The sequence below is a fragment of the Bradyrhizobium sp. HKCCYLRH3061 genome (assembly GCF_051168015.1).
In the GTDB taxonomy this organism is placed as follows: Bacteria; Pseudomonadota; Alphaproteobacteria; order Rhizobiales; family Xanthobacteraceae; genus Bradyrhizobium.
The window spans coordinates 282,094-391,970 of sequence record NZ_JBNPUE010000003.1; the positions used below are offsets into that span (position 1 = coordinate 282,094).

114 protein-coding genes and 3 pseudogenes (2 of these 117 only partly in view) are annotated in these 109,877 nt (G+C 66.0%); 49 read left to right on the top strand and 68 right to left on the bottom strand.

The features are described from left to right. From ACQR2C_RS08060 to ACQR2C_RS08070, 3 genes are all read right to left on the bottom strand, one after another. Positions 1-329: the start of a polysaccharide deacetylase family protein gene (locus tag ACQR2C_RS08060; protein ID WP_434880874.1), read on the bottom strand. It extends 628 nt beyond the left edge of the window; 329 of the gene's 957 nt are visible here — the first part of the coding sequence; the start codon lies at positions 327-329; its stop codon lies off the left edge, out of view. A gap of 160 nt (positions 330-489) precedes the next feature. Then, complete coding sequence (locus tag ACQR2C_RS08065) at positions 490-1,065, bottom strand: glutathione peroxidase (protein WP_315800248.1); 576 nt, start codon at positions 1,063-1,065, stop codon at positions 490-492. Between the two features lie 154 nt (positions 1,066-1,219). After that, positions 1,220-2,971, bottom strand: coding sequence for a L,D-transpeptidase family protein (locus ACQR2C_RS08070; RefSeq protein ID WP_434880875.1), 1,752 nt, complete (start codon positions 2,969-2,971; stop codon positions 1,220-1,222). Positions 2,972-3,197: 226 nt separating this feature from the next. Here ACQR2C_RS08070 and ACQR2C_RS08075 point away from each other — a divergent pair, with 226 nt between their 5' ends. Both ACQR2C_RS08075 and ACQR2C_RS08080 read left to right on the top strand, forming a co-directional pair. Further along, entirely contained in the window at positions 3,198-3,749 is a 552-nt protein-coding gene (locus ACQR2C_RS08075; protein ID WP_315800246.1) for a CreA family protein, read from the top strand. Positions 3,750-4,324: 575 nt separating this feature from the next. Further along, a complete protein-coding gene (locus ACQR2C_RS08080; protein ID WP_434880959.1) occupies positions 4,325-4,687 on the top strand; it encodes a hypothetical protein in 363 nt (120 codons plus the stop codon). A 56-nt stretch (positions 4,688-4,743) separates the two neighbouring features. On the opposite strand, the gene ACQR2C_RS08085 is transcribed toward ACQR2C_RS08080, so the two are convergent. Both ACQR2C_RS08085 and ACQR2C_RS08090 read right to left on the bottom strand, forming a co-directional pair. After that, a complete protein-coding gene (locus ACQR2C_RS08085; RefSeq protein ID WP_434880876.1) occupies positions 4,744-5,517 on the bottom strand; it encodes a hypothetical protein in 774 nt (257 codons plus the stop codon). Positions 5,518-5,556: 39 nt separating this feature from the next. Further along, positions 5,557-7,278, bottom strand: coding sequence for a type I secretion system permease/ATPase (locus ACQR2C_RS08090; RefSeq protein WP_434880877.1), 1,722 nt, complete (start codon positions 7,276-7,278; stop codon positions 5,557-5,559). Between the two features lie 175 nt (positions 7,279-7,453). On the opposite strand from ACQR2C_RS08090, the gene ACQR2C_RS08095 reads away from it, so the two are divergent. Beyond that, a complete protein-coding gene (locus ACQR2C_RS08095; RefSeq protein WP_434880878.1) occupies positions 7,454-9,139 on the top strand; it encodes an adenylate/guanylate cyclase domain-containing protein in 1,686 nt (561 codons plus the stop codon). 11 nt (positions 9,140-9,150) lie between these two features. Here the strand turns inward: ACQR2C_RS08095 and ACQR2C_RS08100 are convergent, their stop codons facing one another. From ACQR2C_RS08100 to ACQR2C_RS08110, 3 genes are all read right to left on the bottom strand, one after another. After that, positions 9,151-10,497, bottom strand: coding sequence for an HlyD family type I secretion periplasmic adaptor subunit (locus ACQR2C_RS08100; protein ID WP_316236618.1), 1,347 nt, complete (start codon positions 10,495-10,497; stop codon positions 9,151-9,153). A gap of 119 nt (positions 10,498-10,616) precedes the next feature. Further along, positions 10,617-10,886, bottom strand: a complete 270-nt coding sequence (locus ACQR2C_RS08105) for a DUF6719 family protein (protein ID WP_434845888.1) — start codon at positions 10,884-10,886, stop codon at positions 10,617-10,619. Further along, positions 10,886-11,038, bottom strand: coding sequence for a hypothetical protein (locus tag ACQR2C_RS08110; RefSeq protein WP_315800239.1), 153 nt, complete (start codon positions 11,036-11,038; stop codon positions 10,886-10,888). The genes ACQR2C_RS08105 and ACQR2C_RS08110 overlap by 1 nt, the downstream gene beginning before the upstream one ends. A gap of 144 nt (positions 11,039-11,182) precedes the next feature. Here ACQR2C_RS08110 and ACQR2C_RS08115 point away from each other — a divergent pair, with 144 nt between their 5' ends. From ACQR2C_RS08115 to ACQR2C_RS08125, 3 genes are all read left to right on the top strand, one after another. Further along, positions 11,183-12,463, top strand: a complete 1,281-nt coding sequence (locus ACQR2C_RS08115; protein ID WP_315800238.1) for an ArgE/DapE family deacylase — start codon at positions 11,183-11,185, stop codon at positions 12,461-12,463. Between the two features lie 120 nt (positions 12,464-12,583). Then, on the top strand, positions 12,584-12,982 hold the full coding sequence (locus tag ACQR2C_RS08120) for a PaaI family thioesterase (RefSeq protein WP_315800237.1): 399 nt from the start codon (positions 12,584-12,586) through the stop codon (positions 12,980-12,982). A gap of 128 nt (positions 12,983-13,110) precedes the next feature. Next, positions 13,111-13,767, top strand: a complete 657-nt coding sequence (locus tag ACQR2C_RS08125) for a GNAT family N-acetyltransferase (protein ID WP_410053124.1) — start codon at positions 13,111-13,113, stop codon at positions 13,765-13,767. Between the two features lie 95 nt (positions 13,768-13,862). Here the strand turns inward: ACQR2C_RS08125 and ACQR2C_RS08130 are convergent, their stop codons facing one another. From ACQR2C_RS08130 to ACQR2C_RS08140, 3 genes are all read right to left on the bottom strand, one after another. Then, on the bottom strand, positions 13,863-14,168 hold the full coding sequence (locus ACQR2C_RS08130) for a hypothetical protein (protein WP_172109527.1): 306 nt from the start codon (positions 14,166-14,168) through the stop codon (positions 13,863-13,865). Positions 14,169-14,245: 77 nt separating this feature from the next. Further along, positions 14,246-14,944: a DUF2161 domain-containing phosphodiesterase gene (locus ACQR2C_RS08135; protein WP_434880879.1), complete on the bottom strand. Its 699-nt coding sequence runs from the start codon at positions 14,942-14,944 to the stop codon at positions 14,246-14,248. A gap of 95 nt (positions 14,945-15,039) precedes the next feature. Further along, complete coding sequence (locus tag ACQR2C_RS08140; protein ID WP_315800234.1) at positions 15,040-15,720, bottom strand: SDR family oxidoreductase; 681 nt, start codon at positions 15,718-15,720, stop codon at positions 15,040-15,042. Positions 15,721-15,851: 131 nt separating this feature from the next. Between ACQR2C_RS08140 and ACQR2C_RS08145 the strand changes: the two genes are divergently transcribed. Then, positions 15,852-16,550: an SGNH/GDSL hydrolase family protein gene (locus ACQR2C_RS08145; RefSeq protein ID WP_434845890.1), complete on the top strand. Its 699-nt coding sequence runs from the start codon at positions 15,852-15,854 to the stop codon at positions 16,548-16,550. A 91-nt stretch (positions 16,551-16,641) separates the two neighbouring features. After that, positions 16,642-16,860: a hypothetical protein gene (locus ACQR2C_RS08150; protein ID WP_012044361.1), complete on the top strand. Its 219-nt coding sequence runs from the start codon at positions 16,642-16,644 to the stop codon at positions 16,858-16,860. Positions 16,861-16,891: 31 nt separating this feature from the next. On the opposite strand, the gene ACQR2C_RS08155 is transcribed toward ACQR2C_RS08150, so the two are convergent. Next, on the bottom strand, positions 16,892-17,635 hold the full coding sequence (locus tag ACQR2C_RS08155; protein ID WP_434880880.1) for a tyrosine-protein phosphatase: 744 nt from the start codon (positions 17,633-17,635) through the stop codon (positions 16,892-16,894). Between the two features lie 234 nt (positions 17,636-17,869). Next, positions 17,870-18,064: a DUF2735 domain-containing protein gene (locus ACQR2C_RS08160; RefSeq protein WP_315800231.1), complete on the bottom strand. Its 195-nt coding sequence runs from the start codon at positions 18,062-18,064 to the stop codon at positions 17,870-17,872. A 544-nt stretch (positions 18,065-18,608) separates the two neighbouring features. Here ACQR2C_RS08160 and ACQR2C_RS08165 point away from each other — a divergent pair. The 3 genes from ACQR2C_RS08165 (at position 18,609) to ACQR2C_RS08175 (ending at position 22,014) form a co-directional block, all read left to right on the top strand. Further along, positions 18,609-19,643 (top strand): glutamine synthetase beta-grasp domain-containing protein, encoded by a 1,035-nt coding sequence (locus ACQR2C_RS08165; protein ID WP_315712320.1) that lies wholly within the window; start codon positions 18,609-18,611, stop codon positions 19,641-19,643. Positions 19,644-19,827: 184 nt separating this feature from the next. Beyond that, positions 19,828-20,286 (top strand): hypothetical protein, encoded by a 459-nt coding sequence (locus ACQR2C_RS08170; RefSeq protein WP_315800230.1) that lies wholly within the window; start codon positions 19,828-19,830, stop codon positions 20,284-20,286. Positions 20,287-20,391: 105 nt separating this feature from the next. Next, positions 20,392-22,014 (top strand): ABC-F family ATP-binding cassette domain-containing protein, encoded by a 1,623-nt coding sequence (locus ACQR2C_RS08175; protein ID WP_315800229.1) that lies wholly within the window; start codon positions 20,392-20,394, stop codon positions 22,012-22,014. A 29-nt stretch (positions 22,015-22,043) separates the two neighbouring features. On the opposite strand, the gene ACQR2C_RS08180 is transcribed toward ACQR2C_RS08175, so the two are convergent. From ACQR2C_RS08180 to ACQR2C_RS08190, 3 genes are all read right to left on the bottom strand, one after another. Continuing rightward, positions 22,044-24,140 carry a PAS domain-containing protein gene (locus ACQR2C_RS08180; protein ID WP_434880881.1) on the bottom strand — a complete coding sequence of 699 codons (2,097 nt, stop codon included), beginning with the start codon at positions 24,138-24,140 and terminating at the stop codon, positions 22,044-22,046. A 198-nt stretch (positions 24,141-24,338) separates the two neighbouring features. Then, positions 24,339-24,584, bottom strand: coding sequence for a hypothetical protein (locus ACQR2C_RS08185; protein ID WP_008961253.1), 246 nt, complete (start codon positions 24,582-24,584; stop codon positions 24,339-24,341). A 163-nt stretch (positions 24,585-24,747) separates the two neighbouring features. Continuing rightward, entirely contained in the window at positions 24,748-25,182 is a 435-nt protein-coding gene (locus tag ACQR2C_RS08190; RefSeq protein WP_315800227.1) for a DUF1810 domain-containing protein, read from the bottom strand. A 226-nt stretch (positions 25,183-25,408) separates the two neighbouring features. Here ACQR2C_RS08190 and ACQR2C_RS08195 point away from each other — a divergent pair, with 226 nt between their 5' ends. Both ACQR2C_RS08195 and ACQR2C_RS08200 read left to right on the top strand, forming a co-directional pair. Then, the gene (locus tag ACQR2C_RS08195; protein WP_315800442.1) at positions 25,409-26,449 is read left to right on the top strand and encodes a DUF2778 domain-containing protein; all 1,041 of its coding nucleotides are present in this window, start codon (positions 25,409-25,411) and stop codon (positions 26,447-26,449) included. A gap of 66 nt (positions 26,450-26,515) precedes the next feature. Next, a complete protein-coding gene (locus ACQR2C_RS08200) occupies positions 26,516-26,773 on the top strand; it encodes a hypothetical protein (RefSeq protein WP_315800226.1) in 258 nt (85 codons plus the stop codon). A 677-nt stretch (positions 26,774-27,450) separates the two neighbouring features. Here ACQR2C_RS08200 and ACQR2C_RS08205 read toward each other — a convergent pair. Beyond that, positions 27,451-28,107, bottom strand: a complete 657-nt coding sequence (locus tag ACQR2C_RS08205) for a hypothetical protein (protein ID WP_434848356.1) — start codon at positions 28,105-28,107, stop codon at positions 27,451-27,453. A 101-nt stretch (positions 28,108-28,208) separates the two neighbouring features. Continuing rightward, entirely contained in the window at positions 28,209-28,682 is a 474-nt protein-coding gene (locus ACQR2C_RS08210) for a hypothetical protein (protein WP_434848357.1), read from the bottom strand. 363 nt (positions 28,683-29,045) lie between these two features. Between ACQR2C_RS08210 and ACQR2C_RS08215 the strand changes: the two genes are divergently transcribed. Both ACQR2C_RS08215 and ACQR2C_RS08220 read left to right on the top strand, forming a co-directional pair. Continuing rightward, the gene (locus ACQR2C_RS08215; RefSeq protein WP_315712310.1) at positions 29,046-29,282 is read left to right on the top strand and encodes a hypothetical protein; all 237 of its coding nucleotides are present in this window, start codon (positions 29,046-29,048) and stop codon (positions 29,280-29,282) included. Positions 29,283-29,411: 129 nt separating this feature from the next. Next, positions 29,412-30,002, top strand: a complete 591-nt coding sequence (locus ACQR2C_RS08220) for an NADPH-dependent FMN reductase (RefSeq protein WP_434848358.1) — start codon at positions 29,412-29,414, stop codon at positions 30,000-30,002. Between the two features lie 67 nt (positions 30,003-30,069). Here ACQR2C_RS08220 and ACQR2C_RS08225 read toward each other — a convergent pair whose 3' ends face one another. Beyond that, the gene (locus tag ACQR2C_RS08225) at positions 30,070-30,318 is read right to left on the bottom strand and encodes a hypothetical protein (RefSeq protein ID WP_315800223.1); all 249 of its coding nucleotides are present in this window, start codon (positions 30,316-30,318) and stop codon (positions 30,070-30,072) included. Between the two features lie 376 nt (positions 30,319-30,694). Here ACQR2C_RS08225 and ACQR2C_RS08230 point away from each other — a divergent pair, with 376 nt between their 5' ends. The 4 genes from ACQR2C_RS08230 to ACQR2C_RS08245 all read left to right on the top strand — a co-directional run bounded on the left by ACQR2C_RS08230 (position 30,695) and on the right by ACQR2C_RS08245 (position 35,263). Further along, positions 30,695-31,582, top strand: a complete 888-nt coding sequence (locus ACQR2C_RS08230; RefSeq protein WP_434848359.1) for a LysR substrate-binding domain-containing protein — start codon at positions 30,695-30,697, stop codon at positions 31,580-31,582. Positions 31,583-31,699: 117 nt separating this feature from the next. Then, complete coding sequence (gabT, locus tag ACQR2C_RS08235) at positions 31,700-33,001, top strand: 4-aminobutyrate--2-oxoglutarate transaminase (RefSeq protein WP_434848360.1); 1,302 nt, start codon at positions 31,700-31,702, stop codon at positions 32,999-33,001. A gap of 40 nt (positions 33,002-33,041) precedes the next feature. Continuing rightward, complete coding sequence (locus ACQR2C_RS08240; RefSeq protein ID WP_434880882.1) at positions 33,042-34,340, top strand: ArgE/DapE family deacylase; 1,299 nt, start codon at positions 33,042-33,044, stop codon at positions 34,338-34,340. Beyond that, positions 34,337-35,263, top strand: coding sequence for a 2-hydroxyacid dehydrogenase (locus ACQR2C_RS08245; protein WP_434880960.1), 927 nt, complete (start codon positions 34,337-34,339; stop codon positions 35,261-35,263). Before ACQR2C_RS08240 ends, ACQR2C_RS08245 begins: the two co-directional genes overlap by 4 nt. An 8-nt stretch (positions 35,264-35,271) precedes the next feature. Here the strand turns inward: ACQR2C_RS08245 and ACQR2C_RS08250 are convergent, their stop codons facing one another. Together ACQR2C_RS08250 and ACQR2C_RS08255 are read right to left on the bottom strand one after the other, a co-directional pair. Further along, on the bottom strand, positions 35,272-35,655 hold the full coding sequence (locus tag ACQR2C_RS08250; RefSeq protein ID WP_316215674.1) for a hypothetical protein: 384 nt from the start codon (positions 35,653-35,655) through the stop codon (positions 35,272-35,274). Positions 35,656-35,795: 140 nt separating this feature from the next. Further along, positions 35,796-36,029 (bottom strand): DUF6894 family protein, encoded by a 234-nt coding sequence (locus tag ACQR2C_RS08255; RefSeq protein WP_434880883.1) that lies wholly within the window; start codon positions 36,027-36,029, stop codon positions 35,796-35,798. A gap of 207 nt (positions 36,030-36,236) precedes the next feature. Here ACQR2C_RS08255 and ACQR2C_RS08260 point away from each other — a divergent pair, with 207 nt between their 5' ends. From ACQR2C_RS08260 to ACQR2C_RS08275, 4 genes are all read left to right on the top strand, one after another. Further along, the gene (locus ACQR2C_RS08260; RefSeq protein ID WP_315741166.1) at positions 36,237-36,419 is read left to right on the top strand and encodes a hypothetical protein; all 183 of its coding nucleotides are present in this window, start codon (positions 36,237-36,239) and stop codon (positions 36,417-36,419) included. A 220-nt stretch (positions 36,420-36,639) separates the two neighbouring features. Then, positions 36,640-37,524 (top strand): hypothetical protein, encoded by an 885-nt coding sequence (locus ACQR2C_RS08265; protein WP_316215675.1) that lies wholly within the window; start codon positions 36,640-36,642, stop codon positions 37,522-37,524. Continuing rightward, the gene (locus ACQR2C_RS08270) at positions 37,514-37,906 is read left to right on the top strand and encodes a cytochrome C (RefSeq protein WP_434880884.1); all 393 of its coding nucleotides are present in this window, start codon (positions 37,514-37,516) and stop codon (positions 37,904-37,906) included. The genes ACQR2C_RS08265 and ACQR2C_RS08270 overlap by 11 nt, the downstream gene beginning before the upstream one ends. Positions 37,907-38,244: 338 nt before the next feature. Next, positions 38,245-39,081: an HD domain-containing protein gene (locus tag ACQR2C_RS08275; protein ID WP_315800215.1), complete on the top strand. Its 837-nt coding sequence runs from the start codon at positions 38,245-38,247 to the stop codon at positions 39,079-39,081. Positions 39,082-39,091: 10 nt separating this feature from the next. Here the strand turns inward: ACQR2C_RS08275 and ACQR2C_RS08280 are convergent, their stop codons facing one another. The 6 genes from ACQR2C_RS08280 to ACQR2C_RS08305 all read right to left on the bottom strand — a co-directional run bounded on the left by ACQR2C_RS08280 (position 39,092) and on the right by ACQR2C_RS08305 (position 45,017). Then, the gene (locus ACQR2C_RS08280) at positions 39,092-39,766 is read right to left on the bottom strand and encodes an HAD family hydrolase (RefSeq protein WP_316215676.1); all 675 of its coding nucleotides are present in this window, start codon (positions 39,764-39,766) and stop codon (positions 39,092-39,094) included. Between the two features lie 114 nt (positions 39,767-39,880). Further along, positions 39,881-40,288, bottom strand: a complete 408-nt coding sequence (locus ACQR2C_RS08285; protein WP_315800213.1) for a hypothetical protein — start codon at positions 40,286-40,288, stop codon at positions 39,881-39,883. Between the two features lie 106 nt (positions 40,289-40,394). Then, complete coding sequence (locus ACQR2C_RS08290) at positions 40,395-40,601, bottom strand: hypothetical protein (RefSeq protein ID WP_315712292.1); 207 nt, start codon at positions 40,599-40,601, stop codon at positions 40,395-40,397. Between the two features lie 132 nt (positions 40,602-40,733). After that, positions 40,734-41,630, bottom strand: coding sequence for a hypothetical protein (locus ACQR2C_RS08295; protein WP_434880885.1), 897 nt, complete (start codon positions 41,628-41,630; stop codon positions 40,734-40,736). A 518-nt stretch (positions 41,631-42,148) separates the two neighbouring features. Then, the gene (locus tag ACQR2C_RS08300; protein ID WP_316180827.1) at positions 42,149-44,215 is read right to left on the bottom strand and encodes a PAS domain S-box protein; all 2,067 of its coding nucleotides are present in this window, start codon (positions 44,213-44,215) and stop codon (positions 42,149-42,151) included. A 64-nt stretch (positions 44,216-44,279) separates the two neighbouring features. After that, positions 44,280-45,017, bottom strand: coding sequence for a Crp/Fnr family transcriptional regulator (locus ACQR2C_RS08305; protein ID WP_315712288.1), 738 nt, complete (start codon positions 45,015-45,017; stop codon positions 44,280-44,282). A gap of 399 nt (positions 45,018-45,416) precedes the next feature. Between ACQR2C_RS08305 and ACQR2C_RS08310 the strand changes: the two genes are divergently transcribed. Further along, a complete protein-coding gene (locus ACQR2C_RS08310) occupies positions 45,417-47,492 on the top strand; it encodes a methyl-accepting chemotaxis protein (protein ID WP_434880886.1) in 2,076 nt (691 codons plus the stop codon). Between the two features lie 70 nt (positions 47,493-47,562). On the opposite strand, the pseudogene ACQR2C_RS08315 reads toward ACQR2C_RS08310, so the two are convergent. The 4 genes and pseudogenes from ACQR2C_RS08315 to ACQR2C_RS08330 form a co-directional block, all read right to left on the bottom strand. Beyond that, positions 47,563-47,694, bottom strand: a pseudogene (locus ACQR2C_RS08315) (DUF4142 domain-containing protein); the annotation flags it as partial. Positions 47,695-47,700: 6 nt separating this feature from the next. Continuing rightward, positions 47,701-48,495 (bottom strand): DUF72 domain-containing protein, encoded by a 795-nt coding sequence (locus ACQR2C_RS08320; protein WP_316215902.1) that lies wholly within the window; start codon positions 48,493-48,495, stop codon positions 47,701-47,703. A 95-nt stretch (positions 48,496-48,590) separates the two neighbouring features. After that, entirely contained in the window at positions 48,591-48,797 is a 207-nt protein-coding gene (locus tag ACQR2C_RS08325) for a hypothetical protein (RefSeq protein ID WP_315800208.1), read from the bottom strand. A 128-nt stretch (positions 48,798-48,925) separates the two neighbouring features. Continuing rightward, on the bottom strand, positions 48,926-49,123 hold the full coding sequence (locus ACQR2C_RS08330) for a hypothetical protein (RefSeq protein ID WP_315755672.1): 198 nt from the start codon (positions 49,121-49,123) through the stop codon (positions 48,926-48,928). A gap of 290 nt (positions 49,124-49,413) precedes the next feature. On the opposite strand from ACQR2C_RS08330, the gene ACQR2C_RS08335 reads away from it, so the two are divergent. The 6 genes from ACQR2C_RS08335 (at position 49,414) to ACQR2C_RS08360 (ending at position 54,554) form a co-directional block, all read left to right on the top strand. Continuing rightward, the gene (locus ACQR2C_RS08335) at positions 49,414-50,265 is read left to right on the top strand and encodes a 3-hydroxybutyryl-CoA dehydrogenase (RefSeq protein WP_434880887.1); all 852 of its coding nucleotides are present in this window, start codon (positions 49,414-49,416) and stop codon (positions 50,263-50,265) included. A 786-nt stretch (positions 50,266-51,051) separates the two neighbouring features. After that, positions 51,052-51,348, top strand: a complete 297-nt coding sequence (locus tag ACQR2C_RS08340) for a copper-binding protein (protein WP_315800206.1) — start codon at positions 51,052-51,054, stop codon at positions 51,346-51,348. 80 nt (positions 51,349-51,428) lie between these two features. After that, a complete protein-coding gene (locus tag ACQR2C_RS08345; RefSeq protein WP_434880888.1) occupies positions 51,429-52,208 on the top strand; it encodes a DUF2066 domain-containing protein in 780 nt (259 codons plus the stop codon). 112 nt (positions 52,209-52,320) lie between these two features. Next, on the top strand, positions 52,321-53,148 hold the full coding sequence (locus ACQR2C_RS08350) for an SH3 domain-containing protein (protein ID WP_434880889.1): 828 nt from the start codon (positions 52,321-52,323) through the stop codon (positions 53,146-53,148). A gap of 134 nt (positions 53,149-53,282) precedes the next feature. Continuing rightward, on the top strand, positions 53,283-54,005 hold the full coding sequence (locus ACQR2C_RS08355; RefSeq protein WP_316180819.1) for a DUF3750 domain-containing protein: 723 nt from the start codon (positions 53,283-53,285) through the stop codon (positions 54,003-54,005). A 117-nt stretch (positions 54,006-54,122) separates the two neighbouring features. Continuing rightward, positions 54,123-54,554 (top strand): Rieske (2Fe-2S) protein, encoded by a 432-nt coding sequence (locus ACQR2C_RS08360; protein ID WP_434880890.1) that lies wholly within the window; start codon positions 54,123-54,125, stop codon positions 54,552-54,554. Between the two features lie 26 nt (positions 54,555-54,580). Here ACQR2C_RS08360 and ACQR2C_RS08365 read toward each other — a convergent pair whose 3' ends face one another. From ACQR2C_RS08365 to ACQR2C_RS08390, 6 genes are all read right to left on the bottom strand, one after another. Continuing rightward, entirely contained in the window at positions 54,581-54,811 is a 231-nt protein-coding gene (locus ACQR2C_RS08365; protein ID WP_315800203.1) for an FmdB family zinc ribbon protein, read from the bottom strand. A 225-nt stretch (positions 54,812-55,036) separates the two neighbouring features. Next, positions 55,037-55,252, bottom strand: coding sequence for a hypothetical protein (locus tag ACQR2C_RS08370; protein ID WP_316215681.1), 216 nt, complete (start codon positions 55,250-55,252; stop codon positions 55,037-55,039). A 478-nt stretch (positions 55,253-55,730) separates the two neighbouring features. Beyond that, a complete protein-coding gene (locus ACQR2C_RS08375; RefSeq protein WP_315712266.1) occupies positions 55,731-55,922 on the bottom strand; it encodes a hypothetical protein in 192 nt (63 codons plus the stop codon). A 63-nt stretch (positions 55,923-55,985) separates the two neighbouring features. Continuing rightward, positions 55,986-56,336, bottom strand: coding sequence for a zinc ribbon domain-containing protein YjdM (locus tag ACQR2C_RS08380; RefSeq protein WP_316215682.1), 351 nt, complete (start codon positions 56,334-56,336; stop codon positions 55,986-55,988). A gap of 129 nt (positions 56,337-56,465) precedes the next feature. Then, positions 56,466-56,750: a DUF2312 domain-containing protein gene (locus tag ACQR2C_RS08385; protein ID WP_315712263.1), complete on the bottom strand. Its 285-nt coding sequence runs from the start codon at positions 56,748-56,750 to the stop codon at positions 56,466-56,468. 147 nt (positions 56,751-56,897) lie between these two features. Continuing rightward, positions 56,898-57,713 carry a transglycosylase SLT domain-containing protein gene (locus ACQR2C_RS08390; RefSeq protein WP_434845905.1) on the bottom strand — a complete coding sequence of 272 codons (816 nt, stop codon included), beginning with the start codon at positions 57,711-57,713 and terminating at the stop codon, positions 56,898-56,900. A gap of 128 nt (positions 57,714-57,841) precedes the next feature. On the opposite strand from ACQR2C_RS08390, the gene ACQR2C_RS08395 reads away from it, so the two are divergent. The 3 genes from ACQR2C_RS08395 to ACQR2C_RS08405 all read left to right on the top strand — a co-directional run bounded on the left by ACQR2C_RS08395 (position 57,842) and on the right by ACQR2C_RS08405 (position 61,393). Further along, the gene (locus ACQR2C_RS08395) at positions 57,842-59,911 is read left to right on the top strand and encodes a methyl-accepting chemotaxis protein (RefSeq protein ID WP_316236602.1); all 2,070 of its coding nucleotides are present in this window, start codon (positions 57,842-57,844) and stop codon (positions 59,909-59,911) included. Between the two features lie 623 nt (positions 59,912-60,534). After that, positions 60,535-60,768 carry a DUF2171 domain-containing protein gene (locus tag ACQR2C_RS08400; protein ID WP_434872712.1) on the top strand — a complete coding sequence of 78 codons (234 nt, stop codon included), beginning with the start codon at positions 60,535-60,537 and terminating at the stop codon, positions 60,766-60,768. A gap of 319 nt (positions 60,769-61,087) precedes the next feature. Next, positions 61,088-61,393 carry a hypothetical protein gene (locus ACQR2C_RS08405; protein WP_434872713.1) on the top strand — a complete coding sequence of 102 codons (306 nt, stop codon included), beginning with the start codon at positions 61,088-61,090 and terminating at the stop codon, positions 61,391-61,393. Between the two features lie 31 nt (positions 61,394-61,424). Here ACQR2C_RS08405 and ACQR2C_RS08410 read toward each other — a convergent pair whose 3' ends face one another. After that, complete coding sequence (locus tag ACQR2C_RS08410; RefSeq protein ID WP_316180812.1) at positions 61,425-61,736, bottom strand: ArsR/SmtB family transcription factor; 312 nt, start codon at positions 61,734-61,736, stop codon at positions 61,425-61,427. Positions 61,737-61,834: 98 nt separating this feature from the next. Between ACQR2C_RS08410 and ACQR2C_RS08415 the strand changes: the two genes are divergently transcribed. From ACQR2C_RS08415 to ACQR2C_RS08430, 4 genes and pseudogenes are all read left to right on the top strand, one after another. Then, entirely contained in the window at positions 61,835-62,587 is a 753-nt protein-coding gene (locus ACQR2C_RS08415) for an SDR family NAD(P)-dependent oxidoreductase (RefSeq protein ID WP_434872714.1), read from the top strand. A 171-nt stretch (positions 62,588-62,758) separates the two neighbouring features. Next, a complete protein-coding gene (locus ACQR2C_RS08420; protein ID WP_315800195.1) occupies positions 62,759-63,013 on the top strand; it encodes a DUF433 domain-containing protein in 255 nt (84 codons plus the stop codon). A 60-nt stretch (positions 63,014-63,073) separates the two neighbouring features. Continuing rightward, positions 63,074-63,424: pseudogene (locus tag ACQR2C_RS08425) on the top strand (DUF5615 family PIN-like protein); the annotation flags it as partial. Between the two features lie 273 nt (positions 63,425-63,697). Then, positions 63,698-65,239 carry a hypothetical protein gene (locus ACQR2C_RS08430; protein ID WP_434872715.1) on the top strand — a complete coding sequence of 514 codons (1,542 nt, stop codon included), beginning with the start codon at positions 63,698-63,700 and terminating at the stop codon, positions 65,237-65,239. Positions 65,240-65,352: 113 nt separating this feature from the next. Here ACQR2C_RS08430 and ACQR2C_RS08435 read toward each other — a convergent pair whose 3' ends face one another. The 4 genes from ACQR2C_RS08435 to ACQR2C_RS08450 form a co-directional block, all read right to left on the bottom strand. Further along, a complete protein-coding gene (locus tag ACQR2C_RS08435; protein WP_434880891.1) occupies positions 65,353-65,706 on the bottom strand; it encodes a hypothetical protein in 354 nt (117 codons plus the stop codon). Positions 65,707-65,922: 216 nt separating this feature from the next. Further along, a complete protein-coding gene (locus tag ACQR2C_RS08440; RefSeq protein WP_434880892.1) occupies positions 65,923-66,714 on the bottom strand; it encodes a metallophosphoesterase in 792 nt (263 codons plus the stop codon). Between the two features lie 315 nt (positions 66,715-67,029). Next, entirely contained in the window at positions 67,030-67,803 is a 774-nt protein-coding gene (locus ACQR2C_RS08445; RefSeq protein ID WP_434880893.1) for an ImmA/IrrE family metallo-endopeptidase, read from the bottom strand. Between the two features lie 220 nt (positions 67,804-68,023). Beyond that, positions 68,024-68,197, bottom strand: a complete 174-nt coding sequence (locus ACQR2C_RS08450) for a hypothetical protein (RefSeq protein ID WP_434880894.1) — start codon at positions 68,195-68,197, stop codon at positions 68,024-68,026. Here ACQR2C_RS08450 and ACQR2C_RS08455 point away from each other — a divergent pair. Then, positions 68,196-68,438 carry a hypothetical protein gene (locus ACQR2C_RS08455; RefSeq protein WP_434880895.1) on the top strand — a complete coding sequence of 81 codons (243 nt, stop codon included), beginning with the start codon at positions 68,196-68,198 and terminating at the stop codon, positions 68,436-68,438. The genes ACQR2C_RS08450 and ACQR2C_RS08455 overlap by 2 nt on opposite strands. A 24-nt stretch (positions 68,439-68,462) precedes the next feature. On the opposite strand, the gene ACQR2C_RS08460 is transcribed toward ACQR2C_RS08455, so the two are convergent. After that, on the bottom strand, positions 68,463-72,242 hold the full coding sequence (locus ACQR2C_RS08460) for a vitamin B12-dependent ribonucleotide reductase (protein WP_434880896.1): 3,780 nt from the start codon (positions 72,240-72,242) through the stop codon (positions 68,463-68,465). Positions 72,243-73,060: 818 nt separating this feature from the next. Between ACQR2C_RS08460 and ACQR2C_RS08465 the strand changes: the two genes are divergently transcribed. Next, complete coding sequence (locus ACQR2C_RS08465) at positions 73,061-73,954, top strand: DMT family transporter (RefSeq protein WP_434880897.1); 894 nt, start codon at positions 73,061-73,063, stop codon at positions 73,952-73,954. Here the strand turns inward: ACQR2C_RS08465 and ACQR2C_RS08470 are convergent. The 3 genes from ACQR2C_RS08470 to ACQR2C_RS08480 all read right to left on the bottom strand — a co-directional run bounded on the left by ACQR2C_RS08470 (position 73,917) and on the right by ACQR2C_RS08480 (position 79,741). Continuing rightward, positions 73,917-76,202: a CHASE3 domain-containing protein gene (locus ACQR2C_RS08470; RefSeq protein WP_434880898.1), complete on the bottom strand. Its 2,286-nt coding sequence runs from the start codon at positions 76,200-76,202 to the stop codon at positions 73,917-73,919. The genes ACQR2C_RS08465 and ACQR2C_RS08470 overlap by 38 nt on opposite strands. A gap of 122 nt (positions 76,203-76,324) precedes the next feature. After that, entirely contained in the window at positions 76,325-78,643 is a 2,319-nt protein-coding gene (locus ACQR2C_RS08475) for a CHASE3 domain-containing protein (protein ID WP_434880899.1), read from the bottom strand. A gap of 456 nt (positions 78,644-79,099) precedes the next feature. Then, the gene (locus ACQR2C_RS08480; RefSeq protein WP_315800184.1) at positions 79,100-79,741 is read right to left on the bottom strand and encodes a BA14K family protein; all 642 of its coding nucleotides are present in this window, start codon (positions 79,739-79,741) and stop codon (positions 79,100-79,102) included. Between the two features lie 163 nt (positions 79,742-79,904). Here ACQR2C_RS08480 and ACQR2C_RS08485 point away from each other — a divergent pair, with 163 nt between their 5' ends. Next, positions 79,905-80,315 carry an NADH:ubiquinone oxidoreductase subunit NDUFA12 gene (locus ACQR2C_RS08485; RefSeq protein ID WP_315800436.1) on the top strand — a complete coding sequence of 137 codons (411 nt, stop codon included), beginning with the start codon at positions 79,905-79,907 and terminating at the stop codon, positions 80,313-80,315. An 88-nt stretch (positions 80,316-80,403) separates the two neighbouring features. Here ACQR2C_RS08485 and ACQR2C_RS08490 read toward each other — a convergent pair whose 3' ends face one another. Beyond that, positions 80,404-81,102: a DJ-1/PfpI family protein gene (locus ACQR2C_RS08490; RefSeq protein ID WP_434839463.1), complete on the bottom strand. Its 699-nt coding sequence runs from the start codon at positions 81,100-81,102 to the stop codon at positions 80,404-80,406. A gap of 172 nt (positions 81,103-81,274) precedes the next feature. Here ACQR2C_RS08490 and ACQR2C_RS08495 point away from each other — a divergent pair, with 172 nt between their 5' ends. The 5 genes from ACQR2C_RS08495 to ACQR2C_RS08515 all read left to right on the top strand — a co-directional run bounded on the left by ACQR2C_RS08495 (position 81,275) and on the right by ACQR2C_RS08515 (position 85,494). Beyond that, on the top strand, positions 81,275-82,216 hold the full coding sequence (locus ACQR2C_RS08495; protein ID WP_434845919.1) for a GlxA family transcriptional regulator: 942 nt from the start codon (positions 81,275-81,277) through the stop codon (positions 82,214-82,216). 111 nt (positions 82,217-82,327) lie between these two features. After that, the gene (locus ACQR2C_RS08500) at positions 82,328-82,618 is read left to right on the top strand and encodes a hypothetical protein (RefSeq protein WP_434872723.1); all 291 of its coding nucleotides are present in this window, start codon (positions 82,328-82,330) and stop codon (positions 82,616-82,618) included. A 144-nt stretch (positions 82,619-82,762) separates the two neighbouring features. Next, entirely contained in the window at positions 82,763-83,521 is a 759-nt protein-coding gene (locus ACQR2C_RS08505) for an SDR family NAD(P)-dependent oxidoreductase (RefSeq protein ID WP_316236588.1), read from the top strand. Between the two features lie 22 nt (positions 83,522-83,543). Then, positions 83,544-84,794, top strand: coding sequence for an NAD(P)/FAD-dependent oxidoreductase (locus ACQR2C_RS08510; protein WP_434872890.1), 1,251 nt, complete (start codon positions 83,544-83,546; stop codon positions 84,792-84,794). Between the two features lie 31 nt (positions 84,795-84,825). Next, positions 84,826-85,494: an amino acid ABC transporter permease gene (locus tag ACQR2C_RS08515; protein WP_315780581.1), complete on the top strand. Its 669-nt coding sequence runs from the start codon at positions 84,826-84,828 to the stop codon at positions 85,492-85,494. A gap of 162 nt (positions 85,495-85,656) precedes the next feature. Here the strand turns inward: ACQR2C_RS08515 and ACQR2C_RS08520 are convergent, their stop codons facing one another. From ACQR2C_RS08520 to ACQR2C_RS08560, 9 genes are all read right to left on the bottom strand, one after another. Beyond that, a complete protein-coding gene (locus ACQR2C_RS08520; protein ID WP_009030182.1) occupies positions 85,657-86,538 on the bottom strand; it encodes a transporter substrate-binding domain-containing protein in 882 nt (293 codons plus the stop codon). Positions 86,539-86,661: 123 nt separating this feature from the next. Then, positions 86,662-87,675 carry a Na+-dependent transporter gene (locus ACQR2C_RS08525; RefSeq protein WP_434880900.1) on the bottom strand — a complete coding sequence of 338 codons (1,014 nt, stop codon included), beginning with the start codon at positions 87,673-87,675 and terminating at the stop codon, positions 86,662-86,664. A 102-nt stretch (positions 87,676-87,777) separates the two neighbouring features. Further along, entirely contained in the window at positions 87,778-88,842 is a 1,065-nt protein-coding gene (locus ACQR2C_RS08530; RefSeq protein ID WP_315800176.1) for a ketopantoate reductase family protein, read from the bottom strand. 261 nt (positions 88,843-89,103) lie between these two features. After that, entirely contained in the window at positions 89,104-89,718 is a 615-nt protein-coding gene (locus ACQR2C_RS08535) for a YitT family protein (protein WP_434880901.1), read from the bottom strand. Positions 89,719-89,743: 25 nt separating this feature from the next. After that, complete coding sequence (locus tag ACQR2C_RS08540) at positions 89,744-90,910, bottom strand: amino acid aminotransferase (protein ID WP_434880902.1); 1,167 nt, start codon at positions 90,908-90,910, stop codon at positions 89,744-89,746. Between the two features lie 191 nt (positions 90,911-91,101). Then, positions 91,102-91,437 (bottom strand): hypothetical protein, encoded by a 336-nt coding sequence (locus ACQR2C_RS08545; RefSeq protein ID WP_315800173.1) that lies wholly within the window; start codon positions 91,435-91,437, stop codon positions 91,102-91,104. 72 nt (positions 91,438-91,509) lie between these two features. After that, complete coding sequence (locus ACQR2C_RS08550; RefSeq protein WP_315800172.1) at positions 91,510-91,866, bottom strand: cupin domain-containing protein; 357 nt, start codon at positions 91,864-91,866, stop codon at positions 91,510-91,512. Positions 91,867-92,047: 181 nt separating this feature from the next. Further along, on the bottom strand, positions 92,048-93,010 hold the full coding sequence (locus tag ACQR2C_RS08555) for an alpha/beta hydrolase (RefSeq protein ID WP_315800171.1): 963 nt from the start codon (positions 93,008-93,010) through the stop codon (positions 92,048-92,050). Positions 93,011-93,055: 45 nt separating this feature from the next. Further along, positions 93,056-93,829, bottom strand: a complete 774-nt coding sequence (locus ACQR2C_RS08560; RefSeq protein ID WP_316180775.1) for an SDR family NAD(P)-dependent oxidoreductase — start codon at positions 93,827-93,829, stop codon at positions 93,056-93,058. Positions 93,830-94,041: 212 nt separating this feature from the next. On the opposite strand from ACQR2C_RS08560, the gene ACQR2C_RS08565 reads away from it, so the two are divergent. Next, positions 94,042-95,028, top strand: coding sequence for a DUF2155 domain-containing protein (locus ACQR2C_RS08565; protein WP_434880903.1), 987 nt, complete (start codon positions 94,042-94,044; stop codon positions 95,026-95,028). A 7-nt stretch (positions 95,029-95,035) separates the two neighbouring features. Here the strand turns inward: ACQR2C_RS08565 and aat are convergent, their stop codons facing one another. From aat to tcuA, 10 genes are all read right to left on the bottom strand, one after another. Beyond that, positions 95,036-95,716, bottom strand: coding sequence for a leucyl/phenylalanyl-tRNA--protein transferase (gene aat / locus ACQR2C_RS08570; protein WP_315800168.1), 681 nt, complete (start codon positions 95,714-95,716; stop codon positions 95,036-95,038). Positions 95,717-95,775: 59 nt separating this feature from the next. Then, on the bottom strand, positions 95,776-96,864 hold the full coding sequence (locus ACQR2C_RS08575) for a sensor histidine kinase (RefSeq protein ID WP_434880904.1): 1,089 nt from the start codon (positions 96,862-96,864) through the stop codon (positions 95,776-95,778). Beyond that, the gene (locus ACQR2C_RS08580) at positions 96,861-97,298 is read right to left on the bottom strand and encodes a response regulator (RefSeq protein WP_172109443.1); all 438 of its coding nucleotides are present in this window, start codon (positions 97,296-97,298) and stop codon (positions 96,861-96,863) included. Before ACQR2C_RS08580 ends, ACQR2C_RS08575 begins: the two co-directional genes overlap by 4 nt. Then, entirely contained in the window at positions 97,295-98,815 is a 1,521-nt protein-coding gene (locus tag ACQR2C_RS08585; protein WP_434845926.1) for a sensor histidine kinase, read from the bottom strand. The genes ACQR2C_RS08580 and ACQR2C_RS08585 overlap by 4 nt, the downstream gene beginning before the upstream one ends. Positions 98,816-98,932: 117 nt before the next feature. Further along, the gene (gene accC / locus ACQR2C_RS08590) at positions 98,933-100,282 is read right to left on the bottom strand and encodes an acetyl-CoA carboxylase biotin carboxylase subunit (protein ID WP_315800165.1); all 1,350 of its coding nucleotides are present in this window, start codon (positions 100,280-100,282) and stop codon (positions 98,933-98,935) included. Between the two features lie 83 nt (positions 100,283-100,365). Further along, complete coding sequence (gene accB / locus ACQR2C_RS08595; protein ID WP_315712201.1) at positions 100,366-100,851, bottom strand: acetyl-CoA carboxylase biotin carboxyl carrier protein; 486 nt, start codon at positions 100,849-100,851, stop codon at positions 100,366-100,368. A 51-nt stretch (positions 100,852-100,902) separates the two neighbouring features. After that, entirely contained in the window at positions 100,903-101,382 is a 480-nt protein-coding gene (aroQ, locus tag ACQR2C_RS08600) for a type II 3-dehydroquinate dehydratase (RefSeq protein WP_315800163.1), read from the bottom strand. Between the two features lie 264 nt (positions 101,383-101,646). Next, entirely contained in the window at positions 101,647-102,405 is a 759-nt protein-coding gene (locus ACQR2C_RS08605; protein ID WP_315800162.1) for a DUF1236 domain-containing protein, read from the bottom strand. Between the two features lie 173 nt (positions 102,406-102,578). Then, positions 102,579-103,676, bottom strand: a complete 1,098-nt coding sequence (gene tcuB / locus ACQR2C_RS08610; RefSeq protein ID WP_434880905.1) for a tricarballylate utilization 4Fe-4S protein TcuB — start codon at positions 103,674-103,676, stop codon at positions 102,579-102,581. Further along, positions 103,663-105,078 (bottom strand): FAD-dependent tricarballylate dehydrogenase TcuA, encoded by a 1,416-nt coding sequence (gene tcuA, locus ACQR2C_RS08615; protein ID WP_434880906.1) that lies wholly within the window; start codon positions 105,076-105,078, stop codon positions 103,663-103,665. Before tcuA ends, tcuB begins: the two co-directional genes overlap by 14 nt. A gap of 190 nt (positions 105,079-105,268) precedes the next feature. On the opposite strand from tcuA, the gene ACQR2C_RS08620 reads away from it, so the two are divergent. Next, positions 105,269-105,937, top strand: coding sequence for a GntR family transcriptional regulator (locus ACQR2C_RS08620; RefSeq protein WP_315800434.1), 669 nt, complete (start codon positions 105,269-105,271; stop codon positions 105,935-105,937). A gap of 121 nt (positions 105,938-106,058) precedes the next feature. Here the strand turns inward: ACQR2C_RS08620 and ACQR2C_RS08625 are convergent, their stop codons facing one another. Then, complete coding sequence (locus ACQR2C_RS08625) at positions 106,059-106,823, bottom strand: DsbA family protein (RefSeq protein ID WP_316180758.1); 765 nt, start codon at positions 106,821-106,823, stop codon at positions 106,059-106,061. Positions 106,824-106,950: 127 nt separating this feature from the next. Beyond that, positions 106,951-108,345 (bottom strand): M48 family metalloprotease, encoded by a 1,395-nt coding sequence (locus ACQR2C_RS08630; RefSeq protein WP_315800158.1) that lies wholly within the window; start codon positions 108,343-108,345, stop codon positions 106,951-106,953. Between the two features lie 152 nt (positions 108,346-108,497). On the opposite strand from ACQR2C_RS08630, the gene ACQR2C_RS08635 reads away from it, so the two are divergent. Beyond that, positions 108,498-109,697, top strand: a complete 1,200-nt coding sequence (locus ACQR2C_RS08635; RefSeq protein ID WP_434880907.1) for a pyridoxal phosphate-dependent aminotransferase — start codon at positions 108,498-108,500, stop codon at positions 109,695-109,697. Positions 109,698-109,734: 37 nt separating this feature from the next. After that, a pseudogene (locus ACQR2C_RS08640) lies at positions 109,735-109,877 on the top strand (dicarboxylate/amino acid:cation symporter) (its annotated part continues 121 nt past the right edge of the window); the annotation flags it as partial.

Here is a 109,877-nt window from a genome sequence, read left to right on the forward strand (position 1 = left end):
GGCGTGTTCTCCGGCCACGGGCCGTCGTCGAAGGTCAGCACGACCTCGTGATCCTTCAGGAAGTCAAGGTCCTTGAAGTGCTCGAAGCCGAAGCCTGGACCGCCGGTCGTGTCGATTTCGACGGTGCGGCCGACGCCGAGCGCCTCGGGGTTCATGCAGGGCGCGCGCGGCGGCTGGGTCTGCACCGCAGCGGCCGGAGCGGGTACGGGTGCGGCAGCAGCCGGGGGCGGTGCCGCCGCCGTGCGCTGCGCCTGCGACCACGCCACGCCAGACGTCAACAGCGAAGCCGCCAAAGAGCTCGCGAACACCAATCCTGCTGCAATCCGCATCGTGTTTCCTCGGGGTTGTTGCAACGGGAGCGCCAGTGCCGAGAGTCGCTCCGTCATCCGGCCGGGATATTAGCCCAGCAGCCGGAGTGGCGCCAAAAGGAAACGAGGCAAAAACACGGGGGAAGTTGCCGGCTTCCGCCGCATTCCTGCCGAGTGTTGCTCAGCCGTTCGCCAGCAGCCGGGCGACCGCGGTCTTGACCCGCGTCTCCGTCGGCTCGACCGAGGAGGCGAACACGTCGGCGATGTAGCCGTCACGGCCGATCAGATATTTGTGAAAGTTCCAGCGCGGCGTCTCTTTGGGCCGCGCCTCGGCGGCCCAGCGGTAGAACGGGTGGGCGTTGGAACCGGTGACCACCGCCTTGGCGGTCATCGGGAAGGTCACGCCATAGTCCTTGTTGGCCAGCTCGGCGATGTCGCCGGCGATTCCGGGCTCCTGGTTGAAGTCGTTGGACGGCACGGCAATGATCGTCAGCCCGCGCTCATGGAACTCGCTCCACAGCTTCTGGAGGCCGGTGTATTGCGGGGTGTAGCCGCACTGCGAGGCCGTGTTGACGACCAGCACCGGCTTGCCGGCGAAATCGGCGAGCCGAATCGGCTCACCGGCCAGCGCCGGGAAGGAGAAGCGGTAGGCGGTCATCTTGCTCACCGCATTGTCGGCATGAGCCGCCTGCGACGTGAGCGCCGCGCCCGACAACGAGGCGCCGATGCCGAGAACAACCATCCTGCGATTGATCATGTGAATCTCCCTGAGCAGAGCCAGCCCCGTCAGCATGAATGTGCCCGCGCTCGACCTGCCGATGCGTGAACGGCTTCGGCGTTGCGCTGGATCAGACTGCGTTGCGGCACGGGATACCCTTGCCGTAGGGCGGAAAGAGGGAAGGCGTCGGTCTTCAGCGCAGCGAAAGGATGAAGTCCGTGCCCTCGCCGGTTTCGCCCTGGTTGATGCCTTGATCGGAGACGATCAGCGAACTTCCGGTCGACAGGGCTTCGCCGAGCCACGCCATCACGTCGGCGGGAATGGTGATGCGATCGAGCGCCTCGGCTGCGCTGCTTAGCTGAACGACCTGTTTCAGCTCGGCATCGGCGCCCGCGGACTTCTTGCCGCGCCGGACCGCCTTGGCGGCGCCATCGTTCGCCGCGGTGCTCCGCGCCGAGGAGGGCAGCGAGACGACCGACCAGCGCATCGTCGCCGGATCGGCCTTGTCAGCCGTCGCGGTGAACACGTGGGTGCCGAGCGGCTTGTCGCCCGGTGCGATGGTGACCGGGATGTTGAACACCGGAGCGAAGTTCTGCCGCACGTACAGCTTCGAATCCTTGCGGCTGATGAAGATCGCGATCTGGCTGTTGCGCTTCAATTCGGGCTTGGGCGCAATAGGCTTGTCCGGCGCGGCAACACGCGACTGATCCTTGGCGAGATCGTTGGGATCGACCGCCTTCGCTGGTGCCTCTGCCGCCGGTGTGGACGGCGACGCAGGCTGGTCCGCGATCGGGGCGTCGGCAGGCTTGGACTCTACCGACTTGGACTCAGCCAGCTTGGACTCGGCAGGCTTGAGTTCGGTCGAACCGGTGGCTTCGGCATTCGATGCCTCAGCCGGCTTCTCGACAGCCGGAGCGGCCACCTGCGCAGCATTCGTTGGCTCGCTCGCCGGAGCGACGTCGCCGGGGGCAGACTTGGCCTCTGCGTCGGCGGTCGCAGGCTCAATCTTGGTCTCGGCGACACTGGGCTTCAGATCGGCAGTATTGCTTTGAACCTCCACCGGTGGCGAGCGCGATGGTTCGACGCTTGGGGAAGCATCCGAGACCATCGGTGGGAGTCCGTTGGCGTTGGCGGCGTCGGCGGTCTGCACCTGGCGCGACGCGGCAGGCGATCCTTCGCCGGAGCGCGGGCTCTCGGCATGACCGATCGTGGCGCGCAGATCCGTCGTCGCGACTGTGATCGCGGTGGTGACGGCCGCGCCCTTGTCCGACTTGATCGCCGCCGGCGCAGTCGCATCGGGTTGCACCGATGCGCTCGGCTGCGGCGCCTTCAGTGCAGCGAGCATCGGATGCGAGAAACTCGCAGGAGCCACCTCGTTCGGCGTGACCAGGACCCGGGATCCCATCCGCGTCCAGCCATAGAATCGGGTTGCAAAGCTTGGCGGCATGCGGATGCAGCCATGCGAGGCCGGGTAGCCGGGCAGTACGCCCGCATGGAGCGCGACGCCCGACCAGGTGATGCGCTGCATGAACGGCATCGGGGCGCCGCTATAGATGTTGGAGCGATGGAATTTCTGCTTCTGAATGACGCTGAACACGCCCATCGGGGTGGAATGTCCCTTCATGCCGGTCGAGACCGGCGCTTCCGCGAACAGACCGTTTGCGTCGTAGACCTTGAGCTGCTGCTTGTTGATCGACACCGCGATCGTGACCGGCCCTTGCGGCTTGGCAGCCTCCTTCTCGGTCTTCAGCTTGTCGAGGTGGCGCGCCTTGGCCTTGCGCGGCGCGGCCGGGCGTAAGGTCGGAGCAATGGTGACGGGCTGAGAGTCGTTCCAGTAGTAATAAGACGCTGCGTCAGCCTGTGAAGTCGCTGCGAGGGCAAGCGGAACTGAAACGATTGCTGCACAATAGAACCGCCCCCTGGCGGCCGCACGAACGCAGAGCATTCCGGCAAATCCTCAAGAACCATCTGGTCTTTAGTGTCGCAGACGGAGTCTGCGTTCACCAGCTTGGGGCTTCTGCCCTGCGTGATTTCGTTCCAATCGTAGCAGAAAAGCCTCACATCCCGTTAAACGGGTAGTGGAAGGTCACGGGCTGGAGCGCCTTCCTTGCAGGCATTTGTGTCCCTACATGGGCGGTATGCCGAGCATCGGCGGTATAACGGAGACCGACATGTCGTTCAGAGCCACCAAACGGTTTGATCTGTGGCTGAAAACCCTCGCTTGCCTACTGCTTATCGGATTGTCCTCGCCTGTCATCTCAGCATACGCCGCAGACGAGCCGGATCTGATCTTCCGTCGGTCGACCGTGTTCAAATTGCTCAGCCCGAATGACAAGCTCGCGACCTATGGCGTTGATGATCCAGAGGTCGAGGGCGTCGCCTGCCACTTCACGGTGCCGCAGAAGGGCGGATATGCCGGCTGGCTGGGCCTGGCCGAGGAGGTCTCCGACATCTCGCTCGCATGCCGGCAGATCGGCCCGATCAGGTTCAAGCGCAAGCTCGAACAGGCCGACGACATGTTCCGGCAGCGGCGGTCGCTGTTCTTCAAGAAGATGCAGATCGTTCGCGGCTGCGACGCCAAGCGCAACGTGCTGGTCTACATGGTCTACTCGGACAGGCTGATCGAGGGCTCGCCGAAGAACTCGACCTCCTCCGTCCCGATCATGCCTTGGGGCAAAGCCGATGACGGCGCAGTCCAGAAGTGCGGCGATTTCATTCAATAAGGGATGTGCCAAGAGACGATCGGCTGCCGAAAGCCTCGCTGGGCAATTTGTGCTTGGCGGGATCGTGGCAGCCGATCAGCCGCACCAAGCTCTGTGGGGCCGAGGCGGCGTAGCTCTCGGTCCGCTGCTGCGCCATCGGCGTAGCCAGGGAGCTGCGGCGAGATACCTTCGGCTTGGGTGTGTGCAAGCGCTTGTCCATGGTGACCCTGAGGGAGCAACGTCGTCTCCCAACGCGCCGCGCTGCTGGGTTGCCGTGGTGAGCTGGGAGGTTCGCCCTGCCGGCCACGATTAACGCAAGGTCGTTAAGAAGCTCTCCGTCGGCAGATTGACGGTTGCCTTGGATGGCGCTGGCGCGGTCAAAGCGGGTGGCGCTTTAGGTCACTCTCGTTTTGATTGTATTCTGTGTCGTCGGGTGGTCGCGATGAAACGAAGCGGAGGGGCCATGAAACCATTTTGTGCCCGTGCCGCAGACCGCTTGAAACGTGAAGCGGGTATGAAAGCATCAGCGACATGCGAATCGTGTCGTCCCGGCCCGCGTGGATGACATGACAAAAAACAAGAACCAGCGGTCCACCATGTGTTTTCGACTGGATGCTGCGGCGCTTGCCGCGCTGTCGTGCATCTTCTGGTCCTCCGTCGAGGCGCGGACGACGACCCGATTGCCAGATCTGCGCGGCGAGTTCGTACGGCAGTGTGCGCCTCATATGCTCGACCGGTGGACGCATCCCGAAGCTGTCTGCTCCTGCCTGCATGATCATGCGGCCGCGATGGTGGAGGATGCCGACTTGCGTGAGGCGCTGCTGCGCGGGATCAGTGAGACCGGCGTGCCGACCATAGAGACCGATTGGGTGCCCGCACCGAAGCGAGCGGAGATCGGTCCCACGTTCACCAAGATCGCGAAACCCGCGCTGCAGTGCATGTTCGATCCGGCCAACTGATCAGCCGCTGGGCCTGATCTCGATCAGCGTCCATCGTCGTCTGGCGGTGCTCGTTGTCAGTCCAGGCCATATTGCGACATCAAGGACTGCACGTCCGGCCGGCGCATGATGCGCGAGATCCGGGTACTGATGGCAACCTCGTCGCTGTGTCTCGACGATCTCGCAGCAGGCTTGGGCGCAGGGCGGGCCGCTGCCGCGCTGGCGCGGGTTGGCTGATGCCGCGCAGGAGCAGGCTTTTCGGCGGACGACGGGGCGGCCGGTTGCGTCCCCGTGGTCTGGGTGGCCGCCGCCGCCGGCAGGCCGGACTGGGGCGGCGCGGCGACAGGAGCGGCCGCGCGGACGAGGGCCGGTGAAGCCGCGGCCGTGACCGGCGGCGTCGCGGCTGGTGCCATCGGGCGTGTTTCGGTGGTGGCGGCCGCGGGCGGTGTCGCGAGCGCTGCATTCGACGTCTTGGTAGCTTCAGCAACGGGCGCGGCGGCCGTGAGCGAGTTGGTACGCGTCTGCGACGAAGCTGCCTCAGGCGCCGGGACGGGCGCAGCCAGTGCGGTGAGCGCCGGGGCTGGCGGCGAGATCGCCGCCGGCGGCTCGATGACCGGAAGCGGGGCGGCGATGGCGGCATTGCCTGCGGAGGCGGCCTCGCTGGTGATCTTTTCGCTGCGGTCCAACTCGGGCTTCCTGATATCGCTGGGGACATTGAGGGCCTGGGTTTGCGCGTGAGCCAGCATCTGCCGCGCGGTCATTGGTGTCTCCGCCGAAGCCGAGATCGGCAGCAGGACGGCGGTCGCGAAGGCCAGCTGCAGGGTCCTCGTTGACGATGTGAACTTGATCATGACCGGCTCCTTGCGATGTGCGATCTGCACTGGGTTCGTTCAGGCCGCTGCGCTGGCGGTCGCCCGGTCGTGGGCGATGACGACACGCTGGCCGCGCATCTTGGCGATCACCTCGTCGCGCGGGCCGAATGCCAGCGTCTTGCCGAAGGCCATCACCATGATGCGGTCAACATGCGCCAACAGCTGCGGACGGTGAGTGACGACGATCACGGTGCGACCGGCGGTCTTCGCCTGGGCCAGGGCGTGCGCCAGCGCCCGCTCGCCGTCCTCGTCGAGGTTCGAGTTCGGCTCGTCGAGGATCAAGAGCCGCGGATTGCCGTAGAGCGCGCGGGCGAGGCCGACGCGCTGCCGCATGCCGCCGGACAATGCCACGCCGCCTTCGCCGATCGGCGTGTCGTAGCCGTTGGGCAGGCGCAGGATCACATCATGCGCGCCGGCGGCCTTGGCAGCAGCGACAACGGCTGCTTCGTCGACCTTCGCAAGCCGGGCGATGTTGTCGGCGACGGTGCCTGAGAACAGCTCGATGTCCTGCGGCAGGTAGCCGATGTGCTTGCCAAGCCGGTTTGGGTCCCATTGGCTGTAGGCGGCGCCGTCGATGCGGATCACGCCTTCGCGCAGCGGCCAGACCCCAGCCATGGCGCGCGCCATGCTCGACTTGCCGCTGGCGGAGGCGCCGACGATCGCGAGGCTCTCGCCGGCCTTGAGCGAAAAGCTGACGCCCTTGACCGAGGGGCGGCCGGCCGCCGGCGGCCACACCACGGCGTTCTCGACGTCGATGTCGCCGCGCGGCGTCGGCAGCGCCGTCGGCGCAGCCGTGACTGGCAGGGCCTGGAACAGCTCCTCCAGCCGGCGATAGGCCGAGCGGAAGGCGATAATGCGCTTCCACTGGCCGACGACCTGCTCGACCGGGGCCAGCGCGCGGCCCATGATGATCGACGTCGCCATCATCGCGCCGGGCGAAATCTGCTGCTCGATCGCGAGCCAGGCGCCGATGCACAGCAGCGAGGTCTGCACCGCCATGCGCGCGAACTTGGTCACGGAATGCATCGCGGCGCCGCGTTCGACCAGGGTGCTGTGGGCATCGACCATCGCCGACTGCCGGCAGCTCCAGCGGTCCATGACGATGTCGCCCATGCCGAGGCCGCGCACGACCTCGCCATTGCGCAGCGCCGCCGCGACGAAGCGCGAGGCCTCGTTGGCCAGCGCGTTGGTGCGCTCGACGCTGGCGCGGGTGTAGAATTCGGTGAGCAGCGCCAGCGAGAACAGCACCGTCGCGCCGAGCAAAGAGAGGATTCCGAGATAGGCGTGCTGCAGAAAGCACAGCGCGACGAACACCGGCGTCCACGGCAGATCGCAGGCGATGGCGGCGGTGCCGCTGGAGATGCAGTCGCGGATGGTCTCGGCGTCACGGATGATCTGCTGGCCGAAGCGATGCCGCGGCGACAGCTCCGCCTTCATCATCGTCTCGAACAGCGGGTGGCGCAGCGTGCCTTCGAACTGCACGCCGGCACGGGCCAGAACGCCGGAACGGGCGAATTCGAGGACGCCATACAGCACGAGGAAAACACCGACGATGAGCGTCAGCATGACCAGCGTGCCGAGATTGCGGCTGGTGAGCACGCGGTCATAGACCTGCATGGAGTAGAGTGGCGAGGCGAGCATGCTCGCATTGATGAAGAGGCTGAGCACGAAGGTCGCGGTGAGCGCGGGAAAGCACGCGCGGAGCGCGGTTCCCAGCGGGCTTCGGGTGGTGCTCGTCATGTCGGATCCCCTTGCGATGGTGCTGGGGAGCTTGGCCTGGGCAGCCGTCGTCGACCGTGACTGACCTCACATAGCTCGAGGCGGATCTGCCGGCGCTTGAGTTGGCCGGTTGCAGCCGCTACCGGATGGATCAGCCGTGCCCAGATTTCGCACTTGCCTGAATCACAGTGACCTCATGCCTGCCGTAACCTCCCAGAACATCCGGCTCGTGTCGGGCCTCGTCCTGTTTGCCTTCGCTGCGACGCATTTTCTCAACCATGCGGTTGGTCTGTTCAGCCTCGAGGCGATGGACGAGGTGCAGGAATGGCGACTGGTCGTCACCCGATCGTGGCCGGGAATGATCGTGCTGGCGGCGGCGCTGCTCGCCCATGCCGTGCTTGCGTTCACCAAGACGGTTCAGCGCGGCACGTGGCGGCTGTCCTCGTGGGAGCTTGTTCAGATCGCCACCGGATTTGCGATCCCACTGCTGTTGCTGCCGCATGTCATCGAGACCCATATCGCGCATGCGCTGTTCGGCGTTCAGGACGGCTACCTTTATGCGCTGGCGTTGTTGTGGCCCAAGGCGGCGTGGATTCAGACCGCGCTGCTGCTGCTGGTCTGGATCCACGGCTGCGTCGGCCTGCATCATTGGCTGAAATTCCGTGGCTGGTATCGCGTGATGCAGCCGCTGCTGTTCGTCCTCGCCGTCGCGCTGCCGTTGGCGGCGCTGATGGGCTTCGTGGTGTCCGGACGCGCCGTCGCCGCGCTGCTCGGCAATCCCGGCATGGCCGAGCAGATGCGCGAGGTCACCCATTGGCCGAGCGAACTCGACGCCAAGTGGATTGCCCTGCTGCAGGTTTCGGCGCAGATCGCGGCCGTCGCGCTGCTCGTTGCAGGCGTGACGATCATCGTGTTCCGCCACGTCGCATCGCTCGCAGCGCCGAAGATTGCCGTTGCCGTCACGGGCGGCGCGACGGTGCAGGCCGCGGTCGGTCCGACGCTGCTGGAGATCGTCGGCAGTCATGGGCTGTCGCTCCAGGCCGAATGCGGCGGCCGTGCCCGCTGCGGGCTTTGCCGTGTCCGGGTCGATGAAGGAGCGGAGACGTTGGCGCCGCCCGGCCACGCGGAGCGTGCCATGCTCGCCGAATTGGCGGCACCGGCGAATGTGCGCCTGGCCTGTCAGGTCCGACCGGTGGCGCCGCTGACGATCACGCGTCTCCTCGGCGGCGATCAAGCGGAGAGGGCGCCCCTCGTCGACCATCTCACCGCCGAGCGCCGTGCGGTATGCCTGGTCCACGTCCGCGTCCGTCCGATTGCGACCATCGCGCGCGACCGGTTGCCCTCCGATCTCGGGTTCATGATGAACGAGATCTTCGGCGCCATTGGCGGAGCCATCGAAGTCCAGTCCGGGCGCATCGATCGTTTCCTCGGCGACGGCGTGCTCGCCATCTTCGGCGAGGAGCAGGGAGCAGACCAAGGCTGCCGCGATGCGCTGCAGGCGATCGGCGCCATGGACGTGGTCATGGACCGCGTCAACGAAAAGATCGCCGCGGAGATCGGTCGGCCCGTGGAGCTGGCGATTGGTGCTCACCTTGGCGACATCGTTGTCGGGCAACTGACCCTTGGACGCACCTCGCAGGTGGCTGTGCTCGGACTTGGGACGGAGTGGCCGGCGCTTCTGGCTGAATTGGCGGAGACCAGAGGCTGGCAGCTCGCAATGTCCGGGGGCGTGGCGACAGCTGCCGGCCTTGTTGATCTGGATGGAGCGATGCGTGAGAGGCTTGCCGATCCGGAACAGGGTCGGGAGCTGGACGCCATCGGCGTGCGGCGTGCCCGCGACCTTGCAGTCGTCGCGGGCACGCCACCAGCGCCGTCGGCATAGGTGCTCTCGGCTCATTTCTCGCGGAACGTCTTGGCGAGCGTGTTGAGCAGCGGGCCGACCAGATATTCGAGCACGGTGCGCTCTCCCGTGGAGATGATGACGTCGGCCTGCATGCCCGGCAGGATCTTCTCGGCGATCTCGGGCGGGATGGTCGAATAGTCGATCACCACGCGCGCCGAATAGTAGCTCTGTTTGCTCGCCTCGTCGGACATCGCGTCCGCCGAGACGCTCGAGACCTTGCCGAAGATCGTCGGCGTGGTGCGCGAGGAGAAATTGGAGAAGCGCACCTCGGCCCTCTGGCCGATCGCGACGCTCTCGATGTCGCGCGGCGAGACGTGCGCCATCACGTCGACGCCTTCGCCGACCGGAACGATCTCGGCGAGCGTATCGCCGGGCTTCACGACGGCGCCGACGGTGTGGACTTTCATGTTCATGACGATGCCGTCGCGCTCGGCGCGGATGTCGACCCGGCGCAGCACGTCCTCGGCGATGACCAGCTTCTCGCGCAGGTCCGACAGCTTGGCCCGGGTGCCGTCGAGCTGCTGGCCGACCTCGGTCAGATATTTCTGCAGCGTCTGATCGATCTGCAGGCGCGTCTGTGCCGCCGTCTGCGTCAGCCGCGCGACGTCGGCCTGCGCCTGGCCGAGGTCGCCTTCGACGCGGGCGCGCTCGCGTTCCAGCTCGAGGAACTTGTTGCGCGGATAGTAGCCTGCGGCGACCGCCGGGCGCACGTTGTTCATCTGCGTCTCGAAGCTCGCGATCTGCGCGGAGAGTGCGGCGCGCTGGCGGTCACGGCCGGCGAGCTCCTGCTGCTGCTGGGCGATCTGCGAGTTGAGGATGTTGATCTGGCTGATCAGGCCATTGCGACGCTCGACGAACAACCGCTGCTGGTCGGCGATGGCAAGCGCCGCCTCCGGCACGTTCTGGCGGTTGAGCAGCGCGTCGGGAAACGTGATCATCCGCGCATTGCCGCGCTCGGCGAGGAGGCGCGCCTCCTCGGCCAGCGCCGCGTCCATCTGCTTGCGCAGGAGGTCGGTGTTGGCCTGGGCCTCGGTCGGCTGCAGCCGAAACAGCAGGTCGCCGCGATGCACGGCGTGAGTTTCCTTGGCCAGAATCTCCCTGATGATTCCGCCCTCACGGTGCTGAACCACCTTGTGATCGCCGGAGACGGACACGGTGCCCGGTGCGATCGCCGCACGATCGAGCGGCGCATAGGCCGCCCACACGCCGAAGCCGCCGAACACCAGCGCAATCGACAGATAGCCGAGCAGGGCGTAGCGGCTGAAATCGGCCTTGACCGGCTGCGGCCGGTCGGCCGCTTCGAAGAAGCCGTGATCCTGCACCGCTGACATCGACATGCTGCGTCCCCGAGATTGTCCGTGGGGCAGGAGCATCGTCGATGCACAGATTCAGGACTGTGCGGAAGGTCACGTGCCGGAGGCCGGCTACGTATGACGGCCCGATCGAACGAGATCAGCTACTTCCTTTTCGGCCCGAACCGCGGCACGCATTTCGTGGTGCGGACAATGCCGGTTTCGGCCATCTTGGAGCCCAAGACCTCCTTCACCTGGCCGGCGGGGCAGGTGCCGTCATCGACCAGCACCCGCTGGCCGAGCCGGAGATCCGTGATGTCCTGCTCGCGCCCGACATATTGCGCCTGTGCAGGTGCGGCAACCAAGAGCAAGATACCGAGGACGCCGAGAGGGCGGGCTGCGACGTCCGCGAACGCGAAGATTTGAGAACGCATCACTTCCCTTCGATCTTCAGGCCTTTGGGCCCGAGATTGATCTGGACACCCTCGGGCTGCTTCTTGGCCTGATATAAATTGTAGCCGAGCACGATGATCGCCGCGCTGAGAATGCCGAGGAGGAAATAGAGGATATTGCGGTGGTCCGACATGCCAAAATCCAAAGTATGTTACCGTCGTTCGTATGCGCGAATGTACGAGCGGCCTTGCGATTCTGAAAGCAGCGGCGAATCCGGTGCAACTATGCATCAGATTGTGATTTGGTGCGGTCATCGGCAATTGGAACCGCGACAGGCATGATCACCCAGGACACTACGCAGCGCATCGTCGACGCCGTCGATGCCCACTTCGACCGGCAGCTTGCGACCACGAGCGACTTCGTCGCCATCCCCTCGACCCGCGGCGCCGAAGGGCCGTGCCAGGACATGTTCGGCGATCTCCTGCGTGTGCGCGGCTACGAGGTCGACGACTGGCACATCGATCTCGACGATCTAAAGGACATGCGCGGCTACGGCCCGATCGAGCACGACTTCTCGAAGGCGCGCAGCGTGGTTGGAACCTACCGGCCGGCCACGTCGGCCGGGCGATCGCTGATCTTGCAGGGGCATTGCGACGTGGTACCCGCCGGCCCGCTCGAGATGTGGGAGACGCCGCCGTTCTCGCCGGTGATCCGCGACGGACGAATGTATGGCCGCGGCGCCTGCGACATGAAGTCCGGGACGATCGGCGCACTCTATGCGCTCGATGCCATCAAGGCGGCCGGCTTCAAGCCGACGGCGCGCATTCATGTCCAGTCCGTGATCGAGGAGGAGAGCACCGGCGTCGGCGCACTGTCGACCTTGCAGCGCGGCTACCGCGCGGATGCCTGCTTCATCCCCGAGCCGACCAGCGGCAAGATGGTGCGCTCTCAGGTTGGCGTGATCTGGTTCCGCCTCAAGGTGCGCGGCTTTCCCGCGCATGTGTTCGAAGCCGGCGTGGGCGCCAATGCGATCCAGGCGAGCTATCATCTGATCCATGCGCTGGAGAAGCTCGAAGCGGACTGGAACGAGCGCGCCAAGGGCGACCATCATTTCAAGACGCTCACGCATCCGATCAACTTCAATCCAGGCATCATCAAAGGCGGCGACTGGGCCTCGAGCGTGCCGGCCTGGTGCGACGTCGATTGCCGCATCGCCATCCTGCCGGGCTGGTCGGTCAAGGACTGCCAGAACGAGATTCTCGCCTGCGTCGCCGCGGCTTCGCGCGATCACCGCTTCCTCTCCAACAATCCGCCGGTGGTCGAGTGGTCCGGCTTCCTGTCCGAAGGATACGAGTTGACCAATTCGGCCGAGCCGGAGGCGGCGTTCGGCAAGGCCTTCACCGCCGTCTACGGCGGGGAGGTGCAGGACCTCGTCTTCACGGCGCTCACGGATACCCGCTTCTACGGGCTCAACTACAACATCCCCAGCCTCTGCTTCGGCGCGACCGGCGCGGCGATGCACGGCTTCAACGAATATGTCGATCTCGACTCGCTACGCCAGGCGACCAAGACCATGGCCTTGTTCATCGCCGAGTGGTGTGGAGTCGAGAAGGCGTGAGCGCAAGGCCGTCGCGGCAATGACCTCGGAGGTCATTGCCGCGCGGTCTGGGCTTGGCGCATCCAGGGTGCGGTGAAGGCACGGGGAGACGTGTCGTCCGTGCGCAAGGAGAGGAACGGTATGACGCCGCTGGACAAGATCAATGCGATGAAGATGCCGTTCGCGGACTTGAAGGGCGTCACCTTCACCGAGGCCAGCGCCGATCGCGTCGTGGCGCAGATGCTGGTGCGGCCGGATCTGTGCACCCTGCATCACACCATCCACGGCGGCGCCGTGATGGCGCTCGCTGATTCCGTCGGCGCGGCTGCGACCGTGATCAACCTGCCGCAGGATGCCAAGGGCACCACGACCATCGAGAGCAAGACCAACTTCATCGGCGGCGCCAAGGAGGGGACCGTGGTGACCGCAACCGCCACGCCCGTGCATCGCGGCCGCCGCACTCAGGTATGGCAGACTCGGGTGGAGACCGAGGACGGGCGCCTGGTCGCGATCGTGACCCAGACTCAGCTCGTGCTGTGATGATTCGTACACAAACGAATTGTTAACGCACGCGATCCTTGCATGGCCGCATGTTCTCTCCGTAGAGCGCGGGGCTTGCAATGAATGTTGCGATGCACAATATAGCTTCTGTCTAGGGAAAGACGTCTGTGTGCGAGGGCTCTCGAGAGGAGTCTCAGGCAGTGTCACAGGTAGATACTTTTCGTCCCCGGCCGGGCTTCGGCTATGTGCGGACGCTCAGCCAGCACGAAGAACTGCCGTTGCTGCGCGATCATCTGTTGCGGCTCGATGCGGAAAGCCGGCACGATCGATTCAACGGCTTCCTCGATGACAGTTTCATCGAACGCTATGCGGCCCGCTGTGCGGCCGATGGCACGATCGTCGTCGCCTACATGGAAAATGGCATGGTGCGCGGCGCCGCCGAGTTGCATCCGCCGGAGCAGTCCGAGGACGGGCTTCCGGAGATTGCGTTTAGCGTGGAGGCTTGCGTGCGTCGCCGCGGGGTCGGCAGCCTGCTGTTCCAGCGCGTGATCTCGGAGGCGCGGTGGAAGGGCTATCGCAAGCTCCGCGTCACGACCGGATCGCAGAACCATGCGATGCGGGCGCTCGCGGCCAAATTCGGCGCGCATCTGGCGTTCCGTCACGGCGAATCGACCGGCACGATCGATCTGAGCGAGCAGCCTCAGGATGAACTGGCGAAGCTCGTGATCGATGCGCCGATCGCGGCCGCGCGTGCGTTCTTCACCCTCAACCGGGCCTGCTGGAAGCTCGTGACCCGGATGTACGGCGACAAGCGCGCGGCCTGAGCGGAGCCGTTGCTGCGATGACGAAGGCGCGACAGCGATCACCGCTGCCGCGCCTTTTCGTTTGATTGCATTGGCCGATGCGCCCCGGAAGGCGTTCAGGTGCCGGTGCGCTTGTCGAAATTGAAGCGGCGCACGGTGCGGCGCTCGACCACGACGGCACGCTGCTGCGTGCCCTGGTCGGCCGTGATGACGCGCGTGTTGGTGCGCGCGGCAACGCGAACTGCCTTCTTCACCTCGGGCAGCACCTGCTCGAGCGGCAGACCCATCAGCGCCGACGCGATCTCGGCCTGGGCCTGCACGTCGTCGGTGATGCCTGACGCGGCGAAGATCGCTTCCTCCAGAGTCGGGGGATCACGCCTGACGCGACGCGGACCGTACTTGGTGTTCCAATCTTCGCTCATGGGGGCCTCGTGAATCGTCCGGGATACCTAGAAGCAGGATTGTTGCATTGCAATATATATTCCGCGGGGCAGCCCAGCTATGCGTTCACCATGTCGCGATTGGGCAACGGTACCTGCGTCATGTGGATATCCTGGGGCCAGCGGCGCAAGGCCGCGAGGCCGGCTTTTGTGAGGACATAGACACCGCGCTCGGCGCGGTCGAACCAGCCGTAGACGTTACGCTGCAGAATCTTCGGCGCATCCGGAATCTCCGCGCGGAGGTCGCGGACGCGCTTCGGCCCGCCCGAGAGCGCCGAGGCGCAGGCCAGCGCCTGCTGCCGATAGGCCGTCATGATGGGAGCCCGGGTCGAGCCGCCAGCGACGGGGTCGCCCTTGCGCCGCTGATGCTCGATCACGAGACGCGAACGCTTCTTGGGGTTCTTGCGCGGCGCGGTGGTAGGCGGCCGCACCAGCACTTCGATGTCTCCGGCTGAGGTCACGGCCAGCATGCCGAAGCCGAGCCGTCGGCACAGATTGCGGTAGCGGGAGTCGCTTTCACGACCCTTGCCACGTGCTGACAGATTTGCGGCGACCCAGACCTCATCGCAGGCCCCAGCCCGATCGACCGCCTGCAGCAGCAGTTCCAGGTTGAAGACCTCCTTCAGCTCGCAGACGACGACCACCGGCGGGTCGTCGCCCTTGAGCGCCACCACGTCGCAACCGCCGATTTCCCCCTTGACCGAGAAGCCAAGGTTTTCGAGGAAGCGTTTGACGGGAAGGTAGAGCGCGGTTTCCAAGGGGCCGTCCGATGTGTGCGACTCAGAGCGCGCGCGAGTCTAGCCCGCCGAGTCCGGTGATGTCAGCGCAAAGTCGGGGTGACCGGCTGGCTTCGCTACACCCGGCCGACAACCGGTATCAGTGCGCCGGTCACGCCGCTCGCGGCGTCGCTGGCGAGAAACAGAATGACCTCCGCGAGTTCCTGCGGCGTCACCCATTTGTCGAAATCGGCCTTGGGCATGCTGGCGCGGTTGGCCGGCGTATCGATCGTCGACGGCAAAACGGCGTTGACGGTGATCTTGCCCTTCCATTCTGCCGCGAGCGCTTCCGTCAGGCGATGCACGCCCGATTTGGACGCAGCATAGGGGCCCATGCCGGCACCGGCCTGGAGCGCGCCCATGGCGCCGATGTTGACGATGCGGCCCGTGCTGGAGCGGACGAGATGCGGGATCGCCGCGCGCGAGGCGTGCAGCGCGGTCATCAGGTTTCGCGCATGCATCGTCTCCCAGACGGAATCGTTGCCGTCGGCCGTGGTCTCGAACGCGAACGCGCCGGCGATGTTGATCAGCGCATCCAGAGTGCCGAAGTGGGCGGCGACGGAGTCGATCGCGACCTTTGCCTGCCCGGGGTCGGAGAGGTCGACGCCTCCGAGCTCAATGCGGTCGTCACTCGCCGGGATCTCGGCCTGGGCATGATCGATCCCGGCCACATGCGCGCCCCGTGCGAGCGCGAGATCGGCCACGCTGCGTCCGAGCGCCCCTTGCGCACCCGTAATGACAATCACTGCTCCGTTCATTCCGTCCCTGGTCTCCGTTGACGCGCCCCACAGCGCCGCTTGTTATACTATGGCCCTGCCGATGAGTTGCAATGGCCGGACGGCCGGGGCATGCAATTGCAATCAGAAAGCGTGGTTCGTCAGAGGTGACCATGACGGCGACAGACTCTCTCGAATTTCCCGACGTCGCCACCGGTTTTGTCCGTCCGATCAGACAGTTCAGGCAGAGTCTGGATGCGCAGCGCAAGACCCGGATCGTGGCGCTTGGCTCATCTTCCACCGCCGGCACCAACGGAATTGTCGCTTTCCCGGCCCGGATCGAGCAGGCGCTGCGCAAGACCAATTTCGGCTGCCTGATCGACGTCCTCAATCGGGGTGTGGGCGGACAGGAATCCCCGGAGGAGCTCTCGCGCTTCGAATGCGACGTGATTGCGGAGCAGCCCTCGCTGGTCATCTGGCAGGTCGGCACCAACGCCGCCTACAGGCCCGAGGTCTATAGTCCCGATGAGGTCGAGGCGGCGCTGCGCGTCGGCCTTCGATGGCTGGCGGGGCTGGCCATCGACGCCATCGTGATGGACCTGCAATATACCGCGGCGATCGTGACGGTGCCGAACAGGCTGGCGCGTGCCGAGGACATTCAGCGACGGATCGAGAAGGTCACGTCTGCGGCCAACGTCAATCTCTTCAGGCGCTGGAATTTGATGAAGAGCTGGCATGAGGCTGGTCAGATTCCGTTGTCGGCGCTCGACGACGGGCACGGTGACCGCTTGCATGTGAGCGAGGCCGCCACCGCGAAGATCAGCGACGTTTTGGCCAGCGCCATCATGACGGTGCCGGTCGTGCCGGCCTGATCGATAAAATTAGTCGGACTTTCGTAAGTGGATTGCCAGCGCCGCCCGCTAGCCTGTCGCTATGCCGCTTGAGGGGCGTTGGAGCTTTGACATGATGAGACATCTGCCGGACCATGGTTTGCCGCTGGTGCAACTGAAGGAGCAGCGGCGGGATCTGGTGGTCGCCTTGCAGAACCGTGCAGGTCCGGTGACGGGCTGGGAATTGATGCAGATCGCGGCGGTTCAACAGGCGATTTCCGCATTCGAGGAGGTGATTGCCGATCTCGACGCGATGGAAGCCGCCGAGACAGCCGATATCGAAGCGGCCTGATCGGGCTCAAGCGTATTCGCGCCGCCCTGGCTCACAGCGTGAGATAGCGCGCCTGTAACGTCTTTCGTGCTGCGCCGTCGATGCCGAGACCGTCGCGCAGGTAGGCGTCGACGTCGCCGAAATCATCACGCATGGCGTCGAACGCAGCGGCGAGGAACGAGGCCTGGACCGTCCCGATCGCCTGGACCACATCAGCGGGAAGATCCGCGTGAGCTGCAGTCTCGCGACGATAGAGCTGGTTCGTGAGCAGGTAGTCTTCCAGGATCACGTCATCCGGAACGTCGAGCGCGTGCAGGACCAGTGCACAGGCGACACCGGTGCGATCCTTGCCGGCCGTACAATGGATCACCAACGGCGCATTCCCGTTGAGAACATGTTCGAACAGCGCGCGGAAGCGCGGCGTGTAGCTGCGGATGTAGTTGCGGTAGGACTCGCGCATCAGCTCCAAGGCATGGTCGGTTGTGAGCTGTCCTCGTGCCGCCAGGGCCCGCAGCGCCGGCACGACGCTCGGCTCGATCGGCACGGAATGCACGGTGATCTCGGCGATCGTGCAGAGGCCGGCCGCGCGCTCGTCGCGACCGCGGAAATCGAACGCTGCGCGAATGCCGAGCTCCCGCACGGCCGCGACATCGGGCTCCGTCAACTGACCAAGATGGTTCGACCGAAACAGCTGCCGCCATCGCACGTGCCGACCATCCCTGCTGGGATATCCGCCGAGATCTCTGAAGTTGCTGGCACCGTGAAGTCCGAGATGGCGGAGCGGATGGGCGGGCATGAACGCATTCTAGGGAATGCGGGCTCGATGTGAAGCATCGTTTCGCCTGCGCGACGGCAAGGCAGGGGAGAGCATGAAGCGGCTCAGGACGGCGGAACGTATGCACCCGCCACGTCGAGCCCGTCGGTGACGGTCAGCAATAGACATGGTTGATGGCGGGCAAAAAAAAGGGCCGGAACCTTGTCGGTCCGACCCTTCAGCAAAGGCGCGTGAGCGGCACGGTACAGTCGGACATCAGCGGTCCCACGCCGGCTTGGCTTCCTGGATCGCCTCGTCGTGATACCAGCTGCCGCTGTAGATCGTCGGCTGGATCGAGGGCGCGATCGGCCGCGCCGGCGATGCCGCGGATTGGCGAGGCGCAAGACCTGCCCGCCCTCCGCGCGGAAATTGATAGATCCTTGCGGACCCCTCGTGCACGTTAGTGTCCATTCCTCAGTCTCCTTCCATCGGGCCACACGTCATGCTGCGCCCGACTCGTTCTCTTGTGGTTAGCGGTCTCGATATCGGCTCTGCCCGGAGGGAATGCAACGTGACCAAAATCAAATCACATGTTGCGCGTTTTGCGGGCATTTCTGTCTTTGCTTCCTCCGCAGCAACGTGCAGCTGACCAACACTTGGGCTGGACCAAAGGTTGCGGAAAGAGGCTCAGGTCTTTTCAAAAATGTCCCGGACTTGCTGAGAGCTTGTTCGGACGTTTTTGCGCATCGCCGCAAATGCCACGGAATCAAGCGGGTTTTGACCAGCTTCTGATTTCCGCCATGCGTTCCGTGCAATCCCGGTCGCGCTGCTTTGCCGCACCCCTGACGTGCAAAAACCAGCGCCAGCTCCGCCCTGATTGGCCTTCGTCCATGCGACGGGACGTCGCGGGACTTGGCACGTTCCATGCTTAAGAGTGCGCTGGCCGATCGTGGCCGGGTAAGCGGGGAGCCTTCGATTGCTGGGCTCCCACCTTTCGATAAGACAGAGAGGCTCAATGACGAAGTACAAGCTCGAGTACATCTGGCTCGACGGCTACAAGCCGGTGCCGAATTTGCGCGGCAAGACACAGATCAAGGAATTTTCCTCGTTTCCGACCCTGGAACAGCTGCCCCTTTGGGGCTTCGACGGCTCGTCGACGATGCAGGCCGAAGGCCATAGCTCCGACTGCGTGTTGAAGCCGGTCGCCGTGTATCCCGATGCCGCCCGCACCAATGGTGTGCTGGTGATGTGCGAAGTGATGATGCCGGACGGCAAGACCCCGCATCCGTCGAACGCCCGCGCCACCATCCTGGACGATCCGGACGCGTGGTTCGGTTTCGAGCAGGAGTACTTCTTCTACAAGGACGGCCGTCCGCTCGGCTTCCCGGAATACGGCTATCCGGCTCCGCAGGGTCCGTATTACACCGGCGTCGGCTTCAAGAACGTCGGCGACGTCGCCCGCAAGATCGTCGAAGAGCATCTCGACCTCTGCCTCGCGGCCGGCATCAACCACGAAGGCATCAACGCCGAGGTGGCGAAGGGCCAGTGGGAATTCCAGGTGTTCGGCAAGGGCTCGCGCACGGCGGCTGACCAGATGTGGATGGCCCGCTACCTCATGCTGCGTCTGACCGAGAAGTACGGCATCGACATCGAGTTCCACTGCAAGCCGCTCGGCGACACCGATTGGAACGGTTCGGGCATGCACTGCAACTTCTCGACCAAGTATATGCGCGAGGTCGGCGGCAAGGAGTACTTCGAGAAGCTGATGGACGCCTTCAAGGAGGCGCGCGCCGACCACATCGCCGTGTATGGTCCGGACAACCACATGCGCCTGACCGGCAAGCACGAGACCGCTTCGATCGACACCTTCAGCTGGGGTGTGGCCGACCGTGGCGCCTCGATCCGCGTGCCGCACTCGTTCGTGAACAACGCCTATAAGGGCTATCTGGAAGACCGCCGTCCGAACTCGCAGGGCGACCCCTACCAGATCGCGTCTCAGGTCCTGAAGACGATCGCGATGGTTCCGACCGGCGCGAAAGCCGCAGCCTAAGACGCTGAACACATTACCCCGGGGCCGGGGCTGACATGATGATCCGCCGGAGCAGCCGCTTCGGCGGATCATTCGTTTGGCGGGCTGGCGTGATCGGGGAGGCGCCGCCTTGATCAATCGCAAGTCCGTCTTCGATCGCAGCGGTATGTCTTTCTGGAAGCGGTTTATGGAAGCGGGGCGTCGAATGAATTATCGCAAGTGGGTTTCAGGCGTTCTGATCGCCTGTTCGGCCATCTCCCTGGCGGCGGCACAGTCGCAGTCCAATGCAGAACAATATCTGCCGCGGCTCGGCGACATCATGAATCTGATCCAAGTCAGGCATGCGAAACTGTGGTTCGCGGGACAGGCCAAGAACTGGGATCTCGCGTCCTATGAGCTCGCGCAACTGAGGCAGAGCCTGACCGACGCCGCGGTGTTCTATTCGGGACTGCCGGTGGACAACGTCACCACGCTGGGCCAGCCGATTCAGTCGATCTCGGACGCCATAGCCGCCAAGGATGGCAAGCGCTTCGCTTCCGCCGTGACCGAGCTGACGTCGGGATGCAACGCCTGCCACGCGACCATGGATCGCGGCTACGTCGCGATCCGCATTCCGACCGACAAGCCGTTCGGCAACCAGGATTTTCGGCCTCAGGGCCGCTGACCGGGATGGGGCGGACAGAGCGGCGGAGGGCGCCTAAATTGCGCCTTCCACCGGCGGCGCGCATCGACTAAGAGCGGCGGCACCCTGTCCATGTCCTGAGACCTCATGATCCGCCTCGATAACGTCAGCAAGCAAGTCGGCCACCAGATTCTCTTCATCGAAGCCTCCGCCGCCCTCCAGCGTGGCGAGAAGATCGGCCTGGTCGGTCCGAACGGGGCCGGCAAGACGACGCTGTTCCGGATGATCTCGGGCCGCGAGCAGCCCGACGAGGGGCAGGTCTCGATCGATCGCGGCGTCTCGATCGGCTATTTCAACCAGGATGTCGGTGAGATGTCCGGCCGCAGTGCCGTGGCTGAGGTCATGGATGGGGCTGGGCCGGTGTCGTCGGTCGCCGCCGAGCTCAAGGAGCTCGAGGCCGCGATGGCCGATCCGGACCGCGCCGACGAGATGGACGACATCATCGCGCGCTATGGCGAGGTGCTGGCGCGGTTCGAGGAGCTGGACGGCTATGCGCTCGACAGCCGGGCCCGCGAGGCACTGGCCGGCCTCGGCTTCTCCGAGGAGATGATGGACAAGGATGTCGGCCTGTTGTCCGGCGGCTGGAAGATGCGCGTCGCTCTGGCGCGCATCCTCCTGATGCGTCCCGACGTGATGCTGCTCGACGAGCCGTCCAACCACCTCGATCTCGAGAGCCTGATCTGGCTGGAGCATTTCCTGAAAGGTTACGAGGGCGCGCTGCTGATGACCTCGCACGACCGCGAATTCATCAACCGCATCATCAACAAGGTGATCGAGATCGACGCCGGCCAGCTCACGACCTATTCCGGCGACTACGATTTCTACGAGCAGCAGCGGGCGCTGAACGAGAAGCAGCAGCAGGCGCAATATGAGCGCCAGCAGGCGATGCTCGCCAAGGAGATCAAGTTCATCGAGCGTTTCAAGGCGCGGGCCTCGCATGCGGCGCAGGTGCAGAGCCGGGTCAAGAAGCTCGACAAGATCGAGCGGGTCGAGCCGCCGAAGCGGCGCCAGACCGTCGCGTTCGACTTCCTGCCGGCGCCGCGCTCGGGCGAGGACGTGGTGGCGCTGAAGAAGGTGTCGAAGAGCTATGGCAGCCGCCGCATCTACGACGGGCTGGACTTCATGATCCGGCGCCGCGAGCGCTGGTGCGTGATGGGCGTCAATGGCGCTGGCAAGTCGACCCTGTTGAAGCTCGTCGCGGGTAGCGCGGAGCCCGATGACGGCTCGGTGACGATCGGCGGCAGCGTCAAGATGGGCTACTTCGCGCAGCATGCGATGGACCTGCTCGACGGCGACGAGACGGTGTTCGAGTCGCTCGAGCATTCGTTTCCACAGGCCGGTCAGGGCTCGTTGCGGGCACTGGCGGGCTGCTTCGGATTCTCCGGCGACGACGTCGAGAAAAGATGCCGGGTGCTGTCGGGCGGCGAGAAGGCACGGCTCGTGATGGCCAAGATGCTCTACGATCCGCCGAACTTCCTGGTGCTGGACGAGCCGACCAACCATCTGGACATGGCGACCAAGGAAATGCTGATCGCGGCCCTGTCGAACTTCGAGGGGACCATGCTGTTCGTCTCGCACGATCGTCATTTCCTCGCCGCGCTCTCCAACCGCGTGCTGGAGCTGACACCCGACGGCCTGCACCAGTATGGCGGCGGCTACACCGAGTATGTCGCGCGCAGCGGCCACGAAGCGCCGGGCCTGCGCGGCTGATCGAGGGCAAGACGGCGGCGATCACGCGTTCAGCTCTCCACCATCTCGCCGACGCGGGCGGCGAGCGCCTCGACGTCGAACGGCTTGGTCAGCACCTGCATCCCCGGCGCGAGCTGGCCGCTGCTCAGGATCGCGTTCTCGGCGTAGCCGGTGATGAACAGCACCTTGAGATCCGGCCGCGTCGCGCGCGCCGCATCGGCCAGCTGGCGGCCATTCATGCCGCCGGGCAGACCGACATCGGTGATCAGGAGATCGATGCGCGCGTCTGATTGCAGCGCCGCAAGGCCGGTCGGTCCGTCCTTGGCTTCGACCACCGCGTAGCCGCACTCGTCGAGCACCTCCATCACCACCATGCGCACCGTCGGCTCGTCGTCGACAACGAGGATGGTCTGGCCGGTGCGGGAAGACGGCGCCGCGCTGGCGCGCGCGGGATCGCTGGTCTCAACGGCACCGGCATAATGCCGCGGGAAATAGAGACACATCGTGGTGCCCTGACCGAGCTCGGAATAGATCCGCACCTGTCCGCCGGACTGCCGGACAAAGCCGTAGACCATCGATAGGCCGAGGCCGGTGCCCTGGCCGATCGGCTTGGTGGTGAAGAACGGATCGAAGGCGTGCTCGATCACGTCGGGCGTCATGCCGGTGCCGGTATCGGTCACGCACAGCGAGATGTATTGGCCGGGCGGCAGGTCGCGCTCGCGCGCGGCGCGGTCGTCGAGCCATTTGTTGGCGGTCTCGATCGTGATTCGGCCGCCCTCGGGCATCGCGTCGCGGGCATTGATGCAGAGGTTGAGCAGGGCGCTTTCGAGCTGCGAGGAATCGATCAGCGCCGGCCACAGACCTCCGGCGGTCACGACCTCGAGCGCGATCTGCGGGCCGACGGTGCGGCGGACCAGCTCCTCCATGCCCATGACGAGCCGGTTTACGTCGGTCGGCTTGGGGTCGAGCGTCTGCCGGCGCGAAAAGGCGAGCAGGCGATGGGTCAGCGCCGCGGCGCGCTTCGAGGCGCCCTGGGCGGCCGCGACGTAACGGTCCACATCGGCAAAGCGGCCCTGGCGCAGGCGGGTCTGCAGCATCTCGAGCGAGCCCAGGATGCCGGTCAGCAGATTGTTGAAATCATGGGCGATGCCGCCGGTGAGCTGTCCGACGGCCTCCATCTTCTGCGACTGCCGCAACGCCTCCTCGGCCTCGTGCAGCCGGGTCTGTTCGCGCAGCCGGTCGGTGACGTCATAGGCGAACTGATAGGCGCCGATCTGTCGGCCCGCGGCGTCGCGCAGCACCGAGAAGCGCATTTCGTAGAAGCGGCGGTCGCGGCCGGGATCGCCGAATTCCTCGACCGCGACGAACTCCTCGCCAGCCAGCGCGCGGGACCATACCGCGCGAACCGCCGCCCGATGCTCCGGTAGATCCTTGAACAGCTCCAGCATGTCGTCGCCGATCTTGGGCTGGAGGCCGAAGACACGTCCAAACTCCTGCACGGCTGCGCCGTTGATCGCGATCAGGCGGTATTGCGTATCGACCACCTGCACGAAGGCGTTGGTGCCTTCGACGATGTCGGCGAGCAGCTTGCGCTCGGCGAGCGCGGCGACCACGCGGGCCTCCAGCGTGTCGTTGATCTCCTGTAGTGCAGCCTCGGCGCGCTTGCGCGCGGTGATGTCCTGGAACAGCACCGCGACCTGTCGACGTTCGGCCGGCTCCGCCCGGAACGCCGCGAGCTCAAGATAACGTCCGGTGGCGACCAGCTCGCGCTCGAACCGGATCGGCTCGCCGGTGCGCAGCACGCCGCCATAGAGCTCGACCCAGCCGTCGGCCTCGCCCGGCACCATCTCCCGCACCTTCTGTCCGACCACGTTCGGAATGCCCGCATGCAGCGCGTAGGCCGGGTTGGCCTCGACATGGACGTAGTCGCTCAGCGGGCCGTGCGGGCCGTCGAAGAACTCGATGATGCAGAAGCCTTCATCGATCGAGTTGAACAGCGTCCGGTACCGCTCCTCGCTCTCCGCCAGGGCGGTCTCGGCGCGCGCGCGCTTGCCGGCATCGGCGGCGAACAGGGCCTGAAGACGGGCATTTTCGCTTTCGAGCTCCCGCAGCCGCTGCCGGAGCGCATCGATCTCTGAGAGACTCACGCCGCCTCGCGCAGATGAGGAGGCGGGGCAGGCAAAGCGGAGAACATTGAAGGGCCTATGCAGCTCGATGTGGAGATCGCTTGACGTCATAACATGTCAACGATCGTCCGTCAGGCCGCTGCCGATGGAACCCGACGATCATCGAGCGGCCCCGCCCACCCATGGCGGGGCCCAGATGTCGTCCAGCCCGGCGTCCGGTCAGCCGCCGGCCTCGCATTTCTTCATGAAGCTGGTCTTGGCGGCGCCGGCGAGCTTCTTGCCGTCGGAGCCGACCGCCTTGGTTTCACACGTCTCGGCCATGCACTTCTTCATGAAAGAGGTCTTGGCGGCACCGGCCAGTGCCTTGCCGTCCTTGCCGACGGCCTTGGTCTCGCAGCTATCCTCGGCGAAGGCGGAGCCGGCGGCGAAGGTCGCGAGCGCGGCAATCAGGAACAACTTCTTCATGAGTGTGTCTCCTTGGGACAAACAATGCGGCGGATGGGAGCCGCAAATCTTGGCGTGATCAAGTTTCCTGTTCGGCCTATCACCCGAAATCCGGCCGGGTCGGCCGGCGAACTCATCAGCATGCTACCGATGACGCGGACGCGACGCGCTTTGCAGCGAGTGGTCATCCCATGCCGCGCTGCAGAAACGCCAACGTCTGGCGATCCCGCACCCCGTCGCAATAGCGATCGAGCGCCTGCGCGAAGATCCCATTCGGGCTGATCGAATCGAACAGCGTCATGCATGAGCGGAATTTGGCATCGTCCGGCACACCCAGAATGTCGCGCAGCGACTTGCCTTGCACCGCGAGCACCAGTCGGGTGCATTCGACGAGTCGCGGGCCGAGCAGGGGATGCGCCAGATAGGCCTCGGCCTCGGCGCGGGAGCGGATCGCGTAGCGCTGCGCCATGGCGGAGCTGCCGAGCCCCTCGACCTGGGGAAAGATGAACCACATCCAGTGGCTTTGCTTGGCGCCGGCCGCAAGTTCGGCGGTCACCCGTGAATAAATCGAACTTTGTGCGTCGGCAAATCGGCCGAGATCATCCCATTCGGCGTTCATCCATTCCTCCAACCGGCTGATTCATCGATGTAATCGGCTTTCTGGGACGGTCGCGGCGCGGCCCTGCGAGGCTTGGATCCCGGTCCATTCCCCATCACTCCGGGCTGGCGTTTGTCTAGATTATGCCGCACTCTTGCCATCCTATGTCATGACGGGTCGAATCGTACCCCTTGGGGTCGGGCACCTTTCCCGGGTGGTCCGAAAAGGGGGGTATATCGGGGACGTGATGGCTTCCAGTGAAGCAAGCGTAGACGTTCTGTTGTCGCAAGGCCGCTTCGGGCGCTCCGAAGCGATCGCACTCGTGCTTGCAGCACTTGCGGTCGCAGCGGGCGCGGCCGCATGGGTCGGAGCCAACAGCGATGAGACGCCCCTTGCGAGCGCGGCGATTCCGGCCGCCGCGCCGTCCATGACCTTCGAAACACGTTTCGCGCCGGCCTCCGCCTCGGCCACGGCGTATTCGGAAAAAGACGCGGTTCGCGCGCTCGACCGTTTCGCCCTTCGCGGCGCGATCGACCGCCAACTGCTCGATGCCCGGGCCGCGCTGGTGAAGGGCATGGAAGCGCGCGATTCGGGCGCACGCGACCCCAGCAACAGCGATTGGCGGCCGATGTTGACGGAGGGCAATACCGTCACGATGCCCGCACCGGGCGTGCCGCTGCCGCGACCGCGGCCGTCCGTCGCCAACCTGCCGACCAGTTTGGTTTCGGCCAGTGCGCCTGAAGCCGTCGGACGCGTCGACGATCGCTCCATCCTGCAGAAGCTGTCCGACCTGTTGCCGAGCCCGACCAAGTTCGCCTCGCTTGGCCCGGATAGCGGCATCGTGCGCTCCGGGATCGATCTCGGCGCGCTCGGCTACGACAAGACCGCCGTCTACGACATCAAGGCCAAGATGGTGTATCTGCCGTCGGGGATCGGGCTCGAGGCCCATTCCGGCATGGGCAGCCTGCGCGACGACCCCGAGCACGTCAATCAGCGCATGGTCGGCGCGACCCCGCCCGCCACCTATGACCTGAAGCCGCGCGAAAAGCCGTTTCACGGTGTGCGCGCCCTGCGCATGAACGTGGTGGAGGGATCGACCCTCGGCCGGAGCGGATTGCTGACCCACCCCTATATGCTGGGGCCGGAGGGTGATTCGAACGGCTGCGTCTCGATCAAGAATTACGATCGCTTCCTGAAGGCGTATGATGACGGCGAGTTCAACCGACTCGTTGTCGTCGTCGGGCTCGAGGCTGGCACCCCGACGCGGACCGCGCAAAAGACCGAGTGACGTTTTGTTGCTGGGCCTCGGCGCGACCTCGGCGGTGACGCCCGTCGCATCTTCCGGAAGGTCCCCATGATTGATCCCGCAAACTCGGAAACGCGTCTGCGTACCACCTTCAACATCAAGGTGAACGGCAAGCCGGTCGTGATTTCGACGGTCGGGCAGGCCCATCAGTTCCTCACCAGCCTCAACGCCGTCGAGTGGATGGAGTTCAAGTCGCTGCACGACCAGGCCATGGCCGCGCTGCAGGCCGCGGCCGACAACGCGATCATGACGGTGCAGGCCACCACGGCGGTGCGCACGCTGTTCGTGAGCGCGAAGCTGTTGTGAGAAACCTGGTCCGAGACGGCTGCCGTGTCGGGCCATGCCGCGCGTGTTGCTCGCGTCACTGTCCGCCCCTTCACACTTGGTGTCATCGCCCGGCTTGCCGCCTCCGCTAAAGCTGCGGCGCGCCCTGGCGCTCGTTGCCGCGTCGAAGCCGACAGGCGAAGACGGGACCGGGCGATCCAGCACGCCGAGGCCGTCGTGATTGCGCGAGGGGTCGCGGCGCACCGGATGCCCCGCCGGAGCCTGTCCTCGGGCTCGCCGAGGGCGAGACCCGGGGGCGGGGCATGACAGCGGTGGGAGGAGCACCATCTCGCCTCATCGTCATGCAGGGGCGCGCGCGCAGCGCGAGCCCGGCATCCATAACCACGAGCAGCCGTGTGAGGCATGTTGGCCGCTCCATCTCGCTCAATCATTCCTGCCTGTGAGTATGGATTCCAGGCTCGCGCTGCGCGCGCCCAGGAATGACGGTGAGTTTGTGGAAGCGCTGCTCCGCTCATGACCTCACCTTTTCGCGGACTTCGAGATGTTCACGAATGCGCTCGCGCTCTCGCGACGCTCCGCGCCCGAGGGATCCGTCCGGCTTGCCCTCTCCATAAAAAGAGGGCGCGGGGAATGCCGGGATGCTGGCCGCAACCCATGGCCCGCCTGCAGAAAAAAAGCAGGCGGCAGTCACCACAGGTTCAGCCGGGCAACCGGCATTCCCCGCGCGATGATCTTAACGGCTGCTTCGCGCGCTCCCCGGTGCGCCGGGCGTTCTGGTCACCGTGCACGATGACGCGCTTTGGGCGCGCCACCGCGGGGGCATCAGCGTCGGGATGCCAGGACCACGCGACTTGACCGTACGCGACACCAGCGTTCGTCGGCGCAAAGATGCGCTGCGCTGCCATCGCGTTCACCGCTTCTCCCGCTCCACGTCCGTGACGACCGCGAACCGCCCCTCCTGCGAGCGGGAGATGGCGCGACAAAAGCACTGAATTCGATTTAGGAAAAGCAGAATATTTTCGACGAAGGGACTGGACAGGCCAAATCAGCTTGATGGGCCTGCGGAAAATCGTTTCCGCGCGCACCGCCGTTGTTGCCGATTCAAGCCCCGGAGGTGACGCCACCAGATGGACATGCGCCTTGATTTGCCCGGCGGGCAGGGGTTCGCGTCGTTCCGATGATCGTTGTTCGGCCGAGAGCCGCGGCGTGAACATGTTTGTTAGTTGCCCGGCGCACGCTGATCGCGCGAGGAAGAAAAGGCCGGCCGAAGCACGCTCGATCCGCGCCACACCAAGCGACCGGCGATCGTCTTCGCCTGCATGCGGCGCTGCACGCGTGGGGCTGTCCAGCTTCACTACGCGGGAATGGATCGGGGCCAAAGCCGAGGTCGAGCTGCCGCTGGAGCGGTTCTACCACGGCGACTGAAGCCTGCAGATGCTGCGGCGCGACAGCCGTATCAGTCGGCCATCTCGGCGGCGTCGAGCGCGATCTCCTCGCGCTCGGCCTTCTCGGCCGTCGGAGCGTTGGCGGTCTCGGCCGTTTCGAAATCGTCCTCGGCGATCTCCTGCACCGCAGTATCCTGGGCCTCGGCCGTCTCGACCTCGGCGGTCTCGACCTGCTCGGCGGCGAGCGCGGCCGCCACGACGGCCTCCGGCTCGGCGTCATCATTGGCCGGCGTCGCGAACAGGTTGGGGGCGGGGATGGTGGTGGGCACCACCGGCCGCTGCTTGGCCTTGTACCAGGACGAGAACTTCTGCGAGAGGCCGGCTTCGAACTCGGCGAGCGGCAGGCTTTTGCCGTCCTCGTCGGTGATGACGACCTGCCAGCCTTCAGCCTCCATCACCTGTGCGTTGGCGAGAACGATGAGGGCGCTTTCGCGCTGCTTGCGGATCGTCTGCTGCTCCCGCTCAGCCACCATCGTGTACGCCATGAACCTGACTCCCACACCTGAACTCGGGACACGTGATGGTCCGAAGCACCATCAGGACGCCGCCACTACGCCGTGAGAGTGTGAGCGCGGCTGGGCCGGATTGCGTTCGCCTAATGACAATTTGGCGGCGTCTCACAGGTTCCGGCCGGCCAAGGGGAGTCGAAGATGCAACAGGCCGCAAAATTGTGGTGCAGGACCGAGAGCGCTTGTTGAAGGCGCGCCGCGACGTGTCATCATTTGATTCTGCGGCGGCAACTGCTTCGCGACATCAGCGAAGGCAGCGGGTGAACCGGACAAACAGCGGGCGAATTGGGGACGGCGATGCGAACTCATCTGTTCAGGATGCGGAATTGGAATGTGGCAATGGCAGGGCTTGCGCTGGCAATGGTCGCCAGCCCGCGCGCGGGCCATGCCTTCACGGAGGACGACCAGCGGCGGCTGTGCACGGGCGACGTCTTCCGGCTGTGCTCGTCGGAGATTCCCGATCGCGACCGTATCATTGCCTGCATGATGAAGCAGCGCGCCAGCCTCAGCGACGGTTGCCGCAGCGTGTTCGGCCGGCCATCGGAGCGCTCCGCTTCGGCCACGGTGACGCGCTGAGCGTGCCACGCCTCGTTTCCGCCAGCCACGCGCCGCCGGTCCTTCGATCTGCGGCGTGACCATAACTACCTCGATGACATGACGGCGTGTTAGCTTGGCGCGGATCGTCCGGCCAGGAGTTGACCTGCCATGAGCTTCCGCATCCTCGTCCTCTACGGCTCCTATCGCTCCGACCGGATGGGCATCCGGCTCGCGCAATTCGTCGTGGACGGGTTGCGCGCCAGGGACCAGGACGTCGAGCTGATCGACGCCAAGGCGGTGGGCCTGCCGATGCTCGACCGCATGTACAAGGAATATCCGCCCGGCCAGGCGCCAGCAGCCATGGCCGAGCTTGCGGCCAAGATCCGTGCCGCCGACGGCTTCGTGTTCGTCACTGGCGAATACAACTGGGGCATGCAGCCGGGACTGAAGAACCTCACCGACCACTTTCTCGAGGAATGGTTCTGGCGTCCGGCGGCGATCGCGAGCTATTCCGCCGGCCGCCTCTCCGGGGCACGGGCCGCCACGGCGTGGCACGGCACGTTGTCGGAGATGGGCATGGTGGTGGTGTCGAGCACGCTTGCCGTCGGCCCGATCGGTCAGGTGCTGTCGGCCGACGGCAAGCCGACCGGCGATTCCGGCCAATCGCTCGAGCACGCGTTTCCGCGCTTTGCCGACGATCTCTTGTGGTGGGTCGAGGCGGGCAGGGAGCAGCGGGCGCGCAGGGCGCCACCTTACTGAGTGCGGGCATCAGCGCAGGCCGGAGCGCAAGCGCTCCAGCTCTTGCGCCAAGTCCGCTCCAAGTCCGCTAACGTTGTTCCGCGCTGCCGGTCCCGTTGGTGACCGCGCGCTGACGCGCCGGGGCGCTTGCGCTCTGCCCCTGACAGGGCCGCTCCATCCAGCTCCCGTCCGGGGCCTGCTGGTAGGCGCGGCACGGCAGGGACGACGTGGCCTGATCATCCGGCTTGGATGCCTGGGAGCTTTTCGCCAGTGCGGGGGCGGCCGTCGCGACGAGGGCTGCCAGCGAACCGACGTAGATCATTTGGCTGATCCGCATCTTGGGGGTTCTCCTGCTCGAAGCACCCCCGATTCAAAGTCGAATTGTGGAAACTTTGAGGCAAATCCCGCCTGTCGTCGCAGGACGCTTAAGGATCGCTTGCGACGTCGCCTGCGGCGTTAAGGCAAATGCGCGGTCCGGCGAGCGTGGCTTTCTCAAGGCTGGCGTTGCGCCCATGCTGACGGTAAGAGCGGCATGACGCGCGAAAGCGCCCTCGTGATCCGCGATGCGGGTGCTCCGCCCGGAGCGTCCTGTGCGGTCAACGGACGCCGGCATGGCCGCCGGCGCTCCCGACATCAGCCGCGCGACCGACGGATCGTGGCGGTTCCGCTTCAGGGCGGGGAGGGAGACCGCGCAGGCTGAGAACTGTGCGAGCATGACGAGACCCCGGTTGCCCTCCCTGATCGCGCTGCGTGCCTTCGAGGCCGTCGGCCGCAAGGGCAGCGTGCGCGCCGCCGGCGACGAGCTCGCGGTCAGCCACACCGTGGTCTCGCGCCATCTGCAGAATCTGCAGCGCAGCCTGGGCGTGGCGCTGGTGCGCGCCGAGGGACGGGGCCTCGCGCTGACCGATGCCGGACGTCAGTTCCATGCCGAGGTCAGCCAGGCCTTCGACATCATCGCCCGCGCGACGATGTCGGTGCGGCCCGTGGCGCGTCCGACCCTGAACATCTGGTGCATTCCGGGCCTCGCCAATCGCCGCCTGCTGGCGCGGCTGCCCGAGCTGAGCGGCCCGCCACGCAACTGGGACATCAACCTGCAGCCGACGCTGGCGCACCCCGACCTGCAGCGCGGCGAAGCGGATGCGGAGATCGTCTATGCCGAAGCGATCGACCGGACCGGCGGCGTGGTCGCCGAGGAGCTGGTGTGCCCACGCGTATTCCCGGTCGCAAGCCCGGCCTATCTGGCAAGGTTTCCGGCGATCGCGACACTCCCGGGCCTCGCCAGGGCCTCGCTGATCCACGAGGAGTCCACCGCGCAATGGGAGCAATGGTTCGAGCTGGCGGGGTATCGCGAGCCAGTCACGTTGCGCGGGCAGCGGCTGTGGCACGCGCATCTCGCCATTGAAGCCGCCCGCTTCGGTCAGGGCGTCGCGCTCGCCAACGAGGTGCTGATCGCCGATGATCTGCGCAGCGGTGCGCTGGTCGAGGTGATCCCCTCGACACTCCACATGGGAGCCTATCAGCTCGTCGCGCTCCGGGAGCGCTGGGACGAGCCCGCGATCGTGGCGCTGCGGGCGTGGCTGAAGAATGTGCTCGCCGCGTAGCTGCGCGCTCATGCTGGGTCCGGTGCATTGCAGGCACCTGTCGTCAGGAACAAGCTGATTGATCGCGACGGCTCGCGGCGTAGCCTTCTGCTCGATTTTCCGACGAGGAGTTGAGCCATGGTTGCGAATTTGGCTGCGAATTCGGCTGCGAACGAGGAACTGCTGGCGCGACGTCATGGGGCCGTCGTCCGGGGCGTGAGCTATGCGACGCCGCTGTTTGCCGACCGCGCCCTCAACAGCGAGGTGTGGGACGTCGAGGGCAAGCGCTACGTCGACTTCGCCGGCGGCATCGCGGTGCTCAACACCGGCCACTGTCATCCGCATGTCGTCGCCGCGATCCGGGCGCAGCTCGACCGCTTCACCCACACCTGCTTCCAGGTGCTGCAATACGAGCCGTATGTGCGGCTGAGCGAGCGGCTCAACGCGCTGGCGCCGATCTCGGGGCCGGCCAAGTCGATCCTGCTGACGACCGGCGCGGAGGCGACCGAGAACGCCATCAAGATCGCACGCGCCGCCACCGGCCGCAGCGGCATCATTGCCTTCACCGGCGCCTTCCACGGCCGTACCGCGCTCGCCAATGCGATGACCGGCAAGGTGATGCCGTACAAGAAGCATTTCGGGCCGCCGCTGCCCGGCGTCTGGCACGCGCCGTTTCCGATCGCCGGCAGCAACGTGACGGTCGAGGACACGCTGTCCTACATCAACTTCATCTTCAAGGCCGACATCGACGCCTCGCAGGTCGCGGCCATCATCATCGAGCCCGTGCAGGGCGAGGGCGGTTTCCACCAGGCGCCGCCGGAGCTGATGCGGGGCCTGCGCCGGATCTGCGACAGCCATGGCATCGTGCTGATCGCCGACGAGGTGCAGACCGGCTTCGGCCGCACCGGCAAGATGTTCGCGATGGAGCACTACGACGTGCAGCCGGACCTGATCTGCGTCGCCAAGAGTCTCGCCGGCGGCATGCCGCTGTCCGGCGTGATCGGACGTGCCGCGATCATGGACGCCGCGGAGCCGGGCGGCCTCGGCGGCACCTATGGCGGCAATCCGCTGGCCTGCGCGGCGGCGCTCGCCGTGCTCGACGTGTTCGAGCAGGAGAAGCTGCTCGACCGCGCCAATGCGATCGGCGAGCGGCTGCGCGCGGCGATCGCGCGCTTCTCGCGCGCCAACAACCTGGTTCCGGTTTCCGGGCCGCGCGGTCCTGGCGCAATGGTTGCATTCGATATCCTGAAGCAGCGCGGCAGCGACGAGCCGGATGCGGAAATGACCAAGCGCGTGACGCGCGTGGCGCACGAGAACGGCCTGATCCTGTTGTCGTGCGGCGTCACCGCGAGCACCATTCGCATCCTGGTGCCGCTGACGGCATCGGACGAGATCGTGGACGAAGGGCTCGCGATCCTGGAGAAGTGCCTGGCCGCCTGACGTGCGGCTGAGGTGAACGGGAAGGTTGGAGGTTTGCAACGTGACTGAAGCTGCGGCGGCTGTGCCGAATGACGTGATGGAGCGGCTCGCCGCCGCCGTCGATGCCAACTTCGCCAAGCAGGTCGCCTTCCTGCAGCAGCTCGTGCAGTTCCGCAGCCTGCGCGGCGAGGAAGCGCCGGTGCAGGACTGGCTGGCGCGCGAGTTCGCGACCCGCGGCTATCAGGTCGACCGCTTCAGCCTGGGCGATGTCGACCTGATGCGCCATCCCAAGGCGGCGCCGATGGACGGCATCGCACTCGACGGCTCGCAGCAGGTGGTGGCGACGCTCGACGGAGCGGGCAAGGGCCGCAGCCTGATCCTGCAGGGCCACGTCGACGTCGTGCCGGAAGGGCCGACCGATCTCTGGAACGACCCGCCCTATGAGGCGATCGTGCGCGACGGCTGGATGATCGGGCGCGGCGCCCAGGACATGAAGGCCGGCGTCTCCGCGATGATCTTCGCGCTCGATGCGATCAAGGCGGCCGGCTTCGTGCCGGACGGACGCATTCACCTGGAGACGGTGACCGAGGAGGAGAGCACCGGCAACGGCGCGCTCTCGACTCTTTTGCGCGGCTACACGGCTGATGCTTGCCTGATCCCGGAGCCGACCGGCCACACGCTGACCCGCGCCCAGGTCGGCGCGATCTGGTTTCGCTTGCGCGTGCGCGGCACGCCGGTGCACGTCGCCTACGCCGAGACCGGCACCAATGCGATCCTGTCGGCGATGCACCTGATCCGCGCGTTCCAGGAGCACACCCGGGAGATCAACGCGCGCGCCAAGTCGAACGCGTGGTTCGCCGCGGTCAAGGATCCGATCAAGTTCAACGTCGGCATCATCAAGGGCGGCGACTGGGCCAGCTCGACGCCGGCGTGGTGCGACCTCGATTGCCGGCTCGGCGTGCTGCCCGGCGAGACGCCGGCGCAGGCCATGGCCGGCATCGAGCAATGTCTCGCCATAGCGCAGGCCGCAGACAGCTTCCTGTCGGAGAATCCGGTCGAGCTGGTGTGGAGCGGCTTCCAGGCCGATCCCGCCGTGTGCGAGCCCGGCAGCGCCGCGGAGGCCGCGCTCGCCGACGTGCATGCGCGCGTGTTCGAGCAGCCGCTGGACGTGCGGCTGTCCACGGCGGTCAACGACACCCGCTACTATCAGGTCGACTACGGCATCCCGGCGCTGTGCTACGGGCCCTACGGCATCGGTCCGCACGCGTTCGACGAGCGCGTCGATCTCGACAGCGTGCGCAAGACCACGCTGTCGATCGCGATGTTCGTCGCGCAATGGTGCGGACTGCGGCCGGCATGATCACGGTCACGCTTCTCAGCCGTCCCGGGCTGATGGATCCGATGCGGGCGCTGCTCGCGCGCGAGCTGCCGGGCGTGACCGTCGCGTCATGGCCGGAAGCCGCGGCGCGCGACGCCGAGCTTGCCGTGTGCTGGAAGCCGGAGCCCGGTGCGCTGGCGGCGATGCCGAAGCTGAAGCTGATCCATTCGATCGCGGCCGGCGTCGACAATATCTTGTCCGATTCCACCGTGCCGGATGTGCCGCTGTGCCGGATCGTCGATCCCGACATCTCGGCGGCCATGACCGAGTTCGTGCTGTGGGGGACGCTGTATTTCCACCGCGATTTCGATCGCGCCGTCGGCAACGCGCGGAACGGCGTGTGGCGGCGCTACGAGCAGCGTGCCGCCAGGGACCGTCGGGTCGGCATTCTCGGGCTCGGCGAGCTCGGCTCCGCGGCCGCGACCCGTCTGGTCGAGCTGGGCTTTGCGGTGAGCGCGTGGTCGCGCTCGCCCAAGGCGCTCGCCGGCGTCCGGACCCATTGCGGCGCCGCTGCGCTCGACGACTTCCTGGGCGAGACGGAGATCCTGGTCTCGCTGCTGCCGCTGACGGCCTCGACCGTGGGGCTGCTCGACGCCGAGCGTCTGGGCCGGCTGCCCAAGGGCGCCGCGCTGATCCTGTGCAGCCGCGGCGAGCACCTGGTGACGGAGGATCTGGTCGCGCTGCTGCGCAGCGGCCATCTGCGCGGCGCCGTGCTCGACGTCTTCGCGCATGAGCCGTTGCCCGCGGACCATGCGCTGTGGCGCGAGCCGGGCGTGCTGGTGACGCCGCACATGGCGGCGATCGCATCCTGGGAGGTGATCGCGCAGCAGGTCGCGGAGAATGCCCGGCGGCTGCTGCGCGGCGAGCCGTTGCTGAACGTCGTCGATCGCGCCCGCGGCTACTGATTAGTCAGCTACTCGAGTGTCTGCACCGGGGGCGCCACCGGACCGCGTGGTGCCGGCGGAGCGACAGCGATGGTCCGTGCAGGCGATGGTGCGCTGCGCGGCGCGGCCTGCGGTTGCTGCTGAGACTCGGTCATCGCAGCCTGGCTGTCCCTGACCGGACGCCGGACCTGCTGTGACCGCGCCGCGCGCGAGCGGCGGAAGCCCCAGGAGCGCGCGATCGAGGGACCTGCCGTGTAGCCGACAACGGCGCCGGCAACCGCTCCAACCGGTCCGAACACGACGGCGCCCGACAAGGCGCCCAGCGCGGCATCGCCGCCGCGGTGCTCGTCGGCCATCGCCGCCGATGCCGTCAGTGTCAGCGCCAAGGCCGCGGTCGCCAGCAGTCTGGTCATGAGATGTCCCCTCCGTCGCAACAGCGCCGAAATGGCGGACAAATGTGGCGAGAAGAATGCGGGAGTGGAACCTGTCAGGGAACCGGTAACCCTAATGTGGACACAATGTCTCAGCGCCGCGGCATGGCGCGCAGCGTCGTTCAATGCATCGGGCCGAGCACCGACGTGAACGGCATGGCGATGATTTCCTCGCCGAGATCATCGGAAATGTGCAGCACCCAGTCGCGCCAATCCTCGTCGCTTTCGGAGGAAATCAGCGAATGCATGACGCGCTCGGCGTGATCGCAGGCCTCGGCGAGATCGACGACCGCGGTTCCACGCCGATCGACGAGAAACTCCTCGGGATTGGAGCAGTGGAAGAAGACCTGCGTCATGTCCGTCTCCTCAATCGCCATCCGGCGAATCTCAGCCAGGAGTAACAGTGTGGCGGCGCACGCGAAATCGGATTGATCACGTAAGGTAAATTACGGGGAGAAGTCTAAGCCTGGGGAACCGGGCCCGCAGTGATCCATCTCACGGAACGCATCGGTGTGGAGAAAGTTGACTTGGGTTATTCGATCCGGCGACAGGAGCTCGACATGATGTCTGAAGTCCAGATCCACGCGATCGCCCGGCAGATGCTCGAGATGCACGGCGCCTCGGCCGTCGCGCAGGCTGCGCAGAAGGCGCAGCAATGCGAAGCCAGCGGCGAGGCCGAGGAGGCCCGCGAGTGGCGCCACATCTCGGATGCGATGCGGATGATGCGCGGCCCGCACCAGAGCTGACATCGGATTCCATTTTACCGAATATTGCCGCGCGTTCCGCCGGATCGACCGACTCTGCTCCGCAGCAGCCGGCGGTGGATACGTTCCGTCAAGGGAAACGTGTGCCGCATCTCATCCTGGTTTCCGACCCATTTTCCACGCAAGAATCGGGCAACATGATTCGGCGGTGGATTCGCCGACCAACGTTTGCCGGCGCGCCCGCCGTCCAGGGATTATTGCCATGGTCTTCTTCAAGCGTGAGCTGAGCCCCGTCGAGATCTTCGAGCGTGCGCTGAAGGACAAGCAGGCCGCGCGGCAACGGCTGACGGATCGCCTCCGCGTGGCCGAGGCGGCGCTGGACGAAAAGAAGGTTGCCGCGGAGCGGCTCGCCAAGGCCGGCGCCAGCAACGGGCAGCTCGATCGCGCCGAATCCAAGATGCAGGCCGTCGAGCAGAAGGCCAAGGCGCTGCGCGCAGCAGTCGCCGAATGCGATGAGCAGATCATCCTGGCCGAACGCGCCTTCGCCGACGCGGTGGCGCAGCGCGACCGCGACCGCGCCGCCAACGACATCGAGGCCGTCGCCACCGCGATCGAGCAGGCGGTTCCGCGCTTCGAGATCGGTGCGGCGGCGCTCGTCGATGCGGTCACGCGCGGCCGCGCGGCGTTGAGCGAGGCCAGCCGCTTCGCGTCCGATGTCGACGACATCCGGCGCGAGGTGATGTCCGCCGCGGAGCTGATCTGCTGGGAGCTGCGCGCGGCCGCGAGCCGCACGCGGGCCGGCAACATCAACGTGGCCCTGCTGGCGCCGCCCGAGATGCGGCAACTGCCGGCGCCCGAGACCGACCGCCAGATGATCTATACGCTGAGCCCGCTGACCTGGCGTGAGGGCGAGGAGGTGAAGCGCGTCGCCGCCTTTACCATGACCGCGCTGCCCAAGGCCCTGCTGCCGCTGGCGCTGGCGCATCAGCACGTCGACTATCTCAACGCGCGCCGGGTGCAGACGCTGATGCACGTCCATGGCGGCGGACAGCAGCAGAGCGAGCCGATGCCCGACGATCCGGCGCTGGTCGATCTCGATGCGCTGGGTGCGCAGGCCGAGGAAAGCCCGCAGGCTGATGTCGCCTGAGCGCGTCCCTGCGCGCAGGCGCGCCGGAGCGCAGCTGGGGCTTGTTGGATCGGCCGTGCTGCTGCTGCTGATTGTCATCAGCGGTGCACGGGCGGAAAATCTCGATGCCGGTAAATCCGGCGCGCGGCTGTTCGCGGACAGCTGCGCCACCTGTCATCGCTCGGCACGTGGGCTCGCCAAGGGACGCTTCCGCCTGACGCTCTATTTGTTCCTGCAGAAGCACTACACCAGCAGCGACGACGCCGCGTCGGCCTTGAGCACCTATCTGCAGTCGGTCGATGTGCCGGCAGCCGCGCCGGCCCGTCGTCCTGCTGCGCGGCGACGGGATTATCGCGGTGAGACGCGACCGCCGCGGCCGCCGCTGCCGGTCCGGGGACGCTAGTCCGGCGGGCCGCACGATGATCTCCGCTCGCTTCGTCCTGCGAGGGGAACGGGCCGCGGCAAGTGAACGTGAGCTGCTCAGGTTCAGCCGCTCCGCCCGCAGTTTTCCGGTGTGTGCTCGTCCGGGTGTGGCCGATATCCGCAACCTGGGCTATGCTCGTCGGCCAAGGTGCTCGACGCCCCGGGGGTGCCGATCTCGTGCGTGTCCGTGCGAAGCTGGCCGCCCCGAGCCGTATCGTGACGTCTCAGTCGTTCCACGAGCCGCGTTATCGTGATTGTGTTTTCGGGCGTTATGTCTTTTGACGTTGTGTTAGGGCTGTCTGAGGCAGGGCAGCGGCGATGATGACCTTACCGGAGCTCGCGGCAGCGGCGTTGGAGCGTTTTCTCAGCTCCTATATGCGACGCCGTTTCGGATCGTCTCATACCCAGTTGACGGAGATGCTTCCGGCGGCTGCGCGCATTGCACTCGAATGCATCGGCAACAGCGATGCGCTGTATCACAACGTCGAGCACACCTTGCTGGTGACGCTGGCTGGCCACGAGATCCTGCGCGGCCGTGCGCTGCACAGCCACATGACGGCGGACGACTACGTCCACGTCATCCTGGCCTGCCTGCTTCACGACATCGGCTATGTCCGCGGCCTGTTCAGGGAAGACGATGTCAACGGCTTCGTCGTCGATCGCGGCGGCCGCAAGATCTGCCTGCCGCGCGGCTCCTCCGATGCCAGCCTGATGCCGTATCACGTCGACCGCTCGAAGCTGTACGTGATCAACCGCATCGAAGGCATGGCGCCGCTGGACAAGGACCGCATCGCCCGCGCTATCGAAGGCACGCGCTTTCCGCCGCTCGCCGGCCAGCACTTCGACGAAGAGCAGTCGATCGTGCGCGCCGCCGACCTGATCGGACAGCTCGGCGACCCCAACTATATCCGCAAGGCCAACGCGCTGTATCACGAGTTCGAGGAGGTCGGCATCAACCGGCAGCTCGGCTATGAGTCGCCGGCCGACATCGTCAACCGCTATCCGCAGTTCTATTGGAACAGCGTCGCGCCGCACATCCAGACCGAGATCCGCTATCTCAACATGACCTCGACCGGACGCCAGTGGATCGCAAACCTCTACGCCAACGTGTTCCGCGCCGAACGCGACATCTCGCTGTCGGGCCCGCAGAGCTGACTGGCTGGAGTCAACGCCGGCCGCCGACCTCGTCGATGTGGTCGAGCAGGTCGGCCGGGTCCTCGTAGACTCGGATGGCGCCGGACTGGCGCAATTCCTCCGAGCCGTAGCCGCCGCTCAACAGGCCGACGCCGAGCGCCCGGCAGCGGGTTGCGGCAAGCATATCCCAGATGCTGTCGCCGACCACGACCGCGCGCTCGATCGGCATGTCGAGGCGGGCGGCGGCGGCGAGAAACAGATCGGGATCAGGCTTGGCGTAGCGGACCTCGTCGCGGGTCACGACGGCGCTGGTCTTGGGATCGACGCCGAGCGCGGCGAGATTGACAGCCGCCGTTTCCATTCTGCCGCTGGTCGCGATCGCCCAGGGGATGCCGGCATCGGTCAGGAAGCCGAGCAGCTCGCGGGCGCCGGGCAGGGGGCGGACCTGGCCTCCGAGCTTCTGATAGGCCGCCGCATGCGCCTTCCGCAGCCGCTCGATCCGCTCGGGCTCGATGGCATAGCCGGTCTCACGCAGCAGCTGGTTGGTGAACAGGCCGCCGCTCATCCCGATCTTGCGGTGGATGCGCCAGACCGAGAGCTCGATGCTCTCGGCATCCAGCGCCGTCTTCCAGGCCAGCACATGCTGGTAGACGCTGTCGACCAGCGTGCCGTCGAGGTCGAACAGGAAAGCGGTTTCGATGCGCATGGCTCGCTCCGGGCTGGACGTCTGCTACGCAGCAGCCGCTACGGCCAAGCGGCAGCGGCCATTCTGGTTCCTGGCCGCTGCGGGAGCTGTGCTGTGCCTGCGCCGCGACCCGGCTCAGCCCTTCGGACGGATGAAGCCGGCCAGCGTCTTCTTCTGCTCCTCGCACCAGTTCGTCATGCCGAGGCGGCGCTGATCCATGTCGATGGCCTGCGTGGCGACGGCGACCTCCGCCATCAGATCGTCGTCCTGCTTCTCGCCCATCTTGCCGCCGGTGTGCATATAGGCGATCGCCTTGCGCACCTTCTCGGTCGTGCCGTCAGGCATCTTCATGTCCTGCGCCTTCTGGACCAGATCCTGATAGACGACGTCGACGCCGGGACATTCGACCTTGGTGGCGAACGCCTCCAGCACCATGGTCGTATACATGTGGCGTGGCTCGGCGCTGCCCGGTGTCAGGGCCGCCAGCAATGCCGCAATGGTCAATGTCGCAAGGGTTGACGTGTAGAGCAGACCGTTTCGCATCCTCTGGCTACCTCCCGCTTGTTTTCGGTGAGGCTAGCCTGTGGCCAAAGCCCGGGCAACAACGAGCGCAGTGCAGCACGCGCGAATTGATCGAAGGGGCCGCCGGCTACTTGTTCAGCCGCCGCTCCTGCTCCTTGAGCAGAACGTCGAGCTCCTCGCTCTGCTGCGCGAGGCGGTCGGCGTTGCGCTCCTCGTCGGCGGCACCCGACTGCGAGGCGGCCTGCTCGGTGATCTGGCGGATGTTGTCGCGCAGGATCGCGATGCGGTCTGCGAGGTCGGAGGCGGACAGGACGGTCGGATCGGTCAGGCTCATGAACCCCTCGGGATGCGCATTGTCAGGCGCAGTTCCTTAGCTCGGAAAGCCGCGCCGCGACAAGTGGATCGACGCCATCGATCACTGCCGCGCCGATCGCCGCGGACCAGCGCGGGCGCCTGTGCGGATCCCTCAGCGCACCGGCATTGGCGGGCGCACCACCGGCTGGTCCGGATCGACCGGTGCCGACGGCAGCGGCATCGGAGCAGGCGGCGGGGGTACCATGTTGGCTGCAGTCGGCGGCGGCGTGCGCGGCCGGTGCGGCACCGCTGCTCCGGGCTGTGCCGGGCTCACGGCCGCCGTCGCCGGACGCGGGGCCGGGCGCGGCCGGATCGTCTGCTCGATGGCGCGCGGATCGAACGACCGTGCTTCCGCGGTCCGCTCGCTCGGCCGCTCGGCGGGCCTGTCGCTGGACTTGGCCTCGGCGACCCGCGCCATGTCGCGGACCATCTGCTCCTGCCCGGCCTTCAACTGTGCGAGGCTCGTCTTCAGCTCGCCGATCTGTTGGCTCAAGGCAGCGAGGTCGTGGGCCATCGATTGCAGCAACTGCGCCTGCTCCTGCGACGCGGTCGCGCCAACCGCGCTGGTTGCGTGCTCCTGCGCCTCGGCCGGCGCTTCTGCGGCGGTCTGCTGGGGCGCGGTCGCGGCTGGTTGTGCCGCGGCATCCTTGTCGGCGTTCGATGCCAGCGAGATCCGCGGCATCCAATGCGCGATCATCTCCTGGGCCTGGTCTCCATAGCTCTGCCAGGCGGCTGCGGCGACCGCGCTGCCGACCGCGAACAGCACCGCCAGAATGGTGCGCACGGCCCAAGTGGCGAACGTGCTGCGCTCTCCGGTGACCGGGAAGTCGCTCGCCGCCTGTGTCCTGTAGTCAGGGTCGATCTTCGGTGAGGGCACATCCGGGGGCCGTTGCGAGCTGCGCCTGTCCGCTTCGGCGGCGGTGCGATCGGCGCGGGCCGCCAGCACGATCTCAGGATCGATCACGGCATGAGGCTGCTGATCGCCGTCTTTGGTCGTCGTTGCAAGCATTGACGCTCCATCCTCCGTTCTCGTCCGCCTCGCAGGCGGCGCCCGGCTCTGTTCCGATGCGTCGTCCTACCAACGCCTCGTGCACCAACGCTGTGCGTACTCACGCCGCATTGTACCGACGCCTCGTGACACCAACGTCGGATGACGACTGCGCCACGAGACGCTCGGCCTCTCCAGCCGCATCAGCACAGAACCTGGATACCGGTTGTCCCTCGTGCCCACGCATCTGCATGTTCACGGTCATCCATCTTGGCCAGAGCCGCATGCTCAGGAACGTCCCATCATCGTTCCGTCGCGACGCTCGGCTGATTCCCAATCTCATCGACACTTGGTCATATCCGCCCGAACCAAGGCGAAGACATGGCGGTTGCGCGACCCATGCGACCTCCACCTCAGGCCGCAGGCGGAGCATACCCCGAATGCACTGCGAAGGCTATGCCGACGGCGTTCGCCGTGCCGGCGAGATCCCCGGCCGTTGTGACCGACCGGTGCCGCGGAACGAAGCTTCGATCGGCCCGTCAACGCTTGAGAATGTCGCGTGTGGGCAACCGGATTTCGCAGCAGAGGCCGCTCGGCTCAAAGCGCCGGACGACGCGGGCACCGACCTCGTACGGCAGCATCTGTTCCAGCAGCACGGTTCCAAAGCCCTGGCGCTGCGCAGCCAGCGGACGGCCGGACATGCCGGTCTCGGTCCAGTCGATGACCAGCCAGTCGGCCGCGTCGCGCTCATCGAGCCGCCATTCGATCCTGATGAAGCCCCGCGGCACGGTCAGCGCGCCGTATTTCAGCGCATTGGTCGCGAGCTCGTGCATGGCAAGCCCGATGCTCTCGGCCGCCTTCGGCCTCAGTCGCACCTGGGGGCCCGACAGCGAGAATTGCCTGTCCTCGCGCGCGGCTCCGGCGCGCAGCTCATCGGCGATCAGCTCCGCCAGATCGAAACCGGCGAGGGGATCGCGCGTGACGACCGCCTGGATGCGCGACAGCGCCGTGATGCGGCCTTCGAGGTGACTGGCGAAATCCTCGACGCTGTCGCTCGAGTCGCCCGTGCGGCGGATGATCGAGCGGATCACGGCGAGCATGTTGCGGACGCGGTGCTGCAGCTCGGCGAGCAGCAGCTTCTGGTGCTCGGAGGCCGAGACCAGCGCCGTGATGTCTTGGGTGATGCCGCCGATGCGCTGCACCCGTCCCAGCTCGTCGACCATGGGAAAACTACGGATGCGCAGCCAGCGCGCGACGTCGTCCGGCTGCGTGACGATACGGACATCCAGGCTGTCGCGCTGGCCGCGCCGGGCGCGCTCGAGGCTCTCGACGGCGCGGGGCCGGTCCTCCGGCAGCATGAGCTCGGTCCACGATGCGAGATGGTCGCCGCGGAGCACAGCGGTGCGCGGCACGCCATAGATGGTCTCGAATGCGGGGCTGAGATATTCCCAGTGCAGGGTCTCGGCATCGCGGATCCACACCACGTCGGAGGATGCTTCGCCGAACTGGCGGAAACGCGCCTCGCTGTCGCGTAGCGCGGCCTCGGTGCGCTTGCGGTCGTCGATGTTCATCGCGAGCTCGACCAGGGTGCCGTCGCCGAGGTCCCGGCCGGCGAACATCATCCAGGCGCGTTCGCCGTCCTTGCGAAAATACTGCTTCTCATAGGGACCGATCCGGCCGGTCTGCCGCAGCAGCTCGATCTGGTCGCTCGATGTACCCATCCATTCCGGGGGGGTCAGGCTCTTCCAGGTCAGCTGGCCGCTGTCGATGTCCTGACGCGAATAGCCTGTCATCGCCAAGAAGGCCTCGTTGGCGTCGACCAGGGTGCCGGCTGCATGATCGAAGAACAGCACGCCGACCGAATCGATCTCGAGGAGGCGGCGCAGCCGATGATCGCTGGCATCGCTGCCGTTCGAATGCGGCTGCGGTGCGGACGGCCCGGCCTCCGGCAGCTCGCTGCAGCCGAGGCAGACGGCGAGCTCGGGATCGGTCCGTGCGAGGGCAAGCACGTCCGAATCGATCGCGAGCAGGTGTGCATCGGCCCAGAAGTGGGCTGTGCGCAGATAGGCGAGGAAGGCCGCCAGCAGATCGAACCTGGTGTCGCCGAAGGCATGTCGGATTGCGCGCCGCGAGCGGTCGAAATCAGCACGCTGCATGAACAGCACCGACGCCGCCTCGAACAGGTCCGCCTCACCGTCGCTGCCCGGCTCCGGGATGTCGAGCGGGGGCTGGATGAGTTCGAGCCGGTCGAGCGCCGCCGCGGTGCGCGCGGGATCCGCGAGCGGCCGCGCGAGCAGGTGACGCGCACGATCGATCGGCTCCGGGCGGGACGTCGAGTCACCCGCGGGCTTGCCCGATCCAACCAGAAATCCGAAATGCCGGGTCAGACAATAAGGCGAACGGTTGAGGCGCGACAGATGGACGGCGAGCCGCTCCTTGAAAAGGGCCGGAAGCGGGGTGTCGAGATAGGCGCATTTGGCGAACTGCCAGAGCTGTCGGGTCGCCTCAGGCGCAGACGGCGCCGACCTGAACAGGTTGGGCATCAGCCCGAGGCGCTGCACGATCTCCTGCTCGAAGGGTCCGTCCACCATGCGCTGTTCGACCATCGCCGTTTCCCCGGCAGAGTGCCGAGACAGTCAGCATAGCGCAAGCGCCAGCGCTCCGAACCTCTCACTCATTCGCGTCGAGCTGACGGCCTTCGCGGTCCAAATGCAAGTAATTCGCGTTGAACAGGCCGGCGCTCATCAAGCGCTCGAGGTCCGGAAGTACCAGCATCTTGCCCTTGAGCACGATCAGGTTGCTGGCGCGCAGTTCCTGCAGCGTGCGGTTGACGTGGACCTTCGACAGGCCTGTAGCCTCGGCGAGATCGGCCTGAGTGAGCGGGAAGCTGCAGCTGCTGTCGTCGGCCAGGCCAGCCAGGCGCAACCGGAAGAACAGTTCGCACAACAGGTGAGCCATGCGTTCGGACGCGGTGCGTTGCCCGAGATTCATGGTCCATTCGCGCTGAATTGCGGCGTTGACCAGTGTCTCCCACCAGAACGCCGTTGCAATGCGCGGATAGCCGGCGCTGATCTCGTCGAAGAACTCGCGCGGCAGATCGGCGATCGACACCGGCGTGATGGTGCCGATCGAATGGTCCATCTCGCGCAGGATGAAGATGTTGAGATCACAGATATCGCCGGGCAGGAAGAACGAGACGATCTGGCGGCGGCCATCCTCGAGCTGCTTGTAGCGGCAGGCCCAGCCGTTCAGGATCAGATGCACGTCCTTGGGCTTCTCGCCTTCGCGCGCGATGTCGGTGCGTGGCGCGAAGGTCCTTACCCGTTGAGCCGCAGCGCGGTTGAGCATCAGGCGGTCGGCCGCAGAAAGGCGGACGAAATTCTCAAGCTTGCGGACCAGATGACTCAAAGAGTGGTTCCCCCGAATTAGTTTATTGGGGTTCCAAGCGGCGCGACTTCAATAACTTATGTTAGCATGATACCGCGTTGACCGCTGATCTTTCTGCACCTGCGCAAGGAACCAACGCGTTGTCGATGTGCGTGGGTCTGCTGCCGCAATCTCGGTGATGATTTCGCCATCGCGCGATGGTCGGAGCATGAGCGACATCGCGCGAGTCAGACCTGCACTGCGCGCTTCTGTCGTCGAACTCTCATGAAAGTCGATGATGAATCACTGTCGAGGCCCGTGAAAATACGGGAATCGACGTGCGGCCGCGACGATTTGCCCTCGGCGGCGTGCCTGCGCAAGTTAATAGCCTCTTAGACTGCGCTTCCTAAGTTGACCGAAACAATCAACTGGAAATGCACGATGCGAGTCGGTCAGCTCTTTGCGCTATCGATGCTCTCGGTCACGGCGCTTGCCTGTGTTCTCGGGGGCGAGGTGCTGGTATCTCACTATCGCGCCTACGCGAGCAGAACCGAAGCGATCAAGTCAGTCGACGCGTTCGCTGCCGTGCTCCTTGCAGGCCAGGCCGTCGCGGGATTGCGGGCGCCGTTCGTCACGCCGATGTTCCAGGATGCTCCGGCCACTCCTGCGCAGCAGGACGCCGTAGACAAGGCCGGGCAGCAGGCCGTCGCCGCCTTCGCCAAGGCGAAAGCGGCCGTTGAGACGCTCTCCGACAGCCAAGCCATCTTCGACGGACTGAACGCCGCCAAGGCAAAGCTCACCGACGTGCGCACGATGGTCGACCGCGCCGTGAGATTGCCGCTGAATGCGCGCGACCCGGCTGCGATGAAGGGATTCCTGCCCGGCTTGACCGACGTGCTGAAATCGGTCGAGCCGCTGCTCAACCGCCTCGAGAACCGCGTCGCGACCGCCGATGCATCGCTGACGCCGCTGCTGTCGATTGCGCGCATCACGCAGGATCTGCGGATCACGGCCGGCGGCCGCGCCGCGATGCTGGCCCCGGCGCTCGGCGCCAAGCGTCCGCTGGCTCCGGCCGAGTATTCCAACATCGATCGTGCGCAAGGCCGGATCGAGGTCGATCGCGAACGGATCGAGTCGAGCATCGATCAACTCGGCAATCCTCCGAAGGTCGCGCAGGCGATGTCGGAGGCGGTCGAAGCGTATTTCAACAACGCTGCGGGACTGATCGAAAAGGAGATCGCGGCGTCGCGCAGCAATGCCGGCTACACGCTGTCACCGGAGCAGTTGGGCGGCACCGTCGTGCCGCCGATCGGAAAATTCCTGACCGTTCGCGACAATGCGCTGGCCGAGGCACGGACGCGCGCCGAGACGGCGCGGGACGATGCACTGGTGATGTTCGGGATCGGCAGCGGCGCGGTGCTCGCGCTGCTCGGCATGCTCGGCGTCGTGACCTTCATGCTGCGCCGTCGCGTGATTGCGCCGCTGGCTGCGCTGACCGGCGTGGTCGGCGACCTCGCGGCTGGCCGTGACGACGTTGTCGTTCCGGCCAGCGATCGGCAGGACGAGATCGGCACGCTCGCCGCCTCGCTGCAGGTGTTCAAGGATGCACTGCTGGCGAAGAAGGCGGCAGACCGGGCCGCAGCGAGCGAGGCGGAGGCCAAGATCCAGCGTGGACAGCGGGTGGATACGATCACCCGCGAGTTCGAGGCCGTCATCAGCGAGATCGTCGATGTCGTGTCCTCGGCATCGACGGCGCTCGAGAGTTCGGCAGGAACGCTCACGACCACGGCCGAGCAGTCCGAGCGGCTCGCCACCACCGTCGCTTCCGCGTCCGAGGAGGCCTCGACCAACGTGCAGTCGGTGGCATCAGCGACGGAGGAAATGTCATCGTCGGTGACGGAGATCGGCCGCCAGGTTCAGGATTCGGCGCGCGTCGCCAACGAGGCCGTGCAGCAGGCGCAGCGCACCAACGACCGTGTCGGCGAGCTTGCCAAGGCCGCGGCCCGCATCGGCGACGTCGTGGAGCTCATCAACTCGATCGCCGGCCAGACCAACCTGCTGGCGCTCAACGCCACCATCGAGGCGGCACGCGCTGGCGAGGCGGGGCGCGGCTTCGCCGTCGTGGCCTCCGAGGTGAAGGCGCTGGCCGAGCAGACCGCGAAGGCGACCGACGAGATCAGCCAGCAGATCAACGGCATCCAGGCGGCCACGCAGGAGTCGGTGAACGCGATCCGCGATATCGGCGAAACCATCGAGAAGATGTCGGAGATCGCCTCGACGATCGCATCCGCGGTGGAAGAGCAGGGCGCGGCGACGCAGGAGATCTCGCGCAGCATCCAGCAGGCGGCCCGTGGCACGCAGGAGGTCTCGGCCAACATCACGGATGTGCAGCGCGGCTCCAGCGCCACCGGCCAGGCGTCGGCGCAGGTGCTGAATGCGGCGCAATCGCTGGCCGGTGAAAGCACACGCCTGAAGCGCGAGGTCGCGCGCTTCCTGGGCTCCGTGCGCGCCGCGTGACGACGGGACTGCACGGCACTGCATTCCAACATCATGAGCGCCGGCTCGGACCGGCGCTCATATCGTTCGCTCACTTGCCCTTGTCGAGGGTCTGCGCCATGTCGAGATGATGCTGCAGGGCCGGCAGGGTCTTGCCGGCCCCGTCCTTCAGCGCCGGATTGTCGCCGCCCTTCGCATAGCGCTCGAACAGCGACACCGGGTCGCAAACCTAAACCGAGAGATGTGCACGATGTCCCGACGAACTGGCGCGCGCGGCGCGGCGTGCCTGGTGAGAAGATGCCGCGAGCAGCCGGCGTAGCCGCAGAGCGTCGGCGGGCGCCGCGCTCTTCTGGTCGTTGTCGAAATAGACGTAGACGTCGATGCCGTGCGACGCCCAGGCGCGAATGCGCTTGGCCCAGGCTTCGAGTGTCGCGTCCGGATAGTTGTCCTTGTAGCGGCCGCCCGGGCCATGGCCGCGCACATAGACGAAATCGGCCGTCCGCCTCCACGGCGCCGGCGCGTCGTGATGGTCCGACAGGCAGAGCGAGATGTTCGCGTCCCTCAGCAGGCGCATGATCGCCGGTGTGTACCAGCTCGGGTGACGGAATTCGAAGCTGTAGCGCCGGTGCGTCGGCAGCAGCGGGAGAAACGACTCGAGCCGTTCTCGATTCGCTTCGAATTGCGGCGGCAGCTGGAACAGCACGGGGCCAGCCTTGTCGCCGAGCAGCGACAGCCGGCTCTCCATCAGCGCGATGCTGTTGACCGAGCGCGCAGAGAGGCGCTTCCAATGCGTGATGAACTTGGAGGCCTTCCAGGCGAAAACGAAATCGGGCCCGGTCTGATCGCGCCAGCCACGGACGGCAGCTTCCGTCGGCGTCCTGTAGAACACGCCATTCAGCTCCGTGGTCTCGAACTGGCTGGCGTAGTAGGGCAGCTGATGTCTGATCAGCAGTCCCGGCGGAAAGAACGCGCCGCGCCAGGACCCGTAGTGCCATCCCGATGTGCCGATCACGACCCGGGCCATCATCGTCCTCTCGCCGAGACCAGACCTCGAAAGCAAAGCGTCGTGAGGGCGTTCGGGTTCCTTTCAAAGCCGCAGCAGACGATACGGCGCGCGCTCTAGCGCTCGGCGGCGTGCAGCACCGGGGCGCTCAACAGCTCGTTGATATGCGCCGCCGTCTCCGCCTGCATCGCCTTCTTCAGCATGATGTCGCGCTCGGGGCCTACGGGAAGACGTGCTGCCGCTTCGCGGGCAGCTGTTGCAGCCTGCTGCAGCCGCTGGCCGAACGACACTGTCTGCTTACGCCGGTTCCGGGTGACGCTCATGGCGAACTCCTGTTGCTTCAAACAGGAGTCTGCGAGCCTGCCGGCCTTGTGTCGCTAACACACGTTAGCGTGCAGTTCACTATCCCTGGAGGTCCTGTTGGAACAAGACGACAGCGTCGCGGTGCTGATTAGTTGTTCGATCGATCTGGGTCATTGCCCGGAACGCTGAGATGCACCTCGTGGCCTTGCTTGATGGCCAGCGTCGCGGCTGATGCAGCGGATTCGAACGCAGCCTCCTTGGTCGCGTAGTCGCCATGGGCGTTGCCGTCATGCAGAACGCTCCAATGATCGTCGACCGCGACGATGGCGTATTGAGCCAGTCCCATGTCCTCCTCCATTCTTCGCGTCATTGGGTCGAAACGCTCGGGGACGCCCGATGCCGTGCCGCGGGCGCGGCTCGTCTCGGCGGGCACGAGACCAACCAGAGCAGGTTGCATCCGTTCCTGCGCATGCGGACCAACCCGGCCGGATGCGCCCGCTTCCCGATGCCGGCGAACCGCGGGGCAGCCGGCCCGTTCTCAGCCCTTGCGTTGGGTCTACCCCGCGGGCCGATAGCCTGTTAAGCAACGGCGCAGGACGGGGCGGTCCCCGCGGAAGAGACTGAGAGGAAGCGGCAATGATTCAGACGGTCGGCATCATCGGAGCAGGCACCATGGGCAACGGCATCGCGCAGGTTTGCGCGGCCGCGGGCGTACCGGTCGTCATGGTCGACATCTCCGAGCAGGCGGTGGCGCGCGGGCTCGCCACGGTGGGCTCCAGCCTCGATCGCCTGGTCAAGAAGGAGAAAATGACGGCCGCCGACAAGGACAAGGCGCTGTCGCTGATCACCGGCACTGCCGACAAGGCGAAGCTGTCGAGCTGCGATCTCGTCATCGAGGCCGCCACGGAGAACGAGGAGCTGAAGCTCAAGATCCTCAAGGACCTCTGTGCCGGCCTGAAGCCCGAGGCGCTGATCGCGACCAACACCTCCTCGATCTCGATCACCAAGCTGGCCACCGCCACCGATCGGCCCGACCGCTTCATCGGCATGCACTTCTTCAATCCGGTGCCGATGATGGCGCTGCTCGAGCTGATCCGCGGCCTGCAGACCTCGGATGCGACCCATGCGGCCGCCGCCGATTTCGCCAAGCGGATCGGCAAGGTCGCGATCACCGCGAAGAACAGCCCGGGCTTTGCCGTGAACCGCATCCTGTGCCCGATGATCAACGAGGCGATCTTCGCGTATTCGGAAGGCATTGCGACCGCGGCGGACATCGACGAGGGCATGAAGCTCGGCTGCAATCATCCCATCGGTCCGCTGGCGCTGGCCGATCTGATCGGACTCGACACGATGCTGTCGGTGATGGAGGTGTTCTACAACGGCTTCAACGATCCGAAGTATCGGCCGGCGCCGTTGCTGAAGGAAATGGTGGCCGCAGGCCAGCTCGGCCGCAAGACCGGCAAGGGCTTCTACGACTACAGCAAGTAGCTGCGGCGAAGTAGCTACGGACAAGTAGCTACGGCATTGTGCGACGCGAGCGGCGGGTGGCCCATGCGCCCGCCGTGCCTCGGTTGACGATCGACTACGCGGACGACGGATTGGCTGACGACGGATTGCGTTGACGATGGATTGCGTTTGGAGGCGCGTGGGAGGACCACAGAACCACAGCTCCCCAAATGAGAGCTGCCGAGTTCGCACTGATCCGATGATCCAGATTCACGGCACAGCGCCGGGTGGGCAAGGGGCCATGCCTCGCTGATGCAGCCCACAAAGCCGCGACCCGGCGTGCCGTTCGTGATTTGCCGCTATGCGATGGTCCGAGCGATTACCGTCGCACTCAGCGGACCTGGTACGGAGGTGGAGTCATTGAACCTCCCTGCAATCAGATGGATCGTCGTCGTTCCAACATCATCGGCACCCTGAACGGCTACCGCAATGGACGACAGCGATGATCGTCCTCCCGGCGGCCGGCGCTGTCAAGGCGCAACATGACGCATTGATGAATTCGACGTGACAGGTCCGGTCGATCCTGCGCGCGCGGAGAGACCCTGGTCCGCCTTGGAGTGATGACAAACCCGTGCAAATCATTACATGAGGGCAGCCGGTCGATGAGGCTATGCGGTTGCGCCTTGCTCGAGCTCGTGTAGGCCGCATCGGCCGACATAAGGATCTGCAGCGGCGATTCACAGAGTGTGGCTCGGGTTGCGGCCTTTCGGGGAACCAAAGAATTCGTGGTGTTTTGTTTGCCGCGAAAAGCAAGGCAGGAGAACAGCGATGAGAGCAGTTGGCATCATTCTGACGACGGTCGCCATGTTTGTGGGAACTCTGCCCGCCCTGGCAGCGGAGCAGGGGACGGCGGGCATGGTCACGGGGATCAACCGTCTCAACGGCACGATCGCGATCAAGCGCATTCCCGATGGAACCGTTGGCGCCAACACGGCCGGAGCAGCCCAGGAGTTCAAGATCAAGGACAACGCCATGATCGAGAACATCCACGCCGGCGATCGCGTGACGTTCTCGACGTCTGATGCCGCCACACCCACGATCGTCAAGCTCGATCGGCAGAAATAGCCGTCATAGCCGGATCGAGGGGCGCGATGAGACAGTGCGGTGCTCTCCGCGGACGGGGCGTATGGCGTCTCGGGCTCTGGATGATGATGGTCGTCGGGAACTGCACTATTGCGACTGCGGCCCCGACCGACCTGTACCAGGCGCAGACGGTCGTGACCGGTCAGGGCGAGGACAATCGCCGGGCGGCCTTTGCAGCATGTCTGGAAGACGTGCTGATCAAGGTGTCCGGTGCATTTCAGCTCAGAAACGATGCAAGGCTCGCACCACTCGAGGCGCGGGCCGCGGAGTTCGTCATCGGCTTCGATTATCACGATCAGATGTCGGGCAAGCCGAAGCATGACGAGCAGGGCACGCGCGACCGTCCATATGACCTGACCGTGTCATTCGATCGCGCGCGGATCGATCAGTTGCTTGCGAGCTTGAACATCAAGCCGTGGCCGGCGCCGCGCCCGTCGATTGGCGTGATCGTGACGATGACGTCGGGCGGTCGCACTTTCTTCGTTGCATCCGACGACCGGAGGTCCGATCTGCAGCGCGACGCGCTGCGCGCAGCGGCTGTCAAGCGTGGGCTCGAGATCGCTCTGCCAAGCGCCTCCGAGGTCTCGAAGGCCGCTATTGAGCGCACCAAGTTGAACGATGTCCAGCCCGCGGCGGTCGCGTCGTGGTTTCCCGGAGCCGATGTCCTGCTCTTTGGCGATCTCACCTGGGACGATGCCGAGCTGGGCTGGGTCACGCAATGGCGCCTCGATCGCGCCGGCAAGCAGGACCGGTGGCAATTCCGTGGCGTGACGTTCGACGAAGCATTTCGCCGCGCTCTCGGTGGAGCAGCGCAACTCCTCTCCGACAACGGAGCGCCGTGAGGTTGCCGCGATAGTCTGCGACCATCCCTGTAAAGTGGATGCCTGAGCCGCGCATGCGGGCACGAGAGTCTCGCGCCCGAGCTCGCTCCGGCAAACAGACAGGAGGGTGCCCGTGGTGAAACTCAGAACGTGTCTCGTTGCTGCGCTGTTGATTGCCACGTCCGCCTCGCTGGCCGTGGCTGCGCCGGGCCTGGTGCGCACTGCGGCCACCATGCGCGCAGGGCCGGGCCCCGGTTTTCCCGTCGTCGAGCGCATTCCGGCCGGTGCCAGGATCACCATCCATGGCTGCATTCAAGGCGGCGCGTGGTGCGATGTCAGCTTCGGAGGCGAACGCGGCTGGGTCGCGGCGCGGACGCTCGCCTATCTGTATCGTGAGCAGTACGTTGAGCTGCCAGAATATGTCGAGTACGTGCCGACTGTCGGCTTCACGCTGACCACCTATTGGAGCAGCTTCTATTTCGGCCGGCCTTGGTATCATCGGCATGCGTTCTGGAACCGCTACTGGCATCGCCATCCGCCGGTCATGGCGCAAAATCCGCCTCAGCCTGGCATGACCCCGGGGATGCCGGGGCGCGGTCCCGGCGGGGTGATCCAGCCGGGCGCGGCCGCCGGCACAGGCCAACGATCCGGACCGCCTTCGGGCATGCAAGGTCGTGTGCCGCCTGCGACGGCCGCCGGCCCCGCCGCACCTCCGGTCGTGGCTGGTGGTCCCGCGCGAGTTGCAACGCCACCCATGGTGCAGCCGTTGATGAGCCGAAGCAGCGGTGCGCCGCAGAGCGCCCGCGCGCAGATGGGCGGCATGCGCATGATCGGGACTTCGCCGCAAATCGGTTTGGCGCATATTGGGGGCGGCCCCGCCATGGGTGCTGCGCGTGTGGGCGTCAGCGGCCCTCGCGGTGGCGGGCGTTCCGGCCCGGGCGGTGGTTTCCGCCGGCACTGAGTCTTCAGCACTGGCGTGGTGTCCGGATTGTGAAGGCGGCGTGCAGGCCGGCGCTGGCGACGGCGGGTGCGATGACTACATGGATGTCATTCCTCGATGCCTCCCCATTGTTCTCGCCTATCGTGAAAAAGCCCGTGCTCGCTTTCCTGCTGCTCATCTTCGTGCCCATCTCGCTGTCGGCCGCGAACTATCTGCGCGGCGATCGCCGCGGCAGCTGGCAGACCGCGGACCGTTCGAGCGCGGGTCTGCTGCCATCGCCGGCGCAGCATGCCGACGCGGTGGTTCGCGTATTCGCTGCGCGCACGGTGCGTTGGCGTGGCATCTTCGCCGTCCACACTTGGATCGTCGTGAAGGAGAAGGGCGGCCCGCGCTACACCCGCTACGACTACACCGCGTGGGGTGAGCCGATCCGGGTCGATGGCTTCGCGCCCGATGGTCGCTGGTTCGGCGCGTTGCCGGAGACGGTGCTGGCCGTCGACGGCGAAGAAGCCGAGCGGGTGATTCCGAGGATCCGCAGCGTGATCGAGAACTACCGCTTCCGCGCCTATGGCGACTACAATGCTTGGCCGGGACCGAATTCGAACACCTTCGTGCAGGCGGCCCTGAACGCGGTTCCTGAGCTGAACGCCGTGCTGCCGCCGACCGCAATCGGCAAGGACTTCCCCTTTGACGGCTGGTGGGGGCGCACGGCGTCCGGGACCGGTCTGTTCGTATCGCTCGGCGGCTATCTCGGTGTCACCGTCGGGTGGATCGAAGGCGTCGAGCTGAACTTCTTCGGGGGAGTTCTCGGCGTCGATCTGCGCCGGCCGGCGCTGAAATTTCCCGGGATCGGTCGCCTCGGCATGCCACCGGCCTGAGGCCCACGATCTGCCTGTCAGGCACTGGCTGGCATGCTGCTTGCTGCGAGCCTCTTCAGCGCACCTGCGATGTCGCGGATGCGCCAAAACGCCAAGCGAGGCGAGAAGAGGCGGACGATGAGCACGCTGTTTGCGATCTGCGCGACCTATGAGGTGGACGATGGCGCGGCGCGTGGCTTCGTTCTCCAGCGCCGCGAGCCCGACGGCAGTGCCAAGCCTTGGCCGATCCTGGTCACGCGCAAGGGCAACAATTTCTACGGCTTCGAGAATGCCTGCCCGCATCAGGGCGCCCGCCTCGACAAGCATCCGGGCGAGTTCATGGACGAGGAAGGCAATTTCCTCGTTTGTGGCGAGCATGGTGCCCAGTTCGACCTCGATACCGGACAATGCTTCATCGGGCCCTGTCAGGGCCGGACGTTGGCTGCGGTCGAGCTTGTGATCGACGACGGTGACATCTGCCTCTCCGGGATCGATCTGGACGAGGAGGACGGCCTCGACATCGACGATCCCGAGGATGACGTGCCGGAGGTGCAGATCACATCGGATTGAGGCTGAGCGCCGGGCGCCCGACCGGGTCAGCGTTTCTTCCGTTCAGCGCGGCTGTAGTTGCTGAAGTGCCCCTCGCGTGCTGCCTGGCTGCGAGCGGCCTTGATCAGGCCGGGGCTGCGCGCCGGCGGCGCCGGCAGCGAGGGAAGGCGGGTCAGCTTGCGACTGCCGCAGGTCGGACAGACAGGCCTTTCAGAAATCCCGATCAGCAACTCGACATCCTCTGCGCAGGCCGCGCAATGGAAGCTATAGAACGGCATGACGTCATCCCCTCATTGTCGCTGAGGGGCGTTGCACGAAGCGGGCCAGCGCCATTGCGCATCGAATTCGCCGATTCAGGGCTCGTTTGCATGCGAACGGCAGCAGTTTTTTGCTGCGGTGTCCCGAATGCGACGCGGCTGGGGTCGAACATTCGACAGCCGTGCAGAGCTCCTCCGTCCGGCCGGCCCCGGATATCCGGTCGCCGGCCGGACGGACAAAGCGGATCAGGCGCTGGTTTTCGGCACGTACTTGCCGGCGACACACTTGTAACTCTGCAGATGCCACTCGTGATAGGGACCCTTGGACATCCAGTCTGCGATTCCGATCTGCGCGCTGACGGCGCAGGATGTCATCGTGATGCCGGACATCTCGCTGTTGGTGACGACCTTCTCCATGCAGAGCTGGCCGTTGCATAGCATTGCGACGAGAGTGACGAGCACGTTGATTCTGCCTCCAAAGAGTGGGACCCGGTCAGGATCGAGAAAGCAGAGTTCATGCCAAGTTATGAATCCAGGTCGTGCTGCTACGGGACGGATTGCTACGGGTGTCACTTCATGGCGACAGAAGCGTGATGGATTCACTGCTTGGATCACGCAGCGTTCGGCAACTGGCCCGTGTTTGCTGCTCGATCATTTGGCGATTTGCTCGTGTTGCGTGGTTCGGCCTGAGTGCCGAGGCTGAGCGGGGCCTATTGCGTCAAATAACAGGCAGCGCCTGCGCAGTCCTGCGGCGCTCGCGGACATTGGCTTCGGGGGCTTCGGGCGGAGTATCGCCGTTCATTGGCTGAATCAGAGTTCGGTTCGCACGGGCGTCCGCAGACGAACCGTCGATCCCCAGGATGATATCCGGCCTGATGCCAGACTTCCGGTGGCGCTGATATAGACGCCCCGACGCCCGGTGCTGGGAGCCTCCGCGTCGTCAGGCCTCGTTCAATCCGGCACCTCGATCGGTCAGGATCTTCTGCCCCTTCGCCGTCAGCTCGTAGATGTCGCCGTCCTTGGCGACATAACCCTCGCGGATCAGTCCATCGAGTTCGTCCTGCCGGTCGGGTGAGAAGGCGATTGCCTGGCCGATATCCGAAAGCGTCGCGATCTGGTCGTCCGTCAGCATGGCCATCCTCCCGTTGTTGATCCGAACGCCATGGCGTCGCGAATGTTCCGGGAGCACGAGGCCCTACGCCTTGCGCACGAACTCCGACTTCAGGTTCATCTGGCCGATGCCGTCGATCTTGCAGGCGATGTTGTGGCCGTCGCTCGCCTCCTGCAGGCGGATGTTGCGCACCTTGGTGCCGCCCTTCACGACGGACGACGATCCCTTCACTTTCAAGTCCTTGATGACGATGACGCTGTCACCGTCGGTCAGAACGTTGCCGTTGGCGTCGCGGATGCTGGCGTCGTCGCCGGCCGCTGCCGCAAGGGCGGCGTCGCCGCTCCATTCATGGCCGCATTCGGGACAGACCCACAGCGCGCCGTCCTGATAGGCGTGCTCGGAGCGGCATTGCGGGCAGGTCATTGCGTCGGTCATCTTATCCTCGGGCGCGGCAGAAGCGTAGCGCAGCGTTAGAGGCTCGGATGGAACCGGGCAAGAAAAATCCCGGGGGAGGGCAGCGCGCGGCGCAGATCGGCTGCGCGCCGCCTTCGTCGGTCGGCAGCGTCACGCCGCCTTGCGCTCGGGGGTCTTGCTGGCCGGCCCGGTCTCGGCCGCTTCCATCGCCCGGAGATAGGTGTCGAGCAGCGTCTCGTGCTCGTCGCGCTCGTCCTGGTCCTGCTTCCTGAGCTTGATGATCTCCTTCAGGATCTTGACGTCGAAGCCTTCGCCCTTGGCCTCGGCGAACACTTCCTTCTTCTGCTCGTTCAGCTCCGCCAATTCGCCGTCGAGGTGCTCGATCCGCTCGATGAAGGACCGGATGCGCGCGCCGGGAATGCCGATCTCTGACATGGTGACTCCTGTACTAATGGGACGGAGAAAATGCGCGGCAGTTCGTTGCCAATGTCTTAACGGGCGCGCTTTGCCCACATCAGTGAATCCGACGTGCTTAACGCGGAACCGGGCGGGCTCTCGATGTCGCCGAGCGGGCGCCATGCGCTAGCTCCGCTCCGCCGCCGAGAGCTTCTGAAACTGCTTCTTCATCGCATTGACGCGGCCGAGATAGCCCGCGACCGAATGGTCGCCGCAGCGCTCGCCATCGGCCGGCTTGAAGCCGCGCCGCGCGAATCCGGCCGCCGGCCCGGCGCCGCACAGATGAATGACGGCTGCGAGATCCTGCCGCTGCTGCGCGCTCGGCTTGGCGCCAGGCTGCCGTGCGAGCACGGCGGCGACCTGGCGGTCGAGCGAGATCACCGTCAGCGCCACCGCATGCGCCGGCCATGCGCGGACGTACAGGCTCGGCGACCCGCAGCCGTCGCTGACCACCTCGTGATCCCGGATGCAGAACCGTGCGGCGTCGGCAAAGGCGCCGTCGGTCATCTGGAACAAGCCGACGGCGCTGGAAGCCGGCTGATACAGCGCGAACGGATTCCACGCGAGGCGCCAGCGCCAATAGGTGCGCGCCACCGGATTGCCCGAGCTCTCGGTCTGCGCCAGGGCGGCGAGCAACTCCGGCGTGATCGATCCTGTCGAGCTCTCACGGAACAGCGCGCCATATTGGCGCCACGTCTCCTCCGGCTCCTTGTCGAGCGAATGACCGGTCACCACGAACAGCTCGGTCGGCTTGCGCAGGACGTGATAGGCCAGATTGACCAGCGCGAAGGTCAGGAGCAGCACCAAGGCGCCGCAGGTGATCTTGATCCACCGCGGCGCCGCGCCCACCGTCCGGCCCAGCCGCTGCGCACCGCGCCCTGCGATTCGCTTCGCATCGCGCCGCAGCGCGCGCCAACGTCTGCCGCGTTGCGGCTTGCGCATTTTTTGTTGGCGTGGAGCAGGGGATTTCGGCAACTGATTACCTCGGGCGCCGGTGTGCCGGTCCATGGTTAAGGAAGAATTTGTGCAATCGCGTCATCCTGCCACTTTCTGGTGTGGGGCGGCGCGTGATGAAGAAATCGGTCAGTACTCTGCTGATGGTGCTGTTGTCGGTGCTGGCGGCGGGCATCCTGGTGTCCACGGCGATCCTGATGAGCGGCGCCGCGGGCCGCTATCGCGAGAGCGTCGCGACGGAGCATTTGACCGCGGCCGACAAGGCGATCTTCCAGAACGTCCTGGTCATGCGCGCCCACCGCGGCGACATCCAGAGCGTGCTGCTGAGCGAGGACGATCCGCGCGCCAAGCTCACCGAATATCAGGGCATCGAGGCCAAGGGCTATGACGGCATTGTCGCCGCGCTCGCCGGCGTCGACATGCCCGAGCGCGACGACCTCCTGGCCGGGTTGAAATCGAGCTGGGACGCCACGGTTCCGCAGTTCAAGCTGCTGTTCGATGAAGCCGCGAAGCCGCGTGCCGAACGCGTGCTGGCGCGTACGCAGGCCTGGTACCAGGCAATGACCAAGACGCTGGACGTCGCCAACGCCGCCTCGCTCGCCGTCTCGAACCGCGCCTGGATGACCGATCCGGCGATCGCCAAGATGGTGCAGGCGCGGCGGCTGGCCTGGCAGGTCCGCGACCGCTACGGCCTGCAATGCTCGGCGCTGCGTCCCAACATCAACGCCTCCAAGCCGCTCGACGACACCCAGAAGGGCGCGGTCGCGCAATGGCGCGGCACCGTCGCCGCCGGCTGGTCCGGGCTCGACGACCTCCTGGCGGGGGGCGGCAGCACCGCGCTCGCCGGGGCCGTGAAGACCTCGCGCACCGAGGTCGAGGCCGCCCATCAGCGCATGGACCAGCTCACCAAGGGGTTTGACGGCAGCGGCAAGCCGGCGATGCCGGCGCCGGAATGGAACGCGTTCTGCCAGGGCCCGTTCGCCGGCATCATCGCCGTCGGCATGACCGCGCTCGACGGCTCGATCGCGCGCGCCGAGGAGATCAGGACCGCCGCGCTGAGCAGCCTGGTCGTCCAGTCGCTCGCCTTCCTGGCCGCGCTCGTGGTGGCCGGCCTGGCGCTGCGCGCGGTGCGCGTCCGCCTGATGCGCCCGGTCGGCGTCCTGATGCAGGCGATCCAGCGCATCGGCCAGCGCGACTACCAGACCCCGGTGCCGCAATTCGCTCATGCCGACGAGTTCGGCGCCATGGCTGCCGCCCTCGAGGGCCTGCGCGAGAGCGCCGCCACCGCCGACCGGCTGTCGCGCGAGCGCGAGCTCGACCAGGGCCGGCGGCTGGAGCGCTCGCAGGCGATCGACAGCGCCTGCAAGAGCTTCGACGACACCGTGCAGGCGGTCATCGTCAGCATGGGCAACTCGACCGGCCAGCTCGATTCCAGCGCCGGCGACGTCCGCAAGCTGGTCGACGAGTCCACCGAGCAGACCGCCGCGGTCGCCAGCGCCGCGGAGACCGCGACCAGCAATCTCGAGACCATCGCCGCCGCCACCGAGGAGCTGACCGCATCGGTCTCCGAGATCGCCGCGCAAGTGCAGGCCTCCGCGGCCGATGCGCGCCAGGCGGTGGAGAAGGCCGCGCAGACCAACGCCACCGTCGAGATGCTCGACCGCGCCGCCAACCGTATCGGCGAGGTGGTCAAGATGATCACCGCGATCGCCGCGCAGACCAACCTGCTGGCGCTCAACGCCACCATCGAGGCCGCGCGCGCCGGCGAAGCCGGCCGCGGCTTCGCCGTGGTCGCCGGCGAGGTCAAGAACCTCGCGGCGCAGACGGCGACCGCGACCGACGACATCACCCGCCAGATCGCCGAGATCCAGGCCGCCACCGGCGAGTCGGTCGAGGCGATCCGCGCCATCAGCCACAACATCTCCAGCATCGACGAGAAGATGACGGCGATCGCCGCGGCGGTCGAAGAGCAGCGCGCCGCCACCACCGAGATCTCGCGCAACTTCCAGCATGCCGCCCAGGGCACCCGCGCCGTGACCGACACGATCGGCTCGGTCGCAGCGCTCAACCGCCAGACCGGCAATGCGGGCGCGGCAATGGTCGACTCCGTCCGCCGCATGTCCACCGATGCCGATCGTTTCCGCGTGGCAGTGGAGGGCTTCCTCGGCACCGTGCGCAAGGCCTAGCATCGGCCAAGCGGACGCGATCCCGCGGCGCCGATGGCGCCCGAGCCTTGCCGGTCGTCGGCCCTCTGAAGGGAGAGGGCGCGGGGAATGCCGGGCGCTGGCCGCACCCATGGCCCGCCTGCAGAAGATAAGCAGGCGGCAGTCACCACAGGTTCAGCCGAGGCATCCCGGCATTCCCCGCGCGATGGTTTTCACGCTTATAACGCGATCTCCCCGGTGTCCGGCTTGTAGCCACCGTCGCACGGCGGGATCATCATCACCGCCGCACTTGGCGCCAGCTTCGGGGCGCCAGGACCACGCGTCTTCACGTCCGCAAGCGTGCCGTTCGTCGGCGGGCCTCGAGCCCGCTGCGGCACACCCACAGCCACCGCATCTCCGGCCCACGTCTCGTGACGATCGCGATGCGCCCCTCTCGGCGGGCCGGGATGGGGAGAGATGATCATGAATTCGGATAAATGGCAAGAGATTTATTTTTGTCGGAAGTGCGGGGCGGCGGCAAGACAGAAGCCTGATGGGGCGAACAGCCGCTGCGCTCGCAATGACGCGCGACCCGCCGGGCAGCGGAACCGTTGTCTCATCAGCCGGTTGACGCAGCGCTCACATCAGCCGCAGAGGAGTTCGTCATGCTGGACATCAGGGAACACATGGAAGTCATCGGCGCCGACGGCGCGCATGTCGGCACCGTCGACCGCGTCGACGGCAACCGCATCAAGCTGACCAGGAAGGACGGCGGCGAGGGCAGCCACAAGGGGCATCATCACTTCATCGACAAGGGCCTAATCGCCGGCGTCGAAGGCGACAAGGTGCGGCTGTCGGCCATCGGCGCGGTGGCCGTGACGATGGAAGAGGAGAAGTAGGGCGCGGTCACGACTCTCGCCGTCATTGCGAGCGAAGCGAAGCAATCCAGAGTGTCCTTGCTGGGCCCTGGATTGCTTCGCTGCGCTCGCAATGACGCCAAGTGATGACGCCGCCTCGTATCCCGGATGCGCGAAGCGATTACCGGGGGCGCCCATCGCGGCGGTGATAAACCCGGATGTCCGCTGCACCAATCCGGGCTGCAATTGCAGAGCACATCGAACCGGTGAACGGCTGGCGATGACACACATATGATGACACACATATGATGTGTGACTGGCGCGGCGAGGGCGATCGGCACCACAGTGCTCGATGTCACGAGTGCTTGATGTCGCGCAACGGATGAAGAGTGACTTTATGGATGCCGCCGACCTTCTCGGTCTCCTGATCGCTCACCTGCTGCCGCAGCCGATGTCCCATGCCGAGCTGGCCCCCACCGGCATTTTCCGATCACCGCTCTATTACACTTACACGGCGTTTCTGCTGGCGCTGTTCGCCATGATCTTCACGCCGATGTTCATCCACCTCCCGCGTCCCGTCTTGCGAGCCGACCTGATCGCGCTACCGATGGTCGCGATCACGGCCTTCTTCCTCCGCCGCGCGCTGAAATGGCGCTATCCGATTTGATGTCGGTCCTTCCCCGACCGTTTTCGTGGCGCTACTCGGCGTATCCCAAGATCGTCTTCAACAATTTCGGGAACCGGGCATTGAGGTCGGCCTCGCGCACGACGTTGCGATGCTCGACGCCCTGCTTGGTGGTGTGGATCAGGCCAGCCTCGCGCAACACCCGGAAATGGTTCGACAGCGTCGATTTGGCGATGCCGGGGCAGGGCGCGGCCTCGGTGCAGGACATGCAGTCCTTCCGTTCCATCAGGCTCTTGACGATGCGCAGCCGCAAGGGATCGGCGAGTGCGGCCAGCACTCCCGCTAATGTGATGTCCTCGCGCGACGGGTGAAACAGCTGCGCCATGAAAAACATATAGCGACGGCCTTGCGCGCGTTCAATAGTTCACTAGTTCTGAACGATTGAACTGGAAACGCCGCAGGCGGCGCAATGTGGAGAGCAAGATGAGCAAGCGACTTGAGGGCAAGGTGGCGCTGGTGACCGGCGCGTCCAAGGGGATCGGCGCCGCGATCGCGGCCCGGCTGGCCGAGGAAGGCGCCGCGGTCGCCGTCAACTACAGCTCCAGCCGGGAGGGCGCCGACCGCGTCGTGGCGGGAATCACCGGCAAGGGCGGCAAGGCGGTGGCCGTGGGCGGCAACCTCGCCAATCCCGGCGACGTCAAGACCATCGTCGCCGAGACGGTGAAGGCGCTCGGCCCGATCGACATCCTCGTCAACAATGCCGGCGTCTACGCCTTCGCGCCGCTCGACGGCATCACGCCGGAGCACTTCCACAGCCAGTTCGACGTCAACGTGCTCGGCCTGCTGCTGGTGTCGCAGGAGGCCACGCGGCATTTCAATCCGGCCGGCGGCAGCATCGTCAACATCTCCTCCGGCGTGTCCACCCTGACGCCGCCGAACACCGCCGTCTACACCGCGACCAAGGCCGCCGTCGACGCCATCTCCTCGGTGCTGTCGAAGGAGCTGGCGCCGCGCAGGATCCGCGTCAACACCATCAATCCCGGCATGATCGTCACCGAGGGCGTCGTCGCCGCCGGCCTGCACGAGGGCGACATGCGCAACTGGATCGAAACGGCCACGCCGCTCGCGCGCGTCGGCAAGGCCGAGGAGATCGCCGCCGCGGTGGCATTCTTCGCCTCGGACGATGCGTCCTACGTGACCGGCGAGACGCTGCACGTGACCGGCGGGCTGCGCTGAGCGATCACGTCACTTCGGTCGCAGTCGCGAGCGGTGAACCGTAGGGTGGGCAAAGCGCCGCCGCAAGGCGGCGCGTGCCCACCGTTCCGGTGTTTGGACGAAGCCAAATTCCCGTCTCGCCCCCCGGCGCCTATCGCGCTATGATGACAGCCGCGGGAAAGGAAGGCAGTCATGACCATCAAGGTCGCCGTCAGGTCAGAGGTCGTTCGTGATCCGACGGTCATGAGCGGCGATCCGGTGGTTCGCGGGACACGGGTGCCCGCCGAAACCATCCTGGCCTACCTGCGCGCCGGCTATCCGGCGCAGGAGATCTTCGCCGACTATCCGAGCCTGCCGATCGATGGCATCGACGCGGTGATCCGCTGGGCCGAGGTCACCTATGGTGCCGATTGGCGATCGGCGGAGAACGCGGCAGCCACCCGCTGAGCGAACGATTCCTGATCGACGAGTGCCTGAGCGGCGCCTTGGTGGGAGTGGAAGGCGCGCGGCTATCAGGCGGACTACGTCACCCATCTGGGCAAGAGCGGCTGGCAGGACTGGAATCTGGTGCGGTTCGCAAGCGCGAACGACTACATCATCGTCACCGACAATCGCAGAGATTTCCTGAAGGAATATGCCAAGCTCGACGTACATGCCGGGCTGGTGATCCTGATCCCGAAGGGCACGCGGGATGAGCAGATGAGTCTGTTTCAGAAGGCGCTCGATCTCTATTCCGTCCGCAACGCCGATCTCGTGAACAAGCTCATCGAAGTCGCGCGCGACGGCTCGGTCCATATCCGCGAGTGGACCGCCGACGATCACGACATCAACCATATCAACGATCCGAAGTGGCGGTGACCGTAGCCCGGATGAGCGAAGCGATATCCGGGGTCTGCCGCAGCGCCAGCGATGAACCCGGATGTCGCTTCGCTCATCCGGGCTACGCGGCAACGGTGATTTTTGGCAACTATAGGTTGATGAATCGTCCGATATAGGATCAAATCGGGCTTGCCGAATCCGTGATGCGCGCATCGCGGACGAGCTGCGTTTCAACCCACCGGTCGGGCGCATGGCGTTTTGCCATGGCGCAGTCCTGGCCCGCTGAATTTCAAATCACCAAAGGAGTTTCTCATGCGCATCGGTTTTGCATTGTCGACCATGTCTGTCGTCGCCGCATCGGTGGCCCTCGGCTGGGGCCTGACCGCGCCGCGCCCCGCGCACGCGTTCCTGGAGGACATCTGCATCCCGCGCGTGAAGGACGGGCTGAAGAATTGTCTCGCGCCGGCGAGCGCCTGCAAGGATCCGGCGGAGGCGCTGAACCGCGGCTGCCTGCTCGAGGCGGTGCAGTTCGCCGTCATTCCGCCCGGCCGCAGCATGATCCATGCGGACTCGACCTATTTCATCGCCCAGGCGCTCGGCTACCGCGCCGACGTCGCCTATTGGATCGCCGCCTACAACGAGAACTCCGACTACGCGCAATATGCGCCGATCGACCAGTGCGGCGGGCAGGCGACCTCGACCAATTCCGGCGCCAGCTACATCACCGCCAAGTTCAACGGCTTCCAGCGCACCAACAACACCACCGACGGGCCGCTGTATCACTATCTGCTGAACTTCTCGCCGAACGGGCAGGGCACCGACGTGCACGGCGCCAGCGGCGTGCAGGCGGTGTATCCGTTCCACTATCCGCCGCCCGGCTATCCCGTGACCATCGACAGCGTCTATCAGGGCACGCTGTACGACCTCCGGCAATGGGCGATGAAGCCCGACGACGGCCCGGGCCTGCTGTGCACCGCCGGATATACCACGCCGAACGGGTCGTCGAACTTCAGCGGCCCGAAATGCCTGGCGAACGTGCCGATCAGCGGCAACGTGCCGCTCTTGGAGAACTACGCCATCGGACCGGCGATCAACATCACCTCGGGGCCGAAGATTCTCGACAACAGCAATGGCAATGTCGACTACACCCAGCTGAAGTCCTGGCTGGACGACAAGAGCCGGACCACCGGGGTGCTGTTCGATGATCCCCGGAAGCCGCCGGTGCCGGTGCAGATCGCCAGGATCGGGCTCTATCTGCACTCCCTGCAGGATGCCTCCTCGCACGGCACCTTCTGCGGCGACGACGCGCCGTCGCCCCCGGGCGGCTCGGATGTCGGCAGCTACATGACCATGAGCTCGGGCAGCATCAAGCTCAGCTTCGGCACCTATTGCGCGACGGGGCCGCATCTGGCGAGTCACGTCCAGGAGACCGGCACCGGCGACACCAGCCTGCCGCTGCGCGACTATGTGGCGCTGAACAACACGGTGGACGAGCTGATCCTGTTCGGCAACAACGTCGCCAAACAGCGCGGCTGGATCGTCAACCCCGGCCTGCTGCCGCCTGATGTCGTCGGGGCCAAGAGCGCCGCCGGCGACAGCGCCGCCGATTTGAAGTCGCGCCTGGTCGGCCGCATCGTGCAGGGCCAGCAATGGTCGCGCGCGGAGGTGTATGCCTCAGGCGTCGTCACCGCGCCCCTCCAGCGGACCGACGCGCAGGACCGGCTGAACACCATGAACGCCGCGCTGGGCGCGTATTCGAAGCGGCTGCTGGCCGCCAATTCCAAGCTGACGCCGCTGCGGCCGATGCCGGGGAATTCGTTCGACCCGAACGACAAGTCGGCGTGTTTCAAGTAGCGCCGTAGGGCAAAGCGCCGCCGCAAGGCGGCGCGTGCCCACCATTGCAAACCGCCCCCCATCCTACGGGGCTGTCCCGCTCATCCGAGCCTCCTGATGTTTCGCGCGCCGCTTTAGCGGGCTTCGGTCGTCGAAAGCGTCTTCCAGAGCAGATATCCGCCCAGCACGATCAGGATCAGCGGCATGAGCGGCAATGGCAAGGCAAGAAGATCCCACAGGCCGGCCGCAAGAATGATGAATCCAATGACCACGCCGAACCTGTCGACCTTCAGGCTCCGTTGCGTCCGCACCATCTGTGCACCCAGGATGAGGACGCCGACACCCACCAGGAACCAGCCCCAGGGAAGCCCGGCGAGCATGACCACGCCGAGCCATATGAAGAAGACGGCCCAAGCGGCTGAATCGATCTGACGGTGCGGATCGGGTGTGTCGTGGGACGGGACGAGAGACGCTTGCGTATCGGCCATGATGCTGCCTCCGCTTCTCTGACGACGACAGCTTGGTGCGGATTCACGTCGGCGCTGTTGATGCAAGTCAACCAAAGCGCGGGGGAAGCGCTAGGTCGTGAACGACCTTCGATCCAGCACAAGCGAGCCAGTTGAATGCGCCGGCAGGCAGCGTCGGCCAATTCGGATAGCGCGCGTAGCCCGGATGAGCGATAGCGACATCCGGGGCCTCACACGTCACCTGCGATGAACCCGGATGTCGCTTCGCTCATCCGGGCTACGGGACCTCGACGACCAGGGCCGGATCGAATTCCGGGTTCTCGCGGCCATAGCCGTGCGGGTTGCAGACCACGCGGGTGGCGCCGATCTGATAGTGTGACCGTGGATCCAGAGCGCAGGTTGCGTCGCCTGGATCAGCGCCGACAGGTCGGAGGCGTAGGCGGCGGTGACGCGGTCATTCCGGTATTGCTCGGCGACCGAGCCCCAGCCGGGGGCGTGGTGGGTGACGACGACGGTCGGGCCGTCGAACGGCGTCTCGAGGAGGCCGGTGAGCCAGGTGCGGGAGGTCCGGTGCAGGCCGAGCGCCTCCTGCGGCCGGAAGCGCAGCCAGGGCTGCTTGCGCCAGGTGATGCGGCGATGGTCGTTCATGCGGTCGCGGCAGACCGCCATGGTGTGGACCTCGCTGCCGGGGCCGAAGATCGCATAGTCGGTCCACAGCGTGCAGCCTGCAAAGCGCACGCCCGCGAGCACGACCGCCTCGTTCTCCAGCAGATGCACCCCGAACCGCGCCGCCTCGGCGCGCGCCTGCGTCAGCTCCTCCGGATAGGTGCGGTGATAGAACTCATGGTTGCCCATCACCATGACGATCGGCACGTCCTCCGCCACGATCTCGCGCAGCCGCGCAAACCCGTTCACCACCCCCTCACAGACATCGCCGGCGACCACGACCACGTCGACCCCGGGCAGCGCCGCGATCGGCTTGATGTCGGCCATGTCGGCGTGGAGATCGGAGAAGATGTGGAGGTGCATGGGGCAGGGAGGTGAGCCGGGGGCTCGCTGCGTAGGGCGCGTTAGCGAAGCGTAACGCGCCGCTCCGGTCAAGCGGCGGATCACGCACGCCGACCTGCGTCACGGTTGCTGAGCCCGATGCCGGGCTCATTCGGCCCGATGGCTCGGCGCAATTGCTGTGGGCTGCGTGGAGGGTATTCCCGACGAGCGCCGCGACGTTCAGCCAAAAAAAGACTGCGTCACCGTGGCCCTTTCATTTGTTGGGCTTTCGGGCGCGAGGAGGGTAGTAGAGGTCCAGCGCAATACGGCTGCGATGCGCCGTGATCGTCTTACGTGTTAGTTGTCTTCTGGATGGTCGCCGATGTATCCACAGCCTTCTCCATTGCATCCTACTTTTGTTGCCAGAGGAAGTAAGGTTTGACGCCTGCAAGAAGGGCACAAGGCTTGCAAATAGTGGTTCCTCTCTTCAGACTTGTTGACCAAAGCCTGAAACGCTTTACTTCCCTCCAAAATCCTTGCAGATGCAGCGTCTCGTTCGCGCTTTGCTTGAAGGCGCTCGAAACAGATTTCTGCAGCTGAGATGCTGACTAGAAACTCTAGAGCGATCTCCGTTGGATTGGCGAGTTCTGCCGCTCGCTGATCGTCGATCAGAAATGCGGAAGCGAAGACCTTTGCTTGGTGTTCGGCCGATTCCGACGCGTTCATCTTGGAAATGGTGGTTGTGCCAGTGGCGCCGGTCGCGCGATGGTCAACCGTGCCTTCTTCGGCATGCATCACCCCATGACCAAGCTCATGCGACATGGTCATCCGCGTTCGCCGATCACCCCATATGATGGTAGAGTCGACTGATTGTTTTGCGGTTATTATTACAGAGCCGTTGATCAGTTCCGTTTTCGCATCCTTTGATCCCAGGACATGATCAGGAACAACCCTGTACACGAGCGGCTTCTCGCCACGAAGAGTCAATATTTTTCCAGATCGAAGAACGCGGCCAATATTTACTGGCCACGTTCTTCCGATACCGTAATAGTGCTTCGTACGTTCGGCTATTCGCCGACACTCGTCATTAGAGCGACGGGTGACCTTGCGATCGTCGTTCTCGTCGTCCATTAGAACTCCTTGCTGTCGTCGAATCCTCTGTGCTCGATGGTTCTCGTACGGAAGAAGTTGTGCGTCCCGCGTCGTGTTGTCATAAGAGCGGACGTGAGTGACGCAAACGATAATGCCTATGCTCGCTGGATCAGATAGTCATTCCCGGATACAGGGAGGGGCTTAGCTTTCGCCAAACCCATCCGATGGCGCCGTATTATCGACTCGCCGGCGAGGTATTTTACTTTTCTTTGCGAACCCCTTTGAACGGCTTGTCGTCGGCCTTCTGGTCCATGAAGCGACCAGTGTCAGAGTCGCGTTTGGTCCAGTTTTCGGTCTTAGGATTATAGACCTGCGAACGATCGCGAACGGCACCGTTGCGATGGCCGTCACCCTTGGGAGGATTGGTCGCCATGTTGGCTCTCCTGTCGAAACACCAAGGCTCCGTCCGACAAATCATCTGTCGCCGCCAGTACCTTAGCTGGATCTCCGCGGTCGGGTTAAGGGAAGGACGTAACGCTCACTATTGCTTGCCATTGCGGATTGCTAATCGGGATGCGTTGATTCACTTTTCGTTCGCTTTGGGAGTTTGCGGCGAAGCCGAGGCTTGCCGCAAACTTTTGTTGTCATTTGTGCGCTATCTGCTGCTGCGCTGAGCGAGCAGCATGCGAGGCCTTGTACTAAGAACACCCCGTCGTGCTGCCGCACGTATCGCACTTCATGCAGGTGCCGTTCCGGACCAGCGTGAAATTCCCGCACTCCGAGCACATCTCGCCTTCGTAGCCCTTGGCCTTGGCTTCGGCGCGGCGTTCGGCCTTGGAGGCGACTTGGGTCGCAGCCGTGCCGGCCTTGCTCCATTGCAGGGCCTCGAGCTTCTCGGTGGGCGAGAGGTCGTGCTGCGCCTCCTGCTTCAGCGCGACGGCGCCGTCGATGGCGTCGCCGGCGCGCGACGTCGAGAGAGCGGAGATCCGCGGCGACCCCCCTCCCTGACCCTCCCCCACAAGGGGGGAGGGAACGGAAGCAGCGTGGCCGCCTGACGTGCCGCCGCGCATCACGACGAGGTTGTCGGTGCGGGAGCGGGTCAGGCCGCGCGAGACGTATTTTGCGGCCTGCTGGCTCGGTCCGTCCTCCGACGGCTTGCCTTCGTCGACGCCGCGGCCGAGCGCATCGAAGTTGCTCTCGGAGGGGTCGACATGGGCGAGGTCGAAGCGCGACATGTAGCTGACGGCGAGCTCGCGGAAGACGTAGTCGAGGATCGACGTCGCGTATTTGATCGAGTCGTTGCCCTGCACCGGGCCGGCCGGCTCGAAGCGGGTGAAGGTGAAGGCGTCGACATACTCCTCCAGCGGCACGCCGTACTGGAGACCCAGCGACACCGCGATGGCGAAGTTGTTGATGAAGGAGCGCAGCGCCGCGCCCTCCTTGTGCATGTCGATGAAGATCTCGCCGAGACGGCCGTCATCATACTCGCCGGTGCGCAGATACACCTTGTGGCCGCCGACGACCGCCTTCTGGGTGTAGCCCTTGCGGCGGTCCGGCATCTTCTCGCGCTCGCGCATCACCACGATGCGCTCGACCAGCTTCTCGACGATCTTCTCCGAGACCTGGGCGGCGCGCGCGGCAAGCGGCTTCTCGTAGAAGGACTCGACCGCATCGTCCTCGTCCTCATCGTCGCTGATGAGCTGCGAGTTGAGCGGCTGCGACAGCTTCGAGCCGTCGCGGTAGAGCGCGTTGGCCTTCAGCGCGAGCTTCCAGGACAGCAGATACGCCGCCTTGCAGTCCTCGACCGTGGCGTCGTTCGGCATGTTGATGGTCTTGGAGATCGCGCCCGAGATGAACGGCTGCGCCGCCGCCATCATGCGGATGTGGCTCTCGACCGAGAGATAGCGCTTGCCGATCTTGCCGCAGGGATTGGCGCAATCGAACACCGCGTAATGCTCGGCCTTGAGGTGCGGGGCACCCTCGACCGTCATCGCGCCGCAGATGTGCACGTTGGCGGCCTCGATCTCGCGCTTGGTGAAGCCGATGGCGGCGAGCAGCTCGAAGGTCGGAGAGGCCAGCGCGTCCGCCGAGACGCCGAGCTGCTTGGTGATGAAGTCCTCGCCGAGCGTCCACTTGTTGAACACGAACTTGATGTCGAACGCGGTCGGCAGCGCCTTCTCGACCTTGGCGATCGCCTCGTCGGTGAAGCCCTTGGCCTTCAGGGTCGAGGCGTTGATGCCGGGCGCGTTGGACAGCGAGCCGTGACCGACGGCATAGGCCTCGATCTCGGCGATCTCGCTCTCGCGATAGCCGAGCGCGCGCAGCGCTTCGGGCACGGCGCGGTTGATGATCTTGAAGTAGCCGCCGCCGGCCAGCTTCTTGAACTTCACCAGCGCAAAGTCAGGCTCGATGCCGGTGGTGTCGCAATCCATCACCAGGCCGATGGTGCCGGTGGGGGCGACCACGGTGACCTGGGCGTTGCGATAGCCGTTGGTCTCGCCGAGCGCGAGCGCGTCGTCCCAGGCCTGGATGGCATGGCTGACGAGCGAGACCTGCGGGCAGTGGGCGTGGTCGAGCGGCACCGGGTTGACCGACAGCGCCTCATAGCCGGTCGCCTCGCCGCGTGCCGCGCGGCGATGGTTGCGGATGACGCGCAGCATGTGCGCGGCGTTCTTCTTGTAGCCGGGGAAGGCGCCGAGCTCGCCGGCCATCTCCGCCGAGGTCTTGTAGGCGATGCCGGTCATGATCGCGCTGAGCGCGCCGCACAGCGCGCGGCCTTCCTTCGAGTCGTAGGACAGGCCCATGGTCATCAAGAGGCCGCCGATATTGGCATAGCCGAGGCCGAGCGTGCGGAACTCGTAGGACAGCTCGGCGATCGCCTTCGACGGGAACTGCGCCATCAGCACGGAGATCTCGAGCACGACCGTCCAGAGCCGGCAGAGATGCTCGTAAGCGCCGACGTCGAAGTGCTTGGTCTGCGTGTTGTAGAACGTCAGCAGATTGGCCGAGGCCAGGTTGCACGCCGTGTCGTCCAGGAACATGTATTCCGAGCACGGATTGGACGCGCGGATGTCGCCGGACGCCTTGCACGTGTGCCAGTCGTTCATCGTGGTGTTGAAGTGCAGGCCGGGATCGGCCGAGGCCCAGGCGGCGTGACCGATTTTTTCCCAGAGATCCCTGGCCTTCAGCGTCTTGACGACCTTCTTGTTGGTGCGGCCGATCAGGCTCCAGTCGCCGTCAGTCTCGACGGCGCGCAGGAAGTCATCCTTCAGCGACACCGAGTTGTTGGAATTCTGGCCGGAGACCGTGAGGTAGGCCTCCGAATCCCAGTCCGTGTCGTAGATCGGGAAGTCGATGTCCTTGTAGCCCTGCTTGGCGAACTGGATCACCCGCTTGATGTAGTTGTCGGGCACCAGCGCGCGGCGCGCGAGCTTGATCTCGCGGCGCAGCGCCGGGTTCTTCTCCGGATCGAAGCAGTCGTCGCCGGAGCCCTCGCAATTGACGCAGGCCTTCATCACGGCCTTGAGGTGCTTCTGGTTGATCTTGGAGCCGGTGACCAGCGCCGCAACCTTCTGCTCCTCCTTCACCTTCCAGTCGATATAGGCCTCGATGTCCGGATGGTCGGCGTCGACCACGACCATCTTGGCGGCGCGGCGCGTCGTGCCGCCCGACTTGATCGCGCCGGCGGCGCGGTCGCCGATCTTGAGGAAGCTCATCAGGCCGGACGAGCGGCCGCCGCCCGACAGCCGCTCGCCTTCGCCGCGCAGCCGCGAGAAGTTGGAGCCGGTGCCGGAGCCGTATTTGAACAGGCGCGCCTCGCGCACCCACAGATCCATGATGCCGCCGTCATTGACGAGGTCGTCCTCGACGCCCTGGATGAAGCAGGCGTGCGGCTGCGGGTGCTCGTAGGAGGACTTCGACTTGGTCAGCTTGCCGGTCTTGTAGTCGACGTAATAGTGGCCCTGGCCGGGGCCGTCGATGCCATAGGCCCAGTGCAGACCGGTGTTGAACCATTGCGGGGAGTTCGGTGCGACCATCTGCTTGGCGAGCATGAAGCGCAGCTCGTCGTAGAACGCCACCGCGTCCTCCTCCGAGGAGAAGTAGTTGCCCTTCCAGCCCCAATAGGTCCAGCAGCCGGCGAGGCGGTCGAACACCTGCTTGGCCGAGCGCTCGCTGCCGTAGCGCTCGTTCTCGGGGAGCGCGGCCAGCGCGTCGGTGTCGGGCACCGCGCGCCACAGCCAGGACGGCACGCTCTCTTCCTCGACCTTCTTCAGGCGCGCGGCGACGCCGGCTTTGCGGAAATATTTCTGCGCCAGCACGTCGGAGGCGACCTGCGACCAGAACTCGGGCACCTCGACATTCTCGAGCCGGAACACCACGGAGCCATCCGGATTCTTGATCTCGGACGTGGTCAGGCGGAAGTCGATCCCTGCATAGGGCGACTGTCCTTCGGTGGTGTTGCGCCGTTCAATCCGCATCGCGAGCCCCAATAGTTCTTGCCGGACCGCGTCGTTGGCGGCCGGGATCATTGCATCCAAGGGCGGCGGCTGGAAGTCCCCGGACGCTGCCGGGAAACTCGTCTGCCGCCGCAGTTCAACCGGTTGCCCGGTCCGCATCTGTTCAGCCTCGAAGCCGAAGGCCTTGCGCCGTTGTCCGGCGTCTCGCCCCGTCTTCCTGCGCGGCGCGTGCAGCCCGTCCGCTGCCTGCGCCGCCTGTTCTCAACGCGTCACTCCCGCCGCTCTGCTCCGTCGTCCCTGCAGGGGAGACCCCACATCTAGTGGGTTCCCCGCCGGAGCGCGGCGGCGCAGCGATGGTACACAGGGCAGACGGCGACCCACGCCCGCAGCCGTACGGACGGCGGCGTGGTCGTCTTCGAACCCTCTCGAGGGAAGCGGCCGGCCAGACCCGAAACATGACTGTGCGCCGAACCGGGCCGGAAGCTAGGACGACTCCGCTTCCCCCGTCAAGGACTAGTGGGGGTTCCCTAACCAAACACTAAATATGGGGGAAAGTACGGGATAACCAGGGCGTGTGCCGGTATCGTGATGGCCGTAACTATCGGCGAGTCCTCGCGGATTCGAAACCGGAAAAATTTGTTCGGAGCGCTGTCCACAGGGCTTCGTCCCGCTGTTCACAGGGGCAGATTTATTCGCGTGCAAACGGCGTGTTTTGCTTGCATCAGCGGGACTCACGGGCGCCTACGGAGCGTTCGCGGGGCAGGCATGCCCCACAATCCCTGGTGTGGCCGGGAAAACGCCGGCAAGGTCGTCCTCCCACGGACGGCGCCGGTGATTCCATGACAGACAAGCCAGTGGCCAGCGGGCGGATCACGCCCGCCGGGCTGATGTTCCTCGCCATCACCTCGCTCGGCTGGGGCTTCAACTGGCCCGTCACCAAGCATCTGGTCGGCGTGCTGCCGCCGCTCACCCTGCGCGGCACCACCGGGGTGGTGGGTGCGCTTCTCCTGGCACTGCTGGCCGTCATCCGCAGCCAGAGCCTTGCCGTGCCATCGGAGGTCTGGCCGCGGCTGATCCTGGCCGGGATGCTCAACGTCACCGCCTGGATGGTGCTGATGGGACTGGCGCTGCTGTGGCTGCCGGCGGGCGAGGCGGCGCTGATCGCCTACACCATGCCGGTGTGGGCCTCGGTGCTAGCCTGGCCGATCCTCGGCGAGCGGCCGACGCTCTTGCGCGTACTGGCGCTGGTGCTGGCGTTCGCGGGGCTGGCCGCGATCATGGGCAGCAACGGACTCAACGCCAGTCGCGACAAGCTGCCTGGGATCCTGATGGTGCTCGGCGGCGCGTTCGGCTTCGCGCTCGGCACGGTGATGGCCAAGAAGCTTCCGATCAGGCTGCCGCCTTTGTCGGCCGCGGCCTGGCAGATCGGCATCGGCTGCGTGCCGATCGTGATCGTGGGCTTCGCGATCGAGCATTCCGACTGGACGAAGCTCGACCAGCTCGACTGGGCGCTGATGTTCTATTCCACCGTGATCCAGTTCTGCGTCGCCTATGTCGCCTGGTTCGCGGCGCTGTCGCGGCTGCCGGCCTCGGTGGCGGCGATCGGCACCATGGCGGTGCCGGTGATCGGCGTCCTGGCCTCCGCGATCGCGCTGCGCGAGCCGCTCGGGGCAGGGCAGGTGGCCGCGCTGGCCTTCACGCTGGCCGCGGTGGCGATGGCGACCCGCGGCTAGCGCCAGCCGGCTTGCCGTCCAGCGCGCGTCGCACCATCTGCGCAAGCTCGGCGCGGCGATAGGGCTTGGTCAGCAGCAGGGCGTCCGGCACGAGCTGCCGGTTCTCGACCATCTCATCGCCGGTATAGCCGGAGGTGTAGAGCACGGGGAGCGCCGGGCGCGTCGTCATGATGGTTTCGGCCAACTGCGGGCCGCTGATGCCGCCCGGCATGACGACATCGGTGAACAGCAGGTCGAAGGGCTCGTTCTGCGCGGCGATGGCCAGCGCCTCCGAGGCCTGCGAGGCGACGAGGGTGGTGTAGCCGAGGCCTTGCAGCTGGGCGAGCACGAAGTCGCGCACCAGCGGATCGTCCTCGACCACCAGGATCGTCTCGCGGCCATGCGGCAGCGCCTGCTCGTGCTCCGGCTCGGTCTGCTGCGCCGCCTGCGCCGCCGGCAGATAGAGCCGGATCGTCGTGCCGCGGTTCTGCTCGCTCTGAAGCCTGACGTGGCCGCCGGACTGCCTGACGAAGCCATAGACCATGCTGAGGCCGAGACCGGAGCCCTTGCCGGCGTCCTTGGTGGTGAAGAACGGCTCGAAGGCGCGATCCTTCACCTCGGCCGGCATGCCGCTGCCGGTGTCGCTGACCGCGACCATGAGGTAGGAGCCCGGCACGACGCCGGGATTGGCCGCTGCATCGGCCGCGTCGAGCGTGGTCTTCGCCGTCTCCAGGAGCAGCCTGCCGCCGTCGGGCATCGCATCGCGCGCGTTGATCGCCATGTTGACCAGCGCGTTGGCGAGCTGCGCGGAATCGACATGGGCGATGAGATCCTCGTCGGCGAGAACGGTCCTGATCTCGACCTGCTCGCCCAGCGTCGGCCGCAGCAGCTTGGCGATGTCCTCCACCGTGGCGTTGACGTCGATGTCGCGCGGACGCAGCGGCTGCTTGCGGGCGAAGGCGAGCAGATGCCGGATCAGCTCGGTGCAGCGATCGGTGGCCCTGCCGATCAGGGCCGCGAACTCGGCCGCCGCCGGCCGGTCCCGGACCGCGTCGATCAGGACCTCGATCGACCCGGTGATGATCGTCAGCATGTTGTTGAAGTCGTGCGCGACGCCGCCGGTGAGCTTGCCGATGGCATCGAGCTTCTGCGCCTGCTGCAGCAGCCGCTCGGTCTCGTGCACGTCGGTGACGTCGTGATACACCAGCGCGGCGCCGCTGATCGCGCCTGCGGAATTGCGCAGCGGCCGGCCGCTGACCATCAGGCGAAACTGCGGCCGGCCGTCGGTCGGCTTGACCACGACCTCGCGGCGGTCGAACGACAGCCCGCGCAGGGCGCGCGCGATCGGGAGCTCCTCGTCGACGATGCGGGTGACGGCGTCGCTCTCGTAGAACTGGTTGGCGGCCAGCATCTCGGCGAAGGTCTTGCCCACGTTCGTTCCCAGGAAACGTCCCATCGCCTGGTTCGACAGCATGATGGTCCCTTCGGGATCGACGACGAGGACGCCCTCGGCCATGCTGTTGAAGGTGTTCGTGAGAATGGCTGAGAAGCGGCGCAGCTCGTCATGGGCGGCGGCGAGATCGCTGCGCTGCTGCACGGCCTGGGCTTCCAGCGAGGTCGCGGTCTCCCGTGACAGGGTGAGGGACGAGCGCAGCGCCCGGTCGGAAAGACGAGCGCGCCGGACGAGATAGGCCGACATCAGGAGCAGGAGGCCGACGCCGGCGAGGTCGATCGCCAGCAGCCAGGACCCGGTGCGTCGCGAGATCGTGGCGCGGTCCGCCAGCAGCCGGCGCTCGTCGTCGGTAAAGGCGTCGAGCGTCTGGTTGATCGTCGTCATCGCCGCCGGACCGGCCGCGCTCGCCGCCAGCGCCTGCAGGCCGTCGCGATCGTTCGCCGCGTGGCGACGGATCAGCTCGCCCGCAAGCTGGATGCGCCGCTGCACGATGCCATAAATCGCTCGCAGCCGCTCGCTCTGCGAGGAATTGTCCCGGACGAGCCCTCGCAGCTCGGCCCAGGCCGCAGGGATGAGTCCACTCGTCTCCTGAACCTCTGCGATGAACCGGTCGGCTCCGGACAAGGCGAAGCCGCGCGACGCCGCTTCTGACTGACGCAGCAGGACGCGGAGCTCGGAGGATTTCTCCAGCACCTCCATCGTGTGCTCGACCAGGGCGGTATCGTTGCGCGCCTTGATGTCCAGTGCCGTCGACGCAGCGCCGATCGCGAGCAGAGTTCCAAGGCCGAGCCCCAGCACCACGCGCCGGCGGATCATCGGTGGCCTCCAATGGCGCGGGATGCCGTCGCGTCCTGCCAACTGCATGGGAAGGTTTCCATCGGAGTTTTTTGGCGCCGAGCTCTGTGACGATCGCAGTTCCGATCCGCGCGATGGTCAAGTCAGGAGAAGTGAGCGCGCGTCGGCGCGTCCTCGGAAAAGGCATTCTCGGCCAACGCATCATCGGCCAGGGTGTCATCGGCGGGGCCTGCCAGCGCGAGCCGCACCATCTTGGCGAGCTCCGACTTGCGATAGGGCTTGGTGAGCAGGAGCGCCGCCTGGTCGAGACGGCCGTGCTCGACCATCGCGTTGTCGGTATAGCCGGAGGTGTACAGCACCTTGGTGCCTGGCCGCTGCCGCAGCGCCTCCTCGGCGAGCTCCTTGCCGTTGACGCCGCCGGGCATGATGACGTCGGTGAACAGGAGATCGAAGCTTTGGCCGGAGTCGATCTTGGCCAGCGCCTCGACCCCGGTCGATGCGGTGATGGTCTTGTAGCCGAGGCTCTGCAACTGTGAGACGACGAAATCCTGCACCAGTGGATCGTCCTCGACGATAAAGATCGTCTCCTCGCCGCGCGGCGGCGGCGGCTCGGGCGGAGCAGGGCTCGCAGCCTGTCCCTTGGGCACGGGGATGTAGAGCCGGATCGTGGTGCCCCGTCCTTCCTCGCTGTAGATCTTGATGTGGCCGCCGGATTGCTTCACGAAGCCGTAGACCATGCTGAGGCCGAGGCCGGAGCCCTTGCCGGCTTCCTTCGTCGTGAAGAACGGTTCGAAGGCGCGGTCGCGGACCTCCGGCAACATGCCAGTGCCCGTGTCGCTGACGGCGACCATGACATAGGGCCCGGGCGTCACGCCGGCGTTGGCTGAGGCATAGGCCTCATCGAGCACCACCCGGCGCGATTCCAGCAGCAGCTTGCCGCCATTGGGCATCGCGTCGCGGGCGTTGATCGCCATGTTGACCAGCGAGTTGGCGAGCTGCGCCGAATCGATGTGCGTGATCAGCGTCTCGTCTTCGAGGATCGAGTTGATCTCGATCTGCTCGCCGAGCGTCGGACGCAGCAGCTTTGCGATGTCGAGAATCGTGCTGTTGACGTCGCTGTCGCGCGGATGCAGCGGCTGCTTGCGGGCAAAGGCGAGCAGATGCCGGATCAGCTCGGTGCAGCGGTCTGCCGCCTGTCCGATCAGCGCTGCGGTCGCCGCGGCGGCGGGGCGGTCTTTCACCTCGTCGGCCAGCGTCTCGATGGTGCCGGTAATGATCGTCAGCATGTTGTTGAAGTCGTGTGCGACGCCGCCGGTGAGCTTGCCGATCGCATCCAGCTTCTGCGCCTGCTGCAGCAGCCGCTCGGTCTCGTGCGCCGTGGTGATGTCGTGATAGACCATCGCCGCGCCGGTAATGCCGCCCGCGGCGTCGCGCAGCGGGCGGCCGGAGATCATCAGCCGCAGCGTCTCGTCCCGGTCGGGCCGGTAGACGATCAGCTCGCGGCGGTCGAAGCTCTCGCCCCGCAAGGCTCGCGGCGTCGGCAGGTCGTGGGCTGCGACAGGCGTCACGCCGTCGCTTTCGTAGACGCGCAGCCGCGCGCGGACGTCGGCCAGATTCTTTTCCGGGCTGTAGCCAAGCAGATGTTCGACCGCGGGGTTCGAGAATACCACGGTGTCCGCGGCATCGATGACGAGCACGCCCTCTGCCATGCTGTTGAACGTGTTCTGCAGGATCTCGGCGGAATGGCGCAGCTTCTCATGGGCGGCGATCAGGTCGAGATGCTGCTGCTCGGCCTTTTCCGCCAGCGAGATGGCCTCGGCTTCGGACCGGACCAGCGACGCGCGCAGCGCACGATCGTGGAGATAGGTCCGCCGGATGAGGTAGAAGGCGATGATCAGCAGCAGCGCGAGGCCGCACAGGTCGATCGTGAGCAACAGCGATCCGGTGGCCTTCGACGTCATCGAACGCTGCGTCAGCAGCTCGCGCTGATCGGCAACGAAACGGTCGAGATGGGCCGTGATCTCGCTCATGGTCGCCGGGCCTTCGGCGCGGCTTCTGAGCGCTTCGAGCCCCGCACGATCGGAGGCGGCGCGCAACCGGATCAGCTCCGCGGCGAGCTCGACCCTGCGGGCAACCAGGGCTTCGGTCTCGGTCAGAAGCTTCAGCGTTTCGGGATTGTCGGCCACGGCGCGCCGCAGCTCGGCCATGGCGACCGGAACTTTCGTGCTGACATCGGCAAACTCCGTCCTGAACTGATCTTCACCGACGAGTGCGTAGCCGCGAGAGGCCGCTTCCGCTTCGCGTAGCAGCAGGCGCAGATCGGAGGTCTTCTGCAGGATGTCGAGCGATGAATTCACCCAGGCCGCGTCGTGGCGCGACTTGATGTCGAGCGCCGTGGACGCGGCGCCGATCGCCAGCAGCGTTCCAAGACCGAGCCCCAATGCGAGGCGCTGATAGGTCATCTGCGTTTCTCAATCATCGACATGTCCGCCAGCTGGGCCGGGGATCATCGCGGCCAGCCACATGCATCCGAGTTTCGATGCAGCTGCGTCCAAGCAGTGAAGATATGTCGGCAAGGCGCGCCTCCTTGTTCGAAGTTCTTGGCGCGTTCGCGGGCGGCAGGCCCAAGCCGCTCACCCGCGGCGTTTGCACTGCGCGAGTCCCGCGAAAATCCATGTGTCCATCGACTGATATCAACCAAGCCTGCGAAGCGGCCAAACGGGCAGAATCACGAGCTGAAACGATATTGGACCGGAACGGGCCGATCATCTGCACGTCGCGGGGCACATTTTGAAATATGGGCGAAAATCAGCCTGCAACGTGGCGCATTAGACACAAAACTAACAACAATACGGCACGAAAAAGGCGGCGAGGATAGCCTCGCCGCCTTCTGTTGTCGTAGCTACGATGTCAGACTCTTACGGGCATGGGTGGCGAATGCCATCATAGCCAAGATAAGTTCCCGAAGCCGGATCATACGAGCGGTACCTGCGTGCGCAGTAGCTCGGGTCGACGCCTTCGGTTCCAACGACGGCGACAGGCGCGGAGTCGTCATAGTACGAGTAGTCGGAGTAATAGTCGGGTCCGTAATAATACGGATCATTGTAGTAGGCATAGCTGCTGCCCAACCCGATTCCGACGCCAACGCCGACGCCCGGCCAGAAGCCGCCGCCGCGGTGATGCCAGCCGCCACGGTGGCCGCCATGCCAGCCGCCGCCACTCCAATTGCCGCCGCTCCAATTGCCGCGGGCGCCACCCGTGTTGACGGCGACGTTGGCGCCGGCCGCCGGACCGCGACCCGCCAGCGCTGCACCGCCAACGGCTGCGCGTCCCGCGAAGCTGCCGCCGCTCATGCCGCCGCCACCCGGACCGGCCGCAAAGCCGCCGCGTCCGCCGCCGCCGATCGCACCGCCACCGCCCCCGCCGATGGCGGCACCACCGCCGCCGCCCGGACCACGACCGCCGCCGCCCGGACCCTGGGCAAAGCTCGTCGTCGCTGCCGCCAGCGGCAGAATCAGCGCCACTGCCGCCGCCGTGCTCCACGTCTTCAGTCTGGTCATCGTTATCGCTCCATCAGGGGGAAAATGACCTAACCGCAGGCCGCGGATGTCGTTCCCCGCCGTGAACCGATACATCGTCGCGGGCGGAGGCGGTGCAACACTGGACAAGATGCGGGCGGGGTGGCATCAGAACCGGGACCTTCACAGAACCGGCCCCAAGCCCATGAAACAGTTCTTTCTCAAGCTCTTCACGTGGTGGAACGGCCAGACTTTCGGCACGCAATTGTGGACCTGGCGCTTCGGCGAACTCGTGGGGCAGGATGCACAGGGTAACCGCTATTATCGGACCGCCGGCGGCAAGATCGATCCGGTGCTGCATTTCGAGCGGCGCTGGGTGATCTATAACGGCCTGGCCGAAGCGAGCCGTATTCCGCCCGAATGGCACGGCTGGATGCATCACATGGTCGACGTGCCGCCGACTCAGGACGGCTACAAGCCGCGCGAGTGGGAAAAGCCGCATCAGCCGAACCTGACGGGGACCGCGCTGGCGTATCGCCCGGCCGGCTCGACCTTGGGCAGCGGTCGCAGGCCGAAGGCCACCGGTGATTATCAGCCCTGGACTCCTGGCGGCTGATTCGACGTCGCGCGAGATGACCTCGATCGGAAGAGGCTGCCCGAGCTCCGGGCGGCCTCTTTGCTTTCGCGAGCCTGCCAAGCCTGCGCTACGTCGGATTGATCCTGAGGGCGGCCGCCGCATGCTCCGCCGCCTCGATTCGCCGCTTCCGGGACGGTGCGATCCGCTCCAGCATGCGTGACACCACCTCGGGCGGCGCCGTGTCGGGGGAACCAGCGGTGAAAGGGGGCGCCGGATTGTATTCGAGCCTGAGCTGGATGGCCTCGGCCGTCTGGCGATCGACCAGCTGCGCCACCAGGGTCAGCGCGAAGTCGATGCCGGCCGTGACACCGCCGCCGGTGATCCGGTTACGGTCGATGCAGACGCGCTCTGTGCTGACGGTGGCGCCGAACAGCGGCAGGCACTCGCGCGCGCTCCAATGGGTCGCTGCGCGATAGCCGTTCAGCAGGCCGGCGGCGCCGAGCGCCAGCGAGCCCGTGCACACCGACGTGACGTATCTAGCCCCTTCGGCCTGGCGGCGGATGAAGCCGATGACTTCGGCGTCGCCGAGGATGGCATCGACGCCGAAGCCGCCGGGAATGCAGATCACGTCCGCCTGCGGACAGTCGGCAAAGGTCGTCGTCGGCAGGAGTGTGAGAACTGAGTCGGTCGGGATCGGCTCGATCTTCTTCCAGACCAGGTGCAGCGTCGCACCGGGCACGCTCGAGAACACCTGTACCGGTCCGGTGAGATCGAGCTGGGTCACCTGGGGAAACAGAACGAGAGCGATCGAAATCGGTTGGTGCATGGCGGTGCTCGCAGGTCTGGTGCTTGACGACGGTCATTCTGCATGGTCCGTTGGATGGCTCATATGCCAAAGTTCCCTCGTTTCCGGACAGATTTGAGATTCCATACTTGAGGTCTCAAACTTAGGATCACGGACTTGGGATCACCGACTTGGGATCACGGAGCCATCCACTATGATTGGCGTGCTCATCTATCCCGATTTTCAGTTGCTCGACGCTGCCGGACCGATCTCGGTGTTCGAGATCGCTTCGCGCTATGCGCGCGCTGTGCCATCGATCAGGGTTGTCGCCGCCACGCCCGGACCCGTGCGGTCGTCATCGGGGGCCGAGATGCTGGCGCGCAAATTCGGTCCGGTGTCGGCGCTGACCACGCTGCTGATCGCCGGCGGCGAGGGTGTGGAAGCCGCGAGCCGCAACACATGCACGCTGAACTTCGTTCGCAAGGTCGCGCAGCGCGGCACCAGGCTTGCCAGCATCTGTTCCGGTGCCTTCGTGCTGGCCGAAGCGGGCCTGCTGGACGGGCGGCGCGCGACCACACATTGGCAGCGCACGCGGCAGTTCCTGCGCGCCTACCCCCATGTGAAGCTCGAGCCTGACAGCATCTATGTCCGCGACGGCAACGTCTGGAGCTCGGCTGGGATCACTGCCGGCATCGATCTCGCACTCGCCATGGTCGCCGACGATCACGGCGAGGAGATCGCGCAGAAGACCGCACGTCAGCTCGTGCTGTACCATCGCCGCAGCGGCGGGCAGTCGCAGTTCTCCTCGCTGCTGGAGCTGAAGGCGCCGAGCGGCCGCTTCGCCGAACTCCTGACCTGGGCGCGCGAGCATCTCGATGCGCCGCTGACGGTCGACGACCTTGCCGAGCGTGCCGGCATGAGCACGCGGCATTTCACCCGCGCCTTCGTGGCCGAGACCGGCACGACGCCGTCGAAGGCGATCGAGCGTCTCAGGCTGGAGGTGGCGCGCGATCGGGTGCAGGCCTCGCATCAGCCGATCGAGCTGGTGGCCGAGGCGACCGGCTTTCGCGATCCTGAGCGGATGCGTCGCGCCTTCATTCGCGCCTTCGGCCAGCCGCCGCAGGCCCTGCGGCGCGCGGCACGCCTCACCGGCTGATCTGCATCAGTGGATGAGCGGTCGTGGGCGACGATCGTCGATGGCAATTGAAACAATTTAAAGTTGTGTCTCGCGCGTAGAGTGCGCATACTGAATGTATTGCCATTGTTCATGGAGGATACGATGCGCGTATTTCTGTCCCTGATTTTGTTTGCTGCTGCCGCGGTCGGCAGTGTCGACAGCGCTTTTGCGGCAAAAGCCGAAGTCACCGGAATGTGCGTCTGCAAGAAAGGCGGCAGCACGATCGAGACCTATAGCGAGACGATCTGCGTGAAGAACGATCATGCGGGCTGCACATCCGCGAAGGTCGCCTGCGTGAATGCCTATGCCGCCACCTGCAGCGGCAAGGGCGGCACGATTTCCCAGTCGACCAACAAGTGCAGTGTCGGCGCCAAATGCTGAACAGCTGATCAGCTAGACGTTTCCGAACGTCTGTGACACGCAGACCCGCGCGGCGGACATCGGTGCATGTCCGTCCGCGTGTTGGCATCGGCAGGTGTGAGACCTATAGTCCGCCCCGCGAAACCGAGGGGTAGACTAGGCACGATGCGTGTCACCATCATCACCGGCAGCGGAGCCGGCATCGGCGCGGCCGTGGCGCGCCGCCTCTCCGCGCCGGGACAGGCCGTGATGCTGCACGGGCAGGGGGCCGACGAAGCGGGTCTGGCGCGTCTGCGGGAGGTCGCTGCGGCGTGCCGCGAGGCCGGCGCCGAAGCCGCGTTTCATTGCGGTGACCTGGCAAGGCCGGGTGTGGGCGCCGAACTGGTGGCGGCGGCCCGCACGCGGTTCGGCCGGATCGACGCGGTGGTGCATGCCGCCGGCTTTGCCGACCGCCGCAGCTTTCGCGATCTGCCGCGCGACGGGCTCGACCGCTCGCTCGCCGTGATGCCGGCGGCTTTTCATGAGCTCGCCAGCGCCGCACTCCCCGACCTCATGCGAAGCGCGGATGCGCGCGTCGTCGCGATCTCCAGCTTCGTCGCGCATCGCTTCGTGCCGGGCGGCACCTTTCCCGCCTCGGCCGCCGCCAAGGCGGCGCTGGAGGCGCTGGTGAAATGTCTCGCCATCGAGCTGGCCGCGTGCGGCGGCACGGCGAATGTCGTCGTGCCCGGCTACACGCGCAAGGATGCGGGGCGGCTCGGCTCGCTCGACCCGGCCGCGTGGCAGACGGCGGCGGCGGCCAATCCGCAACAGCGCCTCGCCGAGCCCGACGACATCGCCGCCGCCGTGACCTTCCTGCTGGCGAAAGACGCCGGCCACGTCACCGGCGCGTTGCTGCCGGTCGATGGCGGCCTGACCCTGATGTAAGCAGCAGATGGATCGAGTGACGATGGAGAGCGTGCAGCAGACAGCCGACGTGGTCGTGCTGGGAGCGGGGATCGTCGGCGTCTCCTCCGCCTACGCCATTCGGGAGCGCGGGCTTTCGGTGGTGCTGGTCGACCGCAAGGCGCCGGGCGAGGAGACATCGTACGGCAATGCCGGCATTCTGTCCTCCGGCTCGATCCTGCCGCTCAATAAACCCTCGCTGTTCTCAGCGCTGCCGTCCTATCTCGGCAACCGGAGTGCAGCCCTGCGCTGGGATCCGGCATGGACTCTACGTAACGTCGAATGGGTGCTGCGCTTCCTCGCCAATGCCGTGGAGTCCCGCGTCAGGCCGCGCGCCACCGCGCTGCATGGCCTGATCGGCGCGTCGCTGAAACTGCATCGCGACTGGATCGTTCGCGCCGGCGAACCGCAGCGCATCCGCGAGACCGGCTGGCTCAAGGCCTGGCGCAGCGATGCGATCGCCGCCGCCACGGCCGAGCAGGCGTTCCTGGCCGAATACGGCATCGAGAGCGAGCTGCTCGACCGCCAGGGCATTTCCGCGCTCGAGCCGAACCTGCTGCCGGTCTACAAGGTCGGCCTGCTGCACAGCCAGACGGCGTCGGTCGACTCGCCCGGCAACGTGACCAAGGCCTATGCGCGGATGTTCGAGGGCGCGGGCGGTGTGCTGCGGCAGTCCGAGATCAGGGCCCTGCTGTCGGACGGCGACGGCTGGCGCGTCGTGCTCGGCGACGGCGAGATCCGCGCCCGCCATGTCGTGGTCGCGCTCGGACCGTGGTCGCCCGACATTCTCAGGTCGCTGGGCTACCGGGTGCCGATGGCGTTCGAGCGCGGCTACCACCAGGAGTTCACGCCCAATCCGGCGCGCATGCTGCACCGTCCGATCCACGACGCCGAGGGCAGCTTCCTGATGACGCCGATGGAGAACGGCGTGCGCGTCACGTCCGGCGTCGAGCTGACCGATCGCGATGCACGCTCGAACTTCGCCCAGCTCGAGCAGGTGGTGCCGCTGGCGCGCGGCGTGGTCGAGTTCGGCGAGGCCGTGGCCCAGCCCTGGCGCGGCGCGCGGCCGACCTTGCCGGATTCGCTGCCGATGATCGGGCCGGCGCCGCGGCATTCCGGCCTGTGGCTTGCATTCGGCAACCAGCATATCGGCTTCACCACGGGGCCGGCCACGGGCGCGGCGATCGCCGCGATGATCGCGGGCGAGGCGCCGTCGTTCGACGCCTCCGCCTTTGCTCCGAGCCGGTATCTGTGAGGGGCCGCGACCGCGTCACGCCGGAGCTGCGATGAACTACACCTGGGATTTCGCCATCCTCGCCAAGTACAGCCATCTGTTCTGGGTGGGGCTCGGCTGGACCATGGCCTACACGCTCGGCACCATCCTGCTCGGCTCGGTGATCGGGCTCGTCGTCGGCATCGTCAGGCTGCGCCGCCCGGTCGTGATCGACTGGCTGCTGATCGGCTATATCGAGCTGTTCCGCTGCACCCCGCTGCTGGTGCAGATCATCTGGTTCTACTACGCGTTCCCGGTCGTGATCGGCGTCAACATTCCGGCGCATGTCGCCGCGGTCACCGTGCTGTCGCTCTATGCCGGGGCGTTCTATGCCGAGATCGTGCGCGGCAGCATCGAGAGCGTGCCGCGCGGGCAGTGGGATGCGGCGCGCGCGCTCGGTCTGCGTCCGTGGCGGATGATGCGGCTCGTGATCCTGCCGCAGGCCTTGAAGCCGATGCTGGCGCCCTACGTCAACCAGTCGGTGACGCAGTTGAAGAACACCTCGCTGGTGTCGGTGATCGCGGTGCCGGATCTCGTCTACAACGCGACCTTGATCAACGCCGACACCTACCGGCCCCTCGAGGTCTACACCATCATCGCGCTGATCTATTTCGCGATCCTGTTTCCGGCCACGCTCTTGGGCCGCCGTTTCGAGCGCGGTATGACGTACGACAAGGCGTGAGAGGCTCGGCGTAGCAACATCCTCGCCGTCATTGCGAGCGCAGCGACTTGTCCGCCATAGCCTGAAGGGCGACGGAGGAAGCAATCCAGGGCGGCACGCGTAGGCCTGGATTGCTTCGTCGCTGCGCTCCTCGCAATGACGGCGGAGAGAGCGCAGCTGCGCTTAGATATTCACCTCGACCGGCACGTCCTCGGCCTTGACGCCGGCCAGCCCCAGGCCCTTGACGAACCATTCGCGCATCTGGCCGATGCCGCGGTTGTAGTCGATCCACACCGCGAGGAAGTCGCGCCAGCGCTTGTCGGCCTCGCGGCGCACGCCCATGCTGGAGGGGATCGCGACCGACGGCGACTGCAGGATCTTGTAGGTGCCGAGGTTGGGGTTCTTGGCGATCGCGGTGAGGCCGAGGATCAGTGCGTTGACGACGACGTCGACGCGGCCCGATGCCATCTCCAGCATCACCTCGTCGCGCGACTTCAGCGACTTGATGGTCGCGTTCGGCGCAAAGCGCCGGGCCACCGCCTCGTTGGCCGAGCCGACGTCGACGGCGATCTTCACTTCCGGCTTGTTGATGTCGGCCCAGGTCTTGGCCTCCATGCCCTTCTTCAGCATCGCGCCGAACGGATGCGGAAACACCGTGCCGCAGAAGTCGATGACCAGCGCGCGCTGCGGCGTCGGGTTGAGCGCGAAGCCGAGATCGATCTTGCCGGCCTGCAAATCGAGCACCGAATTGCCGTAGGTCGACTCGACATATTCGAGCTTCACGTCGAGCAGCTTGGCGATGTCGTTGGCCATCTCGATCGAGAAGCCCGACCACGTGCCGGAGGCGAGATCCTTGTTGAAATAGGGCAGCTCGCCCGGCAGCACGGCGATGCGCAGCACCTTGTTGGCGCGGACGCGGTCGAGCGTGTTGTCGGCGGCCGCCTGCGCCGAAGCCGGCGTCGTCGTCATGGCGGACGCGAGCGCGGCACCGGAGCCGATCGCGAGCGCGTAGCGCAGCGCCTCGCGGCGGTCTTCGGAAATTGTCTGATCGTCTGATGGGGTCACATAATCCTCCTGCACCAACAGGCGCGGAGCGTAGCGCCGGCCTTTCACGCCAGCAACAACCATGTCGGCCTTGATAGTAAGCGGCTGGCCGTCGTCATGCCGGCTCGGCCAAACGCCGCTGCCTCATTCCGATGCAGGACTGATCAAGCCGTGATCGGTCCCGCCGGATGGAAGCGGCCTTGGACGCAGGCGCTCGGCGAGCGGCCGCAACAGTTGCGGAGCGAGGTGAATCGGGAACTGGCTTATCGCGAAATACAGCCAGGTGGTGCCGGGGATCGCGCCCTCGGTCGCCGCGAGCATCAGCCCCATGTTGCGCAGCGACACCATCATGCCGAGCGCCATCGCGCGTTCGCGCCCCGCACCGCGAAACAGCAGCATCGTGGTACCAAGCAGCAGGAAGAACACCGCGAAGGCGAGCAGCGCCAGTCCCAGCATGCGGAACGGGCTCGCCGCCAGGTCGGCCAGAAAATGCGCCATGATGGCGGAAGCGAACACGAACAGGATGAGGATGTTGAAGCCGTCGATCGGCGCGCGGTGGCGGCGGATCGCGTCGCTGCCGAAGGCAAGGCGGATCGCGGCCGCCGTAGCCAGCGCGCCCGCAAGGATGGCGGCGAGCTTCAGCCCGAGCGCGGCCGGAGACAGTGACAATGTCTCGCCCAGGAACACATAGGCGAACAGCGGCGCCGTCAGCGGCACCAGCGCGGTCGAGGTCACCAGCGTGATGAGAACGAGCGTCGCGTCGAGCCCCATCAGCGCGGCGAGCGCGGGCGAGGCCATCATCGGCGAGGCCGTCGCCTGCAGCATCAGCGCGAGATGGAGGTCGGGCGCGGCGGCATCGACGCCCGTGGCGCGCGCGATCGTGCCGACCAGCGCCGGCACGGCGACCGTGGTCCAGGCCGTCGCGGCCACCACCAGCAGCGGCCGGCGCAGATGCGCTGTCAGCATCGCGACGTCGACGCGCATGAAGGAGATGCAGAGCAGCAGGAAGATCGCGTGCGTGACGTAGGGACGCGTGAGCTCGCCGAGCGGCGGCACGGCGATTGCCGCCAGCAGCACCGCGACGATGGCGCGGGTGCCCTGATTGCCGAGCCAGCTCAGGGCCTGCAGAGGAAAAGCGAGAGGCCCGAGGGACGGCATCTTCATTCCGAACGATGGGAATCAATGAACGCGCGAACCATGCGTTGGCCGCGCGTTCATGCAAAGTCACATCTGGTTACGGACGATGTCGGCGCCCGCGCGTCATTGCGCGCTGGAGCCGCCGACCACGATCTTCTCGTTGAGCTTGAAGTCGACCGTCTGCACTGTCTGATCGATCTCGGGGTTGGGCATGCCGAGCTGCTGCGAGATCAGCTTCACCAGAAGGTCGACGCGCTCGATGAAGGGCGCGCCGGCGGCGACGGCGCGCGCGGCCGACGACGGCTTGAGCAGGCTCTCGGCCGCCTTGGCGTATTTCTCGAACGGCACCTGGTCGCTTGGATCGGCGCCGAGCTTGCGCGCGATGGCGTCGACGTGCTCGTAGATCGATTTCGACTGGGCGAGGTTGCCGTGCACGGCGTCGCGGATCGCCTGCGGCTCGCCGCGGGTGATGCAGCGGTAGTTGCCGGTCAGCAGCATCGACCACTTCGCCAGCGGCACGAACAGCGAGTCGAACACCTTCAGCTTCACGGGCACGTCCTGGCCGTCGAGCCTGACCGCGTCGATGTCGCGCTCGAGCTCGCGCAGCAGCGCGTTGTGCGTTTCGTCCTCGAACGCAGCGGCCTTGAAGTTGGTCGGCAGGCCGACATGCAGCACGTTCGCGCCTTCCTCCGGCGGACGGAAGGCCTGCGGATCCGGCGAGCACAGCGTCACCAGCCCGGGCGTGAAGCGTTCCCACACCGCGGGATTGGTGTAGGCCTCGTCGAGGTCGACATTGGCGAGCGCCGGGATGCGCTTGAGATAGGGCAGCGGCGGCATGTTCATGATCGAGAGGCACGGCAGCCTGGCCTCGGCGATCTTCACCATCAGCACGCGAATGGTGTGGTTGGTGTATTGCGGCTCCTGCATCGCCAGGCCGACCAGGTCGTAGCGCGACAGGTCGACACTGTCCGGCGTGGCGGCGTCGAGCTTGCCCGGCAGGTCGCGCGAGAAGATCGAGCGGTGCGTCGGCTCGTCGCGCAGCTTGATGCGGACTTCGGTGCCGTCGCGGTTGATCAGCTCCGCCGTTTTCTTGCGGCAGACCAGCGTCACGTTGTGACCGGCCATCAGCAGCTTGGTGCCGAGGAGGGAGCCGTAGGAGGCCCCGAGAATCAGGATGTTGCGTGCCATGCCTTGGTCGTCCCCAGAGATCGGTTCGAGATTTCGCGTTCGCGTTTCTTATTGGTGATCCAGCCGGACCGAAGAGTCCGTCAGGCGCCCCGCAGGGGCGGACGGAGGCGGTAACCCATTGCCTCGGTTGCTGGCATACCAGAGCTTTCATCCCATGGAATGCGCCGTCTGGCAAGGTGCAGCGCACCCAGGCGGCACCCGGCGCGTGTCGCGGCCGAGCCGGCCAGGCGCGATCGACCTTGCGCTTGGAAATCCGGCGGCTCAGCTCAGCGCCATATAGCGCCCGGGCTTGTGGTTGATCGCGATGATGACGTTGACGATCACGATGCCCAGGATCGACAGCGCCAGACGGTTGACCGGGATGACGAAGAACGCGGCGATCATGATGAGGAAGTCGACGGCGAGCTGGAAATAGCCGGCGCGGATCTTCCAGTGCTCCTGCAGATACAGCGCCAGGATGTTGATCCCGCCGAGCCCGGTGCGATGCCGGAACAGCATCAGCAGGCCGGTCCCGGTCAGGCCGGCGCCGATCACCGTGGCATAGATCGGATCGATATGGCTGATTTCGATCCATGACGTCGTCAGCCGTGAGAACAGCGCGACGAGCCCGACCGCGACGAAGGTCCGGATCGTGAATGGCCAGCCCATGCGCCGGACGGCCAACGCATAGAACGGCAGATTGATCAGGAAGAAGCTGACGCCGAAGCCATAGCCGCTGACGTAGCTCAACAGCAGCGACAGGCCGGCGGTGCTGCCGACCAGCAGCACCGTCTTGCTGTAGATGAGCATGCCGAGCGACACGAACAGCGTGCCCAGCGTCAGCGCCATCGCGTCCTCGTAGAGCTTGTGCCGCTCCTGAGCGACGATCTCGGTCACGGCCTTGGTCCTTGCAGGCGATGGCTCAAAGCGACTTGAACAGGCCGGCGACGCGCGCGACGTCGGCGAGCTTCAGGCCTGCGATGTTGATGCGGCCCGAGGTCGGCATGTACACGCCGTGCTTTTCGCGCAAAGCCATGACCTCGGCCGGCGTCACCGGCAGCAGCGAGAACATGCCTTCCTGGACGCCGATCGCGATCGTGTTGGACCAGCGCCCGCCGAGCGCCTCGGCAAAGCCGCGCCGCAGGCTCGCCAGGCGGAGCCGCATCGACTCGAGCTCCTCGCTCCAGTCGCGTCGCAGATCGGAGCTGTCGAGAATGGTCTTCACGATCGCCGAACCATGGTCCGGCGGCATCGAGTAGCTGGTGCGCGCGATCGCGACGAGATTGGAGCGCGCGGTGTCGGCGGCTGCCTGCGACGTCGCGACGGCATAGAGCGCGCCGGTGCGCTCACGATAGAGCCCGAAGGACTTCGAGCACGACACGGCCACGAGCGCCTCGGGGACGGCCGCGATCATCGTCCGCAGGCCGGCGGCGTCACCTTCGAGCCCGGCGCCGAATCCCTGGTAGGCGGAATCGATCAGCGGCACGAGCCCGCGCGCGGCGATCACGGCGGTGATGCGCGCCCAATCCTCCGCGCGCAGCGGGGCACCGGTGGGATTGTGGCAGGAGGCGTGGATCAGGACGGCGTCGCCGGGCGCGGCGCGCTGCAGTGTCTCCAGCATGCGGTCGAGCTGCAGCGTCTGCGAGGGCACGTCGAAGTAGGGATAGGTCTCGATCTCGAGCCCTGCCGCGGCGAAGATGCCGGCATGGTTGGGCCAGCTCGGCAGGCCGAGCCAGATCTTGCCGGTGCCGGCCTGGCGAACCAGATCGGCTGCGAGGCGCAAGGCGCCGGAGCCGCCCGGCGTCTGCACGCCGGCGGCGTGGACCGGCAAGGCCGTGCCGCCGACCATCGACCACAGCAGGTCGAGGAATGCCTGGTCGCCTTCCGGCGCCACATAGCTCTTGCTGTCCTGGCTCTCCCAGATGATGCGCTCGGCAGCTTTCACAGCGCGGAAGATCGGCGAATGGCCGGCCTCGTCACGATACACGCCGACGCCCAGATCGACCTTGTCCGCTCTCGGATCAGCCTTGAAGATGCCGATCAGAGCGAGCAGGGGGTCATCGGGTTGGTGGGTCAAGCGGTCGAACATCGGGGCGATCCTATTGGAGGATGGTCTCGCCAGACGGCCATGGGCCGTCCTTGCGGGCGACGGGACACTATCTTGGTTGCAGCGCAAAAACAGCGGACATTTCGGCGATGCTCCGCTTCGTCTGCTGCATGGGCGGCCGTTGCGCCCTCAGAACTGGCCCTGGCCTGCCTGAGCGTACTGAGCGACAAGCGTCAGCGACTGCCGTCTGAGCCAGAACGAGGCTCGGGAGACGGCTGTGGGGACTCGTTGCGGATCCTGCTCGCGCGCTTGGCGGCAAGCTGGGAGCGAACCCTGCCATCGACTTTGCGTCCGGTCGCACGCTGCCATGTCCGAAGCTCGGCGGCGGTCAGGATCACCTTCACGACACGCTGGTCTGGACGATCGCCGATCGTGTCGATGACCTCCTGAACGCTGGTCAGCCATTCTTCGTAGGTATCGTGCAGATCTGGGCAGATACGCCTGATATCATCCCACTCCTCGGGCTTGAACCAAGCCAGCGCAATCTCCAGAGTTGGCTCCATGTTCATCCTGCTCACCTGTCCGCTCCGAATGATATCTCAAACTCGCGGAGTCCCGAAGCTCTGACGTCTTTCGGCGAGTCAGATGCGCGGCTTGGGCGCGGGCACCCGGTCGGAGTCGCCTGAGTTCGGTTCGCCCTTGGGTTCGATCAGGAGCACCTTGACCTCTTTGGCCGCGCGCGGCCGATGGACGACGCCTCTGGGAACAACGAACAACTCGCCGGCCTTCACCGTTCGCGAGGGCTGACCTTCGATATCCATTTCCATCTCGCCTTCCAGGACGAGGAAGAAGTCATCCGTCGTGTCATGCTTGTGGAACGGGAATTCTCCCATGAACTTCACGACCATCACGTCATTGTCGTTGTAGTCCGCGACCACGTGCGGGTCCCAATGGCCTGAGAATTGGCTCAGCTTGTCGGCGAGGTTCACGGTCTTCATGCGCGAGTCTCCTGCTGCGAGGATTGAGATGTGGCTGTCCAGTCGTCCCGGCTGGTTTGCACGGGATGTAGCTGTTGCTCGAGCGCGAGCAAGCCGATCTCACACGAGACGACTTCGACCGCATGTGAGCGCGACCCGCGAACTCGCGGGTCGTTGTGTTCCGAGCTCAGCGCGGTAACGCTCAGATGCCGCCGGGCCGATCGAGCTGCTTCAGCCAGACGCCGATGTCGCGCGCCGCGACATTGGCCTGGTCGAGCAGCTTGCCCATGGTGAAGAAGCCGTGGAACTGGCCGGGATGCGTCCGATAGGTCACCGGCACGCCGGCCTCGCGCAAGCGCCGCGCGTAATCGTCGCCTTCGTCGCGCAGCGGATCGGCGCCTGCGGTGAGCACATAAGCCGGCGGGAGCCCGACCAGGGTTTCCGCCTTTGCCGGCGAGGCCCGCCAATCATGGATGTCGGCGGCACTGTTGAGATAATGGTCGCGAAACCAGCGGATCACCGAATGCGTCAGCAGCACGCTGGTCTCGGGCTCGCTGTGCGAGGGATGGCTCATCGAAAAGTCGGTGGCCGGATAGATCAGCACCTGGCCTGAGAGCTTCGGGCCCTTGCCGTCACGCGCCGAGAGCGCGACGACGGCGGCGAGATTGCCGCCGGCGGAATCGCCGCCGACGCTGAGCCTGGCTGCATCGATGCCGAGCGCGGCGGCATTGTCGGCGATCCATCGTATGGCCGCGGCGGCGTCGTCGACCGCGGCCGGAAACTTGTGCTCGGGCGCGAGGCGGTAATCAACAGAGATCACGATCAGTTCGCCTTCGTGCGCCAGCGCGCGGCAGACCACGTCGTGCGAGTCCAGATTTCCGATCACCCAGCCGCCGCCGTGATAGAACACCAATCCCGGCGCAAGACCGTTGGTCTGCCGCACCGTTTTTGGCCGATAGAGCCGGGCCGGGATTGCGCCATGCGGGGCAGGGATGGCGAGGTCCTTGACCTCCGCAAGCTCGGGCGGCTCGGGATTGCTGACGACGCGCGCGGCCAGGTAGTAGTCCCGCGCCTCCTGCGGTGTCAGCGTCTCATAGGCCGGCCGACCGGCCTCCTGAAATGCCTTGTAGACGGCAGCGGCATCGGCATCGAGTTGCACGGGCATTGCAAAAACCTGTCGGGTTGAAAAGACGGTCGAGTGGAAGGGACGTCAGGCGGCGGTGCGGCCACCATCGACGGTGTAGGCTGCGCCGGAGACGTAGCTCGCATCATCGGAGGCGAGGAAGGCGACGATCGCGGCGACCTCCGCGCCCTGGCCGAGCCGGCGCGCGGGGACGCGGTCGACGACCTTGTCGGCCGGCACGGGAGCGCCGCTGCGCCCTTCGATGATCGCGCTCAGCATGCGGCTCTCGATCAGCCCGGGGCAGATGCAGTTCACGCGCACATTGGTGCCGGTGCATTCCCACGATGCGCTCTTGGTCAGGCCGATCACCGCGTGCTTGCTGGCGCTGTAGACCGCGATCTGTGGCGAGCCGATCAGGCCGGCGATCGAGGCGGTGTTGATGATCGAGCCGCGGTTCTGCTTCAGCATCACCGGCAGCACGTGCTTGAGGCCGAGAAAGACCCCGACCACGTTGACGTCGAGCACGCGGCGGAACGCCTCCAGCGGATACGCCGTGATCGGCTTGATCTCGCCTTCGATGCCGGCATTGTTGAAGAACACGTCGATGGTGCCGAACCGATTGCAGGCCTGTCGGACATAGGCCGCGACCTGGTCCTCGTCGGTGACGTCGGCGGCCACGGCGAAGGTCTCGGCGCTTGCGGGCAGGCCGGCCGTCGCGGCGGCGAGATCGGCCTCGCGCCGGTCGACGGCGACGATGCGGGCGCCCCGCGCGGCCAGCAGCCGCATGGTCGCGGCGCCGATGACGCCGGCCGCGCCGGTAACGACGGCCACCCGGCCGTCGAGACGGATCGAATCAGACATCGGTTTCCTTCCCTTTGACGCCGGTTCCGTCCGGCTCTTGATCACGACTATCTCATTGGATGAACCGGCTGACCAGCACGCGGCGTGCTGGCAGCTCGCCCTTTCCCCGCCGTATTCGGCATGTTAACGGGAGGGCTGATCGAGAGCGGCGGATGGGTCATGACGCGATTTGATTGTCCCGAACCCCGATTCGCCTGATAAAGCCGCGCGAGATGCACCGAACAATCGTCCTGACCGGTATCGCGGCATTGCTGGCCGCCACATCCCTCACGCTGTCCGTGCCGGCGCGCGCGCAGATCGGTACCATTTTCTCCGATCCGGTTCCGCGCCCGCCGGGCAACATTCCGCGCCGTGGCGAGCCGATTCCGCCTCCCGAGGAAGAGGAGGAGATCCCCGAGCTGCCGCAGGGCCGGGTGCTGCCGGCGCCGACCCGGCCGCCGCCAGGGCAGGGCGCCGCCCTGCCGGGTCCGGTCCAATCCCAGCCGCTGGCGCCGCCGCCGGGAACGACGATCCTGCCACAGAACAATCCTCCGGTCGCGGCCGTGCCGCCGCCCGGCCAGCCGGGGGCTGCGCCCGGTCAGCGGCAGGCGCCGTCACGCGGCGCACCCCAGAATGCGGCGATCCCGCCGAACGGCGCGGTACCGCAAACCCCGGCCACCATCCAGCCGGGCGACGAGGTCGTGACCGAACCGCCGGCGCAGAAGATCGTCAACAAGAAGGCGAGCTTCTCCGGGCTCGACAAGATCACCGGCCGCATCATCAATTTCGACGAGGAAATCGGCGAGACCGTGCAGTTCGGCGCCCTGCGGGTGAAAACCGATGCCTGCTACACGCGGCCGGCCACCGAGGCCGCCAACACCGACGCATTCGTGGAGGTCGACGAGATCACCTTGCAGGGCGAGGTGAAGCGCATCTTCTCGGGCTGGATGTTCGCGGCCAGCCCCGGCCTGCACGGCGTCGAGCACCCGATCTACGACATCTGGCTGGTCGACTGCAAAGAGCCGCAGACCACGGTCGTCAGCGCCGCGCCGGATCAGAAGCCGGCCGCGGCGCCGCAGCCTGCGCAAAAGCGTCCGCCGCAGCAGCGGCAGGCGGCGCCCAGGTCGCCACCGCCGCCGCAGCAGTATCAGACCCAGCAGGTGCCGCCACCACCGCCGCCGCCCCAGGCGGGCGGACCGTTCGGCGGAGTGTTCAGATAACCGGCGCTCAGCCGCGCGCGGCGATGATCGCGAGTGCCTCGGCGCCTGAGATCGGCCGATCAACCGCCAGCCTGGCGAAATTGGCGGCCGGCCCCCTCAGGGCCTTTTCGAGCAGCACGGTGTAGCGCCGGCGCGGGATCTCGAGGGCGCCGAAGGTCTTGAGGTGCTCGGTGACGTATTGGGTGTCGAGCAGCTCGAAGCCGCCGGCGATCAGCCGCGCGACGAGATGCACTAGCGCGACCTTCGAGGCGTCGCGGGTGCGGTGAAACATGCTCTCGCCGAAGAAGGCGCGGCCCAGGCTGACGCCGTAGAGGCCGCCGACCAGCTCGCCATCCTGCCAGCATTCGACGCTGTGGCAATGGCCGAGCGCGTGGAGGCCGCTATAGAGCTCGCGGATGCGCTTGTTGATCCAGGTGTCCTCGCGGCCGGGCTGCGGCGCGGCGCAGCCATCCATCACCGCCTTGAAGGCCTGGTTCACGGTCACGGTGAAGGCATCCGACCGGACCGTGCGCGCCAGGCGCGAGGCGACGCGAAAGCCGTCGAGCGGAATGACGCCGCGCAGCTCCGGCTCGACCCAGAACAAGGTCGGGTCGTCGGCGCTTTCGGCCATCGGGAAGATGCCGCAGGCATAGGCACGCAGCAGGACCTCGGGCGTGATCTCGGACGCTGCAGAGTCGCGCGTATTCATGGGATCAGCATAGCAGGCCGATGCCGGGCGCGCGATGGTCGCGTGTCGGCTGCGTCGGCTCAGCCAACCGCGGCAGAGGCGGGCTTTGGAGCATCCTTTTCGAGCCGGAAACGGACCACGATCTTGGTACCGGCATGGCTCGGATCGGGGCCGACGTTCGCGTCGAGCTTGGTCGCCATGGCGCTGACGATGCGCTGGCCCATTCCGGTCGAGCGCGGATCGCTGGTTGCGTTGAGGCCGACGCCGTTGTCGGCAATCGACAGCACGATGTCCTCGCCTGCAAGCTTCAGCTCGACATGGATCGGGCCCGGCCCATCGGGATAGGCGTATTTGACCGCGTTCATGACCAGCTCGTTGACGACGATTCCGATCGCGACCGCGCGATCCGGGTCGATCTCGACCGGCTCCGCCTTCAGGGTCAGCCGCGACATCCGGTTGCCCTCGGCCGAGCGGCGCAGGTCGTCGAGCAGCGAATCCAGATACTGGTTGAGCAGCACGCTCTTGAGATCCTGGGACGTGTAGAGGCGGCGGTGCACCTGTGCCACGGCGGCGACGCGGCCCATGGCGTTGGTCAGCGCGGCCTTGACGTCGTCCTGATTGCTGGAGTTGGCCTGAAGATGCAGCAGCGAGGCGATGATCTGGAGCGAATTGCCGACGCGGTGATTGACCTCGCGCAGCAGGACCTCGCGCTCGGCGGCCAGCGCCGCGTAGCGGTCGCGTGACGCCCGCACCTCGGCCTCGGCCTCGTCGCGCGCCTTCTGCAGCCGTGCCTGCCGCACCGCGCCTTCGGCTGCGACCTGCAGCAGCGGGATGAACTCGCCCTGCACGTCCTTGACGAGGTAGTCGGCCGCGCCCGCCTTCAGGGCCGTGACCGCGATCTTGGAATCCTGTGAGGCGGTGACGAACACCACCGGCGGTGGTTCGGGCAGCGCCATGATGCGCTCCAGCGTCTCGAGCCCGTCGAAGCCTGGCATGTACTGGTCGAGCGCCACGACGTCGATGCCGCCGCGCTCCAGCCGCTGCAAGCCCGCGCTGCCGTCGCTCGCGTGTTCCACCGTGAAGCCCAGGCGCTTGAGCCCGCGCTCCACCAGCCGCGCCAGCGCCGCGTCGTCGTCAATGTAGAGCAGCGTGGGGGCGGCGGAGCTCATGCGGCGGGCGGAACCTGGATGACGGAGAAGAACAGGCCGAGTTGGCGAATGGCGTTGGCGAAGCTTTCGTAGTTGACCGGCTTGGTGATGTAGACGTTGCAGCCGAGTTCGTAGCACCGCTTGATCTCCTGCGAGTCGTCGGTCGTGGTGAGGATGACCACGGGCGCGCTCTTCAGGAAGCTGTTCTGCTTGACCATCTTGAGGATGTCGATGCCGGTCATGTCCGGCAGGTTCAGGTCGAGCAGGATCAGCAATGCGTGCCCCTTGTGATCGAGGCCGGTGCCGTCAGCACCCAGCAGATACTTCACGGCATCTGTACCGTTGGTGAACGGCTTGATTTCGTTGTTGACGCCGGAGCGGCGGATGTTGCGCTCGATCAGGCGGGCGTGGCCTTCGTCGTCCTCGATCATGATGATCGTCACGGGCATGGTCATCGGTCTGAATTCCGGTTTGAGGCGTTCCAGTTGATCGGGAGCGTGATGGTGAACGTGCTGCCCTGGTCGAGCTCCGATGCGACCGACATGGTTCCGCCGAGCCGGCGCACCAGGGCGCGGACATGCGCCAATCCGATCCCCTGACCCGGACGGTCCTGGGTCCCGGCGCGGCGGAACAGGTCAAAGATACGTTGGTGATCCCGGGGATCAATCCCCCGGCCGTTGTCCGTGATCTCGAAAATGGCGAAACCGAGCTTGGTGCGGGCGCGAATGGCGATGTCGCCGGGAACGCCCGGCTTGAGATATTTGATGGCGTTGTCGATCAGGTTGGAGAAGATCTGCTCCAGCGCCAGGCGGTCGCTGACGATGGCCGGCAGCGGTTCCAGGCGAATGGTGGTGTCGGTTTCCGCCGCCTGATGCGCCAACGTCGAGACGATGCCTTCGATCAGTTCGCGGGTATCGATCCGTACCGGCACGAACTCGCGGCGTCCCTCGCGGGTCAGGTTGAGGATCGCCGAGATCAGCCGGTCCATCTTGGCGATCGAGGACTTGATGAAGCCGAGGGCTTCGGTGAAGTCCTCCGAAAGCTGCTTGTCGGCGCCTTCGAGCTCGGGCTCGGTGCCTTCCGCCGGCGGCGGCGCGTCGGAGGCCGCCCGCGCCAGCGTCGCAATCCGCCGGAAGATATCGTTGCGCAGTTCGTCGAGCTCGCTGGTGAAGCCCATGATGTTGACCAGCGGCGAGCGCAGGTCGTGGCTCACGATATAGGCGAAGCGCTGGATCTCCTCATTGGCCTCGCGCAGATCGGCGGTGCGCTCGTCGACGGTGGCTTCCAGATTGAGATTGCTCTCGCGCAGCTGTGCCTCGGCATCGTCGCGCGCGCGGGTCGAGCGGCGCACCAGCAGCACCGAGATGATGGCGAGCACGACGACCAGCGCCGAGCCGGTGATGGTGACGATGGCGGCGAGCTGCTGGCTGGCATCGGCATTGGCGGTCCGCAGCGCCAGCAGCCGCTCCTCCTCGAGACGCATCGCCTCGGCGGTGTCGCGCATGGTCTTGCTGCTGCTGGTCGAGCCCGCGTCGCGGACCAGGGCGATCGCGGCGGCGAGGTCGCCGCGCGCGACCAGCAGCTTTTCGCGGTCGAATTGCGACAGCCGGGTCTCGATCACGCTGCGCAGCGTGGCGAGATTTTCAACCTGGGCGGGGTTGTCCGCGACCAGCCCATGGAGCTTCTCGAGCACCGGCCCGATCGCCGCGACGGCCGCCTCGTGGTCGTTGAGGAACTCCTGTCCCTGGGTGAGAAGGTAGGCCCGCGCCGCGCTCTCGGCGCGCCGCACCTCGAGCAGCAGGGCGTTGATCTGGTTCTCGGCCTCGACGGTGTGCACCACCCAGGCGCTGTCGCTGCGGGCCTTGTTGACCAGCAGAACCGACGCCGTGCTGACCGCGACAAGCACGAGGAAGCCCGCTGACAGCAGCAGGACCTGTCCCAGCGTGCGCCTTCGTCTCACCTCAGGCGCCACCGCATACTCGCACGTCGTTGAAAATCACTGCCCCCTGGCGGAACTGATCCGACCCACCAGAACGCGGCTGCGGCCGGATGGTTCCGCTTCGGATGACAGTTTTCTGAATGCGGCCGCTCAGTCGGTCTTCTGGCCGGCCAGATACTGCTCGAGCCAGTGGATGTGATAGTCGCCGTCGATGATCGCGGGCTCGCGGACCAGGGCGCGGAACAGCGGCAGCGTGGTCTCGATGCCGTCGACCACCATCTCGTCCAGCGCGCGCCGCAGCCGCATCAGGCACTCGACCCGGCTCTTGCCGTGGACGATGAGCTTGCCGACTAGCGAGTCGTAATAGGGCGGGATCACATAGCCCTGGTAGACGGCGGAATCGATGCGGACCCCGAGGCCGCCGGGCGGATGGTACTGCTGGATCTTGCCGGGCGAGGGCCGGAAGCTGACCGGGTTCTCTGCGTTGACGCGGCACTCGATCGAGTGGCCGTTGATGACGACCTGGTCCTGGCTCATCGGCAGGTCGCCGCCGGCGGCGATGCGGATCTGCTCCAGCACGAGGTCGATCCCGGTGATCATCTCGGTGACGGGATGCTCGACCTGGATGCGCGTGTTCATTTCGATGAAATAGAACTCGCCGTCCTCGTAGAGGAATTCGATGGTGCCGACGCCGATATATTTCAGCTCCTGCATCGCCTTGGCGACGGTATTGCCGATCTTGGCGCGCGCGGCCGCATCGAGCACCGGGGAGGGGCCTTCCTCCCAGACCTTCTGGTGGCGGCGCTGCAGCGAGCAGTCGCGCTCGCCGAGATGGATGGCGCCGCCGCGGCCGTCGCCGAGCACCTGGATCTCGATGTGGCGCGGCTTCTGCAGATACTTCTCCAGATAGACCGAGGCGTCGCCGAACGCCGATCTCGCCTCGTTGGCCGCTGTGGTCAGCGCCAGCTGCAGATCGGCCTCGGTGTGGGCGACCTTCATGCCGCGGCCGCCGCCGCCGGCGGCAGCCTTGACCAGCACCGGGAAGCCGATCTCCTTGGCGATCGCCATAGCGTCCTGGTCGGGCGTCACCGCACCGTCGGAGCCGGGCACCACCGGAATACCCAACCGCTTGGCCGTCTTCTTGGCCTCGATCTTGTCGCCCATCAGGCGGATGTGCTCCGCCTTCGGCCCGATGAAATGCAGATTGTGGTCCGCAAGAATCTCGGCGAAGCGCGCGTTCTCCGACAGGAAGCCGTAGCCGGGATGCACGGCGTCGGCGCCGGTGATTTCACAGGCGGCGAGCAAAGCGGGGATGTTGAGATAGCTGTCCTTCGACGGCGGCGGCCCGATGCAGACGCTTTCATCGGCGAGACGGACATGCATCGCATCGGCGTCGGCGGTGGAATGCACCGCGACGGTGGAGATGCCGAGCTCCTTGCAGGCCCTGAGGATGCGAAGGGCGATTTCGCCGCGATTGGCGATGAGGATCTTGTCGAACATGGTGCCTCGGGCGCGAGTGGCGAGTAGTGAGCGGCGAACGTGGAATGGTGGACCATTCGCGGGTCGCCGTCTGCTAGTCGCGCTTATTCGATGATGACGAGCGGCTCGCCGAACTCCACGGGCTGGCCGTCCTCGACCAGGATCTGCGTCACCGTCCCGGCGCGCGGGGACGGAATCTGGTTCATCGTCTTCATCGCCTCGATGATCATCAGGGTCTGACCGACAGACACCTTGGAGCCGACCTCGACGAACGGCTTGGCGCCGGGCTCGGGTGCCCAGTAGGCGGTGCCGACCATGGGTGAGGGCACCACGCCGGGATGTTTTGACAAGTCCGCGCCGGCGGCTGCCGCGGTGGCGGCCGCAACCACGGGAACGCCAGCGGCAGCCGTTCCGATGGCCGAATGGACGGCCGCCGCAACGGTCACGTTGCGGGCAACACGGATGCGAAGGCCGGCACGCTCCAGCTCGATCTCGGTCAGGCTGGTCTCGTCCAGCAGCGCTGCGAGCTCGCGAATGAGCTGGCTGTCTTCGGATTTCGCGATGGTCTTGTCGTCGGGCTGGGGCGCCATGATCTGATCCGGAACGTTGGGAGGCGTGAGGACTGTGACGTCAGGCTTGCGCTAGATGTCGGTCTGCGTGACGGCTTTGGCGCCGATCTTGGCGGCGAGGCCGGTGATCGCCAGCCGGTAGCCGTCGATCCCGAAGCCGCAGATCGAGGCAAACGCGGCCTTCGCGGTGAAAGAATGGTGCCGGAAGCTCTCGCGGGCGTGGATGTTGCTGATGTGCACTTCGACGGTGGGGATCTTCACCCCCATCAGCGCGTCGTGCAAGGCAATGGAGGTATGGGAGTAGGCGCCGGCATTGAGGATGATTCCGACCACACCGCGGCTGCGGGCCTCATGGATGTGATCGACGAGCACACCCTCATGGTTCGACTGCCGGCACTCCGCCGTCAGGCCGAAGCGGGCGGCCGTCTCGACGCACAACCGTTCCACGTCTGCCAGGGTGGCATGGCCGTAGGTCTCCGGCTCGCGGGTGCCCAACAGGTTGAGGTTGGGTCCGTTGAGGACATAGATCGTGTTGTGCGCGGCGTCGGCCATTCCCATCCCGGCGGTGTGGCGGCAGTGGGCGGCGTTATAGGTAACAAAGCCGCCAAGGGGAAGCCTTTCGGCAGCCGGGTAGGCTGACCGAGGCTTGGTCCGTCACACGAAAAAACCGTCTTAAGCGTACGAAATTGCTGAACAACCGGCTTTGTCCACGGGACTGCACGCGTTGCGTGTGATGGCTCCCGCGCGCGCTTTGCGCAATAGGTTGGGGCGGGCATTGCTGCCCGCCCCTCGTTCTCGTCGCCTGCCTGGTCGGGATCAGACGTTGAGAACCGCGACGATCTCGTAGGTGTGAGGATCGATCACGACGATCTGCTCGCGAACCAGGATGAAGTCATATCCGCGCCACTCCGGATAGATCGTCACGACTTCGGTCGGGAGCGGGTGGAAGTGAACCTCGCGCGGCACCCTTGTGCCGACGGAAATGTTGAAGTTGACGTTGGTCACCGGCTCGACGCGCTGGCTGCGGATCACCGTGGTGATCTTGGTGCGCTGCTCGGTGGTGAGCTTGGCAGCGGCGCCGGCCTGTCCGGTGGTGGTCTGCGAACGCTCGGTGCCGGTCTTGGTTTCGGCATTGGTGCTGGTGCCGGTCTTGCTGTCGCGCCCCTCGGCCTTCATGTTGTTGTCGCGACCCTCGCGACCTTCGGCCTTCATGTTCTTGGCGCCGCCCTTGCTGTCGCTCTCGGTGCTCGCGCCCTTGGTGGCCGGGCCCTTCATGCCGTCCTCGGCGTGCTGGCTCTTGGTCGCACCGGGCTTCTGTTCCGATTGACTGGAGCGCATGTCGGACGCGCCGCCGGCCGCAGGCGAGGCGCTGTCGCGATGCATCGCGCCGCCGGGCGCGTTCATGCCGCCGCTCGATGCTCCGCCGGCAGCACCACCGGTCGCACCGCCCTGCATGGCTGCGCCGCCGGACTGTCCAGCTGCGCCGCCCGCACCGCCGGCACCTTGCGCATGAGCAAAACCTGCACCCGCCAGGAGCGCGATTGCAGCAACTGATACCATCAAGCGATTGGTCATCCTCTATCCTCCTCGTATTGGCACTGCCCGCGCCGACAACGGCAGGAAGTAGGAGTCGTTCCGTGCGTCTCCGATCGTTCCGGAAAAATGTCGCAGATCGCAACCTTATGAACGGATGCTCAGGGTCATGAACGCCGCATGACCATCGTGGCGATCAGTCGCGCTCGCATGAGCTACGCGCCGTGACGTTCGCGCGCGTAGCGGACGAGAGCCAAGAATCGATAGAGGCCGTGCACGAACTTGCCGTAGGGCATCGTGATGAAGAGCGCGAATACCGCACCGAGATGGAGCGCGAGCAGCAGGCCCATCGTGCTGGTCTCGCGTAGCAAGAGGAGGGCGAGACCGGTTGCGCCGGTGAGCACGAGCATCGCCAGGAACGCGACGTCCATGGCGAGACTGCCCGCATCCATCATCGCAGGCTCACGCCTGCGCTTGGCGGTGTAGAGTCCGAGCGGGCCGAGCACGATGCCCAATCCGCCGAGCGTGCCGAGCACGACCGGCAGATCCCACAATGGATACGGCGCCTCACGGTGCAGAAGATAGTGGTAGAGCGTCGCAACGCTGGTCGATGCGACGCAGAGCATGAAGCCCCAGAACGTCAGCTGGTGATAGAACCGCCTGGTGTCGCGCGGCCGCTCGTCCTCGTTGTAGCAGCCGACGCCGCCGCCATCGAGATAGCGCAGGCTGGCTGCGTCGCGGACGGCGCGCAGCAGTGGACGTGGCCGCGTCAGGGTCGAGCTCGGCTCGCCGATGTCATTCCAGAAGGCCCGGGCGCCCATGATGAAGGCGATGATGGCCCACAGGAAGGCCGCGCCGAACAACAGTGCCATCGCGTTGTGGGGCATGAGCGCGTAGAACGAGCCGGGGCCGTGCCGGCCTGCAAACACCGCGGCCGGATCGTTGAAGGCCACGATGCCGAGGATGAACGCGGCCATGCTGATCACCGCGATGAGCGACACCGCGAGGCCGTTGCGCCTGAACAGCGGCGCCAGCGCGCGCGGCCAGGCATAGTCGGCATAGCTCTCGTGCCGCACCCGGGCCAAGACGGAGGGGACGCGAACATCGAACTCGTGCGGCGGCGAGAACTGGCAGTCGACGTAGCAGGCGCCGCAGGCATGGCAGAGATTGGCGAGATAGTTGAGGTCGCCGCCCGTGAAGGCGCGGCGCATCTCCATCGCCGGAAACACGGCGCAGAGTCCCTCGCAATAGCGGCAGGAATTGCAGATCGTCATCAGGCGATCCGCCTCGGTCAACGCCTCACTGCGCTGCATGTGTCGCTGCTCCCCGGCCGGCGATGCGCCCGAACACGCTGCCGATCGTCATGCCGATTCCTGCGGCATAGCCGCGGCCGAGTACGTTGCCGGCCATGATCTCGCCTGCGGCATACATGTTGTCGGCGGGACCGCCGGACTTCATCATCATCTTTGCGGCGTGATCGACCCGCACGCCGAGATAGGTGAAGGTAATGCCGGGCCGAACCGGATAGGCATAGTAGGGGCCGCTATCGATGCGGCGCGCCCAATGCGATTTCGGGGGCATCAGGTTCTCGGTGCGGCAATCGTCGAGGATGTCGGGATTGAATTGTCCGTCGCGCACCGATGCGTTGAAATGCGCGACGGTGGCGGTCAGCTTGTCCGGATCGAGGCCGAGCTTGCCAGCGAGCTCGGCGATGCTGGCCGCCTCGATCGCGGGGTAGAGCGACGGCATGAACAGGTTCGCCGATTTCGCGTCGAAGATGATGTAGGCGATCTGGTCCGGCTGCGCAGCAACGAGGCGTCCCCAGATCGCGTAGCGCTTCGGCCAGACGTCCTCGCCTTCGTCGTAGAAGCGCTCGGCGTTGTTGTTGACGACGATGCCGAACACGACGCAGTCGAGCCGCGTGATGATGCCGCCGTCATATTTGGGGGCCCGCGCATCGATCGCCACCGCGTGGCACTGGGTCGGATCGCCGATGCTGTCGACGCCGGCGCCGAGCAGCATGTCGAGCACCGTGCCGCGATTGTTGGGCGTGCCGCGGATCAGGAAGTTGCGCGCGATCTCGCCCCAGCCCTCGACCAGCTTGTCGATATTGGCTTCGAAGCCGCCCGCAGCCGCCACCAGCGCTCTGCCGGCGATGCGCATCCGGCCATCGCCGTGCCGCACGATCGCCGCGCGGAAGCGGTTGCCGTCGATCTCCAGCCCCACCACCTCGGCCTCGTAGCGCACCTCGACGCCGAGCCGCTCGGCGGTCAGATACAGCGCATTGAGCATGGCCCGGCCGCCGCCCAGGAAGAACGAGTTGGTCCGTCCTAAGCTCAGCGTGCCGCCGAGCGAGGGCTGGAAACGCACGCCCTGTTCGACGATCCAGTCGAGCATGTCCTTGGACTCGCGGATCATCAGACGCGCCAGTTGCTCGCTGGTCTGGCCCTCGGTGACCCGCAGGAGATCGTCCCAGAACTCGTCCTCGGTGTAGGGGCCGCTCAACGTCGCGGTTGCCGCGTCATGGGCGCAGCGCATGTTGCGGGTGTGGCGCGTGTTGCCGCCGCGATAGAACTTCGAGGCCGCTTCCAGCACGATCACCGAAGCGCCGGCGCGCCGGGCCGCGATCGCCGCGCACAGCGCCGCGTTGCCGCCGCCGACCACGACGACGTCGTAGGTCTGGGGATGGTCGGCGATATCGCTCTGATCAGTCATCGCAGGCCCTCGCGGACGCAAGGCGGCAGGCCCTGGATCGGCTTTGGTCGCACAGCCACGCCATCGGCCAACCGGCAATAGAGGGTACGGAAGTGCGGGCTGCAGTGGGCATGGAAATCGTATACTATTGTATACAAAAATATGCAAGATATGCTGTTGTTCGGAGCGAGGTTGTGAGATCGTGACCCCCATGTCCTCGGAAGCGCCATCGCTCACCATCGATCGTGACAACGTCTCTCTCGGCGAAGCGGTATTTCGTGCGCTGTGCCATGCGCTGGAGAACGGTTTCTATCGCTCCGGCGATCGGCTGCGGGAGGACGAGGTCGCCCAGAAGCTGAACGTCAGCCGGACGCCGGTCCGTGAGGCCTTCGGCAAGCTGGTGGCCAAGGGGTGGGTGCAGCCGGCCGGTGGACGCGGCCTGATCGTGCGCAGTCTCGACGAGAACGAAGTCCTCGAGCTGTACGCGATGCGGGAAATTCTCGAAGGCGCCGCGGCCCGGCTCGCCGCGCAGTATGCCGTGCCGGCCGAGGTCGCGGCGCTCCGCGACATTCATGCGAGCTTTGTCAGCGCGGGGGACGCCGCCGAGCTGGCGCGGCTGAACCGGCTGATGCACGGTGCGATCCAGCGCGCCGCGCGCAACCGCTATCTCGACGCCGCCCTCGAGGACATGCATGTCGCGACGGCGCTGCTGGGAACCACGACGTTTGCGGCCGAAGGACGTGCGGCAACAGCCGCGGCCGAGCATGGTGAGCTGATCGAGGCGATCGCGATCCGCGATCCCGATCGGGCAGAGGCGATTGCACGCGGGCACATCCGCGAGGCACTTCGAACCCGGCTCGGCATGAGGCTGAAGGGATAGGCGAGGGCGCTGCCGCCACCGGTCTGTCGCTTCTTCACCGGCTCACGGCAAAGAAGAAGGCCGGCTGAGACAGCCGGCCTTCGATTGATCCCATGATGGCGAGACGCTTTGGCAGATATGCTCAGCAGCTCGCCTTGCCGCAGCGGGCCGTGCTGATCTTCTCGCGCAGGCCCTCGACGCCGACGGCGCCGATCACGACCTGCTTGCCGATCACGTAGCTCGGCGTCCCGTTCATGCCCATCTCCTCGGCGAGCTTGAAGTTTTCCTCGATCGTCGCCTTGGCCTCGGGGCTCGCCATGTCCTTCTCGACGCGCGCCATGTCGAGCCCGAGATCCTTGGCGACGGCGAGCGCATGGGCCTTGTCGGCTTGGCCGCGGCCGCCCAGCAGCTTCTGGTGGAAGTCGAGATATTTCTGCGGGGCCTGCATGCGAACGGCAACCGCGACCTGTGCGGCCTCGACGGAGCCCTGGCTCAGCACGGGAAATTCCTTGAGCACGACCTTCAGCTTCGGGTCGCTCTTCATCAGCTCCATCATGTCGGCCATCGCGCGCTTGCAGTAGCCGCAATTGTAATCGAAGAACTCGACGAAGGTGACGTCGCCATCCTTGTTGCCGAGCACGACGCCGCGCGGCGAGTTGAAGATGGTCTCGGCGTTCTTGCTGACGCTGGCCTCGTGCTTGGCCGCCTCGGCCGCCGTCTGACGCTTCTGCAGCTCGGCCATCGCCTCTTCGAGCACCTCGGGATGCGCGATCAGGTAGTTTCGGACGATGGTCTCGATCTCGCCCCGCTGGCTGTCGGAGAAGCTCTCCGCCGACGCGAGCTGAGGCACGCCGCAGAGCGAAAGCGCGAGCAACATCGCGGGAATGAGCGTGCGGACTGACGGCATGAAGGAGGTCCTCTGGGTCAAATGATCGGGTCCTTGTCGATGGTCGTGACGGTATTCTGATATTGTGGATCGGATGATAGCAGTAGTTCAAAACTTCAGCGGGCGCCAACCCCCGCTGTCCGACACCCTACTGGCCGGAAAGCGGCTTTGCCGTGACGATGTCGTCGGCCCTGACCCAGCCCGGCGAGCCGACCGCGAAGCGGGTTTTTGCACGCGAGGCAAGCTCGCGCGCCGTCTTGTTGTCGCCACGCAGGAAGGCGGCCTGCGCCGAGGCCAGATCCGCCTCCGCATAATCGCCCTTGCGACCGTAGGCCATCGCGAGCTGGGAATAGCCGAGCGGCGCCTCGGATTCGCGCGCGACCGCCGCGCGCAAGATCGAGATCGCCTCGTCAGTGTAGGCTTTGTTCTCGGATGCCACCAAGGCCTGACCAAGTAACATCTCGATGAGCGGGGCGTTATTGGACAGGTGCACCGCCTTGCGCAGCGGGGCGATCGCCTCAGTGGGGCGGCCGCCCTCCAGCAGGGCCTGGCCGCGGACCTCGTAGAAATAGGGGTTGTTGGGCTGCACCTGGATCAGGCCATCGATCTGGCTCAGGGCGCTGCGCAGGTCGCCATGCAGGTAGGTGGAGATTGCCCTGGCGTAGCGGGCGGGCAGGCCGGTGTCCGACAATGGATAGCGCCGTGCCACCGTGTCCGGCCGTTCCATGAAGGCCGAGATCTTGGCACGGACCATGTCGTGGCGGAGCTGCAGTGCGGGGTCGTCCTTCTTGTCCCAATAGGGGCTTTGGCGCGCGAGGCCCTCGAGCGCCTCGACGCGATCGGCCGGCATCGGATGTGATTGCAGATAGGGGTCGGCGCCGCGCGCGGCGAACAGGCTCTCATTGGTGAAGCGCTTGAACGTCTCGTACATGCCCTTCGGCGATTGCGCTGTCGCGGTGAGGAATTTCACCCCGGCACGGTCGGCGTTCTCCTCCTGCTGGCGCTGATACGACAACAGCGATCGGCGGATGACCTCGCCCGGGGCCGACAGCGTCGCGGCGCCGGCATTGGCCAGGCCGCTGCCGCCGCCGCGCGCGCCAACGGCGAGGGCGCCGGCCCCGAGAATGGTGGCGATGATCATCTGGGTCTGCGCGGTGGCGAGCTGCTGGCGCAGCTTGGCGAGATGACCGCCGGCGAGATGGCCCGTCTCGTGCGCGAGCACGCCGATCAGCTGGTTCGGATTTTCCGACTGCAGGATCGCGCCGTAGTTGACGAAGATGCGGCGGCCGTCGGCAACGAACGCGTTGAAGGACGCATCGTTGATGATGACCATCTGGATGTTCTGCTTTTCGAGCCCGGCGACGCGCAGGATCGGCCGCGTATATTCGCGCAGCAGCACCTCGGTCTCGGTGTCGCGCAGGATCGGCGGTCCCTTGCCCTGCTGCGCCGACGCAGGCGCGAGCGGCGCCAGCGTCACGGCCGCCGCGACGACCGCGGCAAGCCCGCCGGACAGTTTCTTGCGAAGAACGATACGGAGCGACATCAGGCGATCTTTGCAATTGGCGCGAGGCGCGAGACGGGCTATTGCCCACCAAACGGCGGAATGCGGCTCATCTGCGGCGAACGAGGCCCATGGGCTGACCTCGACCGGTTCACGGAGCGGGTCCGGACAGCCGGGGTCAATAGCAGATATCGATGGTGGATGCGACAGTGATACCGACATTGGAACAGCGGATCGCCAACCTGACGGCGCCGTCCGCGCGCAGCAATGTTCCACCGTTCATGGTGATGGACGTGATGGCTGCGGCCGAGCGGATCGAGTCGGGCGGCGGACATGTCATCCACATGGAGGTCGGCCAACCGGCGGCGGCTGCGCCACGAGCGGCCATCGCGGCCGCGCATGCCGCGCTCGATCAGGCCCGCATCGACTACACCTCGGCGCTGGGTTTGCTGTCGCTGCGGCAGCGAATCGCACGGCACTATCGCGAGACGCATGCTTGCGAGATCGATCCGGCGCGGATCGTGATCACGACGGGATCCTCCGCCGGATTCATCCTGGCGTTCCTGGCGATGTTCGAGCCCGGTGACCGCGTGGCCGTGACCGTGCCGGGCTATCCGCCCTATCGCCACATCCTGACGGCGCTGGGCTGCGAGCCGGTGCTGATCGAGACCACGGCGGAGAACCGTCACGCTTTGACCGGCGAGGCGCTGCTCGCCGCGCACCGCAAGACGCCGCTGAAGGGCGTGCTGGTGGCAAGCCCTGCCAATCCGACCGGCACCATGATGTCGCGCGAGGCGCTGGGCGGCGTCATTGCAGCCGCACGCGATGCCGGCATCCGCTTCATCTCCGACGAGATCTATCACGGTCTGGACTACGCGTTTCCGGCGGTGACGGCGGCGGAGCTGTCGAGCGAGGCCCTGATCATCAACTCGTTCTCGAAGTACTTCTGCATGACGGGCTGGCGCATCGGCTGGATGGTGGTGCCGGATGCGCTGGTGCGGCCGATCGAGCGTCTGCAGCAGAACCTCGCGATCTCGGTTCCGACCCTGTCGCAGATTGCGGCGGAAGCGGCGTTCGACGGCCGGGCCGAGATGGAGGCCATCAAGCGCGGTTACCAGGAGAACCGCCGCATCCTGATCGAGGGTTTCCCGAAGGCCGGCCTGACCCGGTTCCTGCCGGCCGACGGCGCCTTCTACCTCTATGCCGACGTGTCCGACTTCACCTCCGACAGTTTCGACTTCGCCAAGCGGATGCTGGAGGAGACCCATGTGGCCGCCACGCCGGGCGTCGACTTCGATCCGATCCACGGCCGCAGCTTCGTGCGCTTTTCCTATGCGCGTTCGGCCGAGGACATGCGCGAGGCGGTGGCCCGGATCGCGCGCTGGCTAGGCTAGGGCGCGGGTGAGGTCGGTTGTGCACCCTTCGTCATTGAAGGGCACGAGCGGCGTTGACGTTGCCGTCTTCGTCACCTTGGCCGCAACGCTGTCGGTCGTGAAGCCGGCCCTGGTTCCGGGCATGGCGATCGTGTGCTCGACCGACGAGTTCATGCGCGAGCCGCGCGCGCCGACCAACAT

Bases quoted from the DNA above. Each gene is read 5' to 3' on its own strand.
- ACQR2C_RS08065 (WP_315800248.1), bottom strand. From the start codon at position 1,065: ATGATCAATCGCAGGATGGTTGTTCTCGGCATCGGCGCCTCGTTGTCG.
- ACQR2C_RS08070 (WP_434880875.1), bottom strand. From the start codon at position 2,971: ATGCTCTGCGTTCGTGCGGCCGCCAGGGGGCGGTTCTATTGTGCAGCA.
- ACQR2C_RS08075 (WP_315800246.1), top strand. From the start codon at position 3,198: ATGTCGTTCAGAGCCACCAAACGGTTTGATCTGTGGCTGAAAACCCTC.
- ACQR2C_RS08080 (WP_434880959.1), top strand. From the start codon at position 4,325: ATGTGTTTTCGACTGGATGCTGCGGCGCTTGCCGCGCTGTCGTGCATC.
- ACQR2C_RS08085 (WP_434880876.1), bottom strand. From the start codon at position 5,517: ATGATCAAGTTCACATCGTCAACGAGGACCCTGCAGCTGGCCTTCGCG.
- ACQR2C_RS08090 (WP_434880877.1), bottom strand. From the start codon at position 7,278: ATGACGAGCACCACCCGAAGCCCGCTGGGAACCGCGCTCCGCGCGTGC.
- ACQR2C_RS08095 (WP_434880878.1), top strand. From the start codon at position 7,454: ATGCCTGCCGTAACCTCCCAGAACATCCGGCTCGTGTCGGGCCTCGTC.
- ACQR2C_RS08100 (WP_316236618.1), bottom strand. From the start codon at position 10,497: ATGTCGATGTCAGCGGTGCAGGATCACGGCTTCTTCGAAGCGGCCGAC.
- ACQR2C_RS08105 (WP_434845888.1), bottom strand. From the start codon at position 10,886: ATGCGTTCTCAAATCTTCGCGTTCGCGGACGTCGCAGCCCGCCCTCTC.
- ACQR2C_RS08110 (WP_315800239.1), bottom strand. From the start codon at position 11,038: ATGTCGGACCACCGCAATATCCTCTATTTCCTCCTCGGCATTCTCAGC.
- ACQR2C_RS08115 (WP_315800238.1), top strand. From the start codon at position 11,183: ATGATCACCCAGGACACTACGCAGCGCATCGTCGACGCCGTCGATGCC.
- ACQR2C_RS08120 (WP_315800237.1), top strand. From the start codon at position 12,584: ATGACGCCGCTGGACAAGATCAATGCGATGAAGATGCCGTTCGCGGAC.
- ACQR2C_RS08130 (WP_172109527.1), bottom strand. From the start codon at position 14,168: ATGAGCGAAGATTGGAACACCAAGTACGGTCCGCGTCGCGTCAGGCGT.
- ACQR2C_RS08140 (WP_315800234.1), bottom strand. From the start codon at position 15,720: ATGAACGGAGCAGTGATTGTCATTACGGGTGCGCAAGGGGCGCTCGGA.
- ACQR2C_RS08145 (WP_434845890.1), top strand. From the start codon at position 15,852: ATGACGGCGACAGACTCTCTCGAATTTCCCGACGTCGCCACCGGTTTT.
- ACQR2C_RS08150 (WP_012044361.1), top strand. From the start codon at position 16,642: ATGATGAGACATCTGCCGGACCATGGTTTGCCGCTGGTGCAACTGAAG.
- ACQR2C_RS08155 (WP_434880880.1), bottom strand. From the start codon at position 17,635: ATGCCCGCCCATCCGCTCCGCCATCTCGGACTTCACGGTGCCAGCAAC.
- ACQR2C_RS08160 (WP_315800231.1), bottom strand. From the start codon at position 18,064: ATGGACACTAACGTGCACGAGGGGTCCGCAAGGATCTATCAATTTCCG.
- ACQR2C_RS08165 (WP_315712320.1), top strand. From the start codon at position 18,609: ATGACGAAGTACAAGCTCGAGTACATCTGGCTCGACGGCTACAAGCCG.
- ACQR2C_RS08170 (WP_315800230.1), top strand. From the start codon at position 19,828: ATGAATTATCGCAAGTGGGTTTCAGGCGTTCTGATCGCCTGTTCGGCC.
- ACQR2C_RS08175 (WP_315800229.1), top strand. From the start codon at position 20,392: ATGATCCGCCTCGATAACGTCAGCAAGCAAGTCGGCCACCAGATTCTC.
- ACQR2C_RS08185 (WP_008961253.1), bottom strand. From the start codon at position 24,584: ATGAAGAAGTTGTTCCTGATTGCCGCGCTCGCGACCTTCGCCGCCGGC.
- ACQR2C_RS08190 (WP_315800227.1), bottom strand. From the start codon at position 25,182: ATGAACGCCGAATGGGATGATCTCGGCCGATTTGCCGACGCACAAAGT.
- ACQR2C_RS08195 (WP_315800442.1), top strand. From the start codon at position 25,409: ATGGCTTCCAGTGAAGCAAGCGTAGACGTTCTGTTGTCGCAAGGCCGC.
- ACQR2C_RS08200 (WP_315800226.1), top strand. From the start codon at position 26,516: ATGATTGATCCCGCAAACTCGGAAACGCGTCTGCGTACCACCTTCAAC.
- ACQR2C_RS08210 (WP_434848357.1), bottom strand. From the start codon at position 28,682: ATGGCGTACACGATGGTGGCTGAGCGGGAGCAGCAGACGATCCGCAAG.
- ACQR2C_RS08215 (WP_315712310.1), top strand. From the start codon at position 29,046: ATGGCAGGGCTTGCGCTGGCAATGGTCGCCAGCCCGCGCGCGGGCCAT.
- ACQR2C_RS08220 (WP_434848358.1), top strand. From the start codon at position 29,412: ATGAGCTTCCGCATCCTCGTCCTCTACGGCTCCTATCGCTCCGACCGG.
- ACQR2C_RS08225 (WP_315800223.1), bottom strand. From the start codon at position 30,318: ATGCGGATCAGCCAAATGATCTACGTCGGTTCGCTGGCAGCCCTCGTC.
- ACQR2C_RS08230 (WP_434848359.1), top strand. From the start codon at position 30,695: ATGACGAGACCCCGGTTGCCCTCCCTGATCGCGCTGCGTGCCTTCGAG.
- gabT (WP_434848360.1), top strand. From the start codon at position 31,700: ATGGTTGCGAATTTGGCTGCGAATTCGGCTGCGAACGAGGAACTGCTG.
- ACQR2C_RS08245 (WP_434880960.1), top strand. From the start codon at position 34,337: ATGATCACGGTCACGCTTCTCAGCCGTCCCGGGCTGATGGATCCGATG.
- ACQR2C_RS08250 (WP_316215674.1), bottom strand. From the start codon at position 35,655: ATGACCAGACTGCTGGCGACCGCGGCCTTGGCGCTGACACTGACGGCA.
- ACQR2C_RS08255 (WP_434880883.1), bottom strand. From the start codon at position 36,029: ATGACGCAGGTCTTCTTCCACTGCTCCAATCCCGAGGAGTTTCTCGTC.
- ACQR2C_RS08260 (WP_315741166.1), top strand. From the start codon at position 36,237: ATGTCTGAAGTCCAGATCCACGCGATCGCCCGGCAGATGCTCGAGATG.
- ACQR2C_RS08265 (WP_316215675.1), top strand. From the start codon at position 36,640: ATGGTCTTCTTCAAGCGTGAGCTGAGCCCCGTCGAGATCTTCGAGCGT.
- ACQR2C_RS08270 (WP_434880884.1), top strand. From the start codon at position 37,514: ATGTCGCCTGAGCGCGTCCCTGCGCGCAGGCGCGCCGGAGCGCAGCTG.
- ACQR2C_RS08275 (WP_315800215.1), top strand. From the start codon at position 38,245: ATGATGACCTTACCGGAGCTCGCGGCAGCGGCGTTGGAGCGTTTTCTC.
- ACQR2C_RS08280 (WP_316215676.1), bottom strand. From the start codon at position 39,766: ATGCGCATCGAAACCGCTTTCCTGTTCGACCTCGACGGCACGCTGGTC.
- ACQR2C_RS08285 (WP_315800213.1), bottom strand. From the start codon at position 40,288: ATGCGAAACGGTCTGCTCTACACGTCAACCCTTGCGACATTGACCATT.
- ACQR2C_RS08290 (WP_315712292.1), bottom strand. From the start codon at position 40,601: ATGAGCCTGACCGATCCGACCGTCCTGTCCGCCTCCGACCTCGCAGAC.
- ACQR2C_RS08295 (WP_434880885.1), bottom strand. From the start codon at position 41,630: ATGCTTGCAACGACGACCAAAGACGGCGATCAGCAGCCTCATGCCGTG.
- ACQR2C_RS08300 (WP_316180827.1), bottom strand. From the start codon at position 44,215: ATGGTCGAACAGCGCATGGTGGACGGACCCTTCGAGCAGGAGATCGTG.
- ACQR2C_RS08310 (WP_434880886.1), top strand. From the start codon at position 45,417: ATGCGAGTCGGTCAGCTCTTTGCGCTATCGATGCTCTCGGTCACGGCG.
- ACQR2C_RS08320 (WP_316215902.1), bottom strand. From the start codon at position 48,495: ATGGCCCGGGTCGTGATCGGCACATCGGGATGGCACTACGGGTCCTGG.
- ACQR2C_RS08325 (WP_315800208.1), bottom strand. From the start codon at position 48,797: ATGAGCGTCACCCGGAACCGGCGTAAGCAGACAGTGTCGTTCGGCCAG.
- ACQR2C_RS08330 (WP_315755672.1), bottom strand. From the start codon at position 49,123: ATGGGACTGGCTCAATACGCCATCGTCGCGGTCGACGATCATTGGAGC.
- ACQR2C_RS08335 (WP_434880887.1), top strand. From the start codon at position 49,414: ATGATTCAGACGGTCGGCATCATCGGAGCAGGCACCATGGGCAACGGC.
- ACQR2C_RS08340 (WP_315800206.1), top strand. From the start codon at position 51,052: ATGAGAGCAGTTGGCATCATTCTGACGACGGTCGCCATGTTTGTGGGA.
- ACQR2C_RS08345 (WP_434880888.1), top strand. From the start codon at position 51,429: ATGATGATGGTCGTCGGGAACTGCACTATTGCGACTGCGGCCCCGACC.
- ACQR2C_RS08360 (WP_434880890.1), top strand. From the start codon at position 54,123: ATGAGCACGCTGTTTGCGATCTGCGCGACCTATGAGGTGGACGATGGC.
- ACQR2C_RS08365 (WP_315800203.1), bottom strand. From the start codon at position 54,811: ATGCCGTTCTATAGCTTCCATTGCGCGGCCTGCGCAGAGGATGTCGAG.
- ACQR2C_RS08375 (WP_315712266.1), bottom strand. From the start codon at position 55,922: ATGCTGACGGACGACCAGATCGCGACGCTTTCGGATATCGGCCAGGCA.
- ACQR2C_RS08380 (WP_316215682.1), bottom strand. From the start codon at position 56,336: ATGACCGACGCAATGACCTGCCCGCAATGCCGCTCCGAGCACGCCTAT.
- ACQR2C_RS08385 (WP_315712263.1), bottom strand. From the start codon at position 56,750: ATGTCAGAGATCGGCATTCCCGGCGCGCGCATCCGGTCCTTCATCGAG.
- ACQR2C_RS08390 (WP_434845905.1), bottom strand. From the start codon at position 57,713: ATGCGCAAGCCGCAACGCGGCAGACGTTGGCGCGCGCTGCGGCGCGAT.
- ACQR2C_RS08395 (WP_316236602.1), top strand. From the start codon at position 57,842: ATGAAGAAATCGGTCAGTACTCTGCTGATGGTGCTGTTGTCGGTGCTG.
- ACQR2C_RS08400 (WP_434872712.1), top strand. From the start codon at position 60,535: ATGCTGGACATCAGGGAACACATGGAAGTCATCGGCGCCGACGGCGCG.
- ACQR2C_RS08410 (WP_316180812.1), bottom strand. From the start codon at position 61,736: ATGGCGCAGCTGTTTCACCCGTCGCGCGAGGACATCACATTAGCGGGA.
- ACQR2C_RS08415 (WP_434872714.1), top strand. From the start codon at position 61,835: ATGAGCAAGCGACTTGAGGGCAAGGTGGCGCTGGTGACCGGCGCGTCC.
- ACQR2C_RS08420 (WP_315800195.1), top strand. From the start codon at position 62,759: ATGACCATCAAGGTCGCCGTCAGGTCAGAGGTCGTTCGTGATCCGACG.
- ACQR2C_RS08430 (WP_434872715.1), top strand. From the start codon at position 63,698: ATGCGCATCGGTTTTGCATTGTCGACCATGTCTGTCGTCGCCGCATCG.
- ACQR2C_RS08435 (WP_434880891.1), bottom strand. From the start codon at position 65,706: ATGGCCGATACGCAAGCGTCTCTCGTCCCGTCCCACGACACACCCGAT.
- ACQR2C_RS08440 (WP_434880892.1), bottom strand. From the start codon at position 66,714: ATGCACCTCCACATCTTCTCCGATCTCCACGCCGACATGGCCGACATC.
- ACQR2C_RS08445 (WP_434880893.1), bottom strand. From the start codon at position 67,803: ATGGACGACGAGAACGACGATCGCAAGGTCACCCGTCGCTCTAATGAC.
- ACQR2C_RS08455 (WP_434880895.1), top strand. From the start codon at position 68,196: ATGTTGGCTCTCCTGTCGAAACACCAAGGCTCCGTCCGACAAATCATC.
- ACQR2C_RS08450 (WP_434880894.1), bottom strand. From the start codon at position 68,197: ATGGCGACCAATCCTCCCAAGGGTGACGGCCATCGCAACGGTGCCGTT.
- ACQR2C_RS08460 (WP_434880896.1), bottom strand. From the start codon at position 72,242: ATGCGGATTGAACGGCGCAACACCACCGAAGGACAGTCGCCCTATGCA.
- ACQR2C_RS08465 (WP_434880897.1), top strand. From the start codon at position 73,061: ATGACAGACAAGCCAGTGGCCAGCGGGCGGATCACGCCCGCCGGGCTG.
- ACQR2C_RS08470 (WP_434880898.1), bottom strand. From the start codon at position 76,202: ATGATCCGCCGGCGCGTGGTGCTGGGGCTCGGCCTTGGAACTCTGCTC.
- ACQR2C_RS08475 (WP_434880899.1), bottom strand. From the start codon at position 78,643: ATGACCTATCAGCGCCTCGCATTGGGGCTCGGTCTTGGAACGCTGCTG.
- ACQR2C_RS08480 (WP_315800184.1), bottom strand. From the start codon at position 79,741: ATGACCAGACTGAAGACGTGGAGCACGGCGGCGGCAGTGGCGCTGATT.
- ACQR2C_RS08485 (WP_315800436.1), top strand. From the start codon at position 79,905: ATGAAACAGTTCTTTCTCAAGCTCTTCACGTGGTGGAACGGCCAGACT.
- ACQR2C_RS08490 (WP_434839463.1), bottom strand. From the start codon at position 81,102: ATGCACCAACCGATTTCGATCGCTCTCGTTCTGTTTCCCCAGGTGACC.
- ACQR2C_RS08495 (WP_434845919.1), top strand. From the start codon at position 81,275: ATGATTGGCGTGCTCATCTATCCCGATTTTCAGTTGCTCGACGCTGCC.
- ACQR2C_RS08500 (WP_434872723.1), top strand. From the start codon at position 82,328: ATGGAGGATACGATGCGCGTATTTCTGTCCCTGATTTTGTTTGCTGCT.
- ACQR2C_RS08505 (WP_316236588.1), top strand. From the start codon at position 82,763: ATGCGTGTCACCATCATCACCGGCAGCGGAGCCGGCATCGGCGCGGCC.
- ACQR2C_RS08510 (WP_434872890.1), top strand. From the start codon at position 83,544: ATGGAGAGCGTGCAGCAGACAGCCGACGTGGTCGTGCTGGGAGCGGGG.
- ACQR2C_RS08515 (WP_315780581.1), top strand. From the start codon at position 84,826: ATGAACTACACCTGGGATTTCGCCATCCTCGCCAAGTACAGCCATCTG.
- ACQR2C_RS08525 (WP_434880900.1), bottom strand. From the start codon at position 87,675: ATGCCGTCCCTCGGGCCTCTCGCTTTTCCTCTGCAGGCCCTGAGCTGG.
- ACQR2C_RS08530 (WP_315800176.1), bottom strand. From the start codon at position 88,842: ATGGCACGCAACATCCTGATTCTCGGGGCCTCCTACGGCTCCCTCCTC.
- ACQR2C_RS08540 (WP_434880902.1), bottom strand. From the start codon at position 90,910: ATGTTCGACCGCTTGACCCACCAACCCGATGACCCCCTGCTCGCTCTG.
- ACQR2C_RS08545 (WP_315800173.1), bottom strand. From the start codon at position 91,437: ATGAACATGGAGCCAACTCTGGAGATTGCGCTGGCTTGGTTCAAGCCC.
- ACQR2C_RS08550 (WP_315800172.1), bottom strand. From the start codon at position 91,866: ATGAAGACCGTGAACCTCGCCGACAAGCTGAGCCAATTCTCAGGCCAT.
- ACQR2C_RS08555 (WP_315800171.1), bottom strand. From the start codon at position 93,010: ATGCCCGTGCAACTCGATGCCGATGCCGCTGCCGTCTACAAGGCATTT.
- ACQR2C_RS08560 (WP_316180775.1), bottom strand. From the start codon at position 93,829: ATGTCTGATTCGATCCGTCTCGACGGCCGGGTGGCCGTCGTTACCGGC.
- ACQR2C_RS08565 (WP_434880903.1), top strand. From the start codon at position 94,042: ATGCACCGAACAATCGTCCTGACCGGTATCGCGGCATTGCTGGCCGCC.
- aat (WP_315800168.1), bottom strand. From the start codon at position 95,716: ATGAATACGCGCGACTCTGCAGCGTCCGAGATCACGCCCGAGGTCCTG.
- ACQR2C_RS08575 (WP_434880904.1), bottom strand. From the start codon at position 96,864: ATGAGCTCCGCCGCCCCCACGCTGCTCTACATTGACGACGACGCGGCG.
- ACQR2C_RS08580 (WP_172109443.1), bottom strand. From the start codon at position 97,298: ATGACCATGCCCGTGACGATCATCATGATCGAGGACGACGAAGGCCAC.
- accC (WP_315800165.1), bottom strand. From the start codon at position 100,282: ATGTTCGACAAGATCCTCATCGCCAATCGCGGCGAAATCGCCCTTCGC.
- accB (WP_315712201.1), bottom strand. From the start codon at position 100,851: ATGGCGCCCCAGCCCGACGACAAGACCATCGCGAAATCCGAAGACAGC.
- aroQ (WP_315800163.1), bottom strand. From the start codon at position 101,382: ATGGCCGACGCCGCGCACAACACGATCTATGTCCTCAACGGACCCAAC.
- ACQR2C_RS08605 (WP_315800162.1), bottom strand. From the start codon at position 102,405: ATGACCAATCGCTTGATGGTATCAGTTGCTGCAATCGCGCTCCTGGCG.
- tcuB (WP_434880905.1), bottom strand. From the start codon at position 103,676: ATGCAGCGCAGTGAGGCGTTGACCGAGGCGGATCGCCTGATGACGATC.
- tcuA (WP_434880906.1), bottom strand. From the start codon at position 105,078: ATGACTGATCAGAGCGATATCGCCGACCATCCCCAGACCTACGACGTC.
- ACQR2C_RS08620 (WP_315800434.1), top strand. From the start codon at position 105,269: ATGTCCTCGGAAGCGCCATCGCTCACCATCGATCGTGACAACGTCTCT.
- ACQR2C_RS08625 (WP_316180758.1), bottom strand. From the start codon at position 106,823: ATGCCGTCAGTCCGCACGCTCATTCCCGCGATGTTGCTCGCGCTTTCG.
- ACQR2C_RS08630 (WP_315800158.1), bottom strand. From the start codon at position 108,345: ATGTCGCTCCGTATCGTTCTTCGCAAGAAACTGTCCGGCGGGCTTGCC.
- ACQR2C_RS08635 (WP_434880907.1), top strand. From the start codon at position 108,498: ATGGTGGATGCGACAGTGATACCGACATTGGAACAGCGGATCGCCAAC.